Source organism: Bradyrhizobium sp. Tv2a-2 (genome assembly GCF_000472425.1).
Taxonomy (GTDB): domain Bacteria; phylum Pseudomonadota; class Alphaproteobacteria; order Rhizobiales; family Xanthobacteraceae; genus Bradyrhizobium.
Genome location: NZ_AXAI01000016.1, coordinates 1 through 113,073, shown reverse-complemented (window position 1 = coordinate 113,073; position 113,073 = coordinate 1). Strand labels below are relative to the sequence as shown.

The following is a 113,073-nucleotide window of genomic DNA, read 5'->3' as shown; positions in this document are numbered from 1 at the left end:
AAGGCGAAGACCGCCAAGAAGGTAATCAAGGAAACCGCCAGGAAAGCTTCCAAGACGCAGTCCGGCCCGGCCGCAAAGACTGGCAGGCTGCCGGAATGGAACCTGTCCGATCTCTATGGTGGGATCGACGCGCCCGAGGTGGCGCGAGACCTTGCGAAGATGGATGCCGATTGCGTCGCGTTTGAGACCGACTACAAGGGCAGGCTTGCGGAACATGCCGCGCGGGATGACGGCGGCGCATGGCTGGCCGAGGCCGTGAAACGCTATGAGGCGATCGACGATCTGGCGGGCAGGCTCGGCTCCTATGCCGGCCTGGCGCATGCCGGCGACAGCGTCGATCCCGCGATCTCCAAATTCTACGGCGACGTGTCGGAGCGGCTGACCGCGGCCTCCACGCATTTGCTGTTCTTTGCGCTCGAGCTCAACCGCATCGACGATACCGTGCTGGAGCACGCGATGCAGGCGCCGGCGCTCGCTCACTACCGGCCCTGGATCGAGGATCTGCGCAAGGACAAGCCCTACCAGCTCGATGATCGCAGCGAGCAGCTCTTCCATGAGAAATCCCAGACCGGCTATTCCGCCTGGAACCGGCTGTTCGACCAGACCATCTCCGGCCTGCGCTTTAAGGTTGGCGGTAAAGATCTCGCGATCGAGCCGACCCTGAATCTTTTGCAGGATCGCGACGGCAAGAAGCGCAAGGTCGCAGCTGATGCGCTCGCCAAGACCTTCAAAGGCAATGAACGCACCTTTGCCTTGATCACCAACACGCTGGCCAAGGACAAGGAAATTTCCGACCGCTGGCGCGGTTTCCAGGATGTTGCGGATTCGCGCCACTTGAATAACCGGGTGGAGCGCGAGGTGGTTGATGCGCTGGTCGCCTCGGTGCGCGCGGCCTATCCCAAGCTCTCGCATCGCTATTACCGGCTGAAGGCCGGCTGGTTCAACAAGAAGAAGCTGCCGCACTGGGACCGCAACGCCCCGCTGCCGTTTGCGCCGACCGGCGCGATCGCCTGGCCCGAGGCGAAGAACATGGTGCTGACGGCCTATCGCGGCTTCTCGCCGCGCATGGCCGAGATCGCCCAGCGCTTTTTCGACGACCGCTGGATCGATGCGCCGGTGCGTCCCGGCAAGGCACCGGGCGCGTTCTCGCATCCGACCACGCCCTCCGCACATCCCTATGTGCTGATGAACTACCAGGGCAAGCCGCGCGACGTGATGACGCTGGCGCACGAACTCGGACATGGCGTGCACCAGGTGCTGGCAGCCCGGAACGGCGCGCTGATGGCGCCGACGCCATTGACCTTGGCCGAAACCGCAAGCGTGTTCGGCGAAATGCTCACCTTCAGGCGGCTGCTGTCAGAGACCAGGAGCGCCAAGCAGCGGCAGGCGCTGCTCGCCGGCAAGGTCGAGGACATGATCAACACGGTGGTGCGCCAGATCGCGTTCTACACCTTCGAGCGCGCCGTCCATACCGAGCGCAAGAACGGCGAACTGACGGCCGAGCGGATCGGCCAGATCTGGCTGTCGGTGCAGACCGAGAGCCTGGGCGCGGCGATCGAGATCAAGCCGGGCTATGAGAATTTCTGGATGTATATCCCCCACTTCATCCATTCGCCGTTCTACGTCTACGCCTATGCCTTCGGCGATTGCCTGGTGAACTCGCTTTATGCAGTCTATGAGCATGCCTCCGAGGGCTTTGCCGAGCGCTATCTCGCCATGCTCTCGGCCGGCGGCACCAAGCATTACTCCGAGCTGCTGGCGCCGTTCGGGCTCGATGCCAAGGACCCGAAATTCTGGGACGGCGGGCTGTCGGTGATTTCGGCCATGATCGACGAGCTGGAGGCGATGGGCTAAAGAGGAGCCCCGCCTGTAATCCGTCCGTCAAACGAATCATTTTTTGATTGAACGGAGCCCGTCCGTACCCCAACCGGGGCGGGTGGCGAAAATTATTCTCTCTCTGGCTCCCGACGGGGGGGCAGGTAAAGTATCGCTCGCGGAATTTGGGATCGTTGGCCCGCTGTGCCTGTGCCTTAGGCAAGACCCTCTCGTGCACAGAAGGTGCGCCATCGCCGTTGCTCTGCCAAAAGGATTGCGCTAATTCCTGCGCAGAAACGCTCGACAAGACTGGGGACGCAAATGGCAAGTCATAGTGAAGTGGCCTATACGACCGCTGATGGCAACGACTACGCGGCGCATGAGGCGACCTATGAGGGTTTCCTCAAGCTCGTGAAATACGGCACGATCACGGTCGCCCTGATCGTGGCCCTGATGGCGATCTTCCTGACCTGACGCAACGAAAATTTTGCGTAAGCGCTGGTTGCAAAACCGGTATCCATCTCAGCCAGATTAACGCTAGTCTGATCGCGCGCGCATGCCTTGCGCCGCCGGAGGCCCTATGAAGATTGCCGTTGCCAAGGAGATCGATCCGGCCGAGCCGCGGGTGGCGGCTTCGCCCGATACGGTGAAGAAGTTCAAGGCTTTGGGAGTGGATGTCGCGGTGGAGCCGGGCGCCGGCGTCAAATCGGGCCTGCCGGATACCGAATTTACCGCTGCCGGCGCCACCATCAGTGCCGACGCGCTCAAGGATGCCGACGTCGTCATCAAGGTGAAGCGGCCGGAAGCATCCGAGCTTGGCCAGTACAAGCGCGGCGCGGCCGTGATCGCCATCATGGACCCCTATGGCAATGATGCCGCACTCAAGGCGATGGCCGATGCCGGCGTTTCAGCTTTTGCGATGGAATTGATGCCGCGCATCACCCGCGCCCAGGTGATGGACGTGCTGTCGTCGCAGGCGAACCTCGCCGGTTACCGCGCGGTGATCGAGGCGGCCGAGGCCTTCGGGCGCGCTTTCCCGATGATGATGACGGCGGCCGGCACCGTGCCCGCTGCGAAAGTGTTCGTGATGGGCGTCGGCGTCGCTGGCCTGCAGGCGATCGCGACCGCGCGCCGGCTGGGCGCGATCGTCACCGCGACCGACGTGCGGCCGGCGGTGAAGGAGCAGGTCGAAAGTCTCGGTGCGAAATTCATCGCGGTCGAGGACGAGGAGTTCAAGCAGGCCGAGACCGCCGGCGGCTACGCCAAGGAAATGTCCAGGGAGTACCAGGCGAAGCAGGCCGCGCTCACTGCCGAGCATATCAAGAAGCAGGACGTGGTGATCACGACCGCCCTGATCCCGGGCCGCCCGGCGCCGCGGCTGATCTCGCTCGACATGGTCAAGACCATGAAGCCCGGCTCGGTGCTGGTCGATCTCGCCGTCGAGCGCGGCGGCAATGTGGAGGGCGTGAAGAGCGGCGAGACCTCCGAGGTCGACGGCATCAAGATCGTCGGCTTTCCCAATCTCGCGGGCCGGGTCGCGGCCTCCGCCTCCGGCCTCTATGCACGCAATTTGCTGTCCTTCATCGAGACCATGGTCGACAAGACCAGCAAGGCGCTGGCGATCAACTGGGATGACGAGCTGGTCAAGGCCACCGCGCTGACCAGAGACGGCAAGGTCATCCATCCGAACTTCCAGCCCAAGTCTTCCTAATTCGGGCCCAAGGAGAACCGCCATGGAGCATGCTGCTCAAGTCGTCGATCCCTTCGTGTTCAGGCTGTCGATCTTCGTGCTCGCCGTGTTCGTCGGCTATTTCGTGGTGTGGTCGGTGACGCCTGCGCTGCATACGCCGCTGATGTCGGTGACCAACGCGATCTCGTCGGTGATCGTGGTCGGCGCGCTGCTTGCGGTGGGCGTCGGCCTGGTTTCGAGCGGGTCGGGGTGGGCGCGCGGCTTCGGCTTCATCGCGCTGATCTTCGCTTGCGTGAACATTTTCGGGGGCTTCCTTGTCACCCAGCGCATGCTGGCGATGTACAAGAAGAAAGCCAAGTGATTGGTCGAGTGAGCGGCCGCCACCTCAGTGTGATGGGACAAACGGGGACCTGAGATGAACGCCAATCTGTCTGCACTGCTCTATCTCGTGGCGGGTGTGCTGTTCATCCTGTCGCTGCGCGGTCTGTCCAGTCCGGCGTCGAGCCGCCGCGGCAACTTCCTGGGCATGGCCGGCATGGCGATTGCGGTCGCCACCACGCTCGCCAACCACCCGCCGGCCGACGGCATGGCGTGGCTGCTCGTCATCCTCGGTGTGGCCATCGGCGGCGGCGTCGGCGCGGTGATCGCCCGCCGCGTGCCGATGACTTCGATGCCCGAGCTCGTCGCCGCCTTCCACTCGCTGGTCGGCATGGCCGCCGTGCTGGTCGCCGCCGGCGCCTTCTATGCGCCTGAGGCTTTCGACATCGGCACGTCCGGCAACATCCATACCCAGAGCCTGGTCGAGATGTCGCTCGGTGTCGCCATCGGCGCCTTGACCTTCACCGGCTCGGTGATCGCGTTCCTGAAACTGTCGGCGCGGATGAGCGGTGCGCCGATCATCCTGCCGGCGCGTCACCTCATCAATATCGCACTCGCCGTTGCGCTGGTGGTCAGCATCATCGGCCTTGTGGCGACCGGCAACGCGGTCTTTTTCTGGCTCAACACCATCCTCGCGCTGGCGTTGGGCGTGTTGATGATCATTCCGATCGGCGGCGCCGACATGCCGGTCGTGATCTCGATGCTCAACTCCTATTCGGGATGGGCGGCCGCCGGCATCGGCTTCACGTTGGGTAACTCCGCGCTGATCATCACCGGCGCGCTGGTCGGCTCCTCCGGCGCGATCCTGTCCTACATCATGTGCCATGCGATGAACCGCTCGTTCATCTCGGTCATCCTCGGCGGCTTCGGCGGCGAGACCTCGGCGGCCAGCGCGGCCGGCGGGGAAGCGCGGCCGGTGAAGCTCGGCTCGGCTGACGATGCGGCCTTCATCATGAAGAACGCGCAGAAGGTGATCATCGTGCCGGGCTACGGCATGGCGGTGGCGCAGGCCCAGCACGCGCTGCGCGAGATGGCCGACAATCTGAAGAAGGAAGGGGTGGAGGTGAAATACGCCATTCATCCCGTCGCTGGCCGCATGCCCGGCCACATGAACGTGCTGCTCGCCGAAGCCAACGTGCCCTATGACGAGGTGTTCGAGCTTGAGGACATCAACTCGGAGTTTGCACAGGCCGACGTCGCCTTCGTGATCGGCGCCAACGACGTCACCAACCCGGCCGCGGAAGAAGACAAGACGTCGCCGATCTACGGCATGCCCGTGCTGCAGGTCTGGAAGGCAGGCACCGTGATGTTCATCAAGCGCTCGCTGGCTTCAGGCTATGCCGGCATCGACAATCCGCTGTTCTATCGCGACAACACCATGATGCTGCTCGGCGACGCCAAGAAGATGACGGAGAACATCGTCAAGGCGATGTAGTAGTGGCGCTGCGATTGAGCATGATCCGGAAAACCGCTGCACCCTCTTCCGGATCATGCTCTAGTGGCGAGCCATGACGGTTCTCAAATGGCTCGTCATTGTCGGCTGTCTTGGCTATGTCGGCGTGCTCGTCGTGTTGTTCTTTGCGCAGCGGTCCTTCATCTATCCGATCCCGCAAGCGACGCGCACCTCGCCTGAGGCGGCAGGCCTCAGTGAGGCCGAAGAGCATGTGCTGACGACGGATGACGGTGAAAAGATCATCTTCTGGCATGTACCGGCAAAGCCGGGGCGCCACGTCGTGCTCTATTTTCACGGCAATGGCGAAAGTCTCGCCTGGCTCGTCGGCCGCTTTCGGGACATCACGGCCGATGGCACCGGCCTGATTGCGATGTCCTATCGCGGCTATGGCGGCTCCAGCGGCAGCCCGAGCGAGGGCGCGCTCCTGCTCGACGCGGCGGCGGCTTACGATTTTGCCCGGGCGCGCTACGACGCCAGCCGCATCGTGGCCTGGGGCTTTTCGCTCGGCACCGGCGTTGCCGTGGCGGTCGCCGCCGGGCACCCCGTGGGCGGCCTGATCCTGGAGGCGCCCTACACTTCGATCGCGGATGTCGCAGCCATGGCGTTTCCGTTTCTGCCGGTACGCCTCTTGGTGAGGGACAGCTTTCACTCCGACGAGCGGATCGCGCGGGTGACGGCGCCGCTCCTGATCATGCATGGCGTGCGCGATGAAACCATCCCGATCTCACTCGGCGAAAAGCTGTTCGCGCTGGCCCACGAGCCGAAGCAATTCGTGCGGTTTCCCGACGGCGGGCATAATGATCTCGGAGACTTCGGCGCGGTTGAAACGGCTCGACAATTCATCGCCGCTTTGAAAGGCTGACCGCGGATTTGCTTGCCCGAGGTTGTAAGCCCATGAGCGCCCATAGCGAGATGTCGAAATCGTCATGGATTTTTCCGGGCCTCGCCGTGGCCCTGTTTGTCGCCGTCACGGCCTTGCATTACGATTTCACGCCTTCGCCGGCGGGGCTAGCCTTCGCCGCGGTACTGCTGATCATCCTGTTCGGCACGGTGTTCGCCGCCGTGCACCATGCCGAGGTGATCGCGCACCGGATCGGCGAGCCCTTCGGCACGCTTCTGCTCACGCTGTCGGTCACCATCATCGAGGTGGCGCTGATCGCAACCATCATGCTGGGCGAGAAGGAGGTGCCGACGCTGGCGCGTGACACGGTCTTTGCCGTGGTGATGATTGTCTGCAATGGCCTCGTCGGCATCTGCGTCTTCATCGGCGGCCTGCATTACCGCGAGCAGGACGTGCAGGTCTCCGGCGCCAATCTCTATCTCAGCGTGCTCTTCACGATGGCGACGATCACGCTGATCCTGCCCAACTACACGCTGACGACGCCGGGCCCGGTCTACTCCGAGGCGCAGCTCGAATTCGTCAGCGTCGTCACCATCCTGCTCTATGGCGTCTTCCTCTACACCCAGACCAGCCGGCACCGCGATTACTTCATCAAGGCGGAGGCCGATCCGGGGGAGGGCGGCGCGCCAATATCCGGCGGCCTGTTGGCGCTGAGCATCGCGCTGCTTCTGGTTTCGTTGCTTGGTGTGGTGCTGCTGTCGAAAAAATTCTCCCTCGTCGTCGATGCCGCGACCGCCGCGATCGGCGCGCCGCCGGCCTTTGCCGGCGTGGTGGTGGCCTTGCTGATCCTGCTGCCCGAGAGCGTCGCGGCGGTGTCGGCTGCGCGCAAGAACGACCTGCAGAAGAGCATCAACCTCGCGCTCGGTTCCTCGCTTGCAACCATCGGCCTGACGGTTCCGGCGGTCGCGGTGGCCGCTTTCGCGCTGGACAAGCAGCTGGTGCTCGGGCTCAACGAGCAGAACATGGTTGAGCTCCTGCTCACCTTCATCCTGAGCATGCTGACATTCGGCACCGGACGGACCAACATCCTGTTCGGGCTGGTCCACATGGTGGTGTTTGCGGTATTCCTGTTCCTGGTCTTCGTGCCGTAAAATTGAACATGATCTTGTCGGAAAACCGCTGCACACTTTTCCGGATCATGCTCTGGGAGATTTTGCCGATGCTCGCCGCCACCTCAGACGTCCAAGTTGATACCCCCGAGGTCCGGGTGACCCAGTGGCGGCTGGCGCCGGGCAGCGCGACCGGCCATCATACCCACGAGATGGACTATGTGATCGTGCCGGTGACGGCGGGTGAGATGACCATCGTGGCGCCCAATGGCGAGCGGTCAAAGGCGCAGCTCGGGGTCGGGAAATCCTACTTCCGCAAGGCGGGCGTCCAGCACGACGTGCTCAACGAAACGTCATCTGAAATCGTGTTCCTGGAAGTCGAACTGAAGCGTTAATGTCGCATTCACCGGATTAATATAGCCTTTACCGAATTGCCACCGATCTGACGTAGTTGATCCCTGAATGTGCCTCAAAGTTCCAGCATCACTCCCCTTCGGGGAGTGGTTGGCATGCTGAAATACCTCACGAAGATCGCGATGGACATTCTCCCATCGGTCGTCGCGACCGTGATTGGGGCGTACATCGTTAATCATTACATCAATGCCAGGCCGGCGGCGGATGCGCCCGCGGCCGCGGTTTCGACAGCCAATCCCTCGATAGCCGATCCCAAGGGTTCAAACGCCGGCGCAAAGGCTGGCGGCAAGTCCGAGACGGCGTCGATCCCCGAGCCCGGCATCAAGGCTAAGGGCATCTCCGAAAAGGCGCTGATCGAGAAGACCGCGTCCGAGCACCCGGCGGAGGTGAAGCCTGCCGAGACCAAGGCGGTCGAAGCCAAGGCAGCCGAAGCCAAAGCGGTAGAAACCAAAGCTGACACGAAGCCGGTCGAGACCGCGAACGCGCCCGCCGATACGCGCCGCCATTCCATCCTGCCGTTCTCGCGCGACAAGGCGGTGGCTGAGAAGCCAAAGACCGCGCCTTCGCCGACCGCCTCTCCCGCCGCGGTCGCTGTCGCGCCGGCAGTCGTGACGCCGGCGCCTGCTGCCAATCCGGCGCCGTCGGCTGAAGCCTCGGCGACCCCGACGGAGGAGCATCGCGACGCGGCCGAGCTTGCGCGGGCGGCGATCGACCGGCTGCGGGGCATCACCGACAAGGCCGAGCGGTCGCAAGACAAGGCCCAGGAAGGGACAAGAGAGAAGGGGCAGGAAAAGGTACAGCAGGAAAAGGTACAAGAGGCTGTACGCAGCCCCGAGCCGCCGAGAGTTCAGGAGCCGCCGCGGACGGTTGCCGCAGTTCCGCTTCGGCCGCTGCCGCCGCCAATCACGGTGTCGACGCCATCGGCCGAGCAGGGTGGTGCATCCGCACAGCCGACCTATCCGCCCTACACCGCCTCAGTGGGCAACGATCCCAACCGTCCGACGCCGCCGGCCGACATTCCGCCTCCACCCGCGCAGCCGCCGCTCGACCTGCGTGCGGACGCCGGTGCAGCAACCCCGAGTCCCCGCGATCACACCAGGAACGTGGCTGAGGACATGCTGTCGGCTGCGAAGTCGATGTTCCATGCGGTCATTCCGACCCCGTCCTCGTCGTCGTCCAAGTTCACGGACTGAGCATTTTCGGTTCTGATTGAATCAGAACCGAAGCTCTAGATTCTTGTTTTGACGCGTTTTCTTTACGCGAACCGGTGTCCACTTCGCTCGAAAACGCTCCTAAGCGGGGCGATATCAGGTCGGATAAGGCGCTGCAGCTCTATCTCTTTCCGGCGGGGAGAGGTGAATGAAATTTGGGGCCGCATCGATTCACGCTGGGCGCGGCAAAGACACAGACCAGCTTGCAAAATAATTCAAAAAAATAACGCGGACCGTCCGGCCCGCGTTCAACAATGGCAGTCTGTCAAAGGCAGTCTGTCAAAAAGCGCCTGTTAGCGCGGACCGCGCGACGGGCCGCCAGCGCCACCGCGCCCAGCACCGCGCTCACCGCCGGGACCTGCGCCAAAAGCGGGCTTCGGCTTCATGGGCAGCAGACCTTCGCGCTGCAGCTTCTTGCGGGCAAGCTTGCGCGCACGGCGCACGGCTTCGGCCTTTTCACGGGCCTTTTTCTCGGACGGCTTCTCGTAATGACCGCGGAGCTTCATCTCGCGGAAAATACCCTCGCGCTGCATCTTCTTCTTCAGCGCCTTCAGGGCTTGATCAACATTGTTGTCGCGAACGAGTACCTGCACCCGGCATCCTCTTTTCAGTAAATCGGAGTGAAATTGGCTTAACGTAGAGGGCCGACAAAAAAGGCCACGCCCGCTACCTTGAGGGCAGCGGATGTATCAGACAAAAACCAAACTGTCTACGGCTGTACGCGGTATTACGCGCGTTTGATCGCCAGAATCGCCGTTTTTTGATGCGGATCAGGCCGATTTCGGTAGCACCTGCGTCACATGGCCCATCTTCCGGCCCGGCCGCGGCGTTCCCTTGCCGTAGATGTGAACCGTAGCGCCGGGCACGGCCAGCCATTCGGGGTAGGTCGCGATCTCGTCGCCGATCAGGTTGGTCATGGTGACCTCGCCGTGCCGCACCGGCTTTCCGAGCTGCCAGCCGGCGATGGCGCGGATGTGCTGCTCGAACTGCGAGATCGATGCGCCGTCCAGCGTCCAGTGGCCGGAATTATGCACCCGCGGCGCGATCTCGTTGACCAGCACCTTGGGGCCGGCCGCATGAGGCAGCACGAACATCTCGACCGCGAGCACGCCGACATAGCTGAGCGCGTCCGCAATCTTGCCGGCGATCTCGCGCGCCTCAGCAGCCAGGCTTTCCGGGATCGCCGCTGGTGCGCGCGAGACCTTGAGGATGTGGTCGCGGTGCTCGTTCTCGGTGACGTCGAAACATTCGACCTGGCCGTCGGCCGAGCGCGCGGCGATCACCGAAATCTCGCGCTCGAACGGCACGAAAGCCTCCAGGATGGCGGATTTGGTGCCGAGCTCCTCCCAGATCCGATCGATCTCGTCATGCTTGCGGATGATGGCCTGGCCCTTGCCATCATAGCCGAAGCGGCGGGTTTTGATCACTGCGGGCAGCCCGATGCGCGCGACCGCCTGACGCAGCGAGGCCGCCGACGTCACGTCGGCATAGGCGGCGGTGCCGATCCCGAGCCGCGTGACAAAGTCCTTCTCCGCGAGGCGATCCTGGGTGGTCTCGAGGATCTTGCGCTCGGGCAGCACCGGGCGCCGGGCCGACAGGACCAGCGCCGCCGCGGCGGGCACGTTCTCGAACTCATAGGTGATGACGTCGACGTCGTTGGCGAACAGTTCGAGCGCCTCGACATCGGCATATTCGGCGCAGCTCGCATTCGCGACGACGTCGAAGGCCGGCGAATCCGGATCGGGTGAAAACACTTGGCAACGAAGCCCGAGCCGTGCGGCGGCCATGGCCAGCATCCGGCCCAATTGCCCGCCGCCAAGGATTCCGATGGTGTCGCCGGGCTTCAGCTTCACCTGAGAGTGAGAGGTCACGCCTTGTCCTCCGGGCGCTCGGCGACTGCGTCCGTCTGCTGCTTGCGCCAGGCGGCGAGTCTTGCCGCAAGGCCTGGGTCCTGCAGCGCCAGCACGCTTGCTGCCAGCAGCGCCGCGTTGATGGCGCCCGCCTTGCCGATCGCCAGCGTGCCCACCGGCACGCCCGCCGGCATCTGGACGATGGAATACAGCGAATCCACCCCCGAAAGTGCCTTGCTCGCGACGGGAACGCCGAACACCGGCAGCTCCGTCAGCGACGCCGTCATGCCGGGCAGATGGGCCGCTCCGCCGGCGCCGGCAATGATGACTTTGAAGCCATCGGCCTTGGCGCTCTTGGCAAAGGCAAACAGGCGCTCAGGGGTGCGATGGGCGGAGACGATGCGCGCCTCGAAGGCCACGCCCAGCGCATCCAGCGTGTCGGCCGCGTGGCGCATGGTTTCCCAGTCCGACTGGCTGCCCATGATGATGGCGATGGTAGCGGTCATAGGGTTAATTCTTCTCGGGAATCCAGAACCATAGGCCGGAGTATAAGTTCAGGCCCGATGGCGGCAAGGTGTGGCAAAGGAAGGGGAATGCACTATCCTGTCTGGGCTAATCCCGGCAAGCCTCATCAGCATGCCGCAGTCAAGGATACCTATGAAAAAGAGGACCAGGGCGCCAGCGCGGGCGCCGGGCGCAAAGCGACGGCTCAAGGTGGCTGGAACCCGCCGCAAGGCCGCGACGTCGTCCCAGGCCGCCAACGTCCGGGATACGACCAAGACCAGGAACAGGGCCAAGAAGGCCAAGCCCGGGACCGGAGCCAGGACCAGAGTCAGTAGCAGAGCCGGGACCAGAGCCAAGACCACCACCAAGGCCAAAGCAGAGCGGCCTGCGACGATCGAGCGGGCCAAACAGACAATTCGCCAGTTGAAGGCGGAGCTTGCGGAGGTCCGCAGGCGAATCGCCGAACTGCAGGCATCAGCCGAAACCGATTTTCTGCTCGACATCCTCAACCGCCGCGGCTTCGAGCGCGAGCTCAACCGCTCTGTCGCCTATATCAAGCGCTATCATGCAACCGGCGCGGTGATCATGCTCGATGTCGATCGCCTGAAACCGATCAACGACACCTTCGGGCACTCAGCCGGCGACGAGGTGCTGAAGGCGGTCGCCGCCACCCTCACCGGAATGGTTCGTGCGTCCGACCTGGTCGGCCGGCTCGGCGGCGACGAGTTTGCCGTGCTGTTGTGGAATCTCAGCGAGACCGACGCCCGGGCCAAGGCCCGGGCGCTGGAGCAGGCGATCGACGCCCTGAGCTTCTCCTTTGACGGCCGCACGGTGACCGCAGGCGCATCCGCCGGCATCGCCATTCTCTCGCCTCAAACCGATATGCGCCGCGTGCTGGAAGAGGCGGACAGCGCTATGTATGTGCGCAAGGCACAACGCCGGCACGAGGTCAAAGCCGCTAGCGCATGATCTGGCGTGACAGGAACGCCCCGGCCCTGCCAAGATCAGAGTCCGCTCAGATCCTCCGGCACCTGGCCGAATTTGCGCAACAGCTGCGCATCGCTGAACTCGCCGATCATCGGATCGCCGCTGCGGCTGAACGCAACCGCGCCGATATTGCCGGGCTGCCGCGACAACATTTCGGCGCGCCGCAGCGCGCTGGTCGGGCTTTGGCATTCCTCGGCAGCACCCGCAACCGGTGCGCCCCACTCGTCCTGTGCGAAAGACATCGCGACATAGTAGGTAACGTCGGCCATCGCTTCGCTCCTCTCTAAAGCGTTTCCGGTTCTGATTGAAGCAGAACCGAAGCTCAGGATTCTTGTTTTGACGCGTTTTCTTCACGCGAACCGGTGTCCACTTCGCTCGAAAACGCTCTAAAAGCGCCGTCACGGGCGCTCCCGCAGAACGCTCACGCCGCGTCGCCTGCGGGATCGGCAAGCTTCTTCGGCATGCAGCCGGACGAGATCGCCGCCTGCAACTCCGTCAGCTCGGTTTCCAGATATTCGTTGGCCATGATCAGCGCCTTGATTGTGCTGCGCAGGTTGCCGTCGCACATCGCGATCGCCTGATCGCAGGCCTGCTCATAGTGGCTGTTATCAAGAGGATCGCTGTCGAGCGGCGATGCAGATGGGAAAGCGGAGCTGGATGCGGACATGGCAATGACCCCGTGGCTCGTGATGGATAAACGTTCTCTTTTTGTTCTAGTGGAGTCAAGTAGAAAAATCGCCCCGGGAGCGCCGGTTTCGAAAAACATTTTCGCCGACTGCAGCCCGAAGCTGTGGCGGAGTACATCGCAGGGAATGCGCGCGCTTACGCGATGATGTCGGGCGTGATCTGGTCTTCGATAAAGGCGATCCGGTCGCGCAGCAAAAGCTTGCGCTTCTTCATGCGTTGCAGTCGCAACAGATCCGGAGCGGGTGACAGATGCAGCGCATCGATCGCCGCGTCGAGATCGCGATGCTCTTGCTGCAGTCGGGCGAGCTCGGCCTGGAGTTCGCGCTCATCTTCGTCGGTCATGATACACGATAGCTGAAAAACGCGATGAGATGGCGAAAGGCTGTGGAAAGCCTGTGGGAAATATCGGCCCTGCCGTTTGTCCGCGCAAGCGGGCAAATCGCACCGTCCCGCATTTGCGCTGCGCCAAGCCGGTGATTCCTTAGGGATTCAAAAGCGGAAGCATCATCCGGTTCCCTGCTCACGCTTCGTTACACATGACCGTCAAAAATGACGGCGCCGATTCGCTTGCCCATCGACAGATTCATTGACTGGTGTAAAGTCATCTTCCCCAAGGAATCCCAAGGTTTCATCCTACCGAGGAGGTTGCGAATGGCAATTCAGGCACATCTCGTTGAACTGGAACGGAAACACAAAGTTCTTGAAAACGAGTTGCACGAAGCCCTTCTACATCTTTCAACGGACGACCTGGAAATAGCCGAATTGAAGCGACGGAAGTTGCTGGTGAAGGATCAGATCGAGCGCCTGAGGCAGCAAAGCGGCGAAACCCTCCACTAGCTCCGCACCGCAATATCATCTCATGCCGATCGGTCCAGATGGTCGGTTCATTCATCCGGACATCGCGCGAGTTAGTTCTCCCCACAACCAGCTTAACAAAACGGCCCGCGCAAATTTTTGTGCGGGCTGTTTTCTTCGTGTCTCTGCGCGCTAGTTTTTTGCGAGCTCACCGACATGCGCGGCGATCGCAAGCGACGACGTCAGTCCCGGCGATTCGATTCCGAACAGGTTGACCAGTCCGCCGATGCCGTGCTCGCGCGGGCCCTGGATCACGAAATCCTGCGTGGCGATTTGTGGCGGCACGATCTTGGGCCGCATGCCGGAATAGCTCGGCATCAGCGCGCCATCCGGCAGCGTCGGCCAGTATTTGCGTATTGCCGGATAGAAGCGCTCGGCGCGCGCGGGATCGACAGCGTAGTCGATATGGTCGACCCATTCGACGTCGGGCCCAAACCGCGCCTGTCCCGCCATGTCGAGCGTGAGATGCACGCCCAATCCGCCAGGCTCGGGCACCGGATAGATCAGGCGCGAGAACGGCGCCTTCGCGCTGCAGCTGAAATAATTGCCCTTGGCGAGATACGCCCGCGGAATGAGCTCTTGCGGCATGCCTGCGATGCGGCGCGCAACCTCAGGTGCGGAGAGGCCGGCCGAGTTGATCAAGAGCGCACATTCCAGTGTCATCGGCGTCTGGCCGCCTGCGTCGATCTCGATGCGCTCGCCCTTCACCCGCGCGGCCGTGAGCGGGGTGTGAAATGCGAATGCCGCGCCGGCGTCTTCGGCGTCGCCGCGCAGCGCCAGCATGAAGGCATGGCTGTCGACGATTCCGGTGGATGGCGACAGCAGGGCCGCATCGCACGCAAGTGCAGGCTCCAGCGCCCGCGCCGCTTCACGGTCGAGAAGCTCGAGGTCGTCGACGCCGTTGGCCGCGGCATGCGCCCGGATCGATTGCAGGCGGTCGGTTTCGGCAGGCGAGGCCGCGACGATCAGCTTGCCGCAATTGCGGTGCGGCACGCCGTGCTCCTGGCAATAGCGATAGAGCGCCCATTTGCCAGCCACGCAAAACCGCGCCATCAGGCTTCCGGCCTTGTAGTAGATCCCGGCGTGGATCACCTCGCTGTTGCGGGAGGAGGTGACGGTGCCAATGCCCTCGGCGGCCTCCAGCACGATCACCTCGCGCCCGGCGAGGGCAAGTTGCCTGGCGATGGCGAGACCTACGACACCTGCGCCGATGACGACGCACTCAACCCTGTCCATGACCTATCCTTGACCCGATATCCCCGACCCTGTTCTTGAGTTCATCCTTGCCCCGGTCTTTGGGCGGCCCGCTGCCGCATGGACCTGCGGGATATTCGGGGCATTGCGCGTCCGGGGAGGGCCGTCGGTCGCGGCTCCGGCGGATTTGCCTTTAACGGTCGGGTAATCATGTCGGGGCAATTGCCGTAATTTAAGTCAGTTTTGGGGATTTCGCGGGTAGGCATTTACCCGATCCAAACCCGTCAAGCCAGACACTCCCGAGTTGAAATTCGCGCGGGTGAGGAATGGCTGACAAGAATTGGCAGGATGGCGGCAGAACGCCGATTGCTGCGCAGGTACTCCTGTGCCTGGCGGTCGCCGTTTTGTCTTGCGCATCCGCCTGCGCCCAAGCCCAGGTCCAAGCTCAAGCCCAGGTCCAAGCCCCAACCACAATCTCGGCCCAAGTCCAGGCCCTCGCCCCCGCAAGCTATTTCGGCTCGATTGAGCCCAACGTTGCCTGGGAGATCGCGATCGGCGGTACGGTGGTCAGCGCCTTCCTCGGCGCGCTGGCGTTCTGGGTGCACTCGGCGCTGCGGCGGGTCAAGCGCACACATTTGCGCCGGAGCGCCTATATCTCGACCGCGCTGAACAGTCTCAACCACGGCGTGGTCATGACCGATCCCAAGATGCGGATCGTTTACGTGAACGACCGCTATCTCGAGATCTACGGCCTCAAGCGCTCCGACCTGCCGCCGGTCATGATCGGCAGCGATCTGTTGAACCTGCGACGCTCGCAGGGCTTGCTCGACGTCAGCGCCGAGGAGTTCTATCGCCTGGCCGCGCGCCCCGAAGGCCTGATCACCGAGTTGCCGGGCGGTCGCAGCGTGCATGCGCGCTACTTCCCGCTGCCCAATGGCGGTTCGATCGCGACCCACGAGGATTGCAGCGAACAGCGCAAGCTGTCGCGCCAGCTCGCTTCCACCAAGCAGTTTCTGGAATCCGTGCTCGACCATGTGCCGGTCTGCGTCGCCGCCAAGAGTATCGAGGACGGCCGCTACATTTTCGCCAACCGCGCCTTCGAGCGGTTCTCGCGATTCTCGCGTGACCGCATCGTGGGCCAGCGCGCCGACGAAATTTTCCGTCCCGACACCGCGGCGGGCATCAAGGCCGCCGACCGCGCCGCGCTCGAATCGCCGAGCGGACATTACGCCAGCGAGCTTCCGGTCGAGCGCGGCCGCGAGACGCGCCTGCTGGCCTCGAACCGCGTGATCGCCCGCAACGAGAAGGGCGATCCTGAATTCCTGATCGCGCTGTTCGAGGACGTCACCGACCGCCGCTCGCTGTCGCGCGAGTTGGAGGACGCCAAGAAGTTCCTGGAGCTCGTGGTCGACAACATCCCGGTGTCTCTGATCGTCGAGCGGGTCAGCGACGGGAGCTATCTCCTGGCCAACCGCAGCGCCGAGACCATCATGAACCGCCGGCGCGAGGAGGTCACGGGCCTGACGGCCAGGGACATCTTCAATCCCAAGGAAGCCAAGCTGATCATCGCGCGCGACGAGGCTGCGATCAAAAAACGCGGCTCGATCACCGAGGAGCATCCGATCTCGACCAAGGATGGGTTGCGGCTGTTCCTGACCCGCCGCGCCACCGTGCTCGACGAGGCCGGCCAGCCGCAATATCTGATCAAGACCCACGAGGACGTCACCGACCGCCGCCAGACCGAGTCGCGCATGGCCCATATGGCCTATCACGACGGCCTCACCGACCTGCCGAACCGCGCCGCCTTCCTGCAGGCGCTGGCCCAGATGATCGAGGCCTGCGCCGGCACCGACGAGGAGTTCGCCGTGCTGTGCCTCGACCTCGACGGGCTGAAGGAGGTCAACGACGTGTTCGGCCACGCCACCGGCGACAAGCTCCTGATCGAGGTGGCGCAGCGGATCCAGGAAGTTGCCCGCGGCGGCGTGGTGGCGCGGCTGTCCGGCGACGAATTCGGCCTGATCATCGACGGCAGGCAGCCCGAGGCCGGCATGCTGCTCGCCGAGCAGCTTGCGGACATGCTGGGCAAGGAATTCGTGATCGACGGCAAGATGGTTCGCACCGGCGTGACCACCGGCATCTCGGTATTCCCGCACAATGGCAATGATGCCGCATCGTTGCTCGCCAATTCCGGCGCGGCGTTGTTCCGCGCCAAGGCCAAATCGCGCGGCTCGATCACTCTCTACGAGCCGGAGATGGATCAGCAGATCCGCGATCGCCGCGTGCTGCACCAGGACCTTTCGGTCGCGGTCAAGAATGGCGAACTCACGCTGTATTTCCAGCCGCAAGCGCGCGCCTCCGTCAGCGTCGCCGATAGCGAGATCATCGGTTTCGAAGCGTTGGTGCGCTGGGTGCATCCGGTGCGCGGTTTCATCTCGCCCGGCGATTTCATTCCGCTCGCTGAAGAAAGCGGCCTGATTGTCGAGATGGGCGAATGGATCCTGCGCGAGGCCTGCCGGGAGGCCGCCTCCTGGGCGAAGCCGCTGCAGATCGCAGTCAACCTGTCGCCGGCGCAGTTCATGCACGGCGACCTGGTTGGGCTCGTGCACTCGATCCTGCTGGAAACCGGGCTCGCGCCGAGCCGGCTCGAGCTCGAAATCACCGAGGGCGTGCTGATCGAGGATTTCGACCGCGGTCTTGCGTTATTGCGGCGGCTGAAGACGCTCGGCGTGCGCGTCTCGATGGACGATTTCGGCAGCGGCTACTCCTCGTTGAGCTATCTGCAGGCGTTTCCGTTCGACAAGATCAAGATCGACCGCGCCTTTGTCATGAACCTCGGCCGCAATCCGCAATCCGCGGCGATCGTGCGGGCGGTGATCGATCTCGGCCATGGCATGGAAATGTCGATCGTGGCCGAGGGCGTGGAAACGGCGGAACAGCTCGGCTTCCTCGCGAGCGAAGGCTGCGACGCTGTGCAGGGCTATTTGCTCGGCAAGCCGTTGCCGATTGCCCAATATGCGGCACTGGTCGGCCGCGACAATGCCAATGTCATGGAGCCTGTACGCAAGACCGGATAGTGGTGGCGAAGCTCCATAGATCGAGCATGATCCGGATCATGCTCCCCACCACAAGACTTGCGCATGGCGGATTACGATCTGGCGATCATCGGCGGTGGGTTGAACGGTGCGAGCCTTGCGCGCGATGCCGCAGGGCGCGGCTTGCGTGTGATCCTGATCGAGCAGGGCGATCTTGCCAGCGCTGCGTCGGCGGCCGGCCCCCCGCTGATTCATGGCGATCCCGCGCTGCTTGAGCGCAGGCGCTGGTGGCGCGTGCGCACGCAGCTCGCCGAACGCGAGCGCTGGATCGTCAATGCGCCACATCTGGTGCGCCCGATGCGTTTTGCGGTCCCCTTGCATCCCAAGGAGCGGCCGCCGTCGCTCTTGCGCGCAGGGCTGATGTTCTACGACCGTCTGGCCAGCCCGACTGCTCTGCCGCTCTCGCAGACCGTCGACGTCACCCACCATCCGATCGGCAATCCGCTCCAGCGCCCGTTCGGCATTGCGTTCGAATATTCCGACGCCGTGGTCGATGCGACGCGGCTGGTGGTCGCCAATGCTGTCGATGCGGCGGAGCGCGGCGCGGTGATCATGACCGGTGCCCGTTGCGTGCGCGCCGATCGCGGCGACGCCTGGCGTCTGGCGGTGATCGACCGCGGCCATCGCCGCCTGATTTCGGCAAGGGCGCTGGCCAACACGACGGGCGCCTGGGCGCAGACGGTCAACGAGACAATCCTGCGCCAGCCGCCGCTGCCGCGGCAGCTGCGGCCGCTGCAGGCGAGCCAGATGCTCCTGCCGCGCCTGTTCGACACCGACAATGTCTATGTGTTCCAGCACAGGGATGGCCGGCTGATCTTTGCCAGTCCATATGAGCGCGATTTCAGCCTGGTCGGCAGCGTCACGCACGCCTTCACCGGCGATCCCGCCATCGTGGCGATGCCGGCCCGGGACATCACCTATTTCTGCGAGGCGCTTGCCCGCTATTTGCGCGCGCCGGTGCATCCGACCGACGTGGTTCGCACCCTGTCCGGCGTCAACCTGGCGCAAAATGTGAAGGGGGTGCCGCGGGATGGCGTGCTGCTGTTCGATCCCGGCCGCCGCCGGGCGCCGCTCATTACCATGTTGGGCGGCGAGATCACCACGGCGCGGCGGCGCGCCGAACGGGCGGTCTCGCTGCTCACGCCGTTCTATCCGATGTCGCCGCGCTGGACCGCGACAGCGCGGCTGCCGGGCGGCGATTTCGCCTGGGACCGCTTTGACACCGAGGTGGATATCGCGCGCGAGCGCTGGCGCTTCCTGAGCGAGCGGGAGGCGCAGCGGCTGGTCGGTGCCTACGGCTCGCGCCTTGCGCAGGTGCTGGGGGAGGCGAAAAATCGTGACGAACTCGGCCAGGCTTTCGGGCCGGAGCTGACGGAAGCCGAAGTGCGCTATCTCATGACAAAAGAATGGGCGCGCTTCCCGGAGGACATCCTATGGCGGCGGACAAAGCTCGGCCTGACCATGCAGCCATCGGACCGTGACGCGCTGGCCGTGTTCATGGGCGGCGTGGCCTGATTTTCGTGCTTTCCGTCCAGTTCGTGGAAAGGTAGGGGGAAAGCCCGCTTGGCACGGTTGAGCGCGACCCGATCCGCCGCTAAAGCATGATCCGGAAAAGTGTGTAGCGGCTTTCCGAAAAGATCATGCTCAATCAAAGACCTGAAGCGCGATGACGTTTCAACCAAGTCTCATCGCGCTTTAGCGTGCGGCGGACGTCGGGGGCCGGCAGGGGATAATGGCTGACGAAGGAGCAAAGATGGTGGCCGCGGCGGAGCTCGCGCCGCCCACGGGCGCATTCGAGCCGGGCAAAGCAGTCGAGCCGCCGCTCCTGCGCATCGAGGGGGTTGCGAAAAACTTCGGCAGCTTTCGTGCTGTAAACGGCGTCTCGCTCGATATCCGCGCCGGCGAGTTCTTTGCGCTGCTCGGGCCCTCTGGCTGCGGCAAGACCACGCTGCTGCGCATGCTTGCCGGCTTCGAGACGCCAGATGAAGGGCGCATTCTCCTTGATGGTCGCGACATTGCGCGGGTCCTGCCGCATGAGCGTCCGGTCAACATGATGTTCCAGAACTATGCGCTGTTTCCGCATCTCAACGTGCGCGACAACATCGCCTTCGGGCTGAAGCGGGCGCGGATGTCGCGCGCCGAGATTGCGGTGCGCGTCGCCGAGATGATGGCGCTCGTCAAGCTCGAGGGGCTCGAGAAACGCAAGCCCGACCAGCTCTCGGGCGGCCAGCGGCAGCGCGTGGCGCTGGCCCGCTCGCTGGCTCGGCGTCCAAAGTTGTTGTTGCTCGACGAGCCGCTCGCCGCGCTCGACAAGAAGCTGCGCGAGAGCACGCAAATCGAGCTGATGGAGGTGCAGCGGCGGCTCGGCATGACCTTCATCATCGTCACCCACGACCAGGAAGAGGCGATGACCGTCGCCAACCGGATCGGCGTGATGGATGCCGGCCGGCTCGACCAGGTGGCGACGCCGCGCGAGCTCTACGAGGCGCCGAACTCGCGCTGGATCGCCGAGTTTGTCGGCGACATCAATCTGTTCCAGGGCGAGGTTACGTCGCGTGTACAAAGCGACCTGACGATCGCGACGCGTGAGGCCGGCACGCTCACTGCCTCCGAACCGCACAGCGCGATCAGCAAGACGATGGTGTTCCTTGCAGTCCGGCCGGAAAAGATAAAACTTTCGCGTCACGGTCCGGCGGCGGACGGCGAGGGGTCTGCGATCAACCGCCTCGGCGGCGTCGTCACCGATGTCAGCTATCTCGGGGGAACCACGACCTACAAGGTCAAGCTCGATTCCGGTGTCGTCATCCGCTCGTCGATGGCGAACACGACGCGGCTCGACAAGGATTCTCATGGGCCGGGTCAACGCGTGGTGGCGTGGTTCACCCCCGACGATTGCGTGGTGCTGGAGCAATGAGCGCGCGCAACATCTTTACCCGTCCGGCGCGGCTGGCGGCGATCGCGCCCTATCTCTGGATGGTGCTGTTCTTCCTGGTGCCGTTCGGCTTCGTGCTGAAAATCAGCCTGTCGCAGACCGTCATTGCGCAGCCGCCCTATGCGCCGGTGTTCGATTTCAGCGCCGGCTGGACGGCGCTCAAGGCGGCGTTCGGCGCACTGTCGCTCGACAATTTCCGGCTGCTCGTCTCCGACGATCTCTATGTGCTGTCCTATGCGCGCAGTCTGGTGGTGGCACTGGCCTCGACTGCCATGCTGCTCCTGATCGGCTACCCGATCGCCTACGGCATGGCGCGGCTGCCCCGGCGCTGGCAGCCGGTGGCGATGATGCTGGTGATCGTGCCGTTCTGGACCTCGTTCCTGATCCGCATCTATGCCTGGATCAACATCCTGCAGCATGACGGCCTCTTGAACCGGGTCCTGCTTGCGCTGCATGTGGTGTCGCAGCCGGTGGTGTGGCTCTCGACCGACAGCGCGATGTATCTCGGCATCGTCTATTCCTATCTGCCGTTCATGATACTCCCTCTTTATGCGACGCTTGCGAAAATGGAGCCGGCACTCGAAGAGGCGGGGGCCGATCTCGGTGCATCCCCGTTCGAGGTGTTCTGGCTGGTGACGTTCCCGCTGTCGCTGCCGGGCGTCGGTGCGGGCGTCTTGCTCTGCTTCATTCCGATCGTCGGCGAGTTCGTGATCCCCGATCTCCTCGCGGGCTCGGACTCGCTGATGATCGGGCAGACGCTGTGGCTCGAGTTCTTCACCAACAAGGACTGGCCGGTGGCGTCGGCCGTTGCGGTCGTGCTGCTCGCGGTCCTGCTGCTGCCGCTTCTGGTCTACGACCGGTTGCAGCGGCGTCAGCTCGAGGAGGCGAGGTGATGGCAGCTAGGGTGCGGCGGCTCTCGCGCTTCAACATCGTCTCGCTGACGCTGGGCCTTGTCTTCCTCTACCTGCCGATCGTGATCCTGGTGGTCTTTTCCTTCAACGCCTCGCGTCTGGTCACGGTGTGGGGTGGCTGGTCGCTGCGCTGGTACCGCGAGCTTTTCAATGACAGTGCCATGATCGAGGCGGCCTGGATGAGCCTGCGCGTTGCCGCGACCTCGGCCTCGATCGCGACGCTGCTCGGCACGCTCGCCGCCGTGGCGCTATCGCGCGGCGAGGGATTCAAGGGCCGCACGCTGTTCTCCGGCATGCTCTATGCGCCACTGGTCATGCCCGAGGTGATTACCGGACTGTCGCTGTTGTTGCTGTTCGTGGCGATCAACGCCGAGCGGGGCTTCTGGACGGTGACCATTGCGCATACCACGCTGACCATGTGCTTCGTTGCGGTGGTGGTGCAGTCGCGGCTCGGCTCACTCGACAAGAGCCTGGAGGAGGCGGCAATGGATCTCGGCTGCAGCCCGCCGCGCGCCTTCCTCGCGGTGACGCGGCCGCTGATCGTGCCGGCCATCGTCGCGGGCTGGATGCTGGCGTTCACGCTCTCGCTCGATGACCTCGTGATCGCGAGCTTTACCACCGGCCCCGGCGCGGCGACGCTGCCGATCCGGATCTATTCGGAGGTGCGGCTCGGGGTGAAGCCGGAGATTAACGCGATCTGCACGCTGGTGATTGCACTGATCGCGGTGGTGATCATCGTGGCGTCGCTGGTGGCAAAGCTGTCGAGCGTGAAGGGCGAGAGCGCCGCGCCATTGTGATCGCCCGTCATTCCGGGGCGCTCGCGGCAGCGGGCGAACCTGCAATTTCGAGATTCCGGGTTCGGTGCTTCGCATCGCCCCGGAATGACGGTGGGTGTGTGGCTACGACTTCACTGCGCCCGCGGTCAGCCCACCCACCATATACCGCCTGAACGCATAATAGATCGCGGCCGGCGGCAGGGCGTAGATGAAGCCCGTCGTCATCAAGAGCTCCCACGGTGAATCGTCGGCGGCGAGAAAGTTGCCGAGCGCCACGGGCAGCGTGATGTCGCGGTCGTTGGACAAAAGCAGGAATGCGTACAGATATTCGTTCCAGGCGAGCAGCACCGCATAGGTGCCGATCGCGACCAGCGAGGGCATCATCAGGGGAATATAGACCAGCCGGAAGATCTGCAGCGTGGTGGCGCCGTCCATCACGGCGGCCTCGTCGAGCTCGACGGGCAATTTGTCGGAGGCCTGCTTCAAGACCCAGATCGCGTAGGGCGAGGCAATCGTCATCATCGCGAGAATCAGCGACCAGCGATTGTTGAGCAGCCCGTAGGTCGCCATGGTGCGGTACATTGGCACGGCCAAAAACGCCGCCGGGATGAAATAGGTGAACAGCGCCAGATTCATCACTATCCGCCCGCCGGGCACGCGCAGCCGGGAGATCGAGAACGCGGCCGCGGTGGCGACAAACAGCGTCAGCGCGCCGACTGCGGCCGCGATGACAAGCGAATTCCAGAACTGGATATAGAAATCGCGCAGGAAGTAATGCTGCTCGCGGAACACGATCTCGAAATTGTGCAGGGTCGGATGATCCGGCCAGAATTTCCCGGAGAACGCGTCCTCCTTGGGTGAGATCGCGAACAGGAACATGTGGTAGATGGGCACCATGGTCCAGATGAAGACGGGGATGCCGATCAGGAGCAGCCGCGCCTCGGTCGAGACCTCGCGGAGACTGGGGAGCCTCATCGCGACAACCGCTTCATCATGAAATAGACCAGAGGCAGCACCAGCGGCATTGCGCAGACGATCGAGGCCATCGCCAGATTGAGCTGATCGAGGCGGAGATAGCGGATGCCGAGCGTCGACAATACATGGGTGAGGTCGGCCGGCCCGCCGCCGGTCAACAGATACACGCTGTTGAAGTCGCCGAGCGTCCAGATCATCGAGAGCAGCGTGCAGGTGATGTACAGCGTCTGCATCGATGGCCAGGTGATGTAGCGGAATTTCTGCCAGAACGTGGCGCCGTCGACGTCGGCGGCCTCGAACAGGTCGTGCGAGATCGCAAGCCGCCCCGTGATCAGTATCAGGGTCCAGAACGGCAGCGACTTCCAGATGTGAACGCCGATCGCCATGGCGAGCGCAACGGCAGGATCGTTCAGCCAGTTCGGGCCGTCATCGCCGGTGAACTTGAAGATCAGCTGGTTCACCATGCCCCATTCGGGATTGAGCATGAAGCGTATCGACAGGATGGTCGGGATCGACGGCACCGCCCAGGGCAGGATGAAGATGACGGAAAGCCATTTGATCCAGCGCCGCTCCTGCACGAAGAAGCCGGACAGGAACAGCGCGATGAGCATCTTGATGTTGATGCCGATGACGAGGAAGATCAGCGTGTTGACCGCGGCGCGCGCGAAGATCGGATCGTGCGCCAGCGCGACATAGCTCGACGGCTGGCGCGCCAGCCACAGCCCGTAGCAGACGGGATAGAGCACAAAGGCGAGGAAGACCAGGATATACGGTGCAAGCAGCACGATGCCCCAGACCTGGGGCGGCGTCAGGCGCGCCGAAAGCGGTGCACCCGGCAGCGCCTGATCCGAAGCTGAAACGGAAATCGCCATGCCGCTACTCGTCTTGACGTTCGCGAAGGTGAAGCCGGCCGCTCGCCGCAGCCGGCCTCCTTGATATCGCTAGCCCGCGACTTCCTTGATGCGGGCGATCAGCTCGTCGACCGCCTTGTCGACGGGGACCTTCTCGCTCACCACGCGGTTCATCGCCTTGGCCCAGACGTTCTCGTTGTTGAGAATGGTGAACTTGTAGTTCTTGGTGAAGTCGAACGGCGTGGTGCCGCCGGTGAACTGGGCGTAAACCGCCTTACGATGGCGATCGGCCTGCCAGAACGGGCTCTGCTGGCCTGCGATTGTCACCGGGAACCAGCGGCCAAGCGCGCCCTCCACATAGGGACCGAGATTTTCCTCCTGCATCAGGAATTTGACGAACTCCTTGGCCTGCGCCTTGTGCTGCGCGTTAGCGAAGATCAGGCCGGTCTTGACGTCGGAGCGATACTTGATCGGCGTGCCGTCGGGCTTGGCGGGGAAGGACGCCGTGATGATATCCTGCTCATAGGCCTTCTTGCCGGCCGCGCGCTGCTCGTCGGTCAGCGCCGGGTTGGTCGAATCCTCGAACCATTTGGCCGCAATCGAGATCGTGAAATTGTGGGTCATCACGATCGTCTTGTTGTGGAAGGCGACGTTGTTGTCCGGATCCTTCCAGGTCGTCGAGGAGGGCGGCGTGCAGCCCTTGATATAGGTGTCGGTGTAGTCCTTCAGCGCATGGATCAGGCCGTCGCGCACCTTGGGGTCGTCGACCAGGAGCTTGCCGTCATCGTCGACCAGCTTGACGTTATAGGCGTCCATGAAGGTGTAGAACGACTGGAAGGAGTCGGTGGACTCCACGCCCATCGGCTGACCGACGCCGTAGATGCGCTGGCCCGTGGCTTTGCGGATCGCAGGCTGCACCTTGTCGCACCAGAACGACCAGTAGTCGTTCCATTTGGTCGGGATGTCGCTCGCCTTGAAGCCGGCCTTCTCCAGCATGTCGCCCCAGATCTGGACGTGCATGCTCTGCTGCTTCAGCGGGAAGCCGTAATAGGCCTTCTTCTTGGTCTGGCCGTTGTAGAGATAGGCGGTCTCGAGCGTGTTCGGTGCGAAGGCCGATTTCATCGGCACCAGAATGTCGGAGAGGTCCTCGAGCTTGCCTTCATAGGCCCATTTGCCCTGCGCCTGCACGTCATAGGTGTCGGAATAGGCGACATCGGGCACGGTGCCGGAATCCAGCGCCGCCACCGTCTTCGGGATCATGTCCTGGATGGCGTATTGGGAGATCTCGACCTTGATGCCGGTCTTCTCCTGGAATTTCTTGACCACGTTGAGCAGCGCGTCGTCTTCGGACTTGTAGAAGCCCTTGCCCCACCAGACCGTAATCGTGTCCTCGGCCGAAGCAGGTGCTGCGGCCAGAGATGACAGCATCGCACACGCGATCGAAAGCCCAACAATACCCCTTGATCTCACGTCGTTCTCTCCCTGATGTCTCGCCGATTTTTTTAACCGGTTGGGTGAAACACTAGCGCAGGGAGGCGGGGCGATCTAGCGGCAATCGCCTCAGACCTTGGTGGGTGGCGCGACCCGCGCGCGGCGATTGGCCGCGTATGTCAAGGCGCAACGGTCACCCGCCTTGCTCAGCTGGTCTTTTTTTCAGTCGGCCTTGTCGGGATCGGCCGAGGCCGATGCATCCGGGGAGGTGGCCTTTTGCTGGGCCCCGCCGGTGAAGCGCTCGATCACCGAGCGGACGGCGTCGCGGGTCTTGCGATCCTTGACCGCGTCGAGCAGGGGCGCGGCCGCCGGTGCGCGGCGGATCAGGCTTTCCGGATCGGGGAAGATCAGGGGATCGTCCCACGGCCCCTGCACCACGAAGGGCAGGTCGAAGGCCGTACCGTCATTGCCCCCCGAGGTCAGGCTGGCGACGCCCTTGAGGTCGTACTCGCGCGCGGGTACGGAGGCCGTGCCGGTCAGCGTCACGCGCGACGTCGGGCCCTCGATGCGGATGTCCTCGGCGGTCGCGGTGCCGTCGGCGAACTTCGCCGAAATCGTGAGGTTGTCGTATGGCGTCGAGCCGGTACGGAAATTGCCGCCGCCCGATAGTGGCCGCCGCTCCAGCCGCTTCAACAGTTGCTCGACATTGAAGCCGGAGAGGGCGCCGTCATGGCCGGTCAGGGTCGCATTGCCGTCGAGCGATTGTGCGAGCCCGAACGGGCTCGAGCCTGAGGCCGACAATGATACATTGAGATTGCCGCGGCCGGAGATCTTGTTGATGCCGAACAATTCGCCGACGCAGGACGCCAGGTCGACATCGACGAACTGGAATTGCGCCCGCACATCCGCCACGGTGTCGGCTCGCGCGACCGCAAACGAGCCCCTGGCGACGCCGCCATAGACCTGCGCTTCGCCGACCGAGAGCGCGAGCGCGCCGCCGCGCAGGTTCGCGCCGAAGGCGGTGCGGCCGAGTTTCGACGGGCCGACGGTGACGCGCGCGGCCGACAGGCGCATGTCGAGATCGGTGGCGGACAGCGCGTTGAGGTCGAACAGCTGCCGGTTCCAATCATGGGCGCCGCTCGCAAGCAGCCGGAAGGTCGAGATGTAGGGCGTGAAGTCGAGCGCATCGGCGGCAAGCGTCGCCTGCAGTGTCTGACGGCCGTTGTTGGAATAGGTCATCACGCCCTCGGCGACATTGCCGTCGAGCTCGACATTGACGTTGGTCAGTGCGACCGAGCCGCCGACCACATTGGCGCGCGCCTTCAGCGCAAAGCGGCCGAAGCCGCCGCCCGCCGGCGGCACTTGCCCGGTCCATTGCAGCGCGTTGCGCAAGGACGGGCTGTCGATGGTCAGCGTGCCTTCCATCATCGCGCTGGTGCGGTTGGCGACCGTGCCGTCGAAGGCGAGCTTGAGCGGCGCACTGGCAAGCCGCGCCTTCAACCCGGAGCGATCGCCGGAGAGGGCTGCGACGAAATCGCTGATGCCGATCGAGCCGTCGACCCGCTCGCCGCGCCAGTCGAATTGGCCGGTTGCGGCAAAGGAACGGGAGATCGACGGCCAGGCCAGCGACAGATCGATATCGTCGAGCTTCTCGCTTGCCTTGGTGCCGGCATCCTCATAATTGAGCACGCCATCCTGGACGCGAATCTCGGAGAACGAGACCTGGTTCTCCGCACCCGGCTTCATGGTGCGCGCGATGGTCTCGATGAACGGTGTCCAGTTGCTGTCGCCATTGGCCTCGCGCCGCACATGGATATACGGCCGCAGCAGCATGAGGTCGGCAATCTCGAACCGCTGCAGCAACAGCGGCAGCAGGCGGAGATTGGCGGTCAGCACGTCGACCTTGAGCGCAGGGTCCGCGCTGCCGCCGTCCTTCAGCCGGACGTCGTGAAAGGAGACATAGCTGCCGGGGAATACCGAAATGTCGGTCGAGCCGACGATGACGAGGTCGAGCCCGGTGACGGCACGGATCTGCGCCTCCACCGCCTGACGCAGCGCGTCGCGGTTGATCAGCCAGGAGGTGGCAATCAGCGCAAGCAACGCCAGGCCGAGCAATGCCGCAATCGGCGTCCCCAGGCGCTTCATTCCTTGGGCCATCGTCAATGCCATGTCCTGATCGCAGTCCTGATCGGGCGAGTTGCGCGAACCGCTGTTTGATTAAAGGGCGGGCAGGGGCGCGCCGAACCCGAGCCAACCCGCGCAACTTGATGGGTTTTCTTGACGCTTTCAAGGCCGCGCGTCGGCTGCGCACAGCCCCGTATTGCCACGAGGTGCGGCCGGTGGCCGCAACCGTCGCCTCGTTCTCCCGCTCCCGAGCATAAGGACCACGGGTGCGTGCGACCATCATTGACGCATTGCGAAGATTTCGCCTAATAATCCGGTCAGTGCGGGCCTTTGTGCCGCTCTCCAGCAGGTCCATTTCATGAACAAGGTCTACCCTGACGCCAAATCCGCCCTCGAGGGTCTCCTCAAGGACGGCATCATGATCATGTCCGGCGGCTTCGGCCTCTGCGGCATCGCCGAAACCCTCTCGGACGCCATCCGCGATTCCGGCGTGAAGAACCTCACGGTGGTTTCCAACAATGCCGGCGTCGACGGCATCGGCCTCAGCCGGCTGCTCGAGACCCGGCAGATCAAGAAGATGATCTCGTCTTACGTCGGCGAGAACAAGCTGTTCGCGCAGCAGTACCTCGCGGGCGAGTTGGAACTTGAATTCAATCCGCAGGGCACGCTTGCCGAGCGCATCCGCGCCGGTGGCGCCGGGATCCCGGCCTTTTACACCAAGACCGGCGTCGGCACGCTGATCGCCGAGGGCAAGGAAGTGAAGGAATTCGACGGCCACAAATATCTGATGGAGCGCGGCCTGTTCGCAGATCTCGCCATCGTCCATGCCTGGAAGGGCGACACCGCCGGGAACCTCGTCTATCGCAAGACCGCGCGCAATTTTAATCCGATGATGGCGACCGCCGCGAAGGTCACCGTCGCCGAGGTCGAGCATCTGGTCCCGGCCGGCGAGATCGATCCGGATCACGTCCACACGCCCGGTATTTTCGTGAAGCGCATCATTCAGGTCGGCAGTGATAAGAAGCGCATCGAGTTCCGCAATACCCGCCCCCGCCCGGCGGCCTGAACGGGAGAAAAACAAGATGGCCTGGACCCGCGAACAAATGGCCGCACGTGCGGCGAAAGAGCTCCGCGACGGCTACTACGTCAATCTCGGCATCGGCATTCCGACGCTGGTCTCGAACTACATCCCCGATGGCGTCGACGTCAGCCTGCAGAGCGAGAACGGCATGCTCGGCATGGGCCCGTTCCCCTATGAGGGCGAGGAAGACGCTGATCTCATCAACGCCGGCAAGCAGACGGTGACCGAGTTGCCGTCGACCAGCTATTTCTCCTCAGCCGACTCCTTCGGCATGGTCCGCGGCGGGCACATGGATCTCTCCATCCTCGGGGCTATGCAGGTGGCCCAGAACGGCGATCTCGCCAACTGGATGATTCCCGGCAAGATGGTGAAGGGCATGGGCGGTGCCATGGACCTCGTCGCCGGCGTCAAGCGCGTCGTGGTCGTGATGGAGCACTCGGCCAAGGACGGCCCCAAGCTGTTGAAGAATTGCACTTTGCCGCTGACCGGCGAGCGGGTGGTCGACATGGTCGTGACCGATCTCGCGGTCTTCACCATCGACAAGCACGGCGATGGCGGCATGGCCCTGATCGAACTCGCCGACGGCGTCACGCTCGACGAGGTCAAGTCCAAGACCGAAGCTGATTTTCGCGTCGCGCTGAAGAATACGTAAGCCATATTCCGGAGCTTCGGTTCTGATTGAATCAGAACCGAAGTTTTGGATTCTTGTTTTGACGCGTTCTCGTTACGCGAACCGGTGCTTCGCTCGAAGACGCTCTGCGACGGCCAAAGTTCGACGGCCGTTGCGCATCGTCGTCCCGGCGATTGTCCTACCCAGGACGAACTGCTGCAAGCGACGCCCGTGCAATGTTCCGGCAGCAATGACGCTAATGTCACGCGCTTGAGTGCTGGCACCGTCGCGGACCAACACGACTTGCTCCGCGACGGTGGCAACTCATGCGGCCCTATTCGTCGTCATCTTCGGATTCGATACGACGGTCAATCGTCTCTCGCATTGCGCGCCCGGTGACGAATGTCGCGAAAGCCATCCTCTTCTTCTGATCCTCGCTGAGCGTCTTGTAGAGCGGCGCCCAAGCATCTGCGAGCTTTTTGAGGTCTGCCGCACGTTGGGTCAGCCTGTCCGCTCGCTGTTGCATGAGTTCGACCGGATTCTTTTCGCGAAGAACTTCCGCCGGGTCACTATCGCGCAGTTCCGCTACCCGTTCCAACCGGGTTTGTCTGTTCTTCGCTCTCGCGCGTATCGCCTCCTCCACGGCCGGCCAGTATTTTTCCTGCTCGGGCGTCAGCTGCAAGGCGGCCTTGGTCATGCCGATGCGCGCATCCGTCAAGGCGTTCAGGTCGGCTCCCGTAACAGGATGCCGCATTCCTACAGTGGAAGACGTCTCTGCTGCGTACGCAAACGGCGATGCCACTAGGAGAGCTGCAGTCGTTACAACGGCTACTTTCTTGATCATCATCGCGAACTCCTGGGTCTCGTGTCCTTCGCCCCTGAGCAGAAGATCGCCAAGGGGCTCGCGGGGCCATGTTGATCCAAGTCAAGCAGGCTCTCACGCATCGGTGAGTTCCATGCTCTGTCGTGCAGATAAAAATAGGGATGCGATCATGACGCTCCTTGCAATCCCGCCACCGGTCCCGACGCTTACTCCGAGGCCGCGCGAGAGCTAAGATGGGAATCGAAAGCGAAGCTCGGTTATTTGAGGAGGCCGACATGAAACAAGGGCAGCCGATCCGGGACGCCAGTCACCTTTATGAAGTGGAGCGTCGCGTTCAGCATGCAGAGCGTCCCGGCTTTCGTATTATGGAATTGCAGCTCTCGCCGACGCAGAAGGTTCCGTGGCATTGCCACAGCAACATATCGGATACTTTTTACGTTCTCGAAGGCGACATGAGGCTGTTCTTGCAGGATCCGAAAGAGGAAGTGCATCTGAAGCCGGGCGAAGTCTTTGCAGTCAGGGCAGCTCGACCGCATCTGGTAACCAACGGTGGAACGAAGTCGCTCACGTTCTTGGTTCTACAAGGCGTCGGTGAATACGACTATGTTCCTCTGGCATCGGGTTAGCCACGCGCCGTCGCGTGTGTGCAAGATAAGGTTTGTGCAGCACCTAAAGCGCGATGAGATCTGGTTGAATCGTCATCGCGCTTAAGGTCTCGGGCGGCGTGATCGCATGGTCAAAAGGCGATGACAGCCCTGCGTGATTGTCCCCCCAAAATGAAAGGCCTCCGGGGCTATTGGGCACCGGAGGCATTCCGATCCGCCGGGTAGGTCTGCCGCTTCGGATCAAGCTCATGATGGCGCGCGTATCGAAGGGATGCAAGCGCGATGTGTGAGCGGTAATTTGATAGTAAGCGGTGCTGTTTCCGGTGGTTGGAGGTCGGGGTTGGGCCGAGGCGGTTTTGGACCGGGCCAAAGCCGCGGTTTTGCACCGCCCCGGAACGGGGGCATTCCAATTGGCACAGCGTCGCCTTACGACGCCTCCTTCAGCACCCCGGCTGCGGCCTCGTCGCCCTTCAGCTCCTCCAGACTTCGCGCGCGGGGCTCGATGCCGAGTGCCCAGACCGTGACGATCTGCACCACGAGCAGGCCGATCATCAGTGCCATCACGCCGGCGACGCCGCGGGCCTCGAACAGCATCACCACCAGGAACGGTGTGACGATGGTGGCGCCGCGGCCGAGGGTGTTGACAATGCCGGAGGCGCGCAGCCGCACCTCGGTCGGGAAAAGCTCGGGGATGTAGATGCCGAACAACAACGCCACCAGCACATAGATCGGCACCGTCAGCGCGAAGCCGACGGCCGGAAGCAGAACGGGATCGCTGATCATGGGATAGATGATGCCGAGCACGACGGTGATCAGCGACGCTCCGATGATGACGGGCTTGCGGCCCCAATGGTCGGCCGTGAGTGCTCCGATGGCGGAGCCGACCGGTGCGCCCAGCGCCATCAGCAGCGAATAGCCGAACGAGGTCGCAATCGACAGGCCCTGCTTGATGAAGAACACCGGCAGCCAGGTGACGAAACCGTACAGCAGCGTGTTGATGGTGATCAGGCACACCGCGCCCACGATCATGCGCGAGAGCAGCGGCGCCGTGAACAGCGTGCCGAGATCGCTCGACACGGGGACGGCTGTGGCAGCAGCGGGCGCCGGCAGCGGCTTGCCCTGTGCCGCCTCGCGCTCGATCGCCAGCAACAAGGCGTCAGCTTCCTCGGTGCGGCCTTTCGCTTCGAGCCAGCGCGGCGATTCCGGCAAGGACTTGCGCAGATACCAGACGATCAGCGCGCCGATGCCGCCGAGGATGAACATCGAGCGCCAGCCGAATTGCGGGATGATCAGGGTGGCCACCAGCAGCGAAATCGGCAGGCCCGTCACCACACAGACCGTGGTGAAGCCGGACCATCGCCCGCGGGTGCGCGCGGGCACGAACTCGGTGATGGTCGCATAGCCCACGACGTTCTCCGCGCCGAGCCCCACGCCCATCACAAAGCGGCAGGCGATCAGCACAGTCATGTTCGGCGCGAAAGCCGCGGCGAGTGACGCAAGCCCGAACAGCAGCAGATTGAACTGGTAGGTAAAGCGCCGGCCGTAGCGGTCGCCGAGAAAGCCAGTGCCGAACGAGCCGAGCATCATCCCGACGAAGGTCGCCGAGATAAACGCGGCGTTCTGCGGCAATGTCGAGAAGCCGGTCTTGAGCACGACGCCGAGCACGGAGCCGGCGAGATAGATGTCAAAGCCGTCGAAGAACATGCCAATGCCGACCAAGAGCATGATGCGGCGATGGAATGGCCCGATCGGAAGCCGGTCCAGCCGGCTCCCTGAGTTGACCGTCGTCATGTGTTTCCTCCCCTGTAATGCATTTTTTTCTGTTGATCTCGCCCGGACGAACGCCCGCTAGTTCAGTCGCCGCTGCGTGGCCGTGTCGCGGTACCAGTCGAAGGGCTGGTCATGGGTCGCGACCATCACGCTCTTGACGTTGAAATGATCGTTGAAGCTCTCGGTGCCGAACTCGCGGCCGACGCCGGAAGCGTCAACGCCGCCCCAGGGCGAGGCGGGATCAAGACGATGATGGTCGTTGATCCAGACGATGCCGGCCTTGACGTGCGCGGCCACGCGATGCGCGCGCGCCACGTCGCGGGTGCGGATCGCCGCGGCAAGGCCAAATGGCGAGTCATTGGCAAGGCGCAGCGCATCTGCTTCGTCGGTGAAGCGCGTCACCGAGGTGAAGGGGCCGAACACCTCCTCCTGGAAGATGCGCATCTTGCTGGTCACATCCGCAAACACAGTCGGCTGGACGAAGTAGCCGTTCTCGTGTCCGGGGATATTCGCCGCATCGCCGCCGGCGACCAGCCGCGCGCCGTCCTCGCGGCCGAAGTTGCAATAGGACAGCACGCGATCGCGCTGCCTGGCCGAGATCACCGGCCCGAGCTGGGTTGCAGGATCGAAGGGATCGCCGAGACGGATGCTTTCGGTCTTTGCCTTCAGTTTCTCGACGAATTCATCATAGATCGACGCCTGCACCAGATGGCGTGAGGCGCAGACGCAGGTTTGCCCGGCGCCGATGAAGGCGCCGAAGGCGGCGTAATTGACGGCGCGATCGACGTCGAAATCGTCGAACACCATCACCGGCGTCTTGCCGCCGAGTTCGAGCGTCTGGTGCGCGAACACCTTGGCGGCGGCCGAGCCCGCGATGCGGCCGGCCTCGGTGCCGCCGGTGAGCACCAGCTTGTTGATGTCGGGATGCTCGGCGACCATCCGTCCCGCGCTGCGGCCAAGCCCGAGCACGATGTTGAACACGCCCGGCGGCAGGCCGGCGTCGGTAAAGATGCGCGCAAGCTTGAGCGTCGTCAGCGGCGTGTATTCGGATGGCTTCACCACGGTGACGCAGCCCGAGGCGAGCACTGCGGCGAGCGACTTGCAGAGGATCATCAGCGGATGATTGAACGGCGTGCAGTTGGCGACGACGCCGATCGGCGTGCGCAGAGTGTAGTTCAGATAGGAGCCTTCGACCGGGATCACCGCGTCGCGGCGTGCCAGTGCAAGACCGGCATTGTAGCGGAAGAAATCCGGCAGCCGCGACAGCTGCGCCCGAGTTTCATTGACCGGGCGGCCGTTGTTGAGCGTCTCCAGCCGATAGAGCTGATCGAGATTGGCCTCGAACGCATCCGCCAGCCGGTTGACGAGGCGGGCGCGCGCGCGGATGTCCATGCCGCCCCACTCCTTGCCCTCGAAGGCGGCGCGCGCGCTCTTCATCGCGCGATCGACGTCCTCTGCCGTCGAGTTCGGAATCTTCGCGATCACCTCGCCGGTTGCGGGATTGCGGACGTCGAGCAGTTCGCCATCGCCGGCCTCGACCTCGCGCCCGTCGACGAAATTGCCATGGATTTCCACGCTGGTCGTGGCTGGTCTTGCAGAGATATTCACGCCTCACTCCCTTCGACAATCACCGCGTTGCGCTTGAGCGCAGGCAACACGCGTTTTTCGGTCTGGCTGATGTGGTCCTTGATGATGCGCAACGCCGTGCGCCGGTCGCGCCGCTGCATGGCGTCGATCAGCGCGGCGTGCTCGGCGACAAGCTTTGCGGGGTTGTGCCCTTTCAGATTGGCGATGCTGACCCGCACCAGGCGGTCGGCCTGCTCGATCAAATCGCGCAGCGCGGTCGCCATGCGGCGATTGCCCGATGCATTCGCCAGCGCCGTGTGGAAGGCGCGGTTGTAGGCGATGAAGGCCTCATGATCGCCGGAGAAGCTGCGGAACTGGTCCAGCCGTTTCAAGGCGGCGTCAGCGGCGTTCTCGATCGCTTCCGCAACACAGGCCGGCTCCAGGGCGGCACGAAAGCGCAGCAGATCGCGCGCGTCAGACAGCGAGATCGGATTGACCCGGTAACCCTGCCGCGGCTGCACCGTGACGAGATGCTCGCGCGCCAGCCGCGCCAAAGCTTCGCGCACCGGCTGGCGGCTCACGGCATAGCGCACGGCGAGCTCCTGCTCTCGCATATCATCGCCAGGCGCCAGGCGGCAGCTCAGGATATCAGAACGCAGGCTTTCATAGACATTTTCCCGCAAAAGCATGGAAGTCTCTCGTGTCCAGAGGTGTTATATTCGCATTCGTGAAATATCACGTCAAGAGAGATAGCTTGAAATCGCTGCATTTTTCTCTATCAATCATCCGCGAGCGCCGCTTTGCGCGGCGCAGGTGAGGATTTTTGTGAGGGAACAGGCATGGACCGGCTTTTCGTCGACGGCAGCGTCAACGCTGCGGAGCAGGGGGCGGGGACGCCGCTGTTCCTGTTCCACTCGCTGTTGTCCGACCGCGCCAGCTTCGATGCGGTTGTGCCCGAGCTTGCGGGGTCGTTTCGCGTCATCGTGCCCGAACTGCCCGGCTTCGGCCGCTCGCGGGCTGTTGCCGGCGGCCTTGATGCAGTCGCCGACCGCATGGCCGATCTCGTCCGCGAGGCGGCGCCTGTTGGCGAGGCGATCGTGCTCGGCAATGGCTATGGCGGTTTCGTCGCGCTGCAGATGGCGATCCGTCATCCCGCGCTCGCCGCCCGGCTGATCCTGGCCGATAGCGGTGCCGCCTTCTCCGAGCCAGGTCGACAGGCTTTCCGCAACATGGCGACAGCGGCAAGAGAGAAGGGCCTTGCCGCAATCACCGATGTCGCCATGCGCCGGCTGTTCGCGCCGGAGTTCCAGGCCGCGCATCCCATGCTGATGCAGGATCGCCGCGAGGCCTTCCTGCGCACCGACGTCGGCGTGTTCGGTGCTGCCTGCGAGGCGCTGGCCAGCCTCGATCTGCGCGGTGAGGTTTCAGGCGTGAAGGTGCCCGTGCTGGTCATGGTCGGCGAGCATGACGAAGCGACACCGCCGCCGATGTCGCACGAGCTTGCAGCGCTGCTGCCGGAGGCGAGGCTGCACATCATCCCGGGCTGCGCCCATGTCCCGCAACTGCAATCGCCGAAGCTTTTCCTGGAGGCGATTGCCGATTTCCTGCCGGCCGCCGTCGCACGCTGAGGCGGCCTATCCGCGCAAAAAAAATGTCTTGCCGAACCGCTCGGCAATTCTGGCCGCGAACGACGGCTCATCCCGTACCAGCCGGAAGCCGAGATTGTCGGGTGGCGTGCCGGCCGCGCAGCCGCCGGCACGGGCGTCGCGGATGAAATCGGTGACATAGGCTCGATGCGCGCCCTCGGCGATGCGGACGCCGCAATTCGCATTGGTCTTCGCAACTGCGCCCGAAGCACCGAGCACGCTGCGCGTAAAGCAGGTCGCGGTCCATTCCCAGACATTGCCGGAGAGATCGGAGAGGCCGTTCTCGTTGATGCCAAAGGTGCCGAACGACCGCGTCGCCGTATCGGCGTCGCGCACCGCTTCGCGGTCATATCTGGCGATCCAGCGCTGCGCGGGATTGGCGGCGTCAACCGTCACGCCGTCATCGAGGAATCTGCTGCGTGCCGCCAACGCCCATTCCTGATCGGTAGGTAAGCGATAACGGCCGCCCGTCTTGCGCGACAGCCACGCCGCATAGGCGCTGGCGTCGTGCCAGTTCACCTGGACCGCCGGACGTTCCGGGGAGATGACGACGTCATGGGCGAGGGCGTGGCAGACGCCATCATCGACACAGGCCTGGTAGTCGGCGGACGAGACCTGGTGCTGCATGATCGACAGCGGCCCGGAGACGTGAATGGAGAGAAGCGGAGCCTCCACGACCTTTCCGTCCCGCGTGAACTCGCCGGCGGCGCGATAGGACAGGGCGCCCGGTGCCAGCTCGACCATAGCGGGTCTAAGCGCGGCGGCGTTGTGCATGGCGTGGTCGGAGACCAGCGGCGCGACGGCAAACGGGCAAGCAAGGCCCGCGACACAGGCCAGCGCCAGTTTCAGCTTGAATGCGATCAGCATGGTGGCCTCGAAAGCGAAAGGGGCGATCGGAGACCGCCCCTTGTTGGCTAGTTGCTTTCCGAGGGCGGGATCTCGGCCGGCGCCTTCACCTGGGTCATCAGGTCGTCGTTCCACTTGCCTTCGACCTTGAAGTGGGCGGTGGCGCCGAGATCGGCGGCCTCGATCAGATTATGCGTGACATAGGCGTAGATGCCGGGCTGCAGGAACTTGTACATCGCAGCGCCCGCCGAGCCACCGCGGATGAACCAGGTCTCGAGCCCGGTCTCCGGCGGATTACTGAACTTGCCGGTCTCCCAGACATAGTCGCCATGGCCGCCGATCAGATGCGGACGGCTGTTGCGATTGGCCTCTGAGTGGATGATCAGCACGTTCTCGCCGACCTTGGCGGTCAGGGCGTTCTTGCCCGTGAGCGCGCCGACCTTGCCGTTGAAGACGACATGGGTCGGGGTCAACTTGCGCATCACCTCCTCGGTGTCGCTATAAGCCTCGCCGGGCGAGTCGTAGGACTTGAAATTGCCCTTCTCGTCGCTCGGCACGTAGAGGTCCTGCTCGCCGATGTAGTAGACGCGGTCGTATCTCAAGGCATGGCCGTGCCCGTCATTGAGTCCGTCGCGCGGCAGCACCATCACTGCGCCGTTCATGCCGGAAACAACGTGCCAGGGAATCATCGGGCCCCCGGGGGCGCAGTGATAGACAAAGACGCCGGTGCGGGTCGCCTTCCAGCGCAGCACCACCTGCTCGCCGGGATTGATCAGGGTCAGCGCGGCGCCGCCGAGCGCGCCGGTTGCGGAATGGAAGTCGATATTGTGCGGCATGGTGTTGGTCGCGGGATTGACCAGCGTGACCTCGACATAATCGCCCTCGTGCACCACCATCAGCGGTCCCGGCATCGAGCCGTTGAAGGTCATGGCCTGGAAGGTGGTGCCCTTCTCGTCGATCACCACCTTTTTCTCCTGGATCACGAGCCGGAACTCAATGATCCCAGGACCTTCCTTGGTCGCCTGCTCATGGGGATGCACGAAGGGCGGCGCGACCAGGTCAACCTTCTGGCGCGGCAAATTCAGTTCTGCGGCAAGCGCAGGCGTTGCCAGCGCGAGGATTGCGGCCGCGGCGCTCATCAAGGCTGCTCTGCGGGTGAACATGGGAAGCGTCCTTTGGTTGTCTGAACGCCGCCATCATGTACCGATCGCCGCAACCCAATTTGTTCCGCGACAATGTTCTGCTGCTTTGCACTTGCGCTATGACGGGGCTCAATCAAAAAAAACGTCAAGTGCGCTCGCGCCGCCCTCGTGCGGAATATTTTCCTCGAATTCGCAGCAAAGAGCTTGCGGAATTCAACAGCCCATGCGCAGCCTCCTATTTTGGTGAAGCATCCGCGCCGGAAATCAGATATGTTTGATGATGCGTGCTCAAACCTTGCAGGGAACATGTGGTGCTTTCGGACTTCGTTCTTGAAATCTGCCCCGACTTTGAGTGAGCGCAAGGTCACTTTCTCAGTTTGAGTCATGGTTCGGTTTGGCAGGCTCGCGTCTGCCGGTAGCTCGATTCGGAATCGCAGGTTCGAAATGAAAGCAGATCTGGCGGTGTGCTACGGGCAGGAGCGGCTGCCGAGATATACGAGCTACCCGACGGCGCCCAACTTCTCCGATACGATCGGGCCTGATACCTATGCCCAATGGCTCAGGGCGATGCCGCAGCACGCCACCGCCTCGCTCTATCTGCACGTGCCGTTCTGCCGCACGATGTGCTGGTATTGCGGCTGCCACACCACGGTCGCCAAGCGCGATGAGCCGATCGCTGTCTATGAAGCCGCGCTCCGCTGCGAGATCGAGCTGATCTCGCGGCAGATCGAGCGGCGCATGAAGGTCGATCATGTGCATTTCGGCGGCGGTACGCCGACCATCATGGCGCCGGAATCCTTTACCGAGCTGATCGGGGCAATCCGGCAGTCCTTCTTCGTGCTGCCGTCGGCCGAGATCGCCATCGAGATCGACCCGCGCTCGCTCTCATCGCGCATGATCGACGCGCTGGCGCTTGGCGGCGTCAACCGGGCGAGCCTCGGCGTGCAGAGCTTCGATCCCGTGGTGCAATATGCCATCAACCGGGTGCAGAGCTTCGAGGAGACCGCGACCGCGGCCGACAATTTGCGGCGCGCGGGCGTCCGTGCGCTCAATTTCGATCTGATCTACGGCCTGCCGCACCAGACCATCGCCTCCTGCCTGGATACGGTTCGGCGCTGCATCGAGCTTCGCCCCGAGCGGTTCGCCGTGTTCGGCTACGCCCACGTCCCGAGCTTCAAGAAATATCAGCGCAAGATCGACGAGAGCCGGCTGCCCGACAGCGTCGAACGTTACGACCAGGCTTGCGCGATTGCCAATGCGCTGAAGGAAGCGGGCTACATCCAGATCGGGCTCGATCACTTTGCGCTGCCGTCCGACAAGATGGCCATCGCGTACAGGGAAGGGCGACTGCACCGCAACTTCCAGGGCTATACCACCGACGAAAGCACGGTGCTGCTTGGCTTCGGCGCCAGCGCCATCGGGCACCTGCCGCAGGGCTATGTGCAGAACGAGGTTCCGATCGGCGCCTATTCGGACGCCATCGCCACCGGCCGCCTCGCCACCGCCAAGGGCTATGCCATGACGGAGGACGATGTTCTGCGCAGCGAGATCATCGAGCGCATCATGTGCGACTTCGGGGTCGATATCGACGCGGTCTGCGCGCGCCATGGCAAAGGTGCGGACGCCATGCTGAGATCGGCGCCGCGCCTGGAGCAGCTCGTCTCCGACGGCGTCGTCGAACTCGAGGGGAGCTCGCTCAAGGTCGCTGACAAGTCGCGCTTCCTGGTGCGCAGCGTCGCCGCCGCCTTCGATGCGCATCTGGACCAGTCGCAGCGGCTGCACAGCCGGGCTGTGTAGCCCGCGAACCTCGCCCAAGCTTGCGCAGCGACAAACACGGGTTGCTGCGCCGGCGTTACCGTTCCAGTCAGAACGGAGACGCCCATGTCCTTCTCACTGCATGATCTGGTCGACGATGTGATGCGCGGCGCACCCGATACGATCCGCGTGTTCCTCCAGCACAAGATGGGCTGCGTCGGCTGCCCGATCGCAACCTTCCACACCGTCGAGGACGCCTGCCGCGAGCACGGCATCGACTGTGATGCTTTTCTGCGGACGCTGCACGCCTGCAGCTGACTAAAGCATGATCCGGAAAAGTGTGTAGCGGTTTTCCGAAAAGATCATGCTCAATCAAAGGCGCGATGACGATTCAACCAAATCTCATCGCGCTTTAGCGCGTGGAGTTGTCGCCAGGCGTTTGCTCGGCAAGAACGAAAATCTTATGCGGTTCGCGCAGCACGATGCGCTGCCGGCCGCTCTCGACCAGGCCCTGCTGCTCCCATCCGGACAGGATGCGGCTCACGGTATGCAGGGTAGTGCCGGTCATCTGCGCAATGTCCTGTCGGCTGATCGGAAAATCGATCTCGACGCCGTGATCGAGCTTGCGCCCCGATTGCTTGGCTAGCCGCAGCAAGGCGTGCGCGACGCGCTGCTCGACCTGCTGGGTCGACATCTCGACGACGCGGGTGTGGCTTTCCTGCAGGCGGCTGCCGACGGTTTGCAGAGTGTTGGTGGCAAGCTGGGGAAAGCGGGCGACCAGCCGCGGCCAGGCGGTCGCGGGCCAGACCAGCACAACGCTCTCGTCGACAGCGGTCGCGGTGGCCGGATAATGCGGCAGCCCGATCGCCGGCGCCACGCCAAATATCTCGCCGGGCGCAACGTAGCGAACCACGATCTGCTCGCCCGAAGGCGTGGTCTTGCTGGCGCGGACATGGCCATGCAGCAGCAGGAAGAAGGAGGTCGCATCCGTACCCTGCTCGAACACGGCGCTGCTTTTTGCAAAGCGGCTGGAGCGGGCCTCGCGCAGCACCTCGGCGAGGTCCGCGGCCGTCAGTCCCGCAAACAGCGGCAAATGCGCAACCATCGAATTGTCGACTGTGGCCATGTCCTCCCTCCGCAGCTCAGGGCTTGGCGCGACTGGATCGCAACTTCCGCCGGGGAGTTTGTCCCGGCACAATAATGCCTGTCCCCTGTTGTGCCCAAATGTGGCCGAAAGCGTTTGAGGCGGATCAAGTTTGGGAGCACGGATCAAAATGGCGGTTCCTCGTTATCGCGATTATCAGGGCTGGTCGGTGTTTTCCGCCGGCTTTCGGCCCTTCTTCCTGGCTGGCGCGATCCAGGCGGGGGTGGCGATCCTGGTCTGGCTCCCGGTTTTCTACGGCGAACTGCGCCTGACCTCGGCCTTTGCCCCGCGTGACTGGCATGTGCATGAGATGCTCTACGGCTATCTGCCTGCCGTCATCACCGGCTTCCTGTTCACGGCGATCCCGAACTGGACCGGCCGGCTGCCGATCCAGGGCACGCCGCTGGTCGCGCTTGTCGCGGTTTGGCTTGCCGGGCGTATCGCGGTGACGTTTTCGGCCGACGCGACCTGGTGGCTCGCCATGCTGGTCGATGCGAGCTTCCTGCTGCTGGTCGCAGCGGCAGCCGCAAGGGAAATTGTCGCAGGGAAGAACTGGCGGAATCTGGCCGTTGTCGCGCTGGTGCTCGTGGTATTCGCCGGCAATGTCACCTTTCACCTTGAGGCGCATTTCGCAGGCAGCGCCGATTATGCGATCCGCATCGGCATTGCCGTGGTGGTGCTTTTGATCTCGCTGATCGGCGGGCGCATCATTCCAAGCTTCACACGCAACTGGCTGGTGCGGCAGGAACCGGGCCGGTTGCCGGTGCCGTTCGGCCGCTTCGACAAGGCAACGATCGCAGGAAGCGCCGTTGCACTGCTCGCCTGGATCTTCGCCCCGGATCAACAGGTCACCGGCGGCTTGCTTGGGCTTGCCGGCCTGCTGCAGCTTGCGCGGCTATCGCGCTGGGCGGGTGAGCGGACCTTTCGCGAGCGGCTGCTTCTGGTGCTCCATGTCGGCTACGCTTTTGTGCCGCTCGGCTTGCTGCTCAATGCCGCGGCCGCCTTCGACCTCGTGCCGGCGAGCGCAGGCATCCATGCCTGGATGGCGGGCGCGGCTGGCGTCATGACGCTCGCGGTGATGACGCGCGCGAGCCTCGGCCATACCGGCCAGGAGCTCACCGCTTCGGTTGGGACGCAGGCGATCTATCTCGCCATCATCGTCGCCGCCGTCGCGCGCATCTGTGCCGTGCTTCATCCCGCCAGCAGCGAAATTTTGCTCCATATCGCGGGCTTTGCCTGGATGGCGGCCTTTTTCGGCTTCGCACTGGCCTATGGGCCGCTGCTGCTCGGCAGCCGCCGTCGCGCCGCCGAGCGTAAGGCGGCCGCTTGAAAGTCTACGCCCGCGCCAGCGCGCGAGCGAACACGATCTCCACCAGCGTGCCAGAGCGGCCGCCGGTCTTGATGTGGAACTGGGCGCGATTGGCTTCGACCAGCGCCTTGGTCAGCGACAGGTTCAGCCCCGATTTCTCGTTCGCCTTGTCGGAGGGCGGTGGGGTGCGGAACGGCTCGAGTGCGGCGGCGACTTCATTGTCGTTGAGCCCGTGCCCGGTGTCGCGCACGCGCAGGACCACCTCGCCATAGTCCGACAGCGCGGTTGAGACGATCACCTGGCCGCCGGGATTGGCGAGATGGATCGAATTGCCGATCAGGTTCATGGTGATCTGGCGCAGCGAGCGCGCATCCGCCACCACGGGCGGCAACAGATGCGCAAGCGAGGTGCGGATGATGATGCGCTCGCGATTGGCCTGCGGCTGCATCACCGAGACGCAGCTCTCCACGAGCTCGTTGAGGTTCTGGCTTGTGAAGGCGAGGTCGAGCTTGCCGGTCTCGATCCGCGACAGCTCGGTGAGGTCGTTGATGATGGTGGTCACACGCTCGCCGGAGGCGCGGATGTCCTTCAGATATTCGGCATAGCGCTCATTGGCGAGCGGCCCGAACCGTTCGCCGATCATCACCTCGGCAAAGCCGATGATGGCGTTGAGCGGCGCCCGCACCTCGTGGCTGATGCGCGCCAGCATGTCGGCTTTCGCGGTCGCGGCACGCTCGGCGAGCTTGCGTGCCTCGCGCAATTCGCTGTCGCCCTTCCTGCTCTGCGACTGGTCGCGGAATACGGCAAAGAAATTCGGCCCGTCCGCGCGGGTCCGGCCCATGGTCATCGACAGCGGGATGATGCCGCCCTGGCTGACACGGCCGAGCACGTCGCGTCCGGCATCGAGCAGGCTCGATGCCCCGTCGTCCTTGATGCTTTCGAGATAATCCAGCACCACGCGATGGCTCTCCGGCGCAAACAGCTCGGTGAGATTGCGCTTGGTGAGCGCGTCGCTCGCGTAGCCGAACAGCGCCTCCGCGCTGCGGTTGCAGGCGTGGATGTTGCCGCTGGCATCGAACATCAGGATGCCTTCGGCCGTGGTGTCGAGAATGGCGGCGAGATCCTCGGCATTGGCTTGGCCTGCCGGCGGCGGCGGCGGGACCAGCACGGGTAGCGGCAGCGGCGCGACCGGCGCCGCAGCGGCTGTAGCGCTCGGCGCATGCGCAAACATCAACGCCAGCGCAGACTCGCCGTCCCAGGAAATCGTGAACAGCCGCGCTTCCGTCGGCGTCGCGTGCTCGGCGGCCGGCTGGCTTGCTGCAATGGTCACCGGCGTGCCGGCTTCCGAGGAGCTGCTGGAGGTAGAGGTGGACACGCCCGGCTCGACATAGAGTGCGTCGAGCCCGCCGGCCTGCTCCAGCGCGTGCAGGGACGGATAGCCCATGCGCTCGAGGAACGCTGGATTGGCATAGAGCATGCGGTCCAGCCGATAGATCAGGACCCCGGTCGGCAACAGATCGAGCAGCATGCGGTCGCGCCCGCTGTCACCGCGCGCCGGCGGCTCGGGCAGCATCAGCCATTCCGGTTGGCTTGCCGGTTGGCTTGCCGGCTGGCCTGCCGGCTGATTTGGCGTCGGCGTCTTCGGCTCGTGGACAGGCTGAGGTGCCTCCGCGACGGCCGGCTCGGCCATCGCGGGCGCTGCGCCCGCAACCGCAGGTTCGGCCGGGCCGTCGCGCTCCAGCCGCGCCGACAACTGGCGGGCAAGCTCGTTGAAAGCGTTGTTCTCACCGGCCGTCAGGCCAGGCGCTTTCGGTTCGCTTCCCAATGGGCGGAACGGCACGACATTTGGCGGCGTTTCCGCAGGCGGCGGCGTGTCCACTGTTGCTTCCAGATCGGTTGGGGTTGAAGTCTCGACGCCTGAAGCGGCGGATTCGCCCGGCGGGCCCGGTATCACATCGGGCTCGACTGGCGGAACTTGGGCGGGAGCGTGCTCTGAATCGGCCGGAACGATGTCAACGGCCGGCGCTGGCGCGACCTGTGCCGGCTGTGTCAGCCGCGCACTGCGGAAGGCCGCAAGCTGCGCCAGTGCGTCGAGTTCGCGGCAGACGCCAAAGCCGCGGAAGCCGTCAAAGCGTTGCGTGCGGTCGTAGACCGGAAGCCCCGCGAGTTCGACCGCGAGGCTGCCGCCATCCTCGACCGGCCAATTCAGGGTGATGCCGCTCCAGGTGTCGTGGGTCGCAAAGGCCTTCATGACCTGCGCCTCGGGGTCGAGCCCGAGCGCGGCAGCAATCGCGCCCCAGCTGCGGCCAAGACGCGCAGCCGTAGGCCTGCCCGCGAGCGCGATGAACTCCTCCGACATGACGGTGAAGCGAGACTTCTCATCCATGGCCCAGACAAAGCGCAGCGGCTGCTGGCGCGGCTCGGACACGGGGACATCGCGCCACGCTGCGACGGACGGCGGCGCGGCCGGAGCCTCATCGGGTTCATCGGGTGCAGTCGCGTCAGGCGGGACCGCCGGTTCGTCGGCAATCGCCTCGACATAGGACGAGGGCTCGGCGTCCGTTGTCGGCGTCTCCGGGGCAGGCCGGGGCTGTGCCGCTTCGGCCTGCGCGGTTTGTTCCGGCGACTGCTCGGTGAACGCGTCGAACAGGGCAAATTCGGCCGGCGCTTCGCCCGACAACGCCGGTTGCTCGTAAGCCGGCGGTGCCTCGACCTGCAATTCCGCAATATCCTCCGGCGGCTCCGGCGCCACGGGGGGGGTGATCAGCGCCACCAGGGCGGTGTCGGCCCCGCTGCCGATCCGCTGCAGCACCATGTTGCCGATCTCCGTCGGCGTCTCGACGCGGCCCGCATGCAGCGCCGCATGTCGCGCTTCGTCGAGCCCGGCCTCGGCCAGCGAGCCAAAGCTCAACAGCGGCCGCGCGGCATCGCTCGCGGCCGAAAGCGTACCGTCGCGCGAAAACACCGCGACCGGCGCCGCGATGCTCGCGACCAGCCGCTGCAGCCGCTCGAGCTGCGGCATATTGGATTTCGTACTCTCGACCGGCGCGATCAGGACGCCGTGACTGCCATCGAAGAAAGCAAGCCGCGCGCAGGCGCAGGTCGCTAGCATGCCGGGGCGTGCGCCGAAGCCGCGCAGCCGCTCCAGCCGGGTCGCGGCGTTCGGCGGCAGGCGGGTGGCGAGATGCGCGATCTGCCGGCGATGCGGATCGGCCGGCCCGAAGGTTCTGTTCGCAAGCTCGGCGCCGGTAGCCGCGCCGAACAGCTCTGCGCCGACCGGATTGGCCCACAGAATGCGGCTGCCATCGGTCGACCATAGCCATGCCGGCAGTGCGGTCGTTGCATGCACCGCCAGCCGCGGATCGCTGACGCCGTGCAACTGGAATTCCATCATGTTCATGGTTGGCGACTAGAACCGGCTGACTTGCTGTGGGGCCTCGACTGGCGGCGGGAGCAGATCCGGTTGCCAGTATGATAGCCTTAACACAAGGTTAGTATCGCAAGGCAGGAAAGTCAGGTCCACGGTCTGCCGTTTCCGCGGCGCCGCGAAAGCCGCGATAACCTTAATTCGTTCGGACGCATCGAACTTGCGCGGTCATCAGCCGTTGCAACTGGCGATCAAAAGTCCACGATCCGAATGTGTGGACCGATTTGAGTCATAGCGGCGAAGTCCTTCGGGGCTACAATCCGGGCTGTTGCCGCAACGGGGCGGGCACAGCGGGCGCAAGCCCGTCAGCAGGCAAACGACCTGCAAAAAATATCAGCATAGAGTCAGCATAGAGAGAGAGGGATCATGGCCGAGAACATGCATGATCGATTTGAAGTCCCCAAGGAGATGCGGTCCATGGCGGAGGCAAGTGTCGAGCAGACGCGCAAGACCTTCGAGCGTTTCCTGGAAGGTGCAGAGGCAGCCGCCGGCACGCTGGAGGAGCGCGGCGCCACCGTCACGGCCGGCGCCCGGGACATCGGCGCCAAGGCGATCGCCTATGCCGAAAAGAACGTGCAGGCCTCCCTCGACTATGCGCAGTCGCTGTTGCATGCCAAGGACCTCGCCGAGGTGATGCGGTTGCACAGCGAGTTTGTTCAGACCCAGATGCGCAACCTCGCCGAGCAGGCCAACGAGATGGGCCAGATGGTGAGCCGCGCGGCCATGGATGCCGCAAAGCCAAAAAATTAGTTGGCCTTTCGGTGGGTGTTCCGCGACGAGCCAAAAAAGCTCAGCATTTACAGGGGCGCAGCGCACGCGCGCCGAGCCCCTGTCTATGTCGGTGCACTTTGAATTGCATTGCAATGCACAAAATTGCCACTATACGTAGGTTTATTCCGCACGCCCGATTGAGGGATCTCCGCCGCGTGATCCAATTCGACCTGTCCGGTATCTTGGCTGCCGGGCTTGCGTAGAGGGTCTCGCTTCATCTCTGCCCGAAGGAAGCATGCCGATGACCAATCCTGCCGATCCGTTCTCTGCCTCCTCTGTGATTCCCTTTGAAGTGCCTGAGCAAGTGCGTGCGTTCGCCGAAAAAGGCGTTTCGCAGGCGCGCGACAACTATGCCAAGTTCAAGGACGCCGCCGAAAACCACAACTCGACCATCGAGGCGGTCTTCACCAGCGCGAACAAGGGCGCGAGCGCCTATACCGCCAAGGTGATGGAGTTCGTGAAGGCCAACACCACGGCCAATCTGGACTTTGCCCAGGAGCTGTTGAGTGTGAAGTCGCCCGCCGAGGCGCTGGAGCTGTGCACTGCCCATAGCCGCAAGTCGTTTGAGACCCTCCAGGCCCAGGCCAAGGAGCTCGCCGAGTTGTCGCAGAAAGTCGCAGCCGAGACCGTCGAGCCGATCAAGGCCAACGCTGCCAAGTACTACAAGCCCGCCGCTGCTTGATGCGGCAGGCCGAGCTGCCGTTTTTCGAAGTGGGTAGGCAGTCAGTTAAGCGTATTCGAAGCGGCCAAGTGCCTTTTGATTAAGTCAGACCCGGGCGAAACGCCCGGGTTTTGCTTGGAAAAAGCAGGCAGGAAAAGCAGGCAGGAGGGGTTGATTTCAGCGCCGTTACGGCCTTGCCAAAACTGACCTTAGCACCTAGTTTCCGCCCCGTCCGGCCCCCCTTTGCGGGCGCCGTCGAAGGATGCAGTTGTAGCTCAGTTGGTTAGAGCGCCTGTCTGTGGAACAGGAGGTCGGTGGTTCGAGCCCACCCAACTGTACCAACCAGATCAATGGCTTGGTTGGAAATCCGGGTAACAGGCTTCCCATAGAATCGTGATTGGGAAGCGTATGGGAAACAACGCGGGGGCGTGCGAGCGACAATCCGATGTGCCGCGCAGCTAACCGCGGCCATCGCGAGATCTCAAACCCTCATGGGCCTTTCTCCGTGCGCTCTGGTTTGGGCAGTTGACCGTCTCGGGGCTTGAGCGACCACTCAGAAGCATCGAAGCTGATGGACGTCAACACGGGGGTACGGTGGGGGATTTGGCAGAGCTGTTTGGTGCCATTATCGGCACGTTCCTAATCTCGCGCCTATTCTGGGTTGTGACGCGATCCTGGCCGAACTCGGTTGGAAACGCATAGTCGAGCGGGATGATGATCAGCGCGCAAAAAACATTTAGCGTCAACGCCGATCCGGACGGACGCCAGCCTTGCGCGGGAGATTGTCCAGTACAGGCTAGCTCAGTTCGTCGTGCTGCTGACCGATCTTGCGTTGATTAATCGGCGCACATCACCAGATGCGGCAGCTCGCAAGGTGTAAGACGCCGACGCACGGCAACGGGTCGATCAATTTGCTTGAACCGGCGCCTCAGCGGCCTTTGTCGGCGCCGGCCGTTTCCTTCGTTCATCCAACTTCTGCAGCACCACGAAAAACGACGGGACGAACACCACGGCCAGGAGCGTCGACGCGATCATGCCGCTGAACACGCTGATGCCCAGCGATTTGCGCGCGTTTGCTCCCGCCCCCGTTGCGAGGACGAGCGGCGTCACGCCGAGAATGAAGGCGAAAGACGTCATCAGAATCGGCCGGAAGCGGGAGCGCGAGGCTTCCACGGCGGCTTCGAGAATAGACTTTCCGTCTTTGACCCGCCCTTCGCGCGCCATCTCGACAATCAAAATGCCGTTCTTGGCCGAGAGCGCGATCAGCAGCATCAGGCCGATCTGGGTATAGAGATTGTTGGCGAGCCCGAGACTGGTCAACGCGATGACTGGGCCGAGCAGTGCCAGCGGGACGGCGGAGAGCACCGCGAACGGCAAGATCCAGCTTTCATACTGCCCGGCGAGCACGAGATAGACGAGAAGGATCGACAGGGCGAAAATATAGAGGAGCTGATTGCCGACGAGCTTCTCCTGGTAGGACATGCCCGACCATTCATACGAAACGTCATTCGGCAGGGCCGTCTTGGCGATCTGCGCCATCGCGTCCATCGTCTGGCCGGCGCTGGATCCGGGCGCGGTCGCTCCCACGACCGTCGCGGCGGGATAGAGATTGTAGAGCGTGATCAGCGGCGGGGCCACCTGACGGCCGAGGAAGGCGACCGAGCTGATCGGCACCATTTCCTGATCGCGATTGCGCACATAGAGATTGAGAATGTCCGTAGGATTCAGCCGATACTGCGAATCGGCCTGTGCGTAGACTTGGTATGATTGCCCGAATTTGTTGAATTGGTTGATGTAGGTGGAGCCGAGGTAGGTGCTAAGCGTCTTAAAGACATCGCCGACCGAGACCTTCAGCGTTTGCGCGCGGGCGCGATCGACAGTGACGGCGACTTGCGGCGCCGCCAGTTGGAACGTGGTAAGAGGACGTAGCACCGTCGGATTGGCGGCTGCGGATTTGAGGACTTGGCGCGTCAGCTCGTCGAGCTTCGTGTAGTCGAAGCTGCCGCCAAGCATCTCGACTTCCATTTGGAAGCCGCCCGCCTGGCCGATGCCTTGGATCGGCGGCGGCACTAGCACAAATCCTTTTCCGTCGGGAAGATTGTTCAGCTTGCCTTGAATGCTTTCGAGGATTGATCGCAGATCCTGATTCTTGGCCTTTAAGCGGTCGGCAAACGAATCGAAAATGACATATTCGACGCCGGCACTGGAGAGCGACGCGCTATTGTCGAGAACGGATTGCCCCGATATCGCGATTACATTCTTGACTCCGGGGGTCGCCTTGGCGATCTCGGCCGCCCGCTCCAGCGCGGCAGTGGTCCGCCCGAGCGAAGCGCCTTCCGGCAATTGGACGGCGATGATCGCATAGCCCTGATCGTCAGTGGGTATGAAGGCCGTCGGCAATCGTGCAATGCCCCAGAGAGCGACGCCAGCCAGGGCGATCGCAATGAGGACCATTAGCCCGGAGCGGCGCACCATCTGGCCGATCAGGGCCGCATAGGCGTTTTCTATCCTCTGATAGACAGCATTGAAGCCGCGATAGAAGAAATTGCGTTGGTCGAGCGGCGTCGCTTCGCGCAGCCAGAGGGCGCATTGCGTCGGCTTCAGGGTCACCGCGTTGATCGCGCTGATGAGCGCCGTGACCGCGATGACGAGCGCGAACTGGGCGAACATCTTGCCTGTCAGGCCCGGCATGAAGGCGGCCGGCAGAAACACGGACATCAACACGAGGGTGATGCCTACGACCGGTCCGAACAATTCGTCCATCGCCCGGATCGCCGCGTCATGCCCCGACATGCCACGCTCGATATATTTCGACACGCCTTCGACGATCACGATCGCGTCGTCGACCACGATGCCGATCGCCAGCACAATGCCGAAGAGGGTCGATAAATTGACGCTAAAGCCTAGCGCGGCCATGCCGGCGAAAGCGCCGATGATGGTGACGGGAACTGTCGTGGCCGGCACCAGCGTCGCCCGGAAGTTCTGCAAGAAGACCAGGATCACGATGAGAACCAGCACGCCCGCTTGCCACAAGGTCCTATAGACCTCGGCGATCGACTCCTGGACGAAGATGGTTGTGTCGAAGGGAATGCCGTATCTCAAGCCTTGCGGGAAGCGCTTTCCAAGCTCCTCCATCTTCGCTTTCACTTCTTTCGCGACCGCCAGCGAGTTGGCCTCAGGGGTCTGAAAGATCGCCACCCCGGCGCCGGGCCGCCCGTTCAGCTTGAAATCCTGCGAATAGGTTTGCGCGCCAAGATCGATCCGCGCGATATCCTTCACCCTGACGAGTTCTCCGCCGTTAGCGGTCTGATCCTTGACGATGATATCAGCGAATTCCGAAGGGTCGCTGAAGCGCGACAGAATATCGACCGTATATTGGGACGCTTGATCTTTCGGCGCGGGCGGCATGCCGACTTGGCCGGCCGTGACCTCCTGGCTCTGCTGGCGCACGGCTTCGATGACATCGCTCGGCTCAAGGCCCAAGGAATAGAGTTGTTGTGGGTTGAGCCAGATCCGCATTGCGTAATTGCTGGCGCCGAAGACGGCGACATTGCCGACGCCGGGCAGGCGCGCGAGCTCGTCGACCAAGTTGATCGCCGCGTAATTGCTCATGTACAGGCTGTCATACCGCCCGTCCGGCGAGTCGAGCGTCACGATCTGCAGGATCGCGGTGTTCTTTTTCTGGATCGTGACGCCTTGAGATTGAACGGGTAGCGGTAGTGACGCCAGCGCGCTTTGAACGCGGTTTTGCACCAGCACCTGGTCGGTGTTCGGATCGGTGCCGATATTGAAAGTGACCGTCAAGTTATAGGTACCATCCGCGGCGCTGGTCGACTGCATGTAAAGCATCTGGTCGACGCCGTTGACCTGAGTCTCGATCGGCAGGGCGACCGTGTTGATCACCGTCTGCGGGCTCGCGCCGGGATAGCGGGTGGTGACCTGCACGGTTGGCGGCACGACGTTCGGATATTGGGACACCGGCAGGGTGTAGAGCGCAACCCCGCCGATCAGCACGATGAACACCGCCACCACATTGGCTAGGACCGGATGCTCGATGAAGAATTTCGATATCATTCGTCGAGTCCTACTGAGCGTCGGCGCTCGTCAGCTTGGGGATCACTTTCATGCCTGGCGAGACTCGCCAGAGATCCCCGGTGACAACAAGTTCGTCGGGTTCGAGGCCGGAGCTGATCACCCGCAAACCACCGACCGGCCGTTGCGCCGCCTGGACATAACGCTGTTCAACGACATCGTCCTTATTGACGATCATCAGGTAGAGGCCGCTTTGATCTTCGCTGATAGTCCGTGCGGGCACGAGGAGCGCGCCGTGAGCTACATGTCCCTTCGGTAGCCGCACCCGCACAAATAGCCCGGGCAGGAGGTTCCGGTCAGGGTTTCTCAAAATGCCGCGCACCTCGATCGTCCCGGTGGTGGGGTCGAACTGCGGCGCGACGTATTCGATATGGCCGTGATAGGGATAGTCGGTCCCGTTCTGTAACCCGACATCGACGGGGACCTTGAGGAGGTCGGCGGGCGTGAGCCGGCGCTGGTTGATGTTGGCGCGGATTCCCAGGGCCTGCTGCTCGCTCAAAGTCGCGTTCACATAGATCGGATCGAGCTGGGTGATCTCGGCCAGCGCCGCCGGCTGACCGCCGCCGCCGCCGACGACATTGTGGGGATCGACGAGGTGCTTGCCCATCACGCCGGCAAACGGCGCCCTGACTTCGGTATAATCCAGATTTAACTGCGCGACTTCGATCTGCCCTTGGGCGCTAAGGATGCCGGCCTCTGCCGCCGCCTTCTGGTAGACCCATTGATCCACTTCAGTCGCCGACGCCGCGTTTCTATGAAAAAGCTCGGTGTAACGGACGAGCTCGGTTTGCGCATGGACCAAAGCCGCCTGCTGCGTCATGAGCTGAGCCTTGGCCTGCTGCAGCTGCGCCTTGTACTGGTCCTGCTGTATGGTGAAGAGGAGGTCGTCCTCCTTCACCGAGGCGCCGTCCGCGAAATGGATCTTTTCAAGATAGCCTTCGACGCGCGCGATCAATTTGACGATATTTGTCGAGGCCGCAGTGCCGGTGATTTCGACATAATCGGTCACGGTTTCGACCTTCGGCTGCACCACGGGAATTTCCGGCGTCGCGCCGGCTGCTTTCTGCGAAGGCGCGGCAGGCGCCGCGGTCTGAGCCGGGCTTGCGGGGGCAGCCGGGGCTTGAGGCGCACCGCCGGCAGGCGATTGTTTCGCGGGAGGCGGCGCGCTCTTGTGGCCCCGAAGCTTGTTCCACAGTTGATCGAGTTCTCCCTCCACTCGATTGACGGATCCTTGCGCGCTGGCGCTGCCGCAAGCAGCGCTGCTCATCGCCGCCATCAACGCCACGACGGCGAACCTTCGCCCTGCCCCTGAGGCAAGGAGCGTCGTTCGGATGCGTTCGGCGGTCCTCATCGCGGCAGCCATTGCGGCGAAGCAAGCTTTTCCGAGCAGGACGCGCGGGAGATGCACCGAACCGCCTCCTTCCCCATGGACCGCGCGCCCGGCGTCTTGCATTTCAATCGATCTCGACGGCATCGCGGAACGCCCTCTCAAAGACCCTCGAACTCTACCATGCCGGAGGCCGGACTGTCGGCCCTCGATCCTCGGGCCCCGGCAGTCCCGGCGTCGGCGCGGCCAGCGCCGGCGGCGCCGGCGGCGGCGTTCCGGCGGGCGGCAGCACGTCGCCCCAGTTAGTGCGGGCGCGCATCTCGGCGTTGGTCGCCGGGGGCACGAAGCCATTGCCCTCGCGGATCTGCCAGCCGCCGCCCAGCGCCTCGTAGACCGCGGTCACGCCGAGCGGCCCATTGCCCTCGGCGATAGCGAGATCGTTCTCGGCGGTGAGGAGGTTTTGCTCCGCAATCAGCACGGAGGTGTAATCGCGCGTGCCTTGCTGATATTGGAGGAGCGAGAGCTTGAGCGCGCCATCGGCCGCCCTGACGCTGTAACGAAGCTGTCCGACCGCAATCTTCGACTGCAGATAAGTGGCGATTCCGTTCTCGACGTTCTGCTGGGCCGTGAGGACTGAATTTTGATAGTTCACGAGATATTGCTGCAAGGTTGCGTCCTGCAGCCGCACGTTGTTGGTGATCTGCCCATAATTGAGGATGTTCCACTGTAACGAGGGTCCGAAGGAATAGGTGAGCCCTGGCGGAGTGAAGACCTGGCCTAGGTTGTGACCGTTGAGTGTGGCGGCGGACCCTCCGATGACGCCTGTCAGGCTGATTGCGGGGTAAAGATCCGCTTGTGCGACGCCGATTTGGGCGCTTTGCGCCGCGGCCTTCAATTCCGCCGCTCGCACGCTGGGGCTCCGCCGCAACAGATCGGCCGGTATGCCGATAAAGATCTTGGCCGGCGCGACGGGTATTCTGCCCGTCTCGCGTCCTATGAGCGAGCCGAGCGGCACCGGCGGCACGCCGAGCAGGACCCGGAGCGCATTTTCGCCCTGCCGCAATTGGGTCGTGAGTCGAGGAATGGAAGCCTCCGTCTGGCCGAGCACGTTCTCGGCCTGATAGACGTCAACCTCGGTGGTGGCGCCGCCGTTGAACCGGTCGCGCGCGATCTGAAGAGCTTCTTTCTGCCGCACGATATTCTTTCGCGCGATCGCGATCTGTTTTTCGAGCGTGCGAATGCCGATGTAAGTGCTGGCGACATTGCCGAGAAGAGTGACGAGCACGTCGTCATAGGTCGCGATCGAGGCGAGATAGCCGGCGTCGGCGGATTCGACTCCGCGCCGGAACTTTCCCCAAAAATCGAGCTGCCACGACGCTGACGCGCCAAGCGCCGAACGCCAGTAGTTGCTGAGGTCGGCCTGAGGAGAGGCCGCGGCGTCGGCGTGGCTCGGCCTGTTGTAGTTGGTCAGGCCCACGCCCTGTTGTTGCTGTGGGTAGAACTCGCCGACCTCAATGCCGAGTTGGGCGCGCGCCTGCAGGACCTGGGTTCCTGCGCTGAGCAGTGTGAGGTTCTGATTGTAGGCGATGTCGATAAGACGATTGAGAACCGGATCGTGGAATACCCGCCACCAGTCGCGGTAATCCTCCTTGGTTGTGCTGATAGAACCGTTACGCCACTCGAGATATTTCGCGGCGACCGGCGGTGCTGGGGTAAAGAAATCCGGGCCGACGGCGCAGCCCGCGACTCCGGGAATGAGCGCCAAAGCCAGCGCGCCGCGCAGACGCACATTCATGAGGCGTGAGGCCGGCCCTTCGGCGGTCGGAAACAAGTCGGCCGCGGCGGCCATCCTTCGCCATCGGTTGGTCGTCAGGCGCGTGAACGCGGACAATTTGACCATGGCCCAAAGCCCAACGGCTAGTCTTTAACCTTTATTAACCCTGTTTCGGGCAGCCAACTATGATGGATTTGCCACTATTGCCTGAATTCGTCCCTGGTGCTGAACACGGGCGTTGCTGGGGTGCGGGCAGCGCAAGCGCGCTGCCTGATTTGTAGAGAAGGGCGGCCATGCGATTGAGAATCTCGAGTCGCGCGCAAAACCACCGACCTCGTCTTTGCGCCTCGCTTGTCTTAGCCGGACCGCGCTGCGAGTAGACGCGCGCAAAATCCTGGCCGCCGCTGGTCACAATATAGGTCTTGAAGCCGTTGTCCCGCAGGCACTGCAGGACATCCAGCATCGGCGGATAGGTTAAATCGGTATAGAGACGCTTCCAGCGCGGATTCTTGGCTGTCTCCCGCCAGTTCTTGACGTCGGCTTCGAATTCCTCAACCGGCATGCCAGTCAGGGGGCGGCGAGAATTGTCTCTAGGTCGTGCATCGACAGCTTGGCCATCGCGTCCCGGTCGCCGAACAGCACGGTCTTGAACGGTTCGATCCTTTTGAGTTCGGGCTTCTGCGTCGCCAGCGTCGAAACGCGGTCCAGGCAATACGTCACCTGCGTATTGATGGGATGTTCGACCCAGAGCGTGCCGGGGCTCGCCTGTGGGTGAATGGTTGCGACGCGGATAGCCGCCGGTTTTCGCGGGGACCTTCGTGGGTATGCGCCCCGCTTGGACGCCGTCCCTGTGGCGGTGGAGGGTTCCATCGTACATAATGCCCCTGCGGACGGGGATCGCGCGTGCCATGGCCGATGCGCACCAAGGCAGGGTCGGACGCAGGTTGGCGGCGATAGTGGCCGCTGACGTGGCAGGCTATTCGCGGCTCATGGGGCTCGACGAGGTAGGCACCGCCCGCACTCTCCGCGAACACCGCAAGGTTACTGACGCGCTCGTGGCGAAACACGGAGGTCGCCTGGTGAAGACCACGGGAGACGGCGTGCTGCTTGAGTTTCCCTCGGTGGTCGATGCGGTCGAATGCGCGTTGGCGGTGCAGGCCGGGATGGCCGAGAGGAACGAAGGGCTGTCGCAGGACCGCCGCATGCTTTTTCGGATTGGGATCAACCTCGGCGACATCTTGATCGAGGGCGAGGACATCCTTGGCGATGGTGTGAATATCGCCGCAAGGCTCGAGGGCATCGCTGATCCTGGCGGCATCTGCATCTCGTCTTCCGCTTACGATCAGGTTCGTGGCAAGGTCGCGGTCGAGTTCACAGATCTGGGCGAGCAGACACTCAAGAATATTGCCAATCCGATACGTGTCTATGCGGTCGGTGTGAGCGCAAACGCTGATGGTGCCGTCCCGCTGTCAACTTCCATCCCGCGTCTTTCCATTGTGGTGCTGCCATTCGCGAACATCGGGGGCGATCCCGAGCAAGAGTATTTCGTGGATGGAGTGACCGAGAGCCTGACTACAGACCTATCGCGCATCAGCAGCGCATTTGTGATTGCGCGCAACACGGCGTTCACGTTCAAAGGCAAAGCTATCGACGTTAAGAAGTTGGGACGCGAGCTGAATGTCCGTTATGTGCTTGAGGGCTCGGTCCAACGTGGCGGCAACCGCCTTCGCGTTAACGTGCAATTGATCGACGTCGAAACAGGCAGTCACCTTTGGGCAGAGCGTTTTGACAAGCCCATTGGCGACCTCTTTGACATGCAGGATGAAATTGTATCCCGGCTGGCCAATACTCTGAATGCGGAACTCATCAAAGCGGAAGCGCGACGTGCGGAGCGGTCAGCTCGGCCAGACGCTATGGATTTATACTTCCAAGGCAGGGCTTTTCTGAACAAAGGAACGACGCCTGCGTTCACGGCACGAGCCAGGGACTTTTTCGTACGTGCCCTGGCGCTTGACCCCGACAATATTGAAGCAGCCATTGCCGCCGCTCAGGTCGATTTTTCGGTGGGTTCCTCGTTCATGGCCGATGACGGGCGAGCGCATTTTAGGGCTGCGGAGAACGCGCTGAACAGCGTGTTATTGCGTGCGCCCAATCATCCCAGAGGCCGAATGCTGCTCGGTGCAGTTCACATTCAGACGAACCGTGTTGCTAGAGGTGTTGCCGAGTGTCAGCAGGCGTTGGCGCTGGATCGGAATTTGGCTGAGGCGCATGGGTTCATTGGGCTGGGCAAGTATGAATTGGGGCGCGGGGAGGAGGTCGAGGGGCACATTCAGGAAGCGCTACGACTGTCTCCACGCGATACGCGTGCCTTTCTTTGGTTCATGTTTGTCGGGATGGGCAAGTTCACAACCAACGCAGACCTTGAGGCAGTTGACTGGTTTCGCCGGAGCGTCGAGGCTAATCCAAATCAGGCGCTTTCTCATTTTCACTTCGCTGCCGCTCTGGCGGCGGTGGGAGATCTGAGCGAGGCGCGATCCAGCGTTGAGACTGGACTTGCGCTTGATCACAGCTTCACTATCCGTCGATACCGCGTTAACGCCAAAGCCGATAACGCCACTTATCTCGCCAGACGCGAGCGCTTTTGTGAAGGTATGCGCATCGCCGGGGTGCCAGAGGGGTGACGTGCGCTTCTTCATGCACCGGTCAGGTTGACGTGGGTTGCCCCTCAGCCCAGATTAGTGGCCATAGGTGCTATTGGTGCACACATGTCAGACCCTATGGCAGTCAGCCGACGCCTCGTCGCGGTCTTCGCAGCGGATGTGGAGGGCTACAGCCGCCTCATGGGTGCCGACGAGGTCGGCACACTCAAAAGTCTGACGGAACGCCGCGCGGTCCTCGACAGGATCATTGGGGAACACAGGGGCCGCATAGCGAACACGGCGGGCGACAGTGTCCTCGCCGAATTTGGGAGTGCAGTTGACGCCGTGCAGTGCGCGGTCGAGGCGCAGACTGCCTTGGCCGAAGTGAACTCCACTCTTGCGCCTGATCGCTGCATTAGCTTCCGCATTGGGATTCACATCGGCGACGTAATGGTGCGCGGTGGGGACCTGTTCGGCGACGGTGTGAACATTGCAGCGCGGCTGCAAACATTGGCCAAGCCTGGAGGGGTCTGTATCTCCGGTGCGACGTACGATCAGGTCCGCAAGGTCTTGCCGATTACCTTTGCAGACCTTGGTGCTCAACGGGTGAAGAACATTCAAGAGCCAATCAGGGCCTACCAAGTGGACGCAACAAGTCAAACGCAAGAGGCTGCTTCTGAGCCTTTAGCCGAGACTGAGAGCGCCCCTCCGTTGCCCGACAGGCCCTCCATCGCGGTGCTGCCGTTCGAGAACATGTCCGGTGATCCCGAGCAGGAGTATTTTGCGGATGGGATGGTCGAGGAGATCATCACCGCGCTCTCGCGGTTCAAATCGTTGTTCGTGATCGCTCGGAACTCTTCGTTCAGTTACAAGGGTAAAGCGATTGACGTAAAACGCGTGGGTCGCGAACTGGGTGTTCGATATGTGCTGGAAGGCAGCGTGCGCAAGGCCGGAAGTAGATTGCGAATTGCGGCTCAGTTGATCGACGCTGCGAGCGGAGCCCACATATGGGCAGATCGCTTTGACGGTGCGCTGGAGGATGTTTTTAAGTTCCAGGATGAGGTCACGGAGAAGGTAGTCGGGGCCATTGCGCCACGGGTGGAACGGGCCGAGATAGTACGCGCTTGGCGTAGGCCCCCCAGCAACACCGATGCCTACGATTGCTACCTGAGAGGCCTGAGGTGTCTTTCCCCCATGACAGTGGACGGCTTGGAGCAAGCGTTGGGTCTGTTCACGAAGGCGAGTGCTCTCGATCCCGACTACGCATCCGCCTACGGGATGGCGATGCACTGTCATGCCCATCGCTTTGACTTACTTCTGGCAGAGGCAGACGACATTGCGCACAGGAGAAGCGAAATATCACGACTTTGGCAGATTGTTGCACGGGTAGGCCAGGATGACGGCGTCGCTTTGGGCGAGGCGGCGTGGGCGGTGGCCTATCTGCTCCGCGACCTCTCGTCAGCCAGGAAACTCATTGACCGGGCCCTGGAACTGAACCCCAATCTTGCCAGTGCGTGGGCAATTAATGGCTGGATCAACATCTGGCAGGGACATCCCGACTTGGCGATCGAACATCTTGGTCGTGCCGAACGGCTCGACCCCGGATCGCTGAGACTTACGAGCTTTGCGGCGATGGCGCACGCCCGCTTTTTCATGGGCGAATATGAGTGGGCGCTAGGTCTGGCAGAAGGGATGCTCCGGCACAGTCCGGACGCACATGTCTGCTTGCGCATCGGAGCCGCCAGTGCTGCGTTTGCCGGCCACATCGACACGGCACATGGATTAGCCGCCCGCTTGCAAGTTATTGATCCAGCGTTCGGCGTTTCCCGCCTTAGGGAGTATCTAGGGCCCTATCAGAGGTCCGCGTTCGTGGAGAAGTACGCGGAAGGCCTGCGCCTCGCGGGGTTGCCCGAATGAACCCGGTGTGCCCCCCTCGTTCCCTGTGGCGAACACGCGGACCGGCGAACCCCGGCGGCGGCTTGAGCCCTTTAAGCCGGAATACTGAGCTCGGGATGGGCCGCCCAAGTAGAACCGTAGGTCGGACAAAAGGAGGACCCGGATTAAACGGGCGGCAGGCGGGGCGCTCGCCCGGTTCAGCTCGTTGTCCTAAATTCCATTTCATTTTATGACACGGAGGTAAATCTTGCGCGCCCCGTTCGCCGAGCGCAAACTTGCCACGGCAAGCGCGCTCACGAGAACAGAGGATGCGACCATGCGACGGGTCAAGCAAGCTTCGAGGAAGAAACGCACAACCAAGGCCGCCGCCGTGACGGTCGTGGGTGCGGCCGGACTGGGTCTTTCGCTGTTCGGGAGCGCATCGGGATCCACGATGCCCACTGCTGATATCCCGCAATCCGACAATACCTCGCCCAATCAGCGCTTCGTTCTTGGCGAAGAGGAAATGCAAGACGTCAGTCTCGCTACCTTCCATCTCTTCGATAGGGAAAACGTTGGCAGCGCCATTCAGCTGGCCCGCGGCGGATGCGGTGGTTGCGGTGGTGGTGGCGGTTGCGGCCATGGCGGTGGCGGCGGCTGTGGTGGCTGCGGCCATGGTGGTGGCGGGTTTGGAGGCTGCGGCCACGCCGGGTTTGGAGGTTGCGGCGGCCGCGTTGGGATTGGAGGTTGTGGCGGCCGCGTCGGGTTTGGAGGTTGCGGCCGCGGCGGGTTCGTCGTTGGATGCCGAGGTTGCGGCGGGTTCCGAGGTTGCCGCGGGTTTCGAGGTTGCGGGTGCGGCGGCTGCGGGTTCGTTGGCTTCGGGTTCGATGACCTCTGGTCCGATGATTGGGGTTGGGGGGCTGGGGGGGCCTGCTGCGCATCCTGGGGAGCGTGCCGCTTGTGCTAAGTCTGACTACTTAATGTCTGCTTTCGCATCGCTCTTTTAGGACGAGCGGACTCTGATGCTGCTGACTAGAGCATTTCCGGTTCTGATTGAATCAGAACCGGAGCTCTAGATTCTTGTTTTGACGCGTTTTCTTCACGCGAACCGGCCCCACTTCGCTCGAAAACACTCTAATGGCTCGCCTATGTGACCCATTCGTCCCCGGTTGGTCTCCGACGACGCGCGCAGGAGTTGTAAGTTCGGCGGACGACCGGGGTGCCAACTGCTCCGGTGTGGTGCGCTTATGCCCAGCCGTTTCCGCCCGGAGTTTGCCCCCATCCACAATGGGTGCGGAGACGATCAGCGTTTCTTGCGGCGAGCGCCATGACAATGAGGGAAACGCCTCCGAACAGCATGTCGATGCCAACGAGAAGTCCGATGGCCCAGAGCGCTGATCCGGGCAGTCCGGCGATGATGACGCCCGCGAGCATCAAGTCTACAATTCCAGATGCGAGCAACCAGCGCCACCGCTCCGACAGTTCGCGGCGATGCTCCAGGGCGTACATGATCGTCAAAACGCCATCCGCGAGGAAATAGGCTCCCACGACAATGGTAAGCGTAAGCGTGCCTTGGATCGGCCGTGCGAGCAGAGCGATGCCTGCACCTATCGCAAGTAATGCCGACAGTAACGACCACCAGAAGCCGGGCATCTGTCGTGCCCAGAACGTGAGTGCCAATCCAACCACGCCACTTATCAGAAACAACGAGCCGAGAAAGATTGTGATGGCAACGCTGGCGAACGCAGGAACCATGATGGCTCCAAGTCCCAATACCACGAGGAGAATGCCTTCAATCAGAAAGGCTTTCCAGTGCAGTTGGACCGCAGCTCTTATTCTATCCTGAAGGCCAGCGACATCTTGAGAAGTCATCATGACTGAGCCTCCACGCAACGAATGTCTCCGTCGGGGCCGCGAAGTGCAGTTGTAGTTGTTGGGTATGGACGGGTAAATCGGCCCGATCGATCAACCCGGAAGCTTGAGTGCGCCGGAGATTTCAGCAAGCGTCGCCTTTTCGGCATCGCTTACCGGAACACCGCCGATACCAAGAAATCCGCCCTCGGTCGACGCCTCGGCGACGCTCTGGCTGATCTGACGCAACCAGTTCTTGAAGGCAGCCGCATCGCCCGGGGCCTTCGCACTTAGAATGCCGTCAACCTTTCCAAGGATTTCAATACAGGCAGTTTTTACCTCAGCGGCTTTCTTGCCGGTCAACTGTTCCTGCAAACCATCGCGTGATGTGGTCCGTCCCTCGCTCGTCGCGAAATCATCCACAATGGCCTTGATGAGCGGATTGGAACCGGTGTCCATCTTGGCTTTCGCAAGCATTTTCCCACTAGCGAAGCTCTCCTGGAGTAGGCCCCAAATGCCATGTGGCTCCGCCGCCGTTACGGCAAGGCCTGCCGCCATCACGCTTTCCAAAAGCGTCTTCCATTCGTCGGAAGTAAAGGTTGATTTGTCAGCCATGAGCCTTCTCCTTGCTTGCTTGGACGAACTTTCGTCAGCAGGTCGCAGAAATCGCTTCAGGGGCAGAGGCCAATTTCCCACCATTCGGGGTGTGGCTCTTTTCAAAATACCACAGGCTTGGCGCAATCGCTATTGGCGCGGTCACTTCAACTCCGGCGCTCCGCAACGCGCACGGCAGTTGTAAGCTCGGCCGACGTCCGCGCGCTTTACTGGCGATTTTTGAAATCGGGATGGGCCGCACGCGTAGAACCGTAGGTCTTACAAAGGCGGCCCCAAATCAGACACGCCGCAACCACAGCGCTATGGCACGAGACATCCGAGGCGGGCCGCGTTTGCTCCTATGCTCGCCGAGGATGTTCGCGACAGACTTGCGCGTACCACTGCCCTCCGCGCGCTGTAGCAATGCCCCTTGCGTTCAACGCTTCCGCAATTTCCCTTAAAGCATGAGTACAAAAGATGCATCGCGCTTCGCTTTGAGCCACCTTATCGGTTTGCGTTGGCGCGGATTGTGCCCGATCCAAATGCAGCATCCCGAAGGAGGGCGGCGATTTGCCATCAGCCAGCTTCCGTCCAATTGGGGGACCGCAACTCGCTTTTGATCGTTGGAACGTTAGGGGGCAGGCTCTCCCGGCCTTGGAATGAAGACGTTAGCCTGCGTGTGCTTGTTTGCGGTTCGTTCCACATAGCCCTTGGTCCATTCTCTCTCGACGTGCTCGCTCGTCATCTCTTCGCCAGAGCGCAGAACAGATATGTCTTGAGAGAGGCAAACATCGGGTCGATACCAAGGTGCTCATGGAGTTGCATCAGTACAAAACACCACCGCAAACAACGCTCGTCTAGGCAAAAAACGTTAATTTTATCAACGCTTAAGCGGGCATCGGTGGTGCCCACCCAACCGTACCAGCTCTTTCCTGTCCGACCGGTATTCCGACATGTTCTGAACCGGCTTCGTTTTCGGGGCCGGTTGTGCTTCCGGTTCGCGAAGGTCTTTGCGTCTCCTTGTTCGCCGCTCGACGCGGGCACGAGAATTCCGGTCTTCGCCATCTGCTCTGCGCCCGTTGTCGCGATCGCGATCATCTTGCTTGCCGCTTGATGGTGGCGGCCTTGATCTCAAGAAGTCGATTCGAGCCGGCGTCCGACCTTCGCGCCTGCATTCATCAATCGGCGTCTTGCGTTGCGGAAAGCAAGGCGCGTCGCTGGTCCAGGTGTCGGTGCAAGCACCGATTGTTGTAGCCAAGCCACGACCGCAACCCGATCTCCGGCTTTCCGCCGGGGAACCTGCACGCGACGCTTGCGAAGCAGTCGCGGTTCACCGCACACTTTACGCGGGTTCTTGGGAGGGGATTCGATGTCCATGATGTTGCATGCGAGGCTCAGGCTCGCGCTGCTGCTCGCTACCGGATTTGCTGCCACATTGATGTCTGGCGAAAGTCGCGCCTACACCGCCGAACAGCAGCAGGCCTGCATGCCTGATGCGTTCCGGCTGTGCAGCTCGGAAATTCCGGACATCGACCGCATCAAGTCCTGCATGGTTCGCAACAGGTCGCAACTGTCGCCGCAATGCCGCGCCTTCTTCCGTGCCGGCCCCGAGCGCGACGAGGCGAGCGAAGCTGCCGGCCTCAGCAGGCCCGCGGCGGCCGAGAAGGTCAGATTGCACCGGATCAGGAAGCCGAGGCCGGACGCGACCTGACAACACCAAGGCCCGCGGACAGCCTTAAAACCAGAACGATCCGGATCGTGGCCTCGCGGCTGAACGCGAGGCCAATGCTGTGATGGACTCTTTTTGTTCGCGGTCGGTTGCGGCCTGCCGCACTCACCGCGCTGCTCAAGGCGCGCACGCAAAAGTTGTATCGAACCTACGCATTGCGTGCCGCAACTGGGGCAGGTTCAGTCGGATAGCGATCGCGATCTGCAAGTGTGATGTTGCTGTGTGACGTCGAGGCTGATTCGCACTGTGATGCACTCTGTGATGTTTCAGCGTGATGTTTCAGCTTTATTTCTCAGTGTGAGATTTGCGTGATCGCCACTGTGACTCAAAAGCCAGCGAATGCATCAATCGGTGAACTTCGTCATAACCTTTGCCACATTTTTCTTTCCCGAATCACTGCGCTGATTCATTTTTGCTTCCTGGGGTCAATCTGGAGGCCAAGGTATGAACGTTATTGTTTTCGCATCGCGTAAAGGCGGCTCGGGGAAAAGCACCCTGGCTGCACATCTCGCCGCGCAGATCAAGGCGACGAAGCCCTGCCTGCTTGTCGATGCAGATCCGCAGGGTTCATTGACGCTGTGGCACAAGCTGCGCGGCACCAACGAACCGCCGATAAAGGCGGCCGTCAACTCGGTGAGCGGTATCGTTGCCGCGGCCCGGCGCGACGGCGTCGAATGGGTGCTGATCGACACGCCGCCGAATCTTTCGGCTGTCGTCGATGACGCCATCAAGAACGCGACCATCGTCATCATCCCGGCGCGTCCCGGCGTGTTCGACGTCAATGCGGTGCAGGAAACGATTCAGATGTGCCGCGCCGCGCGCAAGCCCTATGCCGTGGTGCTCAACGGTGCGCCGGCCCGTCGAGACGATGCCGAGAGCCCGATCGTTGCGATCGCGCGCGAGGCGCTCGCCAAATTCCGCGCACCGGTGTGGGGCGGCCAGATCACCAACCGCGCCGACCTGTTGATGGCGCTAGGCCATGGTGAAGGTGCGCGTGAATATTATGCCGAAGGGCGTGCGGCGGCGGAGATTGCAAGGCTCTGGGCCGCGATCGAGCGCTCGGTGAAGGCCATCCGCGGCTCTGCATCCGCCAGCGGCGCAATGCATAAGCAGGCAGCGTGATTTCGCTGCCTGTCCTTGGCCGGACCGACTGATAACGCGCGGTGCCCGCGCGTTTTATTTGAACTTTTTTCTTATGACGCGTTTCTTTGAGAAGCGTTTCTTCGAAAGGCATTTTGAGAAGAGACGACACCGGGGTGGGGTGAGCTTTTTGGCGGAGAGTTCACCTCACCCCGTCCGCTTTCCAGAGCATGATCCGGATCACCACGATCTGGCGAAGATGTGCTCTCATGGCTCCCACACGCTTTAACGATTGCGCCCGCAATCGGAGTGCGCCTCACGCCACCATCAGCATGTAGAAGACGATCACCGGCGACAGGCAGATAATCACCGACCAGATGCCAAGCGCCCAGAGAATATCCGCTGTCGTGAAGCCGCGGTTGGCAACAGTCTGAGTCGTGAAGCCGTGGTTAGTACAGGCTTGACGCGCAATTCCTTGGACCGGAACGCCTTGCGGTGCGCCGAGCCGATTGTCCTGAGTATGCACAACGCCCCCGCGTTTTCTTGTTGTGGGAGCGTCGTACCAGAGGGGCCTTAAGAACCCGTCGCGATTTTGCTTGCATTTAAGCGCGCAAGCTACCGCGGCTTAACCAAGCAGGCTCGCGTCAACTGCCGAACAGGTTGATCGCGATCACGGGAGCGAACCCGAGCGTGAAGGCCCAGAAGCCGAAGGTCGAGACGATCAACAGATCGCGAGCGGTCTCGATGCGCGCGGCTCTGGCTAGCGCGGAGCTGTGACTATTCATTGCTTCCCCCTCTGCTGTTTTTATTTTTGGCCGAGCATTGATACGCGCGACTCTTTAAAGAGCCGCGCGCAAGGGAAGGCGCATTGCGATCAATCCGCTCACTCCGCGTTAACCAGGCCTCGCGTGGTAGCCTCCGACATCGCCAGGGCGCGGCACGCAATCTCACGGTCCAGCGTTGCTGCGAGCGTGTCGCTGACCGCAACGATAGGCGAGCGGACCTCGGCGCTGTCGATCAGCTCGGTGCGCCACAGCCAATGCTTGGCGGGCGCGGGGCTCGGCTCGGCGAATAGGAGCCTGGTCAGCTCCGAGACGCGCTGCCAGGCGGCAAGCGCCGCGCCGCGATTGCCGGCGGCAAGTTCTCCGCGCACGGCGGCGAAGCCGGCCGTCTCCACATGCGCCGACAACAGGATGCCGCCATCGGCGCCGTCGACCAGCGCATCGTGATATTGCGCGTCCTCTCCGGTCAGCACGCGAAATCCGGCGGGCCGCTGCCGCAACAGCTCGATCGTTTGCGCGCGGTCGGTACAGCAATCCTTCAGGCCGACGATGTTCGGATGTTCAGCGAGCGAAAGCAGCGTCTCGTTGGTCAGCGCGACGGCGCTGCGGTAGGGGATGTTGTAGAGCACGACCGGCCACGAGGCGTGGTCGGCAAGCGCGGTGAAGTGCTGGTGCAACCCGCGTTGCGACGGCCGCAGATAATAGGGGCTCGAGATCAGATAGCCGTCGATCGGCCATGCCGCGGTCTCGTCGATCGCATCGCGCATCATCGCGGTCGAGGCGCCGGCAAGACCGAGGCAGATCGGCAACTGGCGCGGCGCATCGTCGAGCGCTGTCCGCACCAGATCCACGAGCCGCTCCAGTTCGGATGTGGACAGCAGCAGGCCCTCGCCCGAGGTCGCAGCGAGGATCAGCCCGTCGATCGGTGAGGCCGTGTAGTGTTGAACCAGGCGCCGCAGCGAGGTCTGGTCGATCTCACCGTTGCGCAACGGCGTGACCAGCGGCAGCCAGAGGCCTTGCAGGCGGGTTCGAAGGTCGTTCATGGTCCATCTCCTTGAGGTTGAATGCCGGAGACGGAGCAATAAAAAACCCCGCGCTCGCGGCGGGGTGTCGGATCGGTCAGGCGTGATGGTCTAACGCGTGCGTCGATCTGAGCTCCCCGGATGGGGCGCTTTTTTCGACTGCATATTCCTGCACGAATTCGTGACCATGCGTAAATGATGAAGCTCGCTCACACTGCTGTCAACGGCTGCCAGATGCGCACCCAACGCTTTTGCATCGAAAAAGAAAAAAAGCCGGGCTCAATAGAGCCCGGCTTGAGGTATTGGCCACGTGAGGCCGACACAATCACCTTCCAAGAGGGATTACTGAGCTCCCGCGCCACTGGAGGAGGGGGACAAATGCGCAACGCGAATGCTCAGCGTAAGAACATTATGATCCGCGCTCGCACCATGCGGCAACCGGGGAAGCCGCATGTCAGACATGCGGAAATCAGGACGGCCAGCGCTGTGCCTTGCTCACCACGAAATCGCGGAACACCTGCACGCGCGCCACGGTCTTCAACTCTTCGGGATACACAAAGTAAGTGTCGAGCTGGATTGAATCCGACTCGCCGAAAAGTTGCACCAGGCGGTTGTTGTCCTCGACCAGGTAATCCGGCAGTGCGGCAATGCCGAGTCCCTGCTGGCAGGCGCGCACCAATCCCAAGATGTTGTTGACCTTGAAATAGGCCTCGCGCGGACCGCTGCCATTGCGCCCGGCCTCGACCAGCCAGTTGCGGTTCTGCAAGTGCGGCGCGACCTGTCCGTCGGACAGCGTGATGATGCGATGGGAATCGAGGTCATCCAGCGTCCGCGGCGTTCCGAAGCGCTTGACATATTCGGGCGAGCAATAGGCGTGGAAGCCGATCGAGAACAGCTTGCGCTGGATCAGGTCCGGCTGGGTCGGCTTGCGGGTGCGGATCGCCACATCCGCCTCGCGCATGGAGAGGTCGAGCTCCTCGTCGGTGACGATGAGCTGGATGCGGATTTCGGGATAGAGCGCGGTGAACTCCCCAAGCCGCGGGATCAGCCAGTTGATGCCGACGCCAGGCGTGGTGGTGATCTTGAGGTCGCCGCTCGGCCGCTCGCGGCTGTCGGTGAGCTTGGCGCGCGCCGCCTGTAGCTGCATGAAGACGTCATGCGCGGTGCGGAACAGAAGGTCGCCCTGCTCGGTTAGTATCAGCCCGCGGGCGTGACGATGGAACAGCGAGACCGACAGCTCTTGCTCCAGCGCGCTGACTTGGCGCGAAACAGCCGACTGCGACAGTCCGAGCTGCTCGCCGGCATGCGTAAAGCTCCCTGCTTCCGCCGCCGCGTGAAACACCTTCAGCTTGTCCCAATCCATATCGGTAAATCCGTCGCGTGATCTGGCCATGTTGATTTCATTCCGCTGCCGCGCGCTCACTGGCACGCAAGGCGAGAAAGCGTTCGGCCTCGAGCGCGGCCATGCAGCCGAGCCCGGCGGCGGTGACCGCCTGCCGATAGGTTTCGTCGGCGACATCGCCGGCCGCAAACAGGCCGGGTACGGAGGTCGCCGTCGAATTCGGCGCGACCTCGACATAGCCGGAGGGTTTCAGCTTGATCTGGCCCTGCACGAGCTCTGTCGCCGGCGCATGGCCGATCGCAATGAACACGCCATGGGCGGCAAGCTCGGACTTCGCACCGGTCTTCACGTTTTTGAGCCGGACATGGGTGACCTTGGCGGGATTTTCGTCGCCGCAGATCTCGTCGATGACGCTGTCCCAGACGACCTTGATCTTGGGATGCTTGAACAGCCGCTCCTGCAGGATGCGCTCGGCGCGGAAGTGATCGCGGCGATGCGCGATGGTCACCGTCGAGGCGAAATTGGTCAGGAACAGGGCTTCCTCGACCGCGGTGTTGCCGCCGCCGACCACCACGACATCCTTGTTGCGATAGAAAAAGCCGTCGCAGGTCGCACAGGCCGAAACGCCAAAGCCCTTGAACGTCTCCTCGGAGGGAATGCCGAGCCAGCGTGCCTGCGCACCGGTCGCGAGCACCACAGTGTCGGCGAGATAGACGTCGCCGCTGTCGCAGGTCAGGCGGAACGGGCGGCGCGCGGTCTCGAGCTTGGTGACGAGATCAGTGACGATCTTGGTGCCGACATGGCGCGCCTGCTTCTCCATCTGCTCCATCAGCCAGGGTCCCTGGATGACGTCGGCGAAGCCCGGATAGTTCTCTACGTCGGTGGTGATGGTGAGCTGCCCGCCCGGCTGAATGCCCTGGATCAGCACCGGTTCCAGCATGGCGCGCGCGGCGTAGATCGCCGCGGTGTAGCCGGCCGGACCGGAGCCGATGATGACGACCTTGGCATGAATAGGCGCGGACATGGGCTCGGCGTCCCTTGAGTGACTGGACTGGGGCTGGTCAGCGCTGGCGCGGGGAAAGCCCGGAAAGGCATCGCGGCGGCACCGAAAGTGTCAAATCCAAGTCTAAGACATGTGGCTAGCTATGCAAGAACTGCAATCCAAGTCGGCGAATTTTCCATTCACGACAAAGCGATTGCGCACCGCACGCGCAATAAAATTGCGCAATGGGCCCGGACTGCGCTACAGAGTGCTGCCGCAACCTGCGTCGGCGCCAGCAAAGTTCCAGGAACGATAATCCCGTGTCGAAGAATCTAGACGAGATCGACCTCAAGATCCTGAGGGAGATCCAGGCCGATGGGCGAATCACCAATGTCGAACTCGCCAAGCGCGTCGGGATTTCGCCGCCGCCCTGCCTGCGCCGGGTCCGGACGCTGGAGGAGGAGGGCTACATCCAAGGCTATCGCGGGCTCCTGGACCCCCGCAAGCTCGGCTTCGACGTGACGGTGTTTGCCTCCGTGCACCTGTCGAGCCAGGCGGACGCCGATCTGAAGGCCTTCGAGGAGTTCGTGCGGGCCGAGCCCCTGGTGCGCGAATGCTGGATGCTCTCAGGTGAGGTCGACTTCATCCTCAAATGCGTCGCGCCCGACATGGCCACGTTCCAGGAGTTCGTCACGCACCTGACCGCCGCGCCGCATGTCCGCAATGTCAGGACCTCGCTGGTCCTGCACAATTCGAAATACGACGCGGCGGTGCCGCTGGAGGTCAAGGTGCGGGGCTGACGGCGAGCATCAGCCCCTCGTTATCTCGCACAGTTATTTCTTGCCCATCGCGGCATCAATGCTGACCGGTCCGCCGCCTGAGGTCGCCAGATAGAGGCAGGTGAAGCAGAGCGCGATCGCGAGGCTTCCGCCATTGATCACTGGGAAGAAGCTTTTTGGGAAGTGCTCGATGAAATAGGCGAACGCCATTTCGCCGGACAGGATGAAGGCCACCGGACGGGTAAAGAAGCCCAGGATCAGAAGGGCACCGAAAACCAGCTCGATGCAGCCGGCAACGCCGAACAGCGACGTGATCTCGACTTTTGCAAACGGCGAGCCCGGCGGAAACTTGAGAATCTTGGCCACTCCGAACTGGAACAGCACCAAACCCGTGATGAATCGCAGCAGACTGAGCGCGATCGGCTGCCATTTCGAGAACATCTGGTCCATTTCTTGTCATCCCCCTTTTTTAACTATCCTGTAAGCACGATCGCGATCAGCGGTCGCTGGGCGGCCAAGCGCCCATCACAAAAAAGCGCGCCGCTTGGCTGTTACGGATCACATGCCGGTGAACAGCAATGCAACAAAAAGCCGCGTGAAACACGCGGCTTTTTGTAAGGAAAAATGAACGGTGGAGGCTGCCGTCAGCGCCACTCGACCTTGGTGATCTCATAGGCCTTGGCGCCGCCGGGCGTGTTCACCTCGACGGAGGCGCCCTTCTTCTTGCCGATCAAGGCGCGGGCGAGCGGCGAGGTGATGGAGATGCGGCCCTTCTTGGCATCGGCCTCGACCTCGCCGACGAGCTGCCAGACCTGTTTCTTCTCGGTGTCCTCGTCGACCAGCGTCACGGTCGCGCCGAACTTGATGACGTCGCCGGAAAGCTTCGAGATGTCGATCACATCGGCACGCGCGAGCTTGTCCTCGAGTTCGGCGATTCGGCCCTCGTTGTGCGACTGCTCCTCCTTGGCGGCGTGATATTCCGCGTTTTCCGAGAGGTCGCCATGCGAACGCGCCTCGGCGATATGCTCGATGATGCGCGGACGGTTCACGGTCTGGCGCTGCTTCAACTCGTCCTCCAGCGCCGCATAACCGAGCGAGGTCATTGGAACCTTTTCCATCGTCTTCTCTGTCCTTCAGTCGTGCGGAACCCGGCTGTGGGGTCCTCCACGAAATTCGCAATTCGTCAGGATGGCCCGGGCTTGCGTGAACCGGTGCCAATCCTACCCATCTCCGAGCCGAAACAAGGTCGCCGCATGGCCGGTGGTTCCAGCCAAGTCCAGCTTTACTGCCAATTACTTAGCGGGGACGTTCAGTCCGGCCAGCAATCAGGTTTCGGAAAAGTAGCTCTGCAGCGTCCGGACCTCAAGGTCCCCGTCCCGATAGGCGCGGATCCCCTGGGCCGCCGCTACGGCGCCTGAAAGAGTGGTGTAATAAGGTACTTTATGCAAGAGGGCAGCCCGCCGCAGCGAGCGGCTGTCGGCTAGCGCCTGCGGTCCCTCGGTGGTGTTGAAAACGAGCTGGATGTCGCCGTTGGTGATGGCGTCCACGATGTGCGGCCGCCCCTCCAGCACCTTGTTCACCTTTTCCGCCGGCACGCCGTGGTCGGACAGGAAGCGCTGGGTGCCCGAGGTCGCCATCACCTTGAAGCCGAGCGAATGCAACAGGCGGACCGCATCGGTGATGCGTTCCTTGTCACCTTCGCGCACCGAGACGAACACGGTGCCCTTGCGCGGCACGCGGGTGCCGCCGCCCAGCTGGCTCTTGGCGAACGCCACCTGGAACGAGCGATCGAGACCCATCACCTCGCCAGTGGAGCGCATTTCCGGGCCCAGCACGGTGTCGACGCCGGGGAAGCGGGCGAACGGGAACACCGATTCCTTGACGCCGACATGCTTGAGCTCGGGCTTTTTCAACTTGAAATCGGCGAGCTTCTCGCCGGCCATGATGCGCGCCGCGATCTTGGCGATCGGAATGCCGATCACCTTGGCGACGAAAGGCACCGTGCGCGAGGCGCGCGGATTGACCTCGAGCACATAGATCTCGCCGTCCTTGATCGCATATTGCACGTTCATCAGCCCGACCACGTCGAGGCCGAGCGCGAGCTCGCGCGTCTGCCGCTCGAGCTCGGCGAGGGTCTTCTCGTCGAGCGAGTGCGGCGGCAGCGAGCAGGCGGAATCGCCGGAATGAATGCCGGCCTCCTCGATATGCTCCATGATGCCGACGACGAAAGTGTCCTTGCCGTCGCTCAGGCAATCGACATCGATCTCGGTGGCGTCGGAGAGATAGCGGTCGAACAACAGCGGGTTCTTGCCGAGCACGGTGTTGATCTGCCCGGTCTTGTCGTTCGGATAACGCGCCTGCACGTCGGCCGGGACCAGTTCCGGCAGGGTGCCGAGCAGGTAATCGGACAGCTGATTCTCCTCGCGGATGATCTGCATGGCGCGGCCGCCGAGCACGTAGGACGGGCGCACCACCAGGGGCAGGCCAAGATCGGCGGCGACGAGGCGAGCCTGCTCGACCGAATAGGCGATGCCGTTCTTGGGCTGCTTCAAGTGCAGCTTGTCGAGCACGCGCTTGAAGCGGTCGCGGTCCTCGGCAAGGTCGATGGCGTCGGGCGAAGTGCCCAGGATCGGCACTTCCGCTGCTTCCAGCGCGCGCGCCAGCTTGAGCGGGGTCTGGCCGCCGAACTGCACGATCACGCCGACCAGCGTGCCGTTCGAGCGCTCGGTCTCGATGATCTCGAGCACGTCCTCGGCTGTGAGCGGCTCGAAATACAATCGGTCGGCGGTGTCGTAGTCGGTCGACACCGTCTCCGGATTGCAGTTGATCATGATGCTTTCGAAGCCCGCGTCATGCAGTGCGAAGCAGGCATGGCAGCAGCAATAGTCGAACTCGATGCCCTGTCCGATCCGGTTCGGCCCGCCGCCAAGGATGATGACCTTCTTCTTGTCGGAGGGCGCGCTCTCGTCGGATGGGGTGCCCGCGAACGGCGCCTCATAGGTCGAATACATATACGCCGTCGGGGAGGCGAACTCGGCTGCGCAGGTGTCGATGCGCTTGAACACCGGCCGAACGCCAAGCGCGTGGCGTTTTGCCTTCGCGTCGGCTTCGGTCGTATGGGTCAACACCGCAAGGCGCGCGTCGGAAAAGCCCATCGCCTTGACCATGCGCATGGCGTGGGCATTGGTCGGCAAGCCGTTCTTGCGGATCCTCTGCTCCATCTCGACGATGCCGCGCATCTCCTGAAGGAACCACGGATCGATCTTGCAGGAGTTGAAGATATCCTCGTTGGACCAGCCAAGTCGCATGGCCTGCGCGACCTGCAGGATGCGGTTCGGCGTCGGCGTGCCGAGCGCGGCGCGGATCGCGTTCTTGTCGTCGCCGCGGCCGATGCCTTCGATCTCGATCTCGTCGAGGCCGGTGAGGCCGGTCTCGAGCCCCCGCAGCGCCTTCTGCAGGCTTTCCTGGAACGTGCGGCCGATCGCCATCACCTCGCCGACCGACTTCATCGAGGTGGTCAGGGTGGGGGAGGCGCCCGGAAATTTCTCGAACGCAAAGCGCGGGATCTTGGTGACCACGTAGTCGATGGTCGGCTCGAACGAGGCCGGCGTCGCGCCGCCGGTGATGTCGTTGGCGATTTCGTCCAGCGTGTAGCCGACCGCGAGCTTTGCCGCGACCTTGGCGATCGGAAAGCCCGTCGCCTTGGAGGCGAGCGCGGACGACCGCGACACGCGCGGATTCATCTCGATCACCACCATGCGCCCGTCGGCCGGGTTGACGCCGAACTGCACGTTGGAGCCGCCGGTCTCGACGCCGATCTCGCGCAGCACCGCAAGCGCGGCATCGCGCATGATCTGGTACTCCTTGTCGGTCAAGGTCAGCGCCGGCGCGACAGTGATGGAGTCGCCGGTGTGCACGCCCATCGGATCGAAATTCTCGATCGAGCAGACGATGATGCAATTGTCCTTCTTGTCGCGCACCACCTCCATCTCGAACTCCTTCCAGCCGAGGACGCTTTCCTCGATCAGGACTTCGTTGGTGGGGGAGGCATCGAGCCCGCGCTCGATGATGTCGATGAACTCTTCCTTGTTGTAGGCGATGCCGCCGCCGGTGCCGCCCATGGTGAAGGAGGGGCGGATGATTGCGGGCAGGCCGATGTCGTTGAGCGCCATCAGCGCCTCGGCCAGCGCCAGCTGCTGGTAGCGCTTGCGCCGCTCGTTCTCGCCGAGCGTCCATTGCCGCTCGAACTCTTCAAGCTCGGCGCCGGACAGCTTGGCGCAGTCGGCGAGGTGTTTGTCGCGGTCGGATTTCTTCAAGGAGGACGCGTTGGCCAGCCGCGACTTCGGCGTCTGCAGCCCGATCTTCTCCATCGCGTTGCGGAACAGCTGGCGGTCCTCCGCCTTGTCGATGGCGTCAGCAGTCGCGCCGATCATCTCGACGTCGAACTTGGCGAGCGTGCCCTGGCGGCGCAGCGACAGCGCGCAATTCAGCGCGGTCTGCCCGCCCATCGTCGGCAGCAGCGCAAAGCCCCCGGGAATGACGTAGCGTTCCTTCTCGATGATCTTGGCGACGATGTCCGGCGTGATCGGCTCGATGTAGGTCGCATCCGCCAGCTCCGGGTCCGTCATGATGGTCGCCGGATTGGAGTTGACCAGGACGATCCGGTAGCCCTCCTCCTTCAGCGCCTTGACGGCCTGCGTGCCCGAATAGTCGAATTCGCAGGCCTGGCCGATCACGATCGGACCCGCGCCAATGATCAGGATGGTGGAGATGTCGGTTCGTTTGGGCATCAACTCTCGCGGAGGGCAAATTGGGCACAAAAAAAGGGCGCGCATGCAGCGCGTCCCCTTCAGCCAAGAGCGCGTGATCGCCGCGCGCGAGCCGGTCTTTAGACCAGTTTCTTCAGCGGCGAAAGGCCCTTAAACGCCCATCAACCGGCAATTTTAGCCAGTTTGAACCGTTTCCGCCGCCCGCGGAGCAGCAGGACCAGCAGCGACGCAGCAACGCTCGAACCGCCGACGAAGCCCAAATAGGTTGGGCCCAGCGTGGACAGCACAATGCCGCCAAGCGCCCCGCCAATGGCAAAGCCGAGATACATGAAGGAGGCGTTCAGCGACACCGCGATCGTCGCCGCCTGCGGCTCGATCCGGATGATGCTCGCGAGCTGGGCCGGGTAGAAGCCCCAGCCGCAGATTCCCCAGCCGAAAATCATCAAGAGCACGATATAGCGGGAAAGATCGGGGCTCGCGAACTTGAGCGCCGCCGACAGCAGGATCTGTGCAGTCGCCATGCCCGCAAGGCCAAGCACCGCAGTTGGCGTGTTGCCCAACTTGTCGGCGAGATGGCCGCCGAACAGGTTGCCGATCGCGGCCGCCGAGCCGAAGACCAGCAGAGCCAGGCTGATTTCCGACGCGCTGAAGCCGATACCGCGCAACGGGATCGCGAGATAGGTGAAGACGGTGAGGGCGCCGACGGCCCAGAGTGTGGTGGTCGCCAGCGCATAGAGCATGTCGGTGTGCCGTGCGACCGCGAGGCGTTGCGCAAGTGTTGCGGTGCCGGCCGGCAATCCCCTGGGCAGGCGCAGCAGGATGCCGGTAAGCGCGATGGCGCCGAGCGCTGCGACCATGACGAAAGTGGCGCGCCAGGCGATCTGGTTGCCGATCATGGTGCCGATGGGCACGCCGACGACCGTCGCGACCGTCAGTCCGGAGGTGACCAGCGCAACCGCGCGGCCCCGCCGCTCGGGCGGCGCGATCGCAACGGCGACCCCGAGCGCAGTCGGCGTGCAGAGGCCAGCGCCAAGCGCCATCAATATGCGGGACGCCATCAGCAGGGGAAAGCCGGGCGCGACGACGGCAAGCAGATTGCTCAGGATGAAGCTGGACAGGGCGAGTGTCAGCACGGCCTTGCGGTCGACATTGTTGAAGGTGACCGCCAGGATGGGCGAGCCGATGGCATAGGCGAGCGCGTAAGCCGTCACCAACTGCCCGGCTGCGGGCGCCGAAATCTGCAGATCTGCGGAATGGCCGGCAACAGCCCGGCGATCACAAAAGCCTCGGTGCCGATCGCGAACGCCGCCAGGGCCAGCCAGAACACGTTCATGTCGCCCTCGATGCTCAATGGGAACAAGTTCAATTTCCATTGAACTATTGGTCGTCGACGCGCAATGTCAATTTGTTCAAAAAATATTGAACATTGCAAACCATGTCTGTTGGCAATATCTTGGCAGCATGAGCCGCACGCCCCTGCACCCCACACGTGAGCAGATCGAGCTGCCTACGGTACTGGATTGCCTCAGCGATCCGACCCGGCTTGCGATTGTCTTCACCCTTGCCGGAAACGATCAGGCGGCGCGGGAGCTGCGCTGCGGCGACTTCAATGCATTCAGCGGGAAATCCAATCTCGCCTACCACTTCGCGAAGCTGCGCGAGGCAGGACTGATCGAAACCCGCATCGTCGGGACCACGCGCTATCAGCGGCTGCGCCGCCAGGACCTGGACGCCCGTTTCCCCGGCCTGCTCGATGCGGTCATCAAATCCGCCGCCCGCGATGCCGAGCGCCTGCAATTCCCTCGATGTGAACTGGTAGCGGCTGATTGAGCTGCCAGTTTGGGGCTGGCGTACCGAGCAAGCATAGCTGCGCAAGCAGCGAAGCTTGGAGACCCGGCCTGGATTTGAACCAGGATAAAGGGCGTTGCACCGCCCTCGCGTTGACGCTTCCGCCACCGGGCCGCGATGATCTTCGCCGATAGAACCGGAACAGGCTACCTTGACCTGCAGTTAACCCTAACCGGGCTCAAAAACTCAGGGCTTGGCTCGGACCAGCGCGTGGTGAGCGACGAAGGTCATGCGCCAGGGGTTGTGGCCGATATTCTGGCCGGCGCGGGAGGCGGCAAACCCGGCCTTGGCGAGCTTCTCGATGATCTCGGTCTCGCTGTAGCGCATGAGGCCCACGCGCGCGCGCAATTGCCGGTAGTCCGACAGGGCGGTTGCGGCAAGACCCCAGAGGGCGTCCTTCAGGAAGCCGTGCTTCGCGCCGAACCGTAGCAGCGCATAGACGTCGGTCGGCATGCCGACCTCGGGGCGCAGGATATCGCCGAGCACGAGCCGTCCGGACGGCCTGAGGAGCTTGCGGACGACGGCAAGCGCGGTATCGAACTCGTCTGCCGTCATGTATTGGACGACCGAGTTCATCACGACCAGATCGACCGAGTTTTCCGCCATTTTCCTGACGTCCTCGAGCGAGCGCACCTTGATCTTGGTGTAGGGCGCAAAGCGCGCGATCAGCCGTCCGCGCACGCCGGGCGCCGGCTCGGCCAGGATCAGAAGGCCACACGCCTCCGCGACCTTGCCAGCCGACAAGGCCTCGCCGCAGGCATAGTCCAGCACCACCTGGTCGCGCGCGGAGATGTAGCTTTTAATGTCGCGCGCAATCAGCTCGAAATGCAGGTCGCGATGCCGCTTGCTCGCGTAGATCGTGTGCGTGGAATCGTAGTAGTCGATCCAGTCGTCCATAGATTGTCTTTAATGAGAGTGCGCGGTTCCTGACGAGGAACGGGTCCAATCGTGATGCGTTAACGGGTTTGAAAACCCGTGTCCATCGCCGGTTCCTAACAGGAAGGTTTAACGTGAGCAAAGCCAGGCCCGATAAAATTTCACATGATCTCGACACTCCCACGGACCTGTCGAAAGCGGCGGCCGAGAAGATTTCGGCGGCGCTCAACGTTCTTCTGGCGGATGCGTTCGCGCTCTACCTGAAGACCAAGAACTTCCACTGGCATGTCAGCGGCCGCCATTTCCATGACTATCACCTGATGCTGGATGAGCAGTCGGATGCGATCTTCGCCACCACCGACCAGCTCGCCGAGCGCGTCCGCAAGCTCGGGGCCATCACGCTGCGCTCGATCGGCCAGGTCGCCAAGCTGCAGACCATCAGGGACAACGACGAGGACTATGTGCCGCCGCGCGAGATGCTGCGCGAATTGATGGAAGACAACAAGCATATGGCCGCCGCCATGCGCAAGGCCCACAAGCTGTGCGACGATCATGAGGATTCCGGCACCGCCGGCCTGCTCGAGACCTTCATCGACGAGACCGAGCGCCGCACCTGGTTCCTGTTCGAAGCCAGCCGCCAGGAAGGCAGCAACGCAGCGTAACGGGTATTGCTGCGATCGCGTATCTTGCGAAGAACGATCACCCGGAGCTTCCTCCCGGCCTGCGCCCGGCGACGTCGCCGTGGGATCGCGTCATCGCTTCCACAATCTCACCAGCGGCCCATCCTCGCCCATGACCGGATCGGTCTCCGGCAGCGCAACGCGCGGAATTGTCTTCAGCGCCTTCGCATGGTTGTCCGGCGTGGGACGCGTGATCTCCATGGTCTGTCCAGGCGGGTAGGCGCCGATCACCGAGAGATCGCGGGTCGCGAACAGGCATTGATGGCCCGTGCCGGCCGGCAGGATCGCGACATCGCCAGCGGTGACCTCGAGCACCTTGCCGTGGTCGCCGCCGAAGCGGACGCGCGCCTGTCCGCGCGCGATGCCGAGCACTTCGTGCGCGGTCGCATGGTAGTGCAGGTAGTCGTAGATGCCGTTGCGCCACATGCTGCCCCAGCGATTGTCAGCGAAGACCTGCTCGATCGTGCGCTCGGGCTGCGCGTTATCGACGTCGATCACGCGCTTGTAGATGATGAAGGGCAGCGGATTGTTCGGCACAAGCCCGTCGTCCTCGAACTGGAAGGTGAGGGGTTTTGTCTTCTCCATGACCGCTTCCATGGCACGTCTCCCGCGAACAGACTATTCGCGGATCAACCCCGTGCGAGGTGGGGATGTTCCGAGTAGCGTTATCGCTGGTCATTCCGGGGCGATGCGAAGCATCGAGCCCGGAATCTCGAGATTACGGGCTCGCCTCTGCGAGGCGCCCCGGAATGACGCGCGAGACTAAGGGCATGGCCTACGCCCGCTTCTTGTCCCGCATCAGATCGGCAAAACGCTGGAACAAATAATGCGAGTCTCGCGGGCCCGGCGAGGCCTCCGGATGGTACTGCACCGAAAACACCGGCTTGCCTTCGAGCGCGATGCCGCAATTGGAGCCATCGAACAGCGAGACATGGGTCTGCTTGGCGTCCTTGGGCAGCGTGGCCTGGTCCACGGCAAAACCATGGTTCATGGAGGTGATCTCGACCTTGCCGGTCGTCTCGTCCTTCACCGGGTGGTTGGCGCCATGGTGGCCCTGATGCATTTTCATCGTCCGGGCGCCGACGGCGAGCCCGAGCATCTGGTGCCCTAAGCAGATGCCGAACGTCGGCGTGCCCGACTCGATCACCTTCTGGATGACGGGCACGGCATATTTGCCGGTTGCGGCGGGATCACCGGGTCCGTTGGACAGGAACACGCCGTCCGGCTTCATCGCCAGGATATCGTCGGCCGACGTGGTCGCCGGCACCACCGTGACCTTGCACCCGACGCCCGCGAGCAGCCGCAGGATGTTGCGCTTGATGCCATAGTCAACGGCGACGACGTTGAATTCGGGATCGTCCTGCCGGCCGAAACCCTCATTCCAAACCCAGGGCGTTTCGTCCCAGGTGAAGCGCTGGCCGGAGGTGACCATCGGCACGAGGTCCATGCCCTCGAGCCCCGGCCATTCCCGCGCCTCTTCCTTCAGGCCATGCAGGTCGAACTTGCCGTCGCGCGCATGCGCGATCACGGCATTGGGCATGCCCTTGCTGCGGATCAAAGCGGTCAGCGCGCGGGTGTCGATGCCGGAAAGACCGATGATGCCGCGCGCCTTCAGCCATTGGTCGAGATGGCGAGTGGCGCGGTAGTTGGAGGGACCGGTGATGGCGGTGCGCAGGATCACCCCGCGCGCGCCGGGCGTTGCCGCCATGTTCACCGTCTCGATGTCTTCCTCATTGGTGCCGACGTTGCCAATATGCGGGAAGGTGAAGGTGATGAGCTGGCCGGCATAGGAGGGATCGGTCAGGATCTCCTCATAGCCGGTCATGGCGGTGTTGAAGCAGACCTCGCCCACGGCGTGGCCCTCGGCACCGAGCCCAAAGCCTTCCAGCACCGTGCCATCGGCGAGCACTAACAGCGCGGTCGGTTTGTGGTCCGGCCAGGCGGCGTCATTGTCGGGTGTCGTCATGATGGGCCCTACATAGTCCCCGAGGCGGCCCGCGTCAAAGCCGGGAAGGGCCGATTCACATGCGTTTTCCGCATATTCGGGCCGATCCGGGCGGGAAGGCGGCCGGCGGGCTGAACTCAGGTTGTTTCGGGCTGGCGAACGGCCTAGATCAGGGCCTGGCAGCATGATCCGGAAAAGTGGACACCGGTTTTCCGAAAAGATCATGCTCAATTATGAAAGCTCAAAATGCGATGGTGATCCCATCGTGTTTTGAGCGAAAAAGGACGACGCCAATGCTGCGCGACGACATCAACACTGCCGTGAAGGAGGCCATGAAGGCCAAGGACGAGCGCAAGCTCGGCACGTTGCGCATGGTCAATTCGACCATCAAGAACGCCGACATCGCCGCGCGCGGGGAGGGTAAGCCGCCGCTGTCGGACGCCGATCTGCTTTCCGTGCTGCAGAAGATGATCAAGCAGCGTCAGGAGGCGGTCGAGCTCTATGACAAAGGCGGCCGCGCCGAGCTTGCCGCGCAGGAGCGCGAGGAGATCGCGATCATCTCGGCCTATCTGCCGAAACAGATGTCGGACGACGAGGTGAAAGCGGCGATCTCCGCCATCATCGCCGAGACCGGTGCCGCCGGCATCAAGGACATGGGCAAGGTAATCGCGGCCTTGAAGGCGAAATACACCGGACAGATGGATTTCGCGAGGGCGAGCGGCCTCGTCAAGGCCGCGTTGACGGGCTAGGCGTGGAGCCTTCGCGCTTTCCGCGGTCACGACCCGGCTGGCCTGCTAAATCACCGCCGCATCGTCTTGCCCGGGCTTGTCCCGGGCATCCACGTCTTTAGAATTTGCCGCAAAACGTGGATGGCCGGGACGATGCCCGGCCATGACGAGAGGAAACGGTCGGGCCATGCTCAAGGAAACGTCCAGCTACGACGAGCTTTACCGTGACTTCCGCTGGGACATCCCGGCGCAGTTCAACATCGCGACCGCCTGCTGCGATCGCCATGCCGATGGCACGAACCGTCTCGCGCTGATCTATGTCGACGAGGATGGCACCGCGCAGCGGAGTTCGTTCGACGAGATGAAGCGCTTGTCCAGCCGCTTTGCCAATGTGCTGAAGGCGGACGGGCTTGACCGCGGCGACCGGGTCGCGGTGTTCCTGTCGCAATCGCTTGAGTTGCCGATCGCGCATCTCGCCGCGTTTCGCGCAGGCTTGATCTCGGTGCCGCTGTTCACGCTGTTCGGCGAGGATGCACTGGAATTCCGCCTGCAGAATTCCGGCGCCAAGGCGGTGGTGACGGATGAAGGCGGCTTCGAGAAGCTCGCAAAAATCCGCAGCCGCCTGCCGGAGCTGAAGAGCATCTATGTCGCGGGACGTGCGTCGGGGGGCGCAAAATCGTTCTGGGCGGAGCTCGAGCGCGGCGCCGATCATTTTCCGACGGTCGACACGTCCTGCGACGATCCCGCCATCATCATCTACACCTCCGGCACCACGGGAAATCCCAAGGGCGCGCTGCACGCGCATCGCGTGCTGCTGGGACATCTGCCCAATGTCGAGATGGCGCACGACTTCCTGCCGAGGCCAGCCGACATCATGTGGACGCCGGCCGACTGGGCCTGGATCGGCGGCCTGTTCGATGCGCTGTTTCCGGCCTGGTATCATGGCGTGCCGGTGGTCGGCCATCGTGCCAGGAAGTTTGAGCCGCAGGCGGCGATGGAGCTGATGGCGAAACACGCAGTCCGCAACGTGTTCCTGCCGCCGACTGCGCTGAAGCTGTTGCGGCAGGCGAATGCGAGGCACTCGGGCGTGAAGCTGCGCAGCATCTTCTCCGGCGGCGAGTCGCTCGGTGCGGAGCTGTTGGATTGGGTGCGCGCGACCTTCGGAGTTGAGGCGCATGAGATCTACGGCCAGACCGAGTGCAACCTCGTGGTCGGCAACAACGCAAGATTGTTTCCGATCAGGCCGGGGTCGATGGGCAGGCCGACTCCGGGCTTCGACGTTCGTGTTGTCGATGAGAAGGGCAGGGAGTTGCCGCGCGGCGAGCGCGGCATCATTGGCGTGAGGCAGCCGAACCCTATCACCATGATTGAGTATTGGCGCAATCCGGAAGCGACTGCGAAAAAATATGCCGGCGGCTTTCTTTTGACCGGCGATCTCGGCCGCCAGGATGAGGACGGCTATTTCTGGTACATGAGCCGCGAGGACGATGTCATCACCAGCGCCGGCTATCGCATCGGCCCCGGCGAGATCGAGGACACGTTGTTGAAGCATCCGGCGGTGGCGATGGCGGCCGTGGTCGGCATTCCCGATCCCGTTCGTACCGAGGCGGTGAAGGCCTGGATCGTGCTGCGCCCCGGCTTCGCGCCGGGCGAGGAGCTTGCACGCGAGATCCAGGATTTCGTGAAGGTGAAGCTCGCCGCGCATGAATATCCGCGGCACGTGGAGTTCACGGAAACGCTGCCGATGACCGCGACGGGCAAGGTGCTGCGCCGCGACCTCCGCACAAGGGGCTGATCGCCACCCAGCCCCGGCGAAAGCCGGGACGACGTTCAGGGTGTCGCAATCCCCATCGCCTTTAGCGCGTCCAGCATCCGCTGCGGCGGGGCCATCTTGACGGCCAGGGGCTTGCCGGTCTCGAGCACGCTCTTGAGGCTCGAGAGGATCGCGGGCCAGCCCTGGCGGCCACCCGAGAGGATGTCTTCGCCGAGCTCCCGCTCATGCGCTTCCGTCAGCGTCAAGCGGACGGCGTCGCCGGCCGGCTCGATCTCATAGGTGACGAGCGTCTGCCCGAGCTTCTCGATCAGCGCCGGCCAGTTGACATTAAACGTCACGGTCAGCTTCCTCTCAAGCTCGCATTCGATCACCTCGCCCGAAATATGCAGCGCGCCGTCGGGCGTGCGGACGATGAAGGCGCCGCCGACCTTCGGCTCGATCTCGACCGAATTGCCGAAGAAATATTGCCGGCTGAACTCGGCGCTGGTCAGCGCCTGCCAGACCTTCTGCGGCGTGGACGCGATGTAGATGGTGTAGACCAGCGTCGGCTTGAAGCTTGTGATGTCCATGATCTCACTCAAATCCTTCGATACCGAGGGCGGCGGACGGAATTACGAGCGGCTCGCCGGATTCCAGCAGGCTCTTGAGGCTCGCGAGGATCGCCGGCCAGCCCTTGGAGATACCGTCGAGCATCTTGCCACCCTCGACAAACCCTTCATGGGTCAGTGTCAGCTTCACGACCTTGCCATGAGGCTCGAGCGTAAAGACGACCTTGGAGGCCGGCTCCTTCTTCAGTTCCTCGTCGAGGACGTGCTTGAATGTATAGGAGAGCCGGCGTGGCGGTTCGGCTTCCAGGATCTCGCCGACATCGGTGGTCTGGCCGTTCATCACCAGCGCGATGGACGAGCCGATCCTCCAGTCCGAACGCAGCTCGGTGTTGAACCAGTAGCGCGTGCTGAACTCGGAAGAGGTCAACGCCTCCCACAGTTTCTCCGGCGTGGTCTCGATATAGGTGACGTAGACGAATTCCGGCCGCTTCATCGGTCCGCTCCAGCCGGTATCTTCGATGCTGCTCCGTCCGGTTCCTCGTACCAGGGTGCGTACAGGACCTTGCCGCATTCGACATAGCTCTTCAGACTTGAGAGGATCAGCGGCCAGCCCTTGCTGACCTTTTGGAGCACCTCGCTTCCAGGCTCGAACCGGTCGTGGATCAACGTCAGCCTGACCTGATCCCTCTGGCGCTCCAATTCGAACGTCACCCGCGACGGCTTTCCGCCGTCGGAGCCGTCATGCGCGCGGAACGAGTAGGCAAGGCGGCGCGGCGGGTCATATTCGAGGATCTCGCCGATGATGTCGCTCTTTTCACGTCGAGCTAGCCGAAGCGCAAATGGCGAGCCGACCTTCCAGTCCGATTCGACGAAATTGCCGTGCCAATAGAGCCGCGATGACTCGGTATCGGTCAGCGCCGCAAACACCTTCTCCGGTGTCGAGGCGATGTAGATGACGTAGACGAACTCCGGCTTACTCATGGCGCTTCTCCAGTTGCTTTTTCAATTCGCTGAGCGCGGTGAGCTTGGCGCGCTCGAATTTCTTGATCCAGCGTTCGCCGATTTGATGGATCGGCACCGGGTTGAGATAATGCAGCTTCTCGCGGCCATGCCGAAGCGTGGTGACGAGATTGGCGTCCTCCAGGATCGCAAGGTGCTTGGTCACGGCCTGGCGCGTCATGTCGAGCCCCTCGCAGAGCTCGTTCAGCGTCTGACCGTTTTTGATGTGAAGCCTGTCCAACAGTGACCGTCGTGATGCGTCGGCCAGCGCTTTGAAGACCTCATCCATGGTTTCGATAATAGGCAACCAAATGGTTGCATGTCAAGAGCGTGTGTTTGGCAGGGGGCGTGGGCGTGATAGCGTGCGGTTCAGCCAACGAAGATTGGTTCCAAAAGTGGGGTGCAGCATGGGTGGGCGCGGCAGCGTTGCGTTGCTTTCTATTTCTTTCCTCGTGGTTGCCGGTGTCGCGGCAGCGCAGCAACAGGTGATCGGGGCGCCGCCGGAAGCCTCCAACATGCGGCTGGTCGGCTACAACGATTTGCAGGCGCGCAGCGCCTACCAGCCGACCATCCATCATCAGGGCGACCGCTGGATCGCTTATATCGGTCATCACGGCGGCAGCGATGCGATCCCCGATCCGGTCAATCCGATGACCGGCAAGGCCGAACCAAACGGCACCTCGATCGTCGACGTCACGGACCCCGCGCATCCGAAATATCTGCACCACATTCCGGGGCAGGAGGGCAAATATGAATCAGGCGGCGCGCAGATGGTGCGCGTCTGCGACGGCAAGTCCCTGCCCAAGGGCGATCGCAACGCGGTCTATCTGCTGCGCGCGGTCGGCAGCGAAGGGCATGAGATCTGGAACGTTACCAATCCGGAAAACCCCACGCTTGTCACCCGGATCGGCGAGGGCCTGAAGGACACGCACAAGAATTTCTGGGAATGCGACACTGGCATCGCCTATCTGGTGTCCGGCGCGCCGGACTGGCGCACGCGCCGCATGACGCAAATCTATGACCTCTCCGATCCCGCCCATCCCGTGAAGATCAGGGATTTTGGCCTGCCCGGGCAGGAGCCGGGATCGACCGGCGCGGTGCCGACCGAATTGCATGGGCCGATCTCGACCGGGCCGCAAGGCAACCGCGTCTATTTCGGCTACGGCACCGACAAGGGCGGCATCCTGCAGATCGTCGATCGCGACAAGCTGCTGCACGGCCCGGCGGCGCCGACCGCGGACAACCTGCGCTATCCCGAGATATCACGCCTGACGATGAGCGCCTTCAACGGCGCGCACACCACCTTTCCAATGCTCGGCATGCCGATTCCCGAATATGCGCATGACAAGGACGGGAATAAACGCGACATCGTCATGATCGTGGACGAGGCGATCCAGAACGAATGCGGCGAGCCGCGCCAGATGGTTTGGTTCGCCGACGTCACGACGGAGTCGAGGCCGATGATGATCTCGAGCTACACCGTGCCGGAAGCGAGCGGCAATTTCTGCGAGCGCGGTGGCCGATTCGGTTCGCATTCCTCCAACGAGAGCATGGCGCCGGTCTATTACAAGAAGCTCGCCTTCATCGCCTTCTTCAATGCCGGCGTGCGCGCGCTCGACATTCGCGATCCCTATCATCCCAAGGAAGTGGGCTATTTCATCCCCTCGATCACGCCGGCGACCGACAAGCGCTGCGTCACGCTCGAGGGCGTCGAGCGCTGCAAGGTCGCGATCCAGACCAACAATGTCGAGACGGACGACCGCGGCTATATCTACGCGGTCGACCGCGCCAACACCGGCCTGCATATTCTTGAACTGACCGGCGAGGCGCGGGCCATCGCCGGGCTGCCATAAGGGAATGAGCGATGCGGCGCCTGATCGCCATCGCGATCGCGGCTCTGGTGTTCGGCGCCCTGTCGGGCGTCGCCGCCTACCAGAAGGTGCGGCCGCAAGGTGCTGATGACGTCGATCGCCATTGGCAGGAGATCGCCTGGCCCTATCCGCGCGATGGCTGGCCCGCGGGGCGCGCCTTCCGTTGCGACGGCTGCACGGAGCCGATCGAGATCTATGTGCGGCCGAAGATCGGCTTCTGTAATTGCGACACAGGGGTTGCCGATGATGACGAGGTCGATCGCGTCGCCGATCTCGATCTGATCAGCGACCGCTTTGCTCCGCTGGCGCCCGGCCAGGTCATCCGTGTCGCCGATCTACGCGGCCGCGTACGCGCCTACGATCTCGACATGCCCGGCGGCGCCCGCCACGCCGCGATCGGCATTGCGGTCTCCCATCGCTGCGATCTCCTGGTCGCGGTGGCACAGGGACGCGCGCACGCCGACGAGCTGCAGCGCGAGGCGGTGGCGTTCCTGACGACCGAGCGGATGAAGCACTGGACGATGGCCGCGCTGGGTGGGGGGTAGTGCGCCTGGTGGCGCGCCATAATTTCCGCCTTCGCCGGGACGACCGGCGGTATGCGTAGCAACTTCCACTCGCGCCGTCATCATGCATAATGCAGCCCTCACATCCCTCGCGAGTTCCCCATGTCCCTCCAAGCCTATCTCGCTTTCATTGCCGCCTGCGTTGGGCTCGCATTGATTCCTGGGCCGATTGTCACGCTGCTGATCGCCAACGGCCTGCGCCATGGTTCGCGCGCGGCGCTCACCAATATTCTGGGCGTGCAGGCGGGTCTTTTGATCGTGATCGGCATTGTCGCGGTCGGGCTGACCTCGCTGATGGCGACCATGGGCTACTGGTTCGACTGGGTCCGCTTTGTCGGTGCCGCCTACCTGATCTGGCTCGGCATCAGGCTGATCCGCTCCCCGGTCGAGGGCGTCAAGGCCGACGCGCCGCCGCCTCCGCCGCGTGGCGGCTTTTTCCTGCAGGGTTTTGTGGTGGCGCTCTCCAATCCGAAACTGCTGCTGTTCTTCGGCGCCTTCCTGCCGCAGTTCATGGATCTCAACGGCGATCACACGTCGCAGGCGACACTGCTCGGCATGACCTTCATGGTGATCGCGGGCACGACGGACGCGACCTATGCGCTGCTGGCGGGACGCGCTCGGCTGTTCTTCTCGGCGCGACGCACGCGGATGCTGTCGCGCGTCTCCGGTGGTTGCATGATCGGCGGCGGCATCTGGCTCGCGCTGACGCGGGCGCGCTAAAAGCGTTTTCGAGCGAAGCGGACACCGGTTCGCGTGAAGAAAACGCGTCGAAACAAGAATCTAGATGTTCTGCTCGGCGCGCAGCTGCACCTCGATCTCCGAGAGAATCCGCGCCAGCAGCTCGGCCCATTGCTGCTGGCCGGATTGATCCGCAATCAGGTCCTGACGAATCTCGATGCCGGTGCTGAGCAGGCCCCGCGCTTCGCCATGCACGGGGATGGTGTAGTCGGTGAGATCCGAGACCGCATAGGGCTCGTTGTCGCCGACCACGAGATCGCCCTCGGCGCGCAGCGCGCGCAGCAACAGCGGCGGCAGCGTCGTGTCGCGATGATAGAGCGTGCCGATATGCCAGGGCCGCGCCACGCCGGCATAGACAGGCGTGAAGCTGTGCAGCGACACCAGCACTGTCGATCGCTTCGCATGCAGCCGCTGGTCGATGATGGCATCGATGCGTCGGTGATAGGGATCGAAGATCTCGCGCCGGCGCCGTGCGACGTCTTCCGCTGAGAGCGCTTCATTACCGGGAATCACCGTCGCCTCCGACAGACGCGGAATCGAGCTTGCGACGGCCGGCGGACGGTTGCAGTCGATGACGAGTCGCGAATAACGCTGGCTGACGAGATGCGCATCGCACATTATCGCCATCCGCTCGGCGACGCCGGCAATGCCGATGTCCCAGGCGATGTGGCGGACGCGCTCGCTCTCGGGCAGGCCGAGATCGCCCAGCTTTTCAGGCAAAAGCCGCCCGTAATGATCGCAAGTGAACAGGAACGGCGATGCACCTGACGCATTGGTCTCATGCACCGGCGCCACGTCGGTGCCGGACAGCAGCAACGATGTTTCCCCAGTCACGTCGGATGTCATGTCTTGTTGCCTATCGAAGCAGCATTCGGTTTGGAAATGGGCAGCGTTCCCTATAGATTAGACCGCCCAACCATGATGATCTCAAACGAACGATGCCTTTGCTGACGATTCACCACAAGACCGAATATCGCTACGAGCGCCCTGTGGCGTTTGGCGAGCACAGGATCATGCTGCGTCCGCGCGACGGTCATGATTTGCGCGTGCTGCACAGCCAGCTCGACATCACGCCGGAGCCGATGCGGCTGCGCTGGATCCATGACATCTTCGGCAATTCGGTGGCGATCGCGACCTTCGACGAGCGCGCTGATGTCCTGACCTTCACCTCCCACGTCACCGTCGAGCACAATCCGGCGGAGGAGTTTGCGCTGACGCCGGACGACCCCGCTTATTTCTATCCGTTCCTGCACGACCCGGAGGAATACCCCGACGTCCTGCACTACATCACGCCGCAATATGCTGATCCGGATGGCGAGCTTTCGGCCTGGGCGCGCAACTTCCTCGATGCGGAGGCGCCGACGCCGACGTTCAAGATCCTGAGCGGCATGACCTATCGCATCCGCGAGGATTTTACCTACAGGAAGCGTCATGAGCAGGGCACGCAGCACCCGCTCGACACGCTGCAGACGGGCAGCGGCACCTGCCGCGATTATGCGCTGCTGATGATCGAGGCGCTGCGACGGCTCGGCATCGCCGCGCGCTTCGTCTCCGGCTATCTCTTCACCGGCAACGATCCCGGTCACCGCGGCGGCGGCTCGACCCATGCCTGGGTGCAGGTCTATCTGCCGAGCGCGGGCTGGATCGAGTTCGATCCGACCAACGGCATCGTCGGCACGCGCGACTTGGTCCGCGTCGCGGTCGCGCGCGATCCCAGCCAGGCCATTCCACTGCACGGCGTTTATCTCGGCTCGGCGGATGCCTCCATCGGCATGGAGGTGAGCATCAAGGTGAGTTCGCTCGACAGCACCGAAGAGGCGTCCGCGCAAAGGGAGAAGGTTTGACGATGCAGATCAAGGTCGGCTTCGAGATTACCTATGCCGCGGCGCAGCCGACGCCGATGGTGATCATGCTGTCGATCCATCCCTCGCGCCGTCAGGACATCGTCGGCGGCGAGAGCATCACCGCCGAGCCGACTGTGCCAATCGGCTTCTATCGTGACACCTTCGGCAATGTCTGCGGCCGCCTGGTGGCGCCGGCCGGCGGCGTCACCTTGTTCGGGAGCGCGCTGGTGCGCGACTCCGGCCTGCCCGATGCGGTCAATCCCGCGGCCGAGCAGGTGCCGATCGAGAAGCTGCCGGACGAGCTTCTGCTCTATCTGATGCCGAGCCGCTATTGCGAAACCGACAAGCTCACCGACATCGCCTGGTCACTGTTCGGCAACACCAGGCCGGGATGGGACCGCGTTGCCGCGATCACCACCTTTGTGCATGATCACGTCACCTTCGGCTATGAGCATGCGCATCACATGAAGTCGGCGCATGATGTCTACGAGCAGAAGAGCGGCGTCTGTCGCGACTTCGCCCATCTCGCCGTCACCTTCTGCCGTTGCATGGGCATCCCCGCGCGCTACTGCACCGGCTATATGGGCGATATCGGCATCCCGCCCGAGCCGTGCCCGATGGATTTCTCCGGCTGGTTCCAGGTCTATCTCTCCGGCGAGTGGTACACCTTCGATGCCCGCCACAATATCCCGCGCATCGGTCGTATCCTGATGGGCACCGGCCGCGACGCAGCCGACGTCGCGCTGTCCACGAGCTTCGGGCGGATGGAGTTGAAGAAGTTCACCGTGATTTCGGTTGAGGTCGTCGAGCGTTGAGGATGGTTGACACCCTCCGTCATTCCGGGATGGTGCGTAAGCACAGACCCGGAATCTCGAAATTCTCGGATGTGCAGGGCACATCGGAGTTCGCGCGCTGACTGCGCGCGCCCCGGAATGACAGGTGCAACGAAATTCCCATGATCTGCGATCGTCTCTTCGTCTATGGCACCCTGATGCGCGGCTTCGACCATCCGATGGCGCGGCTGCTGATGGCGAATGCGGTTTATCTCGGCGAAGCGCGATGCCGGGGCCAGCTCTACCTCGTACGGCACTATCCGGGCCTCGCGCTGTCGGGCGATCCCGCCGACATCGTGCACGGCGAGCTCTACCGCCTGCTTGAACCGGACGCGCTCTTGCGCGAGCTCGACATGTATGAAGCCTGCGGCGAAGGATTTAAGGAGCCGACCGAATATGTCAGGCAGATGCTGACGGTGACGCTTGCCGATGGCACGGCAGGCGAGGCGTGGACCTACATCTACAATTGGCCGGTGACGGAGCTGCCCCGGATCACGTCTGGCCGTTTTCTGGAGCACTAGCACCGCTCGCTCGTCATGGCCCGGCCACGATGAAAGCGCTGGAGGCTGTGAATAGCCCGGATAAGCGGGAAAAACCTGACAATCTTCGTATTTTGTGGCTCCATCCCTATATGCCTAGCCGCTTGGCACGCCCGCCGACTCAGATCAGACTCACCCCATGCGCTTCACGCCCGAGTTCCTTGACGAGATTCGTGCCCGGCTTCCGGTGTCGGAAGTCGTGGGCAAGCGCGTCAGGCTGAAGAAGGCGGGGCGGGAGTGGAAGGGGCTGTCGCCGTTTCAGCAGGAGAAGACGCCGTCCTTCACGGTCAACGACCAGAAGGGTTTTTATCACGACTTCTCCTCCGGCAAGCACGGCAACATCTTTGACTTCGTGATGGAGACCGACGGCGTCGGCTTCATTGAGGCCGTCGAGCGGCTCGCGGCGATGGCGGGCCTTGCGCTGCCGGCGGCGACGCCCGATGCCGAGCGGCATGAGCAGCGCCGCAAGACGCTGTATGACGTGATGGAGCTCGCGGCAAAATTCTTCGCCGACACGCTCGCCTCGCGCAATGGTGCCAAGGCGCGCGGCTATCTCGGCGACCGCGGGCTTTCGCCTGCGACGCAACTGCAGTTTCGTCTCGGCTATGCGCCGCCAGACCGCTTTGCGCTGAAGGAGTATTTGGGCTCCCAAGGCATTCCGACCGACGACATGGTGGAAGCGGGTCTGCTGATCGGCGGCGACGATATCCCCGTGCCCTACGATCGCTTCCGCGATCGCGTGATGTTTCCGATCACAGATCTGCGCGGCCGCGTCATCGCCTTTGGCGGGCGGGCGCTGGAGAAGGACGTTGCGGCCAAATATCTGAACTCGCCGGAAACGCCGCTGTTTCACAAGGGCGACAATCTCTACAATTTCGCGACCGCCCGCGCCGCCGCGCACAAGGGCGCAAGCCTTGTCGTGGTGGAAGGTTATGTCGACGTCATCGCCATGGTGACGTCAGGCTTTGCCGCGACGGTGGCGCCGCTCGGCACCGCGCTCACCGAAAACCAGCTCGCGCTGCTCTGGAAGATGGCGGACGAGCCGATCCTCTGCTTCGACGGCGACAAGGCCGGCCAGAAGGCGGCGTGGCGCGCCGCCGATTTGGCGCTGCCGCATCTGAAGCCCGGAAAGAGCCTGCGCTTTGCGCTGCTGCCGGAGGGGCAGGATCCGGACGATCTCGCGCGCACCGGGGGACGTGCCGCGATCGAGGACGTCGTCTCGGCCGCGCGCCCCCTTGCGGATGTGATCTGGTCGCGCGAGATCGAGGGGGGCTCCTTTGCGACTCCCGAGCGCCGCGCTGCGCTGGAGGCGCGCATCGGCGAGCTGACCAACGGCATTCGCGACGAGATGGTGCGGCGCTATTACCGCCAGGACCTCTCCGACCGCATCAACCGCGCCTTTGCGCCGGAAAGCGGCCGAGGCTTCGGCGGCCGTGGGGCGCGCGAATCAGGCCGCGGTTTTGCCCCTCGCGCGGCCGGCGGCGGCCGCTTTGCCTCCCGCGGGGGGCGGGGGCCGGGGACGGCGACCGCGGTTTTGAGCCGGGGCCCGTACCAGCCGGCGAGCCCCCAGCTCGCGACCAGCCCGCTGCTCCGCGGACAGCGCTCCAGCCTCTCCCGCCGGGAGGCACTGATCCTGCAATGCCTGATTAACCACCCCTGGCTTTTGCACGATCACCTTGAGGAGGTCGCGGCGCTGGAAATGGCCCATCCCGAGGCTCACAAGCTGCGCGCCGGCATCATCGCGGCCTTCGCCAATGATCATCACCACTCGCCCGATCCGTCCGAGCAGGCCGAGAAAATGCGCGCCGACCTTGAAAAAGGCGGATTCTCCCCGCTTCTTCAAAGGGTTGAGCGAGCGATTACCACGGCCGCGGTGTGGGCCTCTCGCGAGGGCGCAGCGCGGGATGATGTTCTTGCCACCTGGCACCAGCTCGTTGCCTTGCATCGGCAGTGGCATTCACTACTTAGGGAGCTGAAGGACGCTGAGCTGGCCTTGGGTGAGGAGGCTTCCGAGTCCAATCTCGCATGGCTGCGCGATGTCAAAGCCAGGATGTCGGAGGTGGACGGCACCGAGGCGCTGATCGAGGGGTTCGGGGAGCTGTCCGGCCGGTTCCAGCGGAGCGTCTAGGACCTAAAGATTGCTGCGGACGGCGCGGGCCGAAACGCGCGAAAAGACTCGCCAAATCCATGGTTTGGCGGCAATAAACAGGGTTAGGCGAAGTTTAACGGCTGATACGCCAGAACGGACGAACCAGCTTTAGAGGACTGCAGGGGTGGCGACAGGATTGCGCCGCCCTTTCTGCGTCAAAGAGGTTTTTAACAGGATCAAGACGGGCGCCGCTCATGCGTTTAGCGTGAAAGCGCGGTTGGAGAGCACTGAATGGCCAGCAAGGCAAAGACGCTGCAGGTGAAGGACAAGGAAAAAGACGACAAGGCAGCGGACACGCCCGAGAAGGATGCCGCCGACGCCCCCTCGCCCTTGCTCGATCTCTCCGACGCTGCCGTGAAGAAGATGATCAAGCAGGCCAAGAAGCGCGGCTTCGTGACCTTTGATCAGCTCAACGAAGTGCTGCCCTCCGACACCACCTCGCCCGAACAGATCGAAGACATCATGTCGATGCTCTCGGACATGGGCATCAACGTCACCGAGGCCGAGGACGCCGAAGGCGACGACGAGAAGGACGAGGGGGGCGACGACGAGACCGACAACGAGCTTGTCGAGGTCACGCAGAAGGCCGTCACCGAAGTCAAGAAGTCCGAGCCCGGCGAGCGCACCGACGATCCCGTGCGCATGTATCTGCGCGAGATGGGCACTGTCGAACTGCTCTCGCGCGAAGGCGAAATCGCGATCGCCAAGCGTATCGAGGCCGGCCGCGAGGCGATGATCGCAGGTCTCTGCGAAAGTCCGTTGACCTTCCAGGCCATCATCATCTGGCGCGACGAGCTCAACGAAGGCAAGATCTTCCTGCGCGACATCATCGATCTCGAAGCCACCTACGCCGGTCCGGATGCCAAGAACAATCCGGGTATCGTCGGTGCGGCCGTCGGTCCCGACGGCCAGCCGGTCGTGGTCGACGGCGAGGGCGCCGTTGCCAATGGTGAAACGGGGCCGGCCCACATCGCGCCTGCTCACATCGCGGCTGCCCATGTCGCGGCTGCCCATGTCGCGCCGCCCGCGGCACCGCCTTCGCCGACGCCGTTCCGCACCGCGCCCGCTGCGGGTGTGATCGCGGGCGAGGGCGGCGAGGAAAAGGATCCCGGCGAGGCCGCGGCCGAAGCCGACATGGACGACGACGAGTTCGAGAACCAGATGTCGCTTGCCGCGATCGAGGCCGAGCTCAAGCCGAAGGTGGTGGAGACTTTCGACAAGATCGCCGACAACTACAAGAAGCTGCGCAAGCTGCAGGAGCAGGACATTGCCAACCAGCTGCAGAGCGAGTCGCTGTCGCCATCGCAGGAGCGCAAGTACAAGAAGCTGAAGGACGAGATCATCGTCGAGGTGAAGTCGCTGCGGCTGAACCAGGCGCGTATCGATTCCCTTGTCGAGCAGCTCTACGACATCAACAAGAAGCTCGTCTCCTTCGAGGGCCGCCTGATGCGGCTCGCGGACAGCCATGGCGTCGCGCGCGACGACTTCCTGCGCAATTATCAGGGCTCGGAGCTCGATCCGCGTTGGCTCAACCGCGTCTCGAAACTCTCCGCCAAGGGCTGGAAGAACTTCGTCCATTTCGAGAAGGATCGCATCAAGGATTTGCGCCACGAGGTGCAGTCGCTTGCCGCGCTCACCGGGCTCGAGATCGTCGAGTTCCGCAAGATCGTGCACGGCGTGCAGAAGGGCGAACGCGAGGCGCGCCAGGCCAAGAAGGAGATGGTGGAAGCCAACCTTCGCTTGGTGATCTCGATCGCCAAGAAGTACACCAACCGCGGCCTGCAGTTCCTCGACCTGATCCAGGAAGGCAATATCGGCCTGATGAAGGCGGTCGATAAATTCGAATACCGCCGCGGCTACAAGTTCTCGACCTATGCGACATGGTGGATCCGGCAGGCGATCACCCGCTCGATCGCCGACCAGGCGCGCACCATCCGCATCCCCGTGCATATGATCGAAACCATCAACAAGATCGTGCGCACCTCGCGCCAGATGCTCAACGAGATCGGCCGCGAGCCGACGCCCGAAGAGCTCGCCGAGAAGCTCGGCATGCCGCTGGAGAAGGTGCGCAAGGTCCTGAAGATCGCCAAGGAGCCGTTGTCGCTCGAAACGCCGGTGGGTGACGAAGAGGATTCGCATCTCGGCGATTTCATCGAGGACAAGAACGCTATCCTCCCGATCGATGCCGCGATCCAGTCGAACCTCCGCGAGACCACGACGCGCGTGCTGGCCTCGCTCACCCCGCGCGAAGAACGCGTGCTCCGCATGCGCTTCGGCATCGGCATGAACACCGACCACACGCTGGAAGAAGTCGGCCAGCAGTTCTCGGTGACAAGAGAGCGCATCCGCCAGATCGAAGCGAAAGCGCTGCGGAAGCTGAAGCATCCCAGCCGCTCGCGGAAGCTGCGAAGCTTCCTGGATAACTGATTTTCGGATAGTCATGCCCGGACCTGACTTGGGCATCCTTCGAGACACGAGCGGCGGGCAGAAGCCCGCCGCTTCTGTTTGTGCGTGTCGTTCGTCTCGCCACAGGTGCAATTGACGACCATGCAATAGTCGAAGCGGGGCTGGAAGCCAGGGTTACGATAAATCCGCATGGCAACAGAGTAACCACAGACCTGGCGCAAGCGCCCGGTGGGGAGCAGCGAAGACCTGGCATCGCTGGCCGGCTCCGCGCCTACTTCTTCTTTGCGCCTACCCGGCTTAGCGACTTGATCGCCAATGGCGGCCGGCCGGATTTTTCGGCGATCTCGCGGTCCTGCTCCATGATGAAGCCGCGGGCGGGCTCATCACCGTCGAGCCCTCCGAGCATCTCCGCCGGGACCCGCCGGTTGGAGCGCTGTGAGCCGTCTTCGTAAGTCACGTTGAAGAAGGCGAATTCGCCTTTGGGATTGGTGCCGGGTTTTTTCGCCATGGCCGGCTTGTCCTCGATATTATCGGGGCCGTCAACAACGCGGGGTACAAATCCGCTGCTCTATTTTTTGCTGAAGTATAATGCCGTCATGTAGTCCTCGCCATTTGGGCGGAGAGGGCGACGGATCGCCTCCCGGGCGCCTGCGTGAGGCCGTTTCACGCGGCGTCCGCCGCGCCTCTTCCTTTGAGGCGCGCCGGCATGCGATGATCTGAAGCGGATAGTTCGGGACCTCGGCATGCCCAAGCTTCGTCTGGCCACTTTCCTGGCTGCGCTCGTCATGACATCAGCGGCGCAGGCGGCCCGCTGCGGCGGCGATTTCAATTCCTTCCTTTCGAATATTTCCACGGATGCGCAGAACGCGGGCGTGTCGCAAAGTGTCATTTCAAGCTCGCTTGCCGGCGTCACCGTGGATGGCAGCGTGCTCGCCTTTGATCGCCGCCAGCGCTACACCTTCAACAAGACCTTCGAGCAGTATGTCTCGACCCGCGTCGGCTCGGGCCGCATCAATGGCGGCAGGGCCATGCTGGCGCGCCATGCGGCGCTGCTCGCGCAGATCGAGCAGAAGTTTGGCGTGCCGCGGCAGATCCTGGTTGCGATCTGGGGGTTGGAGAGCGACTTCGGCAAGGGCGACATGGGCAAGCTGCCGGTGATCCGCACGCTGGCCACGCTTGCCCATGACTGCCGGCGCAGCGATCTGTTCCAGGGCGAGTTGATCGCAGCCTTGAAGATCATTCAGCGCGGCGACCTTCCCTTACGCGATCTGATCGGCGCCTATGCCGGCGAGATCGGCCAGACGCAATTCCTGCCGTCGTCCTACATCAAATACGGCGTCGACTTCGACGGCGATGGCCGCGTCGATCTGCGCCACTCGGCCGCCGACGTGCTCGCCTCGACGGCCAACCTGCTCCAGGGTTCCGAAATCACTTTTCTCTGAGAGAATTCAGTGCGGAACCGAACCATCCGCCGGTTCCCTCCTTAACATACACTACTCGTGACCTGACATTAGGGAGGCGAGCTGTGGGACAATCGAAGCCATTTCGTCCGACCGCCCTGATCGTGGAGGACGATCCCATGCAGCGCGAGATGCTCTGCGTGCTGCTGGAAGAATGCAACTACGATGTGATTCAGTGCGAAAGCGCGGAAGCCGCCGAGCGGGTGTTGGCCAAGACCGCCCGCAGCCTTGCGCTGCTGATGACTGACGTGCAGCTTGCCGGCCGCATGAACGGCGTCGAGCTCGCCCGCGTCGCCAAGCATCGCAATCCTGCGCTCGACGTGGTCGTCACCTCGGGGCGCCCATTGCGCGAACCGCTGCCCGACGGGGCCAAATTCTGGTCGAAGCCCTGGGCGGCGCTCGACGTGCTGCGCGAGGCGGAGATCGCGCAAGGCAGTGCGAGCCGGGCCTCATAGGAACGGCCTGATGCTTCGCTGATACGGCGCGCAAGCTTGGCGGCACCGCGCGTGCCGTGATATCCTTTTTGCATGTCCCTTGCGTTCCTGTTGACCTCGTTGATCGTGGTCGCTTCACCCGGCACCGGCGTGCTCTATACGCTCGCGACCGCGCTGACCGGCGGCGCGCGCGCCGCGGTCGCCGCTTCATTCGGTTGTACGCTCGGGATCCTGCCGGCCATGGCAGCGGCGATGGTCGGCCTTGCCGCGGTGCTGCACACCAGCGCGCTCGCCTTTGCAGCGCTGAAATGGCTGGGTGTCGCCTATCTCCTCTACATGGCCTGGCAGTCGCTGCGAGAGCAGGGCGCGCTGTCGGTCGAAGCGGGGCAGGAGAGGGCGCAAGCGGGGCTGGCGGACGCGCGGGTGATCGCGAAGGGTTTCCTGATCAACATCCTCAACCCGAAACTTTCGATCTTCTTCCTCGCCTTCCTGCCGCAGTTCATCGCGAGCGACGACGCTCATCCGCTGGCGCGCATGCTGGAGCTGTCCGCGACCTTCATGCTGATGACGTTTGTCGTATTCGTGCTCTACGGCCTGTTCGCGGCACGGGTGCGCGACCACGTCATCAGCCGGCCGAAGGTGATGGCCTGGCTCCGCCGCGCCTTTGCCGGCGGCTTTGCGCTGCTCGGCGCGAAGCTGGCCTTTGCGGAGAGGTAACGGCAGAGACGCAAAAAAAAAGCGGGCTTGAGCCCGCCGCATCATCCCAAACCATCCCGGTACGCCCGGGCAGAGCGCGAGCTCCACCCGGGCGCTGAAGTTACTTCTTCTTGGCTTTCTTGGCCTTCTTCGCCTTCTTCGCCTTCTTCGCTTTCTTAGCCATAGTATCCTCTCAAGGTTATAATGGATTGAACGCGACACGAGAGGCATGCTCGGCGGAGGGCCAGCCTCGCAACATCCTCGGATATAAAGTTCAGCAGATTCGCTGGCCGCTGCCCCGCACTGTCACGCAGCCGTCATTGCGTTATCCACAGATGTTATGGGTTTTGAGGCGCATCTTGCAAAAATTCTCCGCATCCGCGCCGTTGGCCGTGCCGCTGCGACGGCGCCGGCAGGGTTAACGATGCGCCAAGAGGCGCTCTTCATGAAATCAAAACCACGCCCGGCGTTTGGCCGCTGCGATTGAGAGTCCATTAAGCCAGGCGGTTGCATGGTTCCCGCAAGAAGACGGGGAAGATCATGGGCGGGCTCTTCAGTCAAACGGGGGACAGGACGATGTGCGTTCTGCGGGCGCGATGTTGAGCGTTCCAACCCTCTGGGTGACCATCATCATCAACTTCCTTTCCATGGGCATGGTCTGGGCCTATGTGATGCGGAGCTATCCGAAATTTGCTGCTGCGAAGTTCTGGGCGGCGGCGTCGCTGACAGCCGCGCTCGGCGCCGGCATCACCATGCTGCGCGGCGCGATGGAGCCGAGCGTTCCTCTGGTTCTCGGTGGCGGACTCCTGGTGTTCGCCTGCGGCATCGCCACGATGGGGGTGCGCCGTTTCTTCGACCTCGACGTCCAGTGGCGCGCTGCCTGCATGGTTGCCGCGGCGAGTTGCATCGGCCTTTACGTGTTTCTGGTCATCGACGAGAACATGCCGATGCGGATGTTGACCTATTCGCTGGGACAGTCGGTCTCGATCGGCATGACCCTGCCGCTCTTGTTGCGCCGCCGCGAGGGCCGTGACAATCCCGGCGCAAGGCTGGCGGGCATGGTCGGTGTCCTCATCATCGCAATCCATGTGGTGCGCTGCGTCTGGGCGATGCCGATCATCGGCGGCGACATGACGGTCACCAATTTCAACGGTGTCCAGGCCGCGCTGATCCTGGCCCAGGTGTTTCTGGGCATGGCCTGGAATTTCGGCTTCCTGCTGATGGCGATGGACCGCCTGCGCAACGAGGTCGCTGATCTCGCGCTGGTCGACGACCTCACCGGCGTCGCCAACCGACGTCACCTGATTCAGCGGCTCACGGAAGAATGCGCCCGCTCGGAGCGCTCCGGCGAGCCGTTCGCGCTGCTGGTGATCGACCTCGACGGCTTCAAGACAATCAACGACACCCATGGCCACGCCGCGGGCGATGCCTGTCTGCAGCATTTCACCTTGATGGCCCAGACGCGCCTGCGGCCCGGCGACCTTCTGGCGCGTACCGGCGGCGACGAATTCTGCATCGTGCTGCCGTCCTCGACCTTGCGCGAGGGCATCATGATCGCGCGGCGCGTGCTCGATGTCTGCCGGCAGGATGCCGACGGTTGTGCCGGCGGCGACATCCCGATCGCAGTGTCGATCGGGGTCGCACAATGGACCAGCGAGATCGGCAGCTTCCCCGAAAGCCTGATCGCGGCTGCAGACGAGGCGCTCTACGCGGCCAAGAAGGAGGGCAAGAACCGTTACGCCTCCTATGATCTTGCCCCGCCGCTCGCGCCCCAGGCCGGGTCGGTGGCCGAATCCAGGCTTGCCGGAGCGTTGCGCAGACAGGCGTAAATCATGTTAACTGCGAGGCTCGAGAGCAAATTTCGAGCCGATGATGGTCCGCCTGCTGATGATCGCGCTTGGCGCGCTGGTGTCTTCCGCTGCCTTCGCGCAATCTCCTGATCTCACCACACTCGCAAGATCGTCGGGCATGCCCGATATTCCAGGCCTGAGGATGGTCTGGCTCGCGCCCTGGGGCGATGTGGCAAAAGCCCATCCGTGGTCGAACATCATCGTGCATCAGACCGAGGGCCCGCCCGGCTCGGCCCGTGGTGGCGCGCTGGAGCAATCCAAAAATCCGACCCGGCGCGGCGTCATGATCTGGGTCGAGACCGACGGCACGGTGTACTGGGCGGTGGCAGACAATCTCGTGCCCACCCACACCGACGGCGCCGACCGCAACGACAACAAATATATCGACAACAGCAAGACCTATCACAAGGTCAACAAGGACACCTCGATCGGCGTGGAGTTCGCCGGCAACTATCCCGATGTGACGCGGCCTGCGACCGACGCACAGATCGCGGCCTGGCGCATCCTCGTGAAAGTGCTGCGCGCCCGCTACAACATCCCGCTCGACCACGTCTACGCCCACAACTGGATCGACTACAAGGACGCCCGCTACTGCGAGGGCTGCGCACTGGCGACGCTGGCAAGGGAGTGGGGGGAGTAGGGAGAGAGGGACTACTCTCTCCGTCGCCCCGGCGAAGGCCGGGGCCCATGATCCCACGATAGGGTTGTCGCGAAGGTTGTCCGCCAAGTCTCGTCATCGAGAAACTCCGCGGCATGGATACAGGCCCCCCGCGCGAGATTGCGGCTGCACCGCGCGAAACAATGCACATCCGAAAACAAAAAAGCCGGCGTTGCCGCCGGCTTTCGTATCTCAATCACCGCTCGGCTCGCGAAGCGCTCGCCTTAGTGCGCGGCTTCCAACGTTGCGGCCTCTTGCCTTGCGATCACGCCCTTGACGGCTGACTGCACCTTCTCGAAGGCCCGCACCTCGATCTGGCGCACCCGCTCGCGGGAAACGCCGAACTCGGCGGCGAGGTCTTCCAGGGTCATCGGCTCGTCGGCCAGACGCCGCGCCTCGAAAATGCGACGTTCGCGCGGGTTGAGCACGCCCATCGCGCCGTTCAGCGCGTCGCGGCGGTGATCATATTCCTCGCTCTCGGCCATCATGGCTTCCTGGTTGGGCGAGTTGTCGACCAGCCAATCCTGCCATTCGCCGGCCTCGCCGTCGTCGCGGATCGGTGCGTTCAGCGAGGCATCGCCGCCCAGGCGCCGGTTCATGTCGATCACGTCCTGATCGGTCACGCCCAGCCGCTTGGCGATGATCTTGACCTGGTCGGGGCGCAGATCGCCCTCGTCCAGCGCATTGATCTTGCTCTTCGCCTTGCGCAGGTTGAAGAACAGCTTCTTTTGGTTCGCGGTCGTGCCCATTTTCACGAGCGACCAGGAACGCAGGATGTACTCTTGTATCGACGCCTTGATCCACCACATGGCATAGGTGGCGAGACGGAAGCCCTTCTCGGGCTCGAACCGCTTCACTGCTTGCATCAGGCCGACGTTGCCTTCCGAGACGACCTCGGAGATGGGCAAGCCATAGCCGCGATAGCCCATGGCGATCTTGGCCACGAGCCTGAGATGGCTGGTAACGAGTTGATGCGCCGCGTCGCGATCGTCATGCTCGCGCCAACGCTTGGCGAGCATATATTCCTCCTGCGGCTCCAGCATCGGGAACCGGCGGATCTCGGCGAGGTATTTTGAAAGTCCGGATTCTCCGTTGAGAACCGGCAAAGTAGCTGCACGGGCCATTATAGCGCCCTCCAGATAAGGTTCAGGCCCCCGATATCGGCGGGCCAGGCAGGGGGACCGCTTTTGTTAAAGCCAGTCGCCTTGCGGTGTTCCGCGTTTGTCACTCAACGCAGACGCAACATTACAGGAAAGCTGTCCTTTTTGGAAGGATTTCGGGGGTCACGTCACCGTGTGGCAGATATAACGTATTGGAATAGCTAATCTTTTCTCAGGGGCCTGCGTCATAGCGCCGCTTTTAAGGACCTCTCGAGGAGAAGTAGATCCTCCGGCAGAGCCGACTCCCAGTGCAAAAGTTGCCCGGTCCGCGGGTGCTCTAATACCAATAGGTATGCATGCAACGCTTGACGATCAAGAGCCGACAGGGCGGCCTGCGACTCAGGTCCGAGCTGCTTCGCCTTGGTCTTGAAATGCGGGCCATAAACGGAATCGCCGAGCAGCGGATGGCCGATATGGGAAAGATGCACCCGGATCTGGTGCGTCCGTCCGGTCTCCAGCCGGCAGGCGATGAGGGATGCGACCGGCTTGCCTTCGGGCCCCGCAAAGACCTCCCGCATTTCATAGTGGGTGACAGCCTCCCGTCCGCCCTGCCGGACCGCCATTTTCTCTCGCGCATGGGGATGGCGGTCGATCCGCACATCGACCGTGCCCTTCACCCGGCTGGGCACGCCCCAGGCAAAGGCGAGGTAGCCACGCTCCATGTCCCCGGTGCGGCCATGGTCGGCGAATTGCGCCGACAACGACTGGTGGGCGAGGTCGTTCTTGGCGACCACCATCAGCCCGGAGGTGTCCTTGTCCAGCCGGTGTACGATGCCGGGCCGGCGCACGCCGCCGATCCCCGACAGGCTCGCCCCGCAATGGGCGATCAGCGCATTCACCAGCGTTCCCGTCTCATGGCCGGCAGCCGGATGCACCACAAGCCCGGCCGGCTTGTCGATGACGATGACGTCGTCATCCTCGTAGACGATAGCAAGCGCGATCTGTTCGCCTTTCGGGGTCGGATCGGCCGCCTCCGGCACGCCGATTATGATCGTATCGCCCTTGGTCACGTGATAAGCGGGGTCGCGGATGCGGGCGGCCTTGACCGCGACTTGGCCTGCCTGGATCAGGGCCTTCAGCCTGGAGCGCGACAGTTCCGGCAGGCGCTGGGCCAGCACACGGTCGAGCCGGACCGAGCCCTCGTCTCCCGCGACGACGACTTCGAACTTTTGGGCGCCGTGAGTGATTGAGTCTGCCATGACCGATATTGAATTTCCCAAACAGAGCCCCGAGCAGACCGTCCTGATTGCGCGGGTGCGGCGGATGATGCTGATCGCGGGCCTGACCACGGCGATCGCGCTCGGCGCCGTTTTCATCGCCATCGGCTATCGCCTTTTCCACAGCGGGGGAAGTGTTGTCACGACCGCCGACATCACCGCCGCCCTGCCAAAGGGCGCCCGGGTGGCGTCCACCGCGGTCGCCGGCGACCAGCTCGTCGTCACCCTCGATATAGGAGGCGCGACGGAAATCCGCACCTTCGATGCAAAGACGCTGAAGCCGATCGGGCGGTTGAAATTCGTGAATGAGCCCTGAGCGCCAAACTCGCCAGCCGGCCCGCGATTTCCGCTTAACTTTGCATCGCCAGGACTTTTGCATCGCTCAGGTCGCCACCCCCAGTTCCGTCATGCCGAGGCTCTCGCGCCAGCGAGCCTCGAAGCATGATTGGCTCCCGCAAGCCCGCAATTTCCGCCCTTTTAACCACCCGCCGAGCTTGCCCTCAGCCGATTTCAAGGCTATTCCCTGCCGCTCTGCTCCCATCGTCTAGCGGTTAGGACGTGGCCCTCTCAAGGCCGAAACAGGGGTTCGATTCCCCTTGGGAGCGCCAGCTTCACGATCGCGCGGCGACCGCCGTGCCGACGGTCCGCTTCGCGCGTGTAGCGCTCGGCTTCAGCCAACGTCAGGTGACCCAGCGCAGCCATGATTTCGTGAGCGGTCGCACCGATCCACCGTGTAAAGAAAACATGAAGCAACGATCCGCTGGACCAAAGCGACATCCCGCGGTCGCCACGACAATTGGCCAGGTCGATTTCACGAACCCTTGAGCACTCGCTAAAGCCAATCACCAAACACGATTGAGCGCACGACTTTAAAATCAATTTTAATGGCACCGCGGAATTCCTGACAATACTACGATTGCTGAGGGAGCCGGCACGCATATATTCCGCGGAGGCCCGTTCCATTGCGCCAGGTTAGGGATCGCCTTATGGCGAGAGTACTTCTGATAGAGGACGATTGGGAAACCGCCGAGGTAATCACGGCCGAACTCTCCGATCGTAATTTCGAGGTGGAATGGGCGGCGGACGGCATTGCAGGTCTGGAAAGGGCACGCGCGCTGAGGCCGGACGCCATGATCGTCGATCGCCTGCTACCTGGCATGGACGGGCTTGCCATCATCGAAACACTGCGCAACGAACTCGTCCGCACTCCTGTCCTCGTCTTGAGTGCATTAGGCGCCGTCAATGATCGGGTTCGCGGCTTGCGAATCGGCGGTGACGATTACCTGACAAAGCCGTTTGCGATCGTGGAGCTCATCGCCAGGGTTGAGGCGCTATTGCGTCGGCCATCGGAGACGCGAGAGACGACGCTCTGCGTGGGGACGCTCCAGCTCGATCTGATCGAACGCAGGGCGAAGCGCGGCGAGAGGACTATCGATTTGTTGCCGCGCGAATTCCGACTACTTGAATACATGATGCAGCACTGCGATCAATTACTGACGCGCGCTATGCTGCTCGAAGAGGTCTGGCACTACAAATTTGTTCCGGCGACTAATCTCGTGGATGTTCATATGGGGCGTCTGCGTCACAAGGTGGACGGGCCGAGCGAACCTCCCATGATTCATAGCATCCGGGGCTCTGGTTTCATTCTTCGCACGCCGTCATAGGCAGCCCCATCGATGCCCATGCGCCAGCCGCGATTACTTCGATCGACCACGTTCCACACGGCTCTGATTGTGGCCGCAGCTTTTGCACTCTTCATCATAGTGTTATTCGGGTTCATCTATGGACGGGTCGAACACTATTTGACCGTGCGATCCGATGCGGTCATCACCGCGCATATTGACGGACTAGTCGGATTGTCGCCGGAGCTTCGGCGCGCAGCGGTCGATGAACGGTTGAAGCAGGATCCGCGCGAAGTGCAGATTGTGGCGATCTTCGACGCTGATGGCCGTCGTATCACCGGCAATCTGAACAGGGTGCCACCCGGGCTCAGAATCGATGGCCCAGCCCAGAGCACGGTCATCCCCAAAGACGATCCGAAAGACAGCAAGACACGCGTCGTGCGCGCGATCGCGCGCCGCATGGCCGACGGCAACATACTTGTTGTGGGGCGGGACGTCGACGAGGCGAAGGAAATCTCTATGGTCGTCGGCGAGGCGATTGCGCTTGGATTGCTGCCCGGCTTTTGTCTTTGCCTCCTAGCCGGCGCCTGGCTCAGCATGCGCGCCGACAAGCGGATCGCTGACATCAGCGAGCGTGTCCAGCGCATTGTTGCCGGCGAGTTACGCGAGCGGCTGCCTTATGGTTCCGACAGCGAACCGTTCTCGAAGCTTGCCATCATCGTCAATGGGATGCTCGACGAAATGGAGACCCTGATCCATGCTCTAGAAGGTGTCGGGAATGATATCGCTCATGATCTGCGGACGCCGCTGACCCGCGCGCGGTTGATCTTAGAGCGCGGTCGCGACCATGCGAGCAGCCTCGAAGAGCTTCAGGGAGCTGTCGACAAGGCGGTCGCCGGCATCGACCAGTCGCTATCTATCATCACCGCCCTGCTCAGGCTTGCGGAGATCGAAAACAGCGGCCGTTCCGCTGGCTTCGGCGAGGTCGTGCTTGGCGAAATGCTGCGCGAAATCTTCGACATGTACGAGCCGATCGCCGAAGGTAAAGACATCACGATAACGACGAGCAGCTCACATTCATTGTCAGTTTACGGCGATAGGGACTTGCTGATGGAAGCACTCGCCAATCTCGTCGACAACGCCATCAAGTTTACGCCCGAGGGCGGAAGGGTTGAACTGGCGCTCCTGCGCAGCGGTGGCAACATTATCCTGCGTGTAACCGATACCGGCGCTGGCATCGCCGAGGCGGAGCGTGAATCGGTGCTACGACGCTTCTATCGTTCAGACAAGATACGCAATACGCCGGGCACCGGCCTCGGATTGAGCCTCGTAGCGGCGATCGTGAAACTTCACGGTTTTCGGCTGTTTATCTACTCGGGCCCCGGCGGTCGGATCGAGATTCATTGTCCGGTCAAGCTATCCAGGCACGATCGCCAGCAGGCGCGTTCAGGCTCTGAGCCCGATGTGCGCCTAATGCTCGATCGGGCGAGTTGAGTTTGACAGATCGTCGTTAGCTTTATCGATATGAGAACGATCGACCTGTTTTGGCGTCATCGCGGGCAGCATCCCTGGACGAACGGGAATACTCCCTGTGAATCTGGCACCGGTTATTGATCACGTCACGTCAGCGGGAAGCGTTTGAGGCCAGGACAGCGCCGACTGTCCTGGCCTCGTTTCATTCGACTGCAATATCGAAGCTAGTCTAAAAATTACGTAATCTACACCGGAATGGCGAAACGTGTGCCGCTGTCGGTTCACTCGCAAGCGGCCTTTATCGTCAAACGTTCGCGCGGAGCGTCGCTGCATTTTAAAGACGAATTTAATGGCCTCGCGCTTGATCGTTCCTACCTCTGCCATGGAGAGCGCGGCGATCATGCCGTCTTTTGGGCGAGATGCTGGCGCTTTGCACATTGAAGGAGAATGTTATGACGATGCGAGTAACAGCGATCTTCACCATAGCCCTTCTTGCGTCAGCTCTGTTCACAGCTGCAGCGGAGGCGCGCGGCGGCGGCTTTGGTGGTGGCCGCATGGGAGGATTTGGAGGTGGCATGCATTTCGGCGAGATGCAGGCCGGCCCTCACGTCGGCGGCCTTACTGCCAGGACCAACATCGGCGCGGCGAAGACGGGTCGTCTTGGCGGCAACATGCACATCGGCGGCGTCGACGGCAGCGATCATCTTAATCGCCTGGACGGTAGCCTCCACCTCGGGGGCATCGACAGCGGGGACCACCCCGGACGAGCGCTCGGCAATAACGGTGTCGCTGGAAGCATGACCGATCACCATGTCGGTGCGATTTCGAGGCTGCATCGCCATGCCCTCAATGACTTCGACATCGGCGACAGCGACTGTTTCGATTGGCAACAGCAGCATCCGGCGAAGCCGCTGCCGCCGACCTGCGGCTGAAGACACGATAACGGAGAATGCCGATGAGAGCCTTGTTGGTTGCTGCGATTCTTCCCGCGCTGTTCGCCGGGAATGTCGCCAATGCACAGATGGCAGTCATGACGACGCCGACACCGACCATCGGAGCAACCTCTCCTCTTGGCGATGGAGTAGGATCTCCAGTCTCGCAGACGGGAATTCCATTTGGCGCTACCGAGCTCTCATCAGCGGGTGTGAGCCCGCTCGCCGCTCCCGCGACAGGAACGATCGCTATCCCGAGCAACGGCGCGGTATGCTCGACTGTCGGGTCAGCGCCGGCCGAGATGTTCGGATCGGCCGCGATGTTCGATGGTGGCGGAACGGGTGCTGGATCGGCCGCGCCCGCCACCGCCGGGATGGCGGGAACTTCGGTCGCGTCGCCAGGCATGGCGGCGACGATATCGCCAACATCGGCACTGTCCGCACCATCCGCAACGATCGATACATCGGGAATGTCGGGAATGTGCGGATCGGGTTCAAGCAGCGTGATCGCGTCATCGACGCCGACATCGATCTCGCCCATAACTATGGGCGGTGTCCCGCGAACCGGCATTTCGCTCGATTCTTCGGAGATCAGTAACGCGGGCGTTAGCTCGGCCGCCCCCATACCGACGCCCGGTGTGGCGCCCTTTGCCAGTCCCATCGAATCGGCAGTCGTCGTGCCGACGATGCCCTCCCTTCCCGCTTCCAATCAGAGCATCCCGGCGCCCCCGACTTTGGCGAACGGGTGCCCGTTGATCAGCACCGGTTCAATCACGTCTACGCTTCCGGCCGGCTGCTAATAGGGGCATCGTCATGACAAGGAAAACGATCGTCGCCGCTTTCGCGCTAACCACGATGGTTGCGATCGGCGTGCTGCTTTGGGCCACCAAGACGCCCCCGTTCGAAAGTGCCGTGGCCGCGCCGGTGCCGCCCCCTCCAGTGCCAATCGTCGCCGGAACAGTCACCCAGCACGATGTGCCGATCTATCTCACCGGCGTCGGAACGGTAATTGCCTACGACACTGATGTTGTACGTGCCCAGATTCAGGGCCAGATCATCAGCATAAACTTCACTGAAGGTCAGCATGTGCACGTCGGCGATCTGCTCGCGCAGATCGATCCGCGGCCCTACCAGGCCGTGATCGACCAGGACACCGGTGTACTGGAGCGCGACAAGGCCCAGCTCGTCAACGCTGAGGCTAATCTCGCGCGGTACACAGAATTGGGAGCCAAGGGTTGGGCGACTCCGCAATTGATCGAAACCCAGAAGGCACAAGTGGGCCAGCTGCAGGCGGCCATCAAAGCCGATGGGGGGTTAATCGAGGCCGCGAAGGTCCAGCTCAGCTTTACTCGCCTCACGTCGCCTATCGACGGCGTGGTAGGCATTCGCCAGATCGACGTCGGTAACATCATCAGTCCGTCGAGTACAAACGGCCTCTGTGTCGTGACCCAGCTCGATCCGATTTCGCTGATCTTCACTCTACCCGAGACCGTGTTGCCGCAAGTCCAGCGGCAACAGCAGAAGTCCAAGGCGCCGCTTACCGTCGTCGCCTATAACCAGGACGACACGATGCGGCTCGGAGATGGCCGGCTTGCCCTCGTCAACAACGAGATCCTGCAAACGACAGGCTCAATCCAGCTTAAGGCTAATTTTCCGAACAAGGATAACCGGCTCTGGCCGGGTGAACTGATCAACGCGCGGCTCCTGCTCGCCACACGCCATAACGGCCTTACCGTTCCTGCATCCGTCGTGCAGCAAGGGCCAAACGGCCCGTATGCCTGGGTCGTCAAGCCCGACAACACAGTCACGATCCGCCAGATCAAAGTTGCGCAAATCAGCGACGGACAGGCTCTGATAGACTCCGGCCTCTCGGCGAATGAGCAAGTTGTCGTCGACGGTCAATACAAGCTGCAGCCGGGCTCCCATGTCGCCATCCTTCACGGCAGGGCCGCGCAGGAAGTTGCAGCCGAAGACGCAATGCAAACGCCGATCCCATGAACATTTGATCCCATGAACATTTCAGCCCCCTTTATTCGGCGGCCAATTGCGACCGCCCTGCTCATGCTCGGACTTTTAGCCGCCGGCCTAGCAGCCTATCCCCTGATTCCAGTGGCGGCGCTGCCCAACGTCAACTACCCCACATTGACGGTAACGGCGCAACTGCCGGGTGCCGATCCACAGACCATGGCCTCGTCGGTGGCGTCGCCGCTCGAGCTTCAGTTCGGCGAAATCCCGGGCCTCACCCAGATGACATCGTCGAGCGCGCTCGGCTATACGCAGATCACACTCCAATTCGATCTGAGCCGGAAAATCGATGGAGCGGTCAGCGACACGCTGTCGGCAATCAATGCGGCGACGGCCTATCTCCCCGCCGGAATCCCGTATCCGCCGACGATCCGGAAGGTCAATCCCGCCGACACGCCGATCCTGGTGCTGGGTTTGACCTCGGACAGCCTGCCGTTGACCACCGTCGATGCTTACGCCGAGAATATCCTCCTGCAAAAGATCTCCCAGATCTCCGGTGTCGGCCTGGTCGGCATCGGCGGCCAGCAAAAACCTGCCATTCGCGTACAGGTCGATCCGCAAGCCTTAGCGGCCCGCGGCATCAATCTGGAAGACCTCCGCACCGTGCTGGGTCAGGCCAACGTCGAACTGGCGAAAGGTACCCTTAACAGCCCGCGTCAGACCTATACGCTCAATACCAACGATCAGCTCTTCAAGCCGGATCAATACGCCGATCTGGTCGTGGCTTATCGCAATGGATCGCCCGTCCGAATCCGGGATATCGGACGCGCCATTAGCGCGCCGGAGAACGATCTGATCGCCGGCTGGTACGATAGCCAGCGGGCCATCCTCCTTGCGATCCAGCGTCAGCCGGGAGCCAACGTCGTCGAAACGGTCGACCGCATCAAGTCCGAGATGCCGGTCCTGCAAGCCTCGATTCCATCCGGCATCAAGATCAATGTTATCTCGGATCGCACGCAGACCATCCGCGCATCGATCGCGGACGTCCAATTCACGCTGCTGTTGACGATCATGCTCGTCGTCGCGGTGATCTTCATGTTCCTTCGAAGCGCTTGGGCGACCATCATCCCAGCCATCACTGTGCCGCTGTCGCTGATCGGCACCTTCGCTGTCCTCTACGAGATCGGTTATAGCCTCGATAACCTGTCCCTGATGGCCTTGTCGATCGCCGTCGGATTCGTCGTGGATGACGCCGTCGTCGAAATCGAGAATATCACGCGGCATATCGAAGACGGACTATCCCCCTATGACGCGGCCATGAAAGGATCGGGCGAGATCGGCTTTACCGTCATGGCGATCACCTTCTCGCTAATTGCCGTTTTCATCCCGCTGTTCCTGATGGGCGGTTATGTCGGATTGCTGTTCCGGGAATTTGCCGTGACCGTCAGCGTCGCGCTCCTGCTGTCACTGCTGATCTCGCGCACTTTGACGCCAATGATGTGCGCCTACCTGCTCAAGCCGCAGCGAGAGGAGCATGGATGGCTATATCGCCTGTCCGAACGCGGCTTCGACGCTCTGCTGAACCTCTACGAAGCTGGTCTCAGGATTGTGCTGCGGCACCGCTTCGTTACGCTGCTGATCATGCTCGGGACCGTCGTTCTCACTGGATATCTTTACGTCGTCATTCCTAAGGGGTTCTTCCCAGAACAAGATACGGGGTTGATCATCGGTCAGTCCGAAGCCGCGCAGGACATCTCCTTTCAGGCCATGGCCGGGCGCCAGCAGGCCCTGGTCGACGCCATCATGCGTGATCCGGCCGTCGAATCGCTGGGCGCTGCCGTCGGCGCCGGCGGCGGGGTGTATACGGTCAATGATGGGCGCGTGTACATTCAGCTCAAGCCCGCTAACCAACGAGATCCGATCGACAAGGTGATCGCCCGGCTCAGGACCAATCTCGCCAAGATCCAGGGCATCACGCTTTACATGCAGCCGGCCCAGGACATCACAATCGGGGCTCGGCTGAACAAGACTCAGTTTCAATATACGCTGAACGATGCCGATCCAGGCGAACTCAGTCACTGGTCAAAGCTGTTCCTCGACAAGATCAAGGCGATCCCGTCGGTTACCGACGTGACAACCGACGAGCTCACCACGGGACCGCTTCTCGATATTAAGATCAAACGCGGCGTAGCCTCAACCTTCGGCATCCTGCCCTTCACCATCGACAACACGCTCGATGATGCTTTCGGTCAGCGCATCGTCTCGACCATTTTCACGACGCTGCAGCAATACCATGTGATATTGGAGGTCGATCCCAAGTTCCAGTATTCGCCCGATGCTCTCAACGGCATCTACGTCAAATCGTCCACGGGCCAGCAGGTGCCGTTGTCGACGCTGGTCGATTCTGTCGTGAAAGTGTCGCCGCTGGTCGTCAATCACCAGGGCCAATTCCCGTCCGTGACGATCTCGTTCAATCTGGCACCTGGTGCTTCTATCGGTCAAGCCGTGAGCGCGATCCACGCCGCTGGGAAGGAGTTGCATCCGCCCCTCTCGCTGCAGACCAGCTTCCAAGGCAATGCGCAGGCATTCGGTGATTCGCTATCGAGCACGCCGATCCTGGTCGCGGCCTCTCTATTTGTGATCTACCTGATCCTCGGCGTGCTGTACGAGAGCACGATCCACCCGATCACCATCATCTCGACCCTGCCGTCAGCCGGCGTCGGAGCACTGCTCCTGCTGATGGCAGCTCATTTTGATCTGAGCGTAATTGCGATCGTCGGGATCATCCTCCTGATAGGCATCGTTAAAAAGAACGGTATCATGCTGGTCGACTTTGCGTTGCACGCTGAGCATAATGAAGGCCTCACGACCGAAGAAGCGATCTACCAAGCCTGTATTAAGCGTTTCCGGCCGATCCTGATGACGACGATGGCGGCTCTCCTAGGCGCGGTCCCTATGATGGTAGGAACGGGGGTCGGTTCGGAGATACGGCAGCCGCTTGGCTATGCGATTGTCGGCGGCCTCGCGCTGTCGCAAATTCTCACCCTCTACACGACCCCAGTGGTTTATCTGTACCTCGATCATTTGCAAAATCGGCTATTCAAGAAGCGGCCTGTCCCAGGTGCTCCCATCGTACCGCAAGCCGCGCCGGCGGAGTAATCGCGTAACCGCGGCGCGGTAGACCTCCGGTTGTAGAAATAGTAGGCGGCGGTTTCGGCAAAAAAGCCCGTCCGACAGCGGTCGAAGTTGGGCTGCTTCGGTAACGCCTGTCGACGGGGATTAACGTCCAGACTTTCGACCGCCCACTATCTCCTCGTCCGGCCAATCAATTGGCTCGGCAGCTGGACCTGGCAAGTGGGCGTCATTCTACAGCCCGTCCGCCTTACGCCAAACAGCGGACTTCTGCACCACACCGTCGATAGTCGCCTACGGGCCATACCATAACCGGACCTTTGCTCGTTCACTCAATTACCTTATCGGCGCTCGCGGCGAGTGCGGAAGGCACCGAAAGGCCGAGTTGCTTGGCCGTCTTCAAGTTGATGGACAAATCAAATTTGGTCGCCTGGTAGAACGGGATATCGCCGGCCTTTGCTCCGCGAAGAATTGCGTCGATGTCGTTGGCAGCGCGCTTATACAGTTCGATCAGGTCGAAGGAATAGGCCATTAAGCCCCCGGCCTCGACGGATTCAGCAACTCCGAAAATCGACGGTAGATTCGTGTCGGCAAGCAACTTGGCGATCAAAGTGCTGTTTTGAAAGGTCTCAGGCGAATCGACCACCATGACCGCATTTGCACCGTCGCGGGTGAGGCTCTCGACCGCCGCCCGCCAGTCTTCTTCTCTAGCACCAATCTCAAGTAAAGACACCGCGATAGGGAGGCCCGCCGCCTCGGCCGCCGCGGGGATCGGAGAACCCGTGGCAAGCCCGTTGTATTGAATGCGAAGAGCGAGAAGACCAAGTTTCGATATTGCCGGAAACATCTCGCGCAACAGTGCAATCCGTTTTCCATGAATCGATGGGCCGGCGTCGATGCTGACTCCCGTGATGTTGCCGCCCGGGTGAGCCAGACTCTCCGCAAGTCCTTCTCTAACGGGGTCGGCAGCTATCGCTACGATCGGAATACGCGACGTCAGTTTTTTGAAGAAGAATGCGCCAGGGCCATTGACAAGAATGACATCCGGGTTGCTGCGAACGATTTCCGTCGCCAGGGCTTCGGGGCCGGACGTGTTTTGCTCTCGACCGTAATTCTCGGCCGTGAGGTTTTGTCCCTCGATCTGCCCCAACCGTCGAAGCTCGGCGAAAAAGGCTCGAGAATATTTATTTTCACTATGCTCGTGCCAAGCCGCGCTCAGCTCCGATGGGATGAAGATAGCAATACGTTTCTTATTGGAGCCCTGCTGCGCCGCCGCAGCGAGCGGCCATGCCACCGCACCACACACGACACCGAGAAAAGCCCGCCGCCTCATGTCCACTCCCAAGCTTTGGGAAGGCACCTTACTGGCTAAAGCAGGCACTTTGGAGACTAAAAGTGATTCGGCGATGTCCGTGTGGGGTCATTCGCGTCACTGTCCCTAAAAGCGCCCGCAACCGTCGATGTCTGCTTCGCTCCGGAAGCGACTGAATTATTGCGTTGCCACGAAATGGCGCGAAGGGCCAACAGGCGACAAAATAAATGCGAGAGCCCCCAAATCGAGGCGGCTTCACCTTCTATTTTACCTCGGTCATGACCGGCTTATCTTTGGCCTTGATCCGGATGACGAGTGTCTTTGACATCTTGTCGGTGGCATTCCTTCCGAAATGCCTGGTGTCTGGTGGCGTATAGACAACTTCACCGGCCTTCACGACTTTGGTGCCAACGCCGTCGATCTCAAAAGTTTGCTCGCCTTCGACCACGTACACAAACTCGTGTCCTTCTTCATGCTTGTGCAAGGGCAGCTTGAACCCGGGCGGCCACTCAGAAGCATAGATGATGACTTCCTGCCCGGGCAGATTTGATAAGTCCGTCTTAAATACTTGCTTGGTGACGTAGCCGGGTATCTGCGCATGGATCATTTCCGAAGATCCTAGGCCGAACAAAATTCCGCCGCCGAAGATTATGGTGGCGAGTATGTGCCTTTGCTTCACTTCGCTCCTCCCAAATAAAAGTCTTCCAAGATCGATGTCTATTTCTGCGACCCTCGCTGTCCCTGGCAGCGCGGGTCAAACGAAAATACCAACAGATTGCTGCGCCAGTATCTTCCGCGTGGCATCGATCTGTCATTGTACAGCCAGGCCAAGCTCAGCGCGATCGCCAAGCAGCTCAATGAAAGGCCACGAAAGACCTTGCTCTTTCAAACCCCAGCTGAGAAGTTCGCAGAATGTGTTGCGGCGATCAGTTGAACCCGCCGGTCAAT

At 62.6% G+C, this 113,073-nt stretch carries 102 protein-coding genes, 3 tRNA genes and 2 pseudogenes (1 of these 107 only partly in view); 55 read left to right on the top strand and 52 right to left on the bottom strand.

All coding sequences use genetic code 11. From position 1 onward, the window contains the following. The 9 genes from A3AI_RS0129425 to A3AI_RS0129385 form a co-directional block, all read left to right on the top strand. Positions 1-1,854 carry the 3' portion of a M3 family oligoendopeptidase gene (locus A3AI_RS0129425; RefSeq protein WP_024519013.1) on the top strand. The gene continues 57 nt to the left of window position 1, outside the view, so only the last 1,854 of its 1,911 coding nucleotides appear in the window; its start codon lies beyond the left edge, outside the window; its stop codon occupies positions 1,852-1,854. Positions 1,855-2,136: 282 nt separating this feature from the next. Continuing rightward, positions 2,137-2,289 (top strand): aa3-type cytochrome c oxidase subunit IV, encoded by a 153-nt coding sequence (locus A3AI_RS0129420; RefSeq protein ID WP_024519012.1) that lies wholly within the window; start codon positions 2,137-2,139, stop codon positions 2,287-2,289. Positions 2,290-2,395: 106 nt separating this feature from the next. Further along, positions 2,396-3,526, top strand: a complete 1,131-nt coding sequence (locus tag A3AI_RS0129415) for a Re/Si-specific NAD(P)(+) transhydrogenase subunit alpha (RefSeq protein WP_024519011.1) — start codon at positions 2,396-2,398, stop codon at positions 3,524-3,526. Between the two features lie 22 nt (positions 3,527-3,548). Beyond that, positions 3,549-3,866 carry a proton-translocating transhydrogenase family protein gene (locus A3AI_RS0129410; protein ID WP_024519010.1) on the top strand — a complete coding sequence of 106 codons (318 nt, stop codon included), beginning with the start codon at positions 3,549-3,551 and terminating at the stop codon, positions 3,864-3,866. 54 nt (positions 3,867-3,920) lie between these two features. Then, on the top strand, positions 3,921-5,318 hold the full coding sequence (locus A3AI_RS0129405; protein ID WP_024519009.1) for an NAD(P)(+) transhydrogenase (Re/Si-specific) subunit beta: 1,398 nt from the start codon (positions 3,921-3,923) through the stop codon (positions 5,316-5,318). A gap of 73 nt (positions 5,319-5,391) precedes the next feature. Beyond that, a complete protein-coding gene (locus tag A3AI_RS0129400; protein WP_024519008.1) occupies positions 5,392-6,198 on the top strand; it encodes an alpha/beta hydrolase in 807 nt (268 codons plus the stop codon). Between the two features lie 32 nt (positions 6,199-6,230). Next, positions 6,231-7,328, top strand: a complete 1,098-nt coding sequence (locus tag A3AI_RS0129395; RefSeq protein WP_024519007.1) for a calcium:cation antiporter — start codon at positions 6,231-6,233, stop codon at positions 7,326-7,328. 68 nt (positions 7,329-7,396) lie between these two features. Continuing rightward, entirely contained in the window at positions 7,397-7,681 is a 285-nt protein-coding gene (locus A3AI_RS0129390; RefSeq protein ID WP_024519006.1) for a cupin domain-containing protein, read from the top strand. 114 nt (positions 7,682-7,795) lie between these two features. Next, entirely contained in the window at positions 7,796-8,893 is a 1,098-nt protein-coding gene (locus tag A3AI_RS0129385) for a hypothetical protein (protein ID WP_024519005.1), read from the top strand. Positions 8,894-9,204: 311 nt separating this feature from the next. Here the strand turns inward: A3AI_RS0129385 and rpsU are convergent, their stop codons facing one another. The 3 genes from rpsU to purE all read right to left on the bottom strand — a co-directional run bounded on the left by rpsU (position 9,205) and on the right by purE (position 11,267). Beyond that, positions 9,205-9,504 (bottom strand): 30S ribosomal protein S21, encoded by a 300-nt coding sequence (gene rpsU / locus A3AI_RS0129380; protein WP_024519004.1) that lies wholly within the window; start codon positions 9,502-9,504, stop codon positions 9,205-9,207. A gap of 177 nt (positions 9,505-9,681) precedes the next feature. Further along, a complete protein-coding gene (locus A3AI_RS0129375) occupies positions 9,682-10,782 on the bottom strand; it encodes a 5-(carboxyamino)imidazole ribonucleotide synthase (protein WP_024519003.1) in 1,101 nt (366 codons plus the stop codon). Then, a complete protein-coding gene (gene purE / locus A3AI_RS0129370; RefSeq protein ID WP_024519002.1) occupies positions 10,779-11,267 on the bottom strand; it encodes a 5-(carboxyamino)imidazole ribonucleotide mutase in 489 nt (162 codons plus the stop codon). Before purE ends, A3AI_RS0129375 begins: the two co-directional genes overlap by 4 nt. Positions 11,268-11,418: 151 nt before the next feature. On the opposite strand from purE, the gene A3AI_RS43640 reads away from it, so the two are divergent. Then, positions 11,419-12,234: a GGDEF domain-containing protein gene (locus tag A3AI_RS43640; protein ID WP_084801052.1), complete on the top strand. Its 816-nt coding sequence runs from the start codon at positions 11,419-11,421 to the stop codon at positions 12,232-12,234. Between the two features lie 35 nt (positions 12,235-12,269). On the opposite strand, the gene A3AI_RS0129360 is transcribed toward A3AI_RS43640, so the two are convergent. The 3 genes from A3AI_RS0129360 to A3AI_RS0129350 all read right to left on the bottom strand — a co-directional run bounded on the left by A3AI_RS0129360 (position 12,270) and on the right by A3AI_RS0129350 (position 13,281). Then, positions 12,270-12,521: a hypothetical protein gene (locus A3AI_RS0129360; RefSeq protein WP_024519001.1), complete on the bottom strand. Its 252-nt coding sequence runs from the start codon at positions 12,519-12,521 to the stop codon at positions 12,270-12,272. A 152-nt stretch (positions 12,522-12,673) separates the two neighbouring features. Further along, positions 12,674-12,919: a hypothetical protein gene (locus A3AI_RS0129355; RefSeq protein WP_024519000.1), complete on the bottom strand. Its 246-nt coding sequence runs from the start codon at positions 12,917-12,919 to the stop codon at positions 12,674-12,676. A gap of 155 nt (positions 12,920-13,074) precedes the next feature. Further along, on the bottom strand, positions 13,075-13,281 hold the full coding sequence (locus A3AI_RS0129350; protein WP_024518999.1) for a YdcH family protein: 207 nt from the start codon (positions 13,279-13,281) through the stop codon (positions 13,075-13,077). A gap of 309 nt (positions 13,282-13,590) precedes the next feature. Between A3AI_RS0129350 and A3AI_RS0129345 the strand changes: the two genes are divergently transcribed. Further along, the gene (locus A3AI_RS0129345; protein WP_024518998.1) at positions 13,591-13,776 is read left to right on the top strand and encodes a YdcH family protein; all 186 of its coding nucleotides are present in this window, start codon (positions 13,591-13,593) and stop codon (positions 13,774-13,776) included. A 150-nt stretch (positions 13,777-13,926) separates the two neighbouring features. Here A3AI_RS0129345 and A3AI_RS0129340 read toward each other — a convergent pair whose 3' ends face one another. Further along, a complete protein-coding gene (locus tag A3AI_RS0129340) occupies positions 13,927-15,030 on the bottom strand; it encodes an NAD(P)/FAD-dependent oxidoreductase (RefSeq protein WP_024518997.1) in 1,104 nt (367 codons plus the stop codon). 284 nt (positions 15,031-15,314) lie between these two features. On the opposite strand from A3AI_RS0129340, the gene A3AI_RS0129335 reads away from it, so the two are divergent. From A3AI_RS0129335 to A3AI_RS0129315, 5 genes are all read left to right on the top strand, one after another. Further along, on the top strand, positions 15,315-18,062 hold the full coding sequence (locus tag A3AI_RS0129335; protein ID WP_024518996.1) for a sensor domain-containing protein: 2,748 nt from the start codon (positions 15,315-15,317) through the stop codon (positions 18,060-18,062). A gap of 63 nt (positions 18,063-18,125) precedes the next feature. Next, entirely contained in the window at positions 18,126-19,595 is a 1,470-nt protein-coding gene (locus A3AI_RS0129330) for a glycerol-3-phosphate dehydrogenase (protein ID WP_024518995.1), read from the top strand. A 217-nt stretch (positions 19,596-19,812) separates the two neighbouring features. Next, entirely contained in the window at positions 19,813-20,994 is a 1,182-nt protein-coding gene (locus tag A3AI_RS0129325) for an ABC transporter ATP-binding protein (RefSeq protein ID WP_024518994.1), read from the top strand. After that, positions 20,991-21,905: an ABC transporter permease gene (locus tag A3AI_RS0129320; RefSeq protein ID WP_024518993.1), complete on the top strand. Its 915-nt coding sequence runs from the start codon at positions 20,991-20,993 to the stop codon at positions 21,903-21,905. Before A3AI_RS0129325 ends, A3AI_RS0129320 begins: the two co-directional genes overlap by 4 nt. Then, the gene (locus A3AI_RS0129315; protein ID WP_024518992.1) at positions 21,905-22,720 is read left to right on the top strand and encodes an ABC transporter permease; all 816 of its coding nucleotides are present in this window, start codon (positions 21,905-21,907) and stop codon (positions 22,718-22,720) included. Before A3AI_RS0129320 ends, A3AI_RS0129315 begins: the two co-directional genes overlap by 1 nt. A 102-nt stretch (positions 22,721-22,822) precedes the next feature. Here the strand turns inward: A3AI_RS0129315 and A3AI_RS0129310 are convergent, their stop codons facing one another. The 4 genes from A3AI_RS0129310 to A3AI_RS0129295 form a co-directional block, all read right to left on the bottom strand. After that, positions 22,823-23,674: a carbohydrate ABC transporter permease gene (locus tag A3AI_RS0129310; RefSeq protein ID WP_024518991.1), complete on the bottom strand. Its 852-nt coding sequence runs from the start codon at positions 23,672-23,674 to the stop codon at positions 22,823-22,825. Continuing rightward, the gene (locus A3AI_RS0129305; RefSeq protein WP_024518990.1) at positions 23,671-24,546 is read right to left on the bottom strand and encodes a carbohydrate ABC transporter permease; all 876 of its coding nucleotides are present in this window, start codon (positions 24,544-24,546) and stop codon (positions 23,671-23,673) included. The genes A3AI_RS0129310 and A3AI_RS0129305 overlap by 4 nt, the downstream gene beginning before the upstream one ends. Before the next feature lie 69 nt (positions 24,547-24,615). After that, positions 24,616-25,995, bottom strand: coding sequence for an ABC transporter substrate-binding protein (locus A3AI_RS0129300; RefSeq protein ID WP_024518989.1), 1,380 nt, complete (start codon positions 25,993-25,995; stop codon positions 24,616-24,618). Positions 25,996-26,178: 183 nt separating this feature from the next. Next, a complete protein-coding gene (locus A3AI_RS0129295) occupies positions 26,179-28,113 on the bottom strand; it encodes an AsmA family protein (RefSeq protein WP_024518988.1) in 1,935 nt (644 codons plus the stop codon). A 325-nt stretch (positions 28,114-28,438) separates the two neighbouring features. On the opposite strand from A3AI_RS0129295, the gene A3AI_RS0129290 reads away from it, so the two are divergent. Then, positions 28,439-29,146: a CoA transferase subunit A gene (locus tag A3AI_RS0129290; RefSeq protein WP_024518987.1), complete on the top strand. Its 708-nt coding sequence runs from the start codon at positions 28,439-28,441 to the stop codon at positions 29,144-29,146. Between the two features lie 16 nt (positions 29,147-29,162). Beyond that, positions 29,163-29,813, top strand: coding sequence for a CoA transferase subunit B (locus tag A3AI_RS0129285; protein ID WP_024518986.1), 651 nt, complete (start codon positions 29,163-29,165; stop codon positions 29,811-29,813). 292 nt (positions 29,814-30,105) lie between these two features. On the opposite strand, the gene A3AI_RS0129280 is transcribed toward A3AI_RS0129285, so the two are convergent. After that, positions 30,106-30,618, bottom strand: a complete 513-nt coding sequence (locus tag A3AI_RS0129280; RefSeq protein WP_245286974.1) for a Spy/CpxP family protein refolding chaperone — start codon at positions 30,616-30,618, stop codon at positions 30,106-30,108. Between the two features lie 209 nt (positions 30,619-30,827). Between A3AI_RS0129280 and A3AI_RS0129275 the strand changes: the two genes are divergently transcribed. Further along, a complete protein-coding gene (locus A3AI_RS0129275; RefSeq protein ID WP_024518984.1) occupies positions 30,828-31,220 on the top strand; it encodes a cupin domain-containing protein in 393 nt (130 codons plus the stop codon). Between the two features lie 405 nt (positions 31,221-31,625). Here the strand turns inward: A3AI_RS0129275 and A3AI_RS0129265 are convergent, their stop codons facing one another. The 3 genes from A3AI_RS0129265 to A3AI_RS0129255 are packed head-to-tail and all read right to left on the bottom strand — an operon-like array spanning position 31,626 to position 35,224. Continuing rightward, complete coding sequence (locus tag A3AI_RS0129265; protein WP_024518983.1) at positions 31,626-32,990, bottom strand: MFS transporter; 1,365 nt, start codon at positions 32,988-32,990, stop codon at positions 31,626-31,628. 57 nt (positions 32,991-33,047) lie between these two features. After that, positions 33,048-34,577, bottom strand: a complete 1,530-nt coding sequence (locus A3AI_RS0129260; protein WP_024518982.1) for an aldehyde dehydrogenase — start codon at positions 34,575-34,577, stop codon at positions 33,048-33,050. Next, positions 34,574-35,224, bottom strand: coding sequence for a GntR family transcriptional regulator (locus A3AI_RS0129255; RefSeq protein WP_024518981.1), 651 nt, complete (start codon positions 35,222-35,224; stop codon positions 34,574-34,576). Before A3AI_RS0129255 ends, A3AI_RS0129260 begins: the two co-directional genes overlap by 4 nt. 150 nt (positions 35,225-35,374) lie before the next feature. Here A3AI_RS0129255 and A3AI_RS0129250 point away from each other — a divergent pair, with 150 nt between their 5' ends. Continuing rightward, positions 35,375-36,163: an alpha/beta fold hydrolase gene (locus tag A3AI_RS0129250; RefSeq protein ID WP_024518980.1), complete on the top strand. Its 789-nt coding sequence runs from the start codon at positions 35,375-35,377 to the stop codon at positions 36,161-36,163. A gap of 6 nt (positions 36,164-36,169) precedes the next feature. On the opposite strand, the gene A3AI_RS0129245 is transcribed toward A3AI_RS0129250, so the two are convergent. Both A3AI_RS0129245 and nirK read right to left on the bottom strand, forming a co-directional pair. After that, positions 36,170-37,048, bottom strand: coding sequence for an SUMF1/EgtB/PvdO family nonheme iron enzyme (locus A3AI_RS0129245; RefSeq protein WP_024518979.1), 879 nt, complete (start codon positions 37,046-37,048; stop codon positions 36,170-36,172). 47 nt (positions 37,049-37,095) lie between these two features. Next, positions 37,096-38,190 (bottom strand): copper-containing nitrite reductase, encoded by a 1,095-nt coding sequence (gene nirK, locus A3AI_RS0129240; protein WP_024518978.1) that lies wholly within the window; start codon positions 38,188-38,190, stop codon positions 37,096-37,098. 423 nt (positions 38,191-38,613) lie between these two features. Here nirK and hemN point away from each other — a divergent pair, with 423 nt between their 5' ends. Both hemN and A3AI_RS0129230 read left to right on the top strand, forming a co-directional pair. Continuing rightward, on the top strand, positions 38,614-39,966 hold the full coding sequence (gene hemN / locus A3AI_RS0129235; protein WP_024518977.1) for an oxygen-independent coproporphyrinogen III oxidase: 1,353 nt from the start codon (positions 38,614-38,616) through the stop codon (positions 39,964-39,966). 84 nt (positions 39,967-40,050) lie between these two features. Beyond that, positions 40,051-40,242, top strand: coding sequence for a DUF1858 domain-containing protein (locus A3AI_RS0129230; RefSeq protein ID WP_024518976.1), 192 nt, complete (start codon positions 40,051-40,053; stop codon positions 40,240-40,242). A gap of 94 nt (positions 40,243-40,336) precedes the next feature. Here the strand turns inward: A3AI_RS0129230 and A3AI_RS0129225 are convergent, their stop codons facing one another. Then, positions 40,337-41,050, bottom strand: coding sequence for a Crp/Fnr family transcriptional regulator (locus tag A3AI_RS0129225; RefSeq protein ID WP_024518975.1), 714 nt, complete (start codon positions 41,048-41,050; stop codon positions 40,337-40,339). Positions 41,051-41,198: 148 nt separating this feature from the next. Here A3AI_RS0129225 and A3AI_RS0129220 point away from each other — a divergent pair, with 148 nt between their 5' ends. After that, positions 41,199-42,398, top strand: a complete 1,200-nt coding sequence (locus A3AI_RS0129220) for an NnrS family protein (protein ID WP_024518974.1) — start codon at positions 41,199-41,201, stop codon at positions 42,396-42,398. Positions 42,399-42,402: 4 nt separating this feature from the next. Here the strand turns inward: A3AI_RS0129220 and A3AI_RS0129215 are convergent, their stop codons facing one another. Next, on the bottom strand, positions 42,403-45,777 hold the full coding sequence (locus tag A3AI_RS0129215) for a PAS domain-containing protein (RefSeq protein WP_024518973.1): 3,375 nt from the start codon (positions 45,775-45,777) through the stop codon (positions 42,403-42,405). 393 nt (positions 45,778-46,170) lie between these two features. Here A3AI_RS0129215 and A3AI_RS0129210 point away from each other — a divergent pair, with 393 nt between their 5' ends. From A3AI_RS0129210 to A3AI_RS0129195, 3 genes are all read left to right on the top strand, one after another. Beyond that, positions 46,171-46,554 carry a phasin gene (locus tag A3AI_RS0129210; RefSeq protein ID WP_024518972.1) on the top strand — a complete coding sequence of 128 codons (384 nt, stop codon included), beginning with the start codon at positions 46,171-46,173 and terminating at the stop codon, positions 46,552-46,554. 262 nt (positions 46,555-46,816) lie between these two features. Then, a complete protein-coding gene (locus A3AI_RS0129200; protein WP_024518971.1) occupies positions 46,817-47,257 on the top strand; it encodes a phasin in 441 nt (146 codons plus the stop codon). Between the two features lie 243 nt (positions 47,258-47,500). Beyond that, positions 47,501-47,577: transfer RNA gene (locus A3AI_RS0129195), tRNA-His, on the top strand. Positions 47,578-48,142: 565 nt separating this feature from the next. Here the strand turns inward: A3AI_RS0129195 and A3AI_RS0129190 are convergent. The 5 genes from A3AI_RS0129190 to A3AI_RS48875 all read right to left on the bottom strand — a co-directional run bounded on the left by A3AI_RS0129190 (position 48,143) and on the right by A3AI_RS48875 (position 55,299). After that, on the bottom strand, positions 48,143-51,310 hold the full coding sequence (locus tag A3AI_RS0129190) for an efflux RND transporter permease subunit (RefSeq protein ID WP_024518970.1): 3,168 nt from the start codon (positions 51,308-51,310) through the stop codon (positions 48,143-48,145). A gap of 10 nt (positions 51,311-51,320) precedes the next feature. Next, positions 51,321-52,604 (bottom strand): efflux RND transporter periplasmic adaptor subunit, encoded by a 1,284-nt coding sequence (locus A3AI_RS43635; protein ID WP_245286978.1) that lies wholly within the window; start codon positions 52,602-52,604, stop codon positions 51,321-51,323. A 229-nt stretch (positions 52,605-52,833) separates the two neighbouring features. Next, the gene (locus tag A3AI_RS0129180; protein ID WP_245286973.1) at positions 52,834-54,555 is read right to left on the bottom strand and encodes an efflux transporter outer membrane subunit; all 1,722 of its coding nucleotides are present in this window, start codon (positions 54,553-54,555) and stop codon (positions 52,834-52,836) included. A gap of 34 nt (positions 54,556-54,589) precedes the next feature. Then, positions 54,590-54,991 carry an HAD family hydrolase gene (locus A3AI_RS48880; protein WP_024518967.1) on the bottom strand — a complete coding sequence of 134 codons (402 nt, stop codon included), beginning with the start codon at positions 54,989-54,991 and terminating at the stop codon, positions 54,590-54,592. A 5-nt stretch (positions 54,992-54,996) separates the two neighbouring features. Then, on the bottom strand, positions 54,997-55,299 hold the full coding sequence (locus A3AI_RS48875) for a hypothetical protein (protein WP_024518966.1): 303 nt from the start codon (positions 55,297-55,299) through the stop codon (positions 54,997-54,999). Positions 55,300-55,337: 38 nt separating this feature from the next. Between A3AI_RS48875 and A3AI_RS0129165 the strand changes: the two genes are divergently transcribed. Both A3AI_RS0129165 and A3AI_RS0129160 read left to right on the top strand, forming a co-directional pair. Beyond that, positions 55,338-57,110 carry an adenylate/guanylate cyclase domain-containing protein gene (locus A3AI_RS0129165; RefSeq protein WP_024518965.1) on the top strand — a complete coding sequence of 591 codons (1,773 nt, stop codon included), beginning with the start codon at positions 55,338-55,340 and terminating at the stop codon, positions 57,108-57,110. 84 nt (positions 57,111-57,194) lie between these two features. Continuing rightward, positions 57,195-58,985: an adenylate/guanylate cyclase domain-containing protein gene (locus tag A3AI_RS0129160; RefSeq protein ID WP_024518964.1), complete on the top strand. Its 1,791-nt coding sequence runs from the start codon at positions 57,195-57,197 to the stop codon at positions 58,983-58,985. Between the two features lie 1,203 nt (positions 58,986-60,188). Here the strand turns inward: A3AI_RS0129160 and A3AI_RS0129145 are convergent. Further along, the gene (locus A3AI_RS0129145) at positions 60,189-60,818 is read right to left on the bottom strand and encodes an HdeD family acid-resistance protein (RefSeq protein ID WP_024518961.1); all 630 of its coding nucleotides are present in this window, start codon (positions 60,816-60,818) and stop codon (positions 60,189-60,191) included. A 90-nt stretch (positions 60,819-60,908) separates the two neighbouring features. After that, a complete protein-coding gene (locus tag A3AI_RS0129140; protein WP_024518960.1) occupies positions 60,909-61,409 on the bottom strand; it encodes a hypothetical protein in 501 nt (166 codons plus the stop codon). Between the two features lie 1,348 nt (positions 61,410-62,757). Between A3AI_RS0129140 and A3AI_RS0129125 the strand changes: the two genes are divergently transcribed. Beyond that, the gene (locus A3AI_RS0129125) at positions 62,758-63,099 is read left to right on the top strand and encodes a hypothetical protein (protein WP_024518958.1); all 342 of its coding nucleotides are present in this window, start codon (positions 62,758-62,760) and stop codon (positions 63,097-63,099) included. A 462-nt stretch (positions 63,100-63,561) separates the two neighbouring features. Beyond that, positions 63,562-64,239, top strand: a complete 678-nt coding sequence (locus tag A3AI_RS0129120; protein WP_024518957.1) for an AAA family ATPase — start codon at positions 63,562-63,564, stop codon at positions 64,237-64,239. 274 nt (positions 64,240-64,513) lie between these two features. On the opposite strand, the gene A3AI_RS0129115 is transcribed toward A3AI_RS0129120, so the two are convergent. The 5 genes from A3AI_RS0129115 to trxB form a co-directional block, all read right to left on the bottom strand. Continuing rightward, entirely contained in the window at positions 64,514-64,723 is a 210-nt protein-coding gene (locus A3AI_RS0129115) for a hypothetical protein (RefSeq protein ID WP_024518956.1), read from the bottom strand. 118 nt (positions 64,724-64,841) lie between these two features. Then, entirely contained in the window at positions 64,842-64,982 is a 141-nt protein-coding gene (locus tag A3AI_RS48050; protein WP_156927992.1) for a hypothetical protein, read from the bottom strand. Between the two features lie 98 nt (positions 64,983-65,080). Further along, on the bottom strand, positions 65,081-66,022 hold the full coding sequence (locus A3AI_RS0129105; protein WP_024518955.1) for a 4-hydroxy-tetrahydrodipicolinate synthase family protein: 942 nt from the start codon (positions 66,020-66,022) through the stop codon (positions 65,081-65,083). A gap of 448 nt (positions 66,023-66,470) precedes the next feature. After that, complete coding sequence (locus A3AI_RS0129100; protein WP_024518954.1) at positions 66,471-67,394, bottom strand: LysR family transcriptional regulator; 924 nt, start codon at positions 67,392-67,394, stop codon at positions 66,471-66,473. Positions 67,395-67,401: 7 nt separating this feature from the next. Beyond that, positions 67,402-68,367 (bottom strand): thioredoxin-disulfide reductase, encoded by a 966-nt coding sequence (gene trxB / locus A3AI_RS0129095; RefSeq protein WP_024518953.1) that lies wholly within the window; start codon positions 68,365-68,367, stop codon positions 67,402-67,404. A 278-nt stretch (positions 68,368-68,645) separates the two neighbouring features. Between trxB and A3AI_RS0129090 the strand changes: the two genes are divergently transcribed. Further along, positions 68,646-69,125 carry an Lrp/AsnC family transcriptional regulator gene (locus A3AI_RS0129090; protein WP_024518952.1) on the top strand — a complete coding sequence of 160 codons (480 nt, stop codon included), beginning with the start codon at positions 68,646-68,648 and terminating at the stop codon, positions 69,123-69,125. Between the two features lie 33 nt (positions 69,126-69,158). Here A3AI_RS0129090 and A3AI_RS0129085 read toward each other — a convergent pair whose 3' ends face one another. The 5 genes from A3AI_RS0129085 to A3AI_RS50025 all read right to left on the bottom strand — a co-directional run bounded on the left by A3AI_RS0129085 (position 69,159) and on the right by A3AI_RS50025 (position 75,206). Beyond that, positions 69,159-69,554 (bottom strand): DoxX family protein, encoded by a 396-nt coding sequence (locus A3AI_RS0129085; RefSeq protein WP_024518951.1) that lies wholly within the window; start codon positions 69,552-69,554, stop codon positions 69,159-69,161. Positions 69,555-69,748: 194 nt separating this feature from the next. Further along, positions 69,749-70,222, bottom strand: a complete 474-nt coding sequence (gene greA / locus A3AI_RS0129080; protein WP_024518950.1) for a transcription elongation factor GreA — start codon at positions 70,220-70,222, stop codon at positions 69,749-69,751. A 207-nt stretch (positions 70,223-70,429) separates the two neighbouring features. Further along, positions 70,430-73,894: a carbamoyl-phosphate synthase large subunit gene (gene carB / locus A3AI_RS0129075; RefSeq protein ID WP_024518949.1), complete on the bottom strand. Its 3,465-nt coding sequence runs from the start codon at positions 73,892-73,894 to the stop codon at positions 70,430-70,432. 140 nt (positions 73,895-74,034) lie between these two features. After that, the gene (locus tag A3AI_RS43625; protein WP_245286972.1) at positions 74,035-75,084 is read right to left on the bottom strand and encodes an MFS transporter; all 1,050 of its coding nucleotides are present in this window, start codon (positions 75,082-75,084) and stop codon (positions 74,035-74,037) included. Then, positions 75,081-75,206, bottom strand: a complete 126-nt coding sequence (locus A3AI_RS50025) for a hypothetical protein (RefSeq protein WP_283807279.1) — start codon at positions 75,204-75,206, stop codon at positions 75,081-75,083. The genes A3AI_RS43625 and A3AI_RS50025 overlap by 4 nt, the downstream gene beginning before the upstream one ends. A gap of 128 nt (positions 75,207-75,334) precedes the next feature. On the opposite strand from A3AI_RS50025, the gene A3AI_RS0129065 reads away from it, so the two are divergent. Beyond that, positions 75,335-75,703 carry an ArsR/SmtB family transcription factor gene (locus A3AI_RS0129065; protein WP_024518948.1) on the top strand — a complete coding sequence of 123 codons (369 nt, stop codon included), beginning with the start codon at positions 75,335-75,337 and terminating at the stop codon, positions 75,701-75,703. 56 nt (positions 75,704-75,759) lie between these two features. Here A3AI_RS0129065 and A3AI_RS0129060 read toward each other — a convergent pair. Then, positions 75,760-75,835, bottom strand: a tRNA-OTHER gene (locus A3AI_RS0129060). A gap of 72 nt (positions 75,836-75,907) precedes the next feature. Then, entirely contained in the window at positions 75,908-76,618 is a 711-nt protein-coding gene (locus A3AI_RS0129055; protein WP_024518947.1) for a class I SAM-dependent methyltransferase, read from the bottom strand. 113 nt (positions 76,619-76,731) lie between these two features. On the opposite strand from A3AI_RS0129055, the gene A3AI_RS0129050 reads away from it, so the two are divergent. Then, positions 76,732-77,259, top strand: a complete 528-nt coding sequence (locus A3AI_RS0129050; protein WP_024518946.1) for a Dps family protein — start codon at positions 76,732-76,734, stop codon at positions 77,257-77,259. A 90-nt stretch (positions 77,260-77,349) separates the two neighbouring features. On the opposite strand, the gene A3AI_RS0129045 is transcribed toward A3AI_RS0129050, so the two are convergent. Beyond that, positions 77,350-77,874, bottom strand: a complete 525-nt coding sequence (locus A3AI_RS0129045; RefSeq protein WP_024518945.1) for a hypothetical protein — start codon at positions 77,872-77,874, stop codon at positions 77,350-77,352. 178 nt (positions 77,875-78,052) lie between these two features. After that, positions 78,053-79,243, bottom strand: a complete 1,191-nt coding sequence (carA, locus tag A3AI_RS0129040) for a glutamine-hydrolyzing carbamoyl-phosphate synthase small subunit (protein ID WP_024518944.1) — start codon at positions 79,241-79,243, stop codon at positions 78,053-78,055. A gap of 272 nt (positions 79,244-79,515) precedes the next feature. Here carA and A3AI_RS0129035 point away from each other — a divergent pair, with 272 nt between their 5' ends. Next, positions 79,516-79,971, top strand: a complete 456-nt coding sequence (locus tag A3AI_RS0129035) for a GatB/YqeY domain-containing protein (protein WP_024518943.1) — start codon at positions 79,516-79,518, stop codon at positions 79,969-79,971. Between the two features lie 166 nt (positions 79,972-80,137). Further along, complete coding sequence (locus A3AI_RS0129030; RefSeq protein ID WP_024518942.1) at positions 80,138-81,745, top strand: acyl-CoA synthetase; 1,608 nt, start codon at positions 80,138-80,140, stop codon at positions 81,743-81,745. A gap of 35 nt (positions 81,746-81,780) precedes the next feature. Here A3AI_RS0129030 and A3AI_RS0129025 read toward each other — a convergent pair whose 3' ends face one another. Genes A3AI_RS0129025 through A3AI_RS0129010 form a run of 4 tightly spaced genes read right to left on the bottom strand, consistent with a single transcriptional unit; the run spans position 81,781 to position 83,560 of the window. Continuing rightward, a complete protein-coding gene (locus A3AI_RS0129025; protein WP_024518941.1) occupies positions 81,781-82,293 on the bottom strand; it encodes an SRPBCC family protein in 513 nt (170 codons plus the stop codon). 4 nt (positions 82,294-82,297) lie between these two features. After that, a complete protein-coding gene (locus tag A3AI_RS0129020) occupies positions 82,298-82,765 on the bottom strand; it encodes an SRPBCC family protein (protein ID WP_024518940.1) in 468 nt (155 codons plus the stop codon). Further along, a complete protein-coding gene (locus A3AI_RS0129015) occupies positions 82,762-83,253 on the bottom strand; it encodes an SRPBCC family protein (RefSeq protein WP_024518939.1) in 492 nt (163 codons plus the stop codon). Before A3AI_RS0129015 ends, A3AI_RS0129020 begins: the two co-directional genes overlap by 4 nt. After that, on the bottom strand, positions 83,246-83,560 hold the full coding sequence (locus tag A3AI_RS0129010; RefSeq protein WP_024518938.1) for an ArsR/SmtB family transcription factor: 315 nt from the start codon (positions 83,558-83,560) through the stop codon (positions 83,246-83,248). Before A3AI_RS0129010 ends, A3AI_RS0129015 begins: the two co-directional genes overlap by 8 nt. Positions 83,561-83,678: 118 nt before the next feature. Here A3AI_RS0129010 and A3AI_RS0129005 point away from each other — a divergent pair, with 118 nt between their 5' ends. From A3AI_RS0129005 to A3AI_RS0128995, 3 genes are all read left to right on the top strand, one after another. Beyond that, positions 83,679-85,124, top strand: a complete 1,446-nt coding sequence (locus A3AI_RS0129005; protein WP_024518937.1) for an LVIVD repeat-containing protein — start codon at positions 83,679-83,681, stop codon at positions 85,122-85,124. An 11-nt stretch (positions 85,125-85,135) separates the two neighbouring features. Further along, on the top strand, positions 85,136-85,687 hold the full coding sequence (locus tag A3AI_RS0129000; protein WP_024518936.1) for a hypothetical protein: 552 nt from the start codon (positions 85,136-85,138) through the stop codon (positions 85,685-85,687). A 120-nt stretch (positions 85,688-85,807) separates the two neighbouring features. Beyond that, a complete protein-coding gene (locus tag A3AI_RS0128995) occupies positions 85,808-86,425 on the top strand; it encodes a LysE family translocator (protein ID WP_024518935.1) in 618 nt (205 codons plus the stop codon). A gap of 60 nt (positions 86,426-86,485) precedes the next feature. On the opposite strand, the gene A3AI_RS0128990 is transcribed toward A3AI_RS0128995, so the two are convergent. Then, the gene (locus tag A3AI_RS0128990; protein WP_024518934.1) at positions 86,486-87,289 is read right to left on the bottom strand and encodes an N-formylglutamate amidohydrolase; all 804 of its coding nucleotides are present in this window, start codon (positions 87,287-87,289) and stop codon (positions 86,486-86,488) included. A 92-nt stretch (positions 87,290-87,381) separates the two neighbouring features. On the opposite strand from A3AI_RS0128990, the gene A3AI_RS0128985 reads away from it, so the two are divergent. The 5 genes from A3AI_RS0128985 (at position 87,382) to rpoD (ending at position 94,235) form a co-directional block, all read left to right on the top strand. Further along, positions 87,382-88,287: a transglutaminase family protein gene (locus A3AI_RS0128985; protein ID WP_024518933.1), complete on the top strand. Its 906-nt coding sequence runs from the start codon at positions 87,382-87,384 to the stop codon at positions 88,285-88,287. A 2-nt stretch (positions 88,288-88,289) separates the two neighbouring features. Then, complete coding sequence (locus A3AI_RS0128980) at positions 88,290-89,102, top strand: transglutaminase-like domain-containing protein (RefSeq protein WP_024518932.1); 813 nt, start codon at positions 88,290-88,292, stop codon at positions 89,100-89,102. A 140-nt stretch (positions 89,103-89,242) separates the two neighbouring features. Then, positions 89,243-89,641 (top strand): gamma-glutamylcyclotransferase family protein, encoded by a 399-nt coding sequence (locus A3AI_RS0128975; protein ID WP_024518931.1) that lies wholly within the window; start codon positions 89,243-89,245, stop codon positions 89,639-89,641. Between the two features lie 157 nt (positions 89,642-89,798). Next, positions 89,799-91,787, top strand: a complete 1,989-nt coding sequence (dnaG, locus tag A3AI_RS0128970; RefSeq protein ID WP_024518930.1) for a DNA primase — start codon at positions 89,799-89,801, stop codon at positions 91,785-91,787. 252 nt (positions 91,788-92,039) lie between these two features. After that, the gene (gene rpoD, locus A3AI_RS0128965) at positions 92,040-94,235 is read left to right on the top strand and encodes an RNA polymerase sigma factor RpoD (RefSeq protein ID WP_024518929.1); all 2,196 of its coding nucleotides are present in this window, start codon (positions 92,040-92,042) and stop codon (positions 94,233-94,235) included. Between the two features lie 250 nt (positions 94,236-94,485). On the opposite strand, the gene A3AI_RS0128960 is transcribed toward rpoD, so the two are convergent. Further along, a complete protein-coding gene (locus A3AI_RS0128960) occupies positions 94,486-94,722 on the bottom strand; it encodes a hypothetical protein (RefSeq protein WP_024518928.1) in 237 nt (78 codons plus the stop codon). Between the two features lie 235 nt (positions 94,723-94,957). Here A3AI_RS0128960 and A3AI_RS43620 point away from each other — a divergent pair. From A3AI_RS43620 to A3AI_RS0128930, 5 genes and pseudogenes are all read left to right on the top strand, one after another. Next, a pseudogene (locus A3AI_RS43620) lies at positions 94,958-95,638 on the top strand (lytic murein transglycosylase); the annotation flags it as partial. A 101-nt stretch (positions 95,639-95,739) separates the two neighbouring features. Then, on the top strand, positions 95,740-96,129 hold the full coding sequence (locus A3AI_RS43615) for a response regulator (protein WP_036049956.1): 390 nt from the start codon (positions 95,740-95,742) through the stop codon (positions 96,127-96,129). Between the two features lie 72 nt (positions 96,130-96,201). Beyond that, complete coding sequence (locus A3AI_RS0128945; protein WP_024518927.1) at positions 96,202-96,825, top strand: LysE family translocator; 624 nt, start codon at positions 96,202-96,204, stop codon at positions 96,823-96,825. A gap of 575 nt (positions 96,826-97,400) precedes the next feature. Further along, positions 97,401-98,633, top strand: a complete 1,233-nt coding sequence (locus tag A3AI_RS0128935) for a GGDEF domain-containing protein (RefSeq protein ID WP_024518926.1) — start codon at positions 97,401-97,403, stop codon at positions 98,631-98,633. A 40-nt stretch (positions 98,634-98,673) separates the two neighbouring features. Next, complete coding sequence (locus tag A3AI_RS0128930; RefSeq protein ID WP_024518925.1) at positions 98,674-99,294, top strand: peptidoglycan recognition protein family protein; 621 nt, start codon at positions 98,674-98,676, stop codon at positions 99,292-99,294. A gap of 242 nt (positions 99,295-99,536) precedes the next feature. On the opposite strand, the gene rpoH is transcribed toward A3AI_RS0128930, so the two are convergent. Both rpoH and A3AI_RS0128920 read right to left on the bottom strand, forming a co-directional pair. Next, positions 99,537-100,436: an RNA polymerase sigma factor RpoH gene (gene rpoH / locus A3AI_RS0128925; RefSeq protein ID WP_024518924.1), complete on the bottom strand. Its 900-nt coding sequence runs from the start codon at positions 100,434-100,436 to the stop codon at positions 99,537-99,539. Positions 100,437-100,657: 221 nt separating this feature from the next. Continuing rightward, complete coding sequence (locus tag A3AI_RS0128920) at positions 100,658-101,671, bottom strand: RluA family pseudouridine synthase (protein WP_024518923.1); 1,014 nt, start codon at positions 101,669-101,671, stop codon at positions 100,658-100,660. Between A3AI_RS0128920 and A3AI_RS0128915 the strand changes: the two genes are divergently transcribed. The 4 genes from A3AI_RS0128915 to A3AI_RS0128900 all read left to right on the top strand — a co-directional run bounded on the left by A3AI_RS0128915 (position 101,670) and on the right by A3AI_RS0128900 (position 104,805). After that, a complete protein-coding gene (locus tag A3AI_RS0128915) occupies positions 101,670-102,005 on the top strand; it encodes a hypothetical protein (protein ID WP_024518922.1) in 336 nt (111 codons plus the stop codon). The genes A3AI_RS0128920 and A3AI_RS0128915 overlap by 2 nt on opposite strands. A 217-nt stretch (positions 102,006-102,222) precedes the next feature. Continuing rightward, a tRNA-Glu gene (locus A3AI_RS0128910) sits at positions 102,223-102,297 on the top strand. A 378-nt stretch (positions 102,298-102,675) separates the two neighbouring features. Beyond that, positions 102,676-103,353 (top strand): response regulator transcription factor, encoded by a 678-nt coding sequence (locus A3AI_RS0128905; RefSeq protein WP_024518921.1) that lies wholly within the window; start codon positions 102,676-102,678, stop codon positions 103,351-103,353. Between the two features lie 12 nt (positions 103,354-103,365). After that, positions 103,366-104,805, top strand: coding sequence for a sensor histidine kinase (locus tag A3AI_RS0128900; protein WP_349509706.1), 1,440 nt, complete (start codon positions 103,366-103,368; stop codon positions 104,803-104,805). A 476-nt stretch (positions 104,806-105,281) separates the two neighbouring features. On the opposite strand, the gene A3AI_RS48045 is transcribed toward A3AI_RS0128900, so the two are convergent. Both A3AI_RS48045 and A3AI_RS48040 read right to left on the bottom strand, forming a co-directional pair. Continuing rightward, positions 105,282-105,683, bottom strand: a complete 402-nt coding sequence (locus A3AI_RS48045; RefSeq protein WP_156927990.1) for a hypothetical protein — start codon at positions 105,681-105,683, stop codon at positions 105,282-105,284. After that, positions 105,631-106,425 (bottom strand): hypothetical protein, encoded by a 795-nt coding sequence (locus A3AI_RS48040; protein WP_156927989.1) that lies wholly within the window; start codon positions 106,423-106,425, stop codon positions 105,631-105,633. The genes A3AI_RS48045 and A3AI_RS48040 overlap by 53 nt, the downstream gene beginning before the upstream one ends. Positions 106,426-106,529: 104 nt before the next feature. On the opposite strand from A3AI_RS48040, the gene A3AI_RS0128875 reads away from it, so the two are divergent. Next, positions 106,530-107,714 (top strand): efflux RND transporter periplasmic adaptor subunit, encoded by a 1,185-nt coding sequence (locus tag A3AI_RS0128875; protein WP_024518916.1) that lies wholly within the window; start codon positions 106,530-106,532, stop codon positions 107,712-107,714. Positions 107,715-107,726: 12 nt separating this feature from the next. Further along, positions 107,727-110,840, top strand: a complete 3,114-nt coding sequence (locus A3AI_RS0128870) for an efflux RND transporter permease subunit (RefSeq protein ID WP_024518915.1) — start codon at positions 107,727-107,729, stop codon at positions 110,838-110,840. A 301-nt stretch (positions 110,841-111,141) separates the two neighbouring features. Here the strand turns inward: A3AI_RS0128870 and A3AI_RS0128865 are convergent, their stop codons facing one another. Together A3AI_RS0128865 and A3AI_RS0128860 are read right to left on the bottom strand one after the other, a co-directional pair. Continuing rightward, complete coding sequence (locus A3AI_RS0128865) at positions 111,142-112,146, bottom strand: ABC transporter substrate-binding protein (protein ID WP_036049953.1); 1,005 nt, start codon at positions 112,144-112,146, stop codon at positions 111,142-111,144. A gap of 241 nt (positions 112,147-112,387) precedes the next feature. Beyond that, entirely contained in the window at positions 112,388-112,804 is a 417-nt protein-coding gene (locus A3AI_RS0128860; protein WP_036049951.1) for a cupin domain-containing protein, read from the bottom strand. Positions 112,805-112,834: 30 nt separating this feature from the next. Here A3AI_RS0128860 and A3AI_RS43605 point away from each other — a divergent pair. Continuing rightward, positions 112,835-113,059 (top strand): annotated as a pseudogene (locus A3AI_RS43605) (IS30 family transposase); the annotation flags it as partial. Positions 113,060-113,073: the final 14 nt, after the last annotated feature.

Coding starts and splice junctions, on each gene's coding strand:
- A3AI_RS0129005 (WP_024518937.1), top strand. CDS start 83,679: ATGGGTGGGCGCGGCAGCGTTGCGTTGCTTTCTATTTCTTTCCTCGTG.
- nirK (WP_024518978.1), bottom strand. CDS start 38,190: ATGTTCACCCGCAGAGCAGCCTTGATGAGCGCCGCGGCCGCAATCCTC.
- A3AI_RS0129315 (WP_024518992.1), top strand. CDS start 21,905: ATGGCAGCTAGGGTGCGGCGGCTCTCGCGCTTCAACATCGTCTCGCTG.
- A3AI_RS0128990 (WP_024518934.1), bottom strand. CDS start 87,289: ATGACATCCGACGTGACTGGGGAAACATCGTTGCTGCTGTCCGGCACC.
- A3AI_RS0128975 (WP_024518931.1), top strand. CDS start 89,243: ATGATCTGCGATCGTCTCTTCGTCTATGGCACCCTGATGCGCGGCTTC.
- A3AI_RS0129085 (WP_024518951.1), bottom strand. CDS start 69,554: ATGGACCAGATGTTCTCGAAATGGCAGCCGATCGCGCTCAGTCTGCTG.
- A3AI_RS0129280 (WP_245286974.1), bottom strand. CDS start 30,618: ATGATGATCAAGAAAGTAGCCGTTGTAACGACTGCAGCTCTCCTAGTG.
- A3AI_RS0129290 (WP_024518987.1), top strand. CDS start 28,439: ATGAACAAGGTCTACCCTGACGCCAAATCCGCCCTCGAGGGTCTCCTC.
- A3AI_RS0129345 (WP_024518998.1), top strand. CDS start 13,591: ATGGCAATTCAGGCACATCTCGTTGAACTGGAACGGAAACACAAAGTT.
- A3AI_RS0129360 (WP_024519001.1), bottom strand. CDS start 12,521: ATGGCCGACGTTACCTACTATGTCGCGATGTCTTTCGCACAGGACGAG.
- A3AI_RS0129245 (WP_024518979.1), bottom strand. CDS start 37,048: ATGCTGATCGCATTCAAGCTGAAACTGGCGCTGGCCTGTGTCGCGGGC.
- A3AI_RS0129350 (WP_024518999.1), bottom strand. CDS start 13,281: ATGACCGACGAAGATGAGCGCGAACTCCAGGCCGAGCTCGCCCGACTG.
- purE (WP_024519002.1), bottom strand. CDS start 11,267: ATGACCGCTACCATCGCCATCATCATGGGCAGCCAGTCGGACTGGGAA.
- rpoH (WP_024518924.1), bottom strand. CDS start 100,436: ATGGCCCGTGCAGCTACTTTGCCGGTTCTCAACGGAGAATCCGGACTT.
- A3AI_RS0129020 (WP_024518940.1), bottom strand. CDS start 82,765: ATGAAGCGGCCGGAATTCGTCTACGTCACCTATATCGAGACCACGCCG.
- A3AI_RS0129140 (WP_024518960.1), bottom strand. CDS start 61,409: ATGGCTGACAAATCAACCTTTACTTCCGACGAATGGAAGACGCTTTTG.
- trxB (WP_024518953.1), bottom strand. CDS start 68,367: ATGTCCGCGCCTATTCATGCCAAGGTCGTCATCATCGGCTCCGGTCCG.
- A3AI_RS0129200 (WP_024518971.1), top strand. CDS start 46,817: ATGACCAATCCTGCCGATCCGTTCTCTGCCTCCTCTGTGATTCCCTTT.
- A3AI_RS0129030 (WP_024518942.1), top strand. CDS start 80,138: ATGCTCAAGGAAACGTCCAGCTACGACGAGCTTTACCGTGACTTCCGC.
- A3AI_RS50025 (WP_283807279.1), bottom strand. CDS start 75,206: ATGAACGTGTTCTGGCTGGCCCTGGCGGCGTTCGCGATCGGCACCGAG.
- A3AI_RS0129180 (WP_245286973.1), bottom strand. CDS start 54,555: ATGGTCAAATTGTCCGCGTTCACGCGCCTGACGACCAACCGATGGCGA.
- A3AI_RS43635 (WP_245286978.1), bottom strand. CDS start 52,604: ATGGCGGCGATGAGCAGCGCTGCTTGCGGCAGCGCCAGCGCGCAAGGA.
- A3AI_RS0128995 (WP_024518935.1), top strand. CDS start 85,808: ATGTCCCTCCAAGCCTATCTCGCTTTCATTGCCGCCTGCGTTGGGCTC.
- A3AI_RS0128960 (WP_024518928.1), bottom strand. CDS start 94,722: ATGGCGAAAAAACCCGGCACCAATCCCAAAGGCGAATTCGCCTTCTTC.
- A3AI_RS0129295 (WP_024518988.1), bottom strand. CDS start 28,113: ATGGCCCAAGGAATGAAGCGCCTGGGGACGCCGATTGCGGCATTGCTC.
- A3AI_RS43640 (WP_084801052.1), top strand. CDS start 11,419: ATGAAAAAGAGGACCAGGGCGCCAGCGCGGGCGCCGGGCGCAAAGCGA.
- A3AI_RS48045 (WP_156927990.1), bottom strand. CDS start 105,683: ATGCTGCTGTTGCCAATCGAAACAGTCGCTGTCGCCGATGTCGAAGTC.
- A3AI_RS0129120 (WP_024518957.1), top strand. CDS start 63,562: ATGAACGTTATTGTTTTCGCATCGCGTAAAGGCGGCTCGGGGAAAAGC.
- A3AI_RS0129015 (WP_024518939.1), bottom strand. CDS start 83,253: ATGAGTAAGCCGGAGTTCGTCTACGTCATCTACATCGCCTCGACACCG.
- A3AI_RS0129100 (WP_024518954.1), bottom strand. CDS start 67,394: ATGGCCAGATCACGCGACGGATTTACCGATATGGATTGGGACAAGCTG.
- A3AI_RS0129400 (WP_024519008.1), top strand. CDS start 5,392: ATGACGGTTCTCAAATGGCTCGTCATTGTCGGCTGTCTTGGCTATGTC.
- carA (WP_024518944.1), bottom strand. CDS start 79,243: ATGACGACACCCGACAATGACGCCGCCTGGCCGGACCACAAACCGACC.
- A3AI_RS0128865 (WP_036049953.1), bottom strand. CDS start 112,146: ATGAGGCGGCGGGCTTTTCTCGGTGTCGTGTGTGGTGCGGTGGCATGG.
- greA (WP_024518950.1), bottom strand. CDS start 70,222: ATGGAAAAGGTTCCAATGACCTCGCTCGGTTATGCGGCGCTGGAGGAC.
- A3AI_RS0129385 (WP_024519005.1), top strand. CDS start 7,796: ATGCTGAAATACCTCACGAAGATCGCGATGGACATTCTCCCATCGGTC.
- A3AI_RS0129035 (WP_024518943.1), top strand. CDS start 79,516: ATGCTGCGCGACGACATCAACACTGCCGTGAAGGAGGCCATGAAGGCC.
- A3AI_RS0128945 (WP_024518927.1), top strand. CDS start 96,202: ATGTCCCTTGCGTTCCTGTTGACCTCGTTGATCGTGGTCGCTTCACCC.
- A3AI_RS0128900 (WP_349509706.1), top strand. CDS start 103,366: ATGCCCATGCGCCAGCCGCGATTACTTCGATCGACCACGTTCCACACG.
- A3AI_RS0129145 (WP_024518961.1), bottom strand. CDS start 60,818: ATGATGACTTCTCAAGATGTCGCTGGCCTTCAGGATAGAATAAGAGCT.
- A3AI_RS48880 (WP_024518967.1), bottom strand. CDS start 54,991: ATGCCGGTTGAGGAATTCGAAGCCGACGTCAAGAACTGGCGGGAGACA.
- A3AI_RS0129415 (WP_024519011.1), top strand. CDS start 2,396: ATGAAGATTGCCGTTGCCAAGGAGATCGATCCGGCCGAGCCGCGGGTG.
- A3AI_RS0128920 (WP_024518923.1), bottom strand. CDS start 101,671: ATGGCAGACTCAATCACTCACGGCGCCCAAAAGTTCGAAGTCGTCGTC.
- A3AI_RS0129310 (WP_024518991.1), bottom strand. CDS start 23,674: ATGAGGCTCCCCAGTCTCCGCGAGGTCTCGACCGAGGCGCGGCTGCTC.
- A3AI_RS0129055 (WP_024518947.1), bottom strand. CDS start 76,618: ATGGACGACTGGATCGACTACTACGATTCCACGCACACGATCTACGCG.
- A3AI_RS0128985 (WP_024518933.1), top strand. CDS start 87,382: ATGCCTTTGCTGACGATTCACCACAAGACCGAATATCGCTACGAGCGC.
- A3AI_RS0128935 (WP_024518926.1), top strand. CDS start 97,401: ATGTTGAGCGTTCCAACCCTCTGGGTGACCATCATCATCAACTTCCTT.
- A3AI_RS0129125 (WP_024518958.1), top strand. CDS start 62,758: ATGTCCATGATGTTGCATGCGAGGCTCAGGCTCGCGCTGCTGCTCGCT.
- A3AI_RS0129010 (WP_024518938.1), bottom strand. CDS start 83,560: ATGGATGAGGTCTTCAAAGCGCTGGCCGACGCATCACGACGGTCACTG.
- A3AI_RS0129305 (WP_024518990.1), bottom strand. CDS start 24,546: ATGGCGATTTCCGTTTCAGCTTCGGATCAGGCGCTGCCGGGTGCACCG.
- A3AI_RS0128930 (WP_024518925.1), top strand. CDS start 98,674: ATGATGGTCCGCCTGCTGATGATCGCGCTTGGCGCGCTGGTGTCTTCC.
- A3AI_RS0129420 (WP_024519012.1), top strand. CDS start 2,137: ATGGCAAGTCATAGTGAAGTGGCCTATACGACCGCTGATGGCAACGAC.
- A3AI_RS0129405 (WP_024519009.1), top strand. CDS start 3,921: ATGAACGCCAATCTGTCTGCACTGCTCTATCTCGTGGCGGGTGTGCTG.
- A3AI_RS0129190 (WP_024518970.1), bottom strand. CDS start 51,310: ATGATATCGAAATTCTTCATCGAGCATCCGGTCCTAGCCAATGTGGTG.
- A3AI_RS0129225 (WP_024518975.1), bottom strand. CDS start 41,050: ATGGCCACAGTCGACAATTCGATGGTTGCGCATTTGCCGCTGTTTGCG.
- A3AI_RS0129230 (WP_024518976.1), top strand. CDS start 40,051: ATGTCCTTCTCACTGCATGATCTGGTCGACGATGTGATGCGCGGCGCA.
- A3AI_RS0129395 (WP_024519007.1), top strand. CDS start 6,231: ATGAGCGCCCATAGCGAGATGTCGAAATCGTCATGGATTTTTCCGGGC.
- A3AI_RS0129065 (WP_024518948.1), top strand. CDS start 75,335: ATGAGCCGCACGCCCCTGCACCCCACACGTGAGCAGATCGAGCTGCCT.
- A3AI_RS0129025 (WP_024518941.1), bottom strand. CDS start 82,293: ATGGACATCACAAGCTTCAAGCCGACGCTGGTCTACACCATCTACATC.
- A3AI_RS0128905 (WP_024518921.1), top strand. CDS start 102,676: ATGGCGAGAGTACTTCTGATAGAGGACGATTGGGAAACCGCCGAGGTA.
- A3AI_RS0128980 (WP_024518932.1), top strand. CDS start 88,290: ATGCAGATCAAGGTCGGCTTCGAGATTACCTATGCCGCGGCGCAGCCG.
- A3AI_RS0129255 (WP_024518981.1), bottom strand. CDS start 35,224: ATGCTTTTGCGGGAAAATGTCTATGAAAGCCTGCGTTCTGATATCCTG.
- A3AI_RS0129330 (WP_024518995.1), top strand. CDS start 18,126: ATGGCGGATTACGATCTGGCGATCATCGGCGGTGGGTTGAACGGTGCG.
- A3AI_RS0129210 (WP_024518972.1), top strand. CDS start 46,171: ATGGCCGAGAACATGCATGATCGATTTGAAGTCCCCAAGGAGATGCGG.
- A3AI_RS0129000 (WP_024518936.1), top strand. CDS start 85,136: ATGCGGCGCCTGATCGCCATCGCGATCGCGGCTCTGGTGTTCGGCGCC.
- A3AI_RS0129165 (WP_024518965.1), top strand. CDS start 55,338: ATGGCCGATGCGCACCAAGGCAGGGTCGGACGCAGGTTGGCGGCGATA.
- A3AI_RS0129105 (WP_024518955.1), bottom strand. CDS start 66,022: ATGAACGACCTTCGAACCCGCCTGCAAGGCCTCTGGCTGCCGCTGGTC.
- A3AI_RS0129325 (WP_024518994.1), top strand. CDS start 19,813: ATGGCTGACGAAGGAGCAAAGATGGTGGCCGCGGCGGAGCTCGCGCCG.
- hemN (WP_024518977.1), top strand. CDS start 38,614: ATGAAAGCAGATCTGGCGGTGTGCTACGGGCAGGAGCGGCTGCCGAGA.
- A3AI_RS0129340 (WP_024518997.1), bottom strand. CDS start 15,030: ATGGACAGGGTTGAGTGCGTCGTCATCGGCGCAGGTGTCGTAGGTCTC.
- A3AI_RS0129320 (WP_024518993.1), top strand. CDS start 20,991: ATGAGCGCGCGCAACATCTTTACCCGTCCGGCGCGGCTGGCGGCGATC.
- A3AI_RS0129160 (WP_024518964.1), top strand. CDS start 57,195: ATGTCAGACCCTATGGCAGTCAGCCGACGCCTCGTCGCGGTCTTCGCA.
- A3AI_RS0129275 (WP_024518984.1), top strand. CDS start 30,828: ATGGGAATCGAAAGCGAAGCTCGGTTATTTGAGGAGGCCGACATGAAA.
- rpoD (WP_024518929.1), top strand. CDS start 92,040: ATGGCCAGCAAGGCAAAGACGCTGCAGGTGAAGGACAAGGAAAAAGAC.
- A3AI_RS48875 (WP_024518966.1), bottom strand. CDS start 55,299: ATGGAACCCTCCACCGCCACAGGGACGGCGTCCAAGCGGGGCGCATAC.
- A3AI_RS0129410 (WP_024519010.1), top strand. CDS start 3,549: ATGGAGCATGCTGCTCAAGTCGTCGATCCCTTCGTGTTCAGGCTGTCG.
- dnaG (WP_024518930.1), top strand. CDS start 89,799: ATGCGCTTCACGCCCGAGTTCCTTGACGAGATTCGTGCCCGGCTTCCG.
- A3AI_RS0129390 (WP_024519006.1), top strand. CDS start 7,397: ATGCTCGCCGCCACCTCAGACGTCCAAGTTGATACCCCCGAGGTCCGG.
- A3AI_RS0128915 (WP_024518922.1), top strand. CDS start 101,670: ATGACCGATATTGAATTTCCCAAACAGAGCCCCGAGCAGACCGTCCTG.
- A3AI_RS0129285 (WP_024518986.1), top strand. CDS start 29,163: ATGGCCTGGACCCGCGAACAAATGGCCGCACGTGCGGCGAAAGAGCTC.
- A3AI_RS0129045 (WP_024518945.1), bottom strand. CDS start 77,874: ATGGAAGCGGTCATGGAGAAGACAAAACCCCTCACCTTCCAGTTCGAG.
- A3AI_RS0128875 (WP_024518916.1), top strand. CDS start 106,530: ATGACAAGGAAAACGATCGTCGCCGCTTTCGCGCTAACCACGATGGTT.
- A3AI_RS0129335 (WP_024518996.1), top strand. CDS start 15,315: ATGGCTGACAAGAATTGGCAGGATGGCGGCAGAACGCCGATTGCTGCG.
- A3AI_RS48050 (WP_156927992.1), bottom strand. CDS start 64,982: ATGAATAGTCACAGCTCCGCGCTAGCCAGAGCCGCGCGCATCGAGACC.
- A3AI_RS0129215 (WP_024518973.1), bottom strand. CDS start 45,777: ATGAACATGATGGAATTCCAGTTGCACGGCGTCAGCGATCCGCGGCTG.
- A3AI_RS0129220 (WP_024518974.1), top strand. CDS start 41,199: ATGGCGGTTCCTCGTTATCGCGATTATCAGGGCTGGTCGGTGTTTTCC.
- A3AI_RS0128870 (WP_024518915.1), top strand. CDS start 107,727: ATGAACATTTCAGCCCCCTTTATTCGGCGGCCAATTGCGACCGCCCTG.
- A3AI_RS0129355 (WP_024519000.1), bottom strand. CDS start 12,919: ATGTCCGCATCCAGCTCCGCTTTCCCATCTGCATCGCCGCTCGACAGC.
- A3AI_RS0129250 (WP_024518980.1), top strand. CDS start 35,375: ATGGACCGGCTTTTCGTCGACGGCAGCGTCAACGCTGCGGAGCAGGGG.
- A3AI_RS0129265 (WP_024518983.1), bottom strand. CDS start 32,990: ATGACGACGGTCAACTCAGGGAGCCGGCTGGACCGGCTTCCGATCGGG.
- carB (WP_024518949.1), bottom strand. CDS start 73,894: ATGCCCAAACGAACCGACATCTCCACCATCCTGATCATTGGCGCGGGT.